The following is a 112,675-nucleotide window of genomic DNA, read 5'->3' on the forward strand; positions in this document are numbered from 1 at the left end:
GGCGTCCGGCCATCGAATGCCGGACGCCACCCGAGTAGCGATCGTTCTACTTCTTGTAGGCCGCGATCACGGCTTCACCGTCCGCGCCGGCCTTCTTCAGCCAGTCGGCGGTCAACTGCTCGCCGACCTTCTCAAGACCCGTCTTCAACGCGGCAGGCGGCGGCAGCACCTTCATCTTGTTGGCCTGAAGCTGTTCAAGATACCACTTGGCTTTTTCTTCCGCGAGCTTCCAGCCGCGCTCCTCGGCGACCGCCGCCGCCTTGAGGATCGCGTCCTGGGTCGGCTTGTCGAGCGCGTCGAACGCCGCCTTGTTCACGAAGGTGACGTTCTTCGGAATCCAGGCCTGGGTATCATAGAAGTGCGTCATGCTCTCCCAAGCCTTGCTGTCGTAGCCGGTCGAGCCCGAGGTCATGAACGCGTTGACCACGCCGGTCGCCAGCGCCTGCGGCAGTTCCGCCGCCTGGATGGTGACCGGCTGCGCGCCGACCAGTTCGGCGATGCGCGAGGTGCCGACATTGTAGGCGCGCCACTTCAGGCCTTTCATGTCCTCCAGCGTGTTGATGTCCTTCTTGGCGTAGATGCCCTGCGGCCCCCACGGCACCGCGAACAGCAGCATCAGGCCCTGCGAGGCGAGCTTCTTTTCGACTGATGGTTTCGACGCCAGCCACAGCTTCTTGGCGGCCGGGTAGCTTGTCGCCATGAACGGGACGACGTCGATGCCGAACATCGGATCTTCGTTCTCATGCAGCGAGATCAGGACTTCGCCGGCCTGCGCCTGCCCGGTGGCGACCGCGCGCTTGATCTCCGGTGCCTTGAACAGCGAGGCGGCCGTATGCACGGTGATCTGCAGCTTGCCGCCGGTCGCGTCGCCGACGTCCTTGGCGAACGCGAGCAGGTTCACCGAATGCGGATTGTCCGCCGGGTAGGCTGCCGGGAGGTTCCACTTGGTCTGCGCCGCTGCGGGTGATGCGAGCGCCGCGACGCAGGCGGCCAGTGCAAACGTTTTAACGAGCCTGAACATGAAAATACCTTTCTCTAGCCGGGAAACGCCATCTGCGGCAACACCATCACGATAGCAGGAAAGACCGTGATGATGGCAACCGCCAGAACGAGCAAAAAGAAGAACGGCAAGGCGGCCTTGGCGACCGTGTTGGAATCCTTGCCGCTCATGGTCTGCAGCACGAACAGATTGAAGCCGACCGGCGGCGAGACCTCCGCCATCTCCACCACCAGCACCAGGAAAATGCCGAACCAGACCAGATCGAAGCCGGCCTGCTTCACCATCGGGATTACGATGGCGGTGGTCAGCACGATCATGGAAATGCCGTCCAGCGCCGTGCCAAGCACGATGTACATCACGGTCAACGCCGCGATCAGCGCATAGGGGCTGAGCTGCAGGCCGTTCACCCAGTTCGCGAGCGCCAGCGGAATGCCGGTATAGGCCATCGATGTGCCCATGTAGGAGGCGCCGGCCAGGATCAACAGGATCATGCAATTGACCCGGGTGGCGCCCATCACGCTCGCCCAGAACGATTCCCAGCTCAGCGAACCCTGCCACCATGCGATCGCGAGCGAGCCCAGCACGCCCCAGGCCGCGCATTCCGTCGCCGTCGCCCAGCCCATCAGCAGCGACAGAAACACGAAAACGATCAGCAGCAGGCAGGGAATGAGGTTGAGCGATTCTGAAATCCGCTGGCGCAGGCTCATCGGCGGTTCGGCCGGCGGCGTGAGTTTTGGATTGGCGAGCGACCAGATCGCAATGTAGCCGGAATACAGTACCATCACGAGCATGCCCGGCAGGAATCCGGCAAGGAAAACCTGAATGATGGAGACGTTGGCCTGCACGGCGTAGACCACCATGGTGATCGACGGCGGAATGAGAATGCCGAGCGTGCCGGCGCCCGCCAGCGAACCGAGGCTCAGGTTCTCGTCATAGCCACGCTTCTTCAATTCCGGCAGGGCGATCTTGGCGACCGTGGCGCAGGTCGCGGCCGACGAGCCCGACACCGAACCGAACACGCCGCAAGCGAGCACGTTGACGTGCATCAGCCGGCCCGGCAGCCAGTTCAGCCAGGGCGCAAATCCGCGAAACATTTCCTCCGACAGCCGCGTGCGGAACAGGATCTCGCCCATCCAGATGAAGAGCGGCAAGGCCGCCAGCGACCACGACGCGCTGTTGCCCCAGACCGTCGTCGCCAGCACGCTGCCCGCCGGAATGGCGCCGCCGGCGAACTGCATGCCGGCCCATCCCGTCGCCATCAGGGCAACGGCGATCCAGACGCCGCCGCCGAGCAGCAGCGCCAGGAATCCGAGCAGGATCGCCGCGATGGAAAGCAGTTCCATGTCAGACCCCGCTCTGCATGGCGCGTTCGACGATTTCCTCGGCGCTCTGCGGCTTCGGCAATTCGTAGCGCGGCGGGTGACCGCGCAGGACATGGATCAACTCATCGACGAACGCGATCAAGAGAATGACGAGTCCGCCGCTATAGCCGAGCTGCGGAATCCACAGCGGCACCGCGATCACGCCCTGCGAAATGTCGAAGAATTTCCATGACTGCCAGGTCATGACAGAGGCGTGCCAGGCGAAAAAGCCGATGAAGCCGACGCCGACGAGGAGGGCGGCGATCTCGACGTAATGGCGGACGCGGTCGTTGAGGCGGTCGATCAGGAGGCCGACGCGGATCATCTCGCCATGCTTGAACGTGTGCGCGAGCCCGAGAAAGGCGGTCGCCGCCATGCACCAGGAGATGAAATCGTCGCCTGCGGGAATATTGATGCCGAGCGGACGGCCGCCCGAGAGCAGCAGCATCAGTACGAAAATTGCAATCAGGAAAAGTCCGGCGAGATAGCCGGAGAAAAGGTAAATTCGATCGAGTAACACGCGGATCATACTGGGCCTTCTACTTGCACGGCTGTCGCTCCCAAGCAATAGCAATGCCAGTTCCGGCGCCCATTGGCTTCTTGAACACGTCTATTGGTCCTATTCGCTGGCGAGGGCGGAGCGGCAAAATCGATCTTCGGAAGGGCGCAGGGTTTCGGAATTGCTCGGGATCGTCAAGGCGGGATCCCGTCACGGTCCAGCCGCTATTGCTGCAGCGACGATACGCTTGCGGCGATATTGTCGGCCAACGTCTGCACGAGGGGAACGTAGCGCTGGACCACGTCGGTGCGGTCGAGCGCCGAGGTGAAGTACGTCATGCCGACGGTGGCGAGCACGCGCCGGTTGACGATGATGGGAACGGCTATCGTGCCGGACGAGCGCGGCTCGACCATCGGGTCGCGTTCGGCAAAGCCCTGCTTGCGGATCGTAGCCAGCAAGCCCAGCGCCCGCTTGCGATCGGCGGCGAGTTTGTCCTCGGGCTCCTGCGACCGCGCCAGCATGTCGAGCAGCATCGACCGCTCGCTTACGGGGCAGAAGGCCAAATAGGCCCGCCCCAGCGCGCGCCCGAGCAGGCTGAGATGCGTGTTGAGGGTGGCGTGAAAGGGCGAGACCGGGCTATCCGGAATGGTGCTGAAGCGGATAATGACAGAATTTCCGTCGAGCACGGCGATGGCGATCGGCCAGTGATATTGCCGCGTGAAGGCGAGGGCCCACGGACGCGCGGCTTCAACCACAAGCGGATCGCCGTGAAAGCCGTTGCTCAGCGATTTGACCCGCGAGGCGACCGCGTAGCCGCCTTGCCGCCGGTCGTTGGCGGCATAGCCCATCGCGCATAGCGACTTCATCAGCCGCACAACCGTCGATTTCGGCAGGCCCGTCGCCCGGTGCAGGCGATCGATCGAGGTGACGCGGTGGCGGTTGAGCTCCTCCAGCAGCAGCAGGGTCCGGGAGGCGGCTTCGACAGTATCGGATCTGAGCGGCATATCCTCTATTCCACCTGGTGGAACATGCCAGAATAGCTATGGCCCACCGGCGGGCGGCCTGCAATGGTTTTCGCCAAGCCACGCCGGAGCCGGTCTTCTATGGACGGCCCCGGGCAGATGGCGGGGAGGAACAGCCGTGTCCGGAGACGCCGTCAGGCCGCATTTTTCGTCGTTCCGCCGACGCTTCTCCGCGCGGCAGACGGTCGTCGGCTCGTTCATCAAGACGCCCACCACGCATGCGACCGAAATCCTCGGTGCGCTCGGCTATGATTTCGTCGTGATCGACGAGGAGCACGCGCCGATCGACCGCGCGATGACCGATGTCATGCTGCTGGCCGCGCGCGCCAGCAACCTCGCCGGCATCGTGCGGGTGTCGTCGGACGATCCAGCAAAGATCCTCTCCTGCCTGGATTGCGGCGCCGCCGGTGTGCTGGTGCCTCATGTCGCGACTGTCGAGAAGGCGCGCGCGGTTGCCGCCGCAGCGCGCTACCGCGGCGGACGGCGCGGCTATTCCGGCTCGGCCCGCGCGGGGGGCTATGGCGGCACGCCGATGTGGTCTCTGGTCGACGAACAGGACGCATCCGTCTGCGCGATCGCCATGATCGAGGATCCGGAAGCTCTCGACCAGATCGACGACATCGCCGCCGTCGACGGCATCGATGGCTTCTTCATCGGCCGTGGTGATCTCACTGTTGCCCTCGGTGCCAAATCGTCGGCGGATGCATCCGTCAAGGACGCGGTGATCAGGATCATCGCGGCGGCGAAGAAAGCTGCCAAGCCGGTCTGCGTGATGGTCGCCAGCGCGGCGGAAGCCAAGGATTTTGTGGTCCTCGGCGCCAGCGCCTTCATCGTCTCTTCCGACCAGGGCCTGATGCGCCGGGCTGCGACCCAAACCCTCACCGAGTTCAAGACCCTCGTTCAGATTACGGATGAACAGCATGTACCACAGCACTGATCCCCGCGCGGCGCTGGCTGCCACGCCGGTTGGCACAAAGCCCGCCGCCACGCAATTCGCCGGCGCGGAGTATGCGAAATTCTATGAGACCGCACCGGCCGAGAATCGCGACGGCGCGCGCACCTGGTACGCCCGCGGGCAGAATTTCATCATCGCCTATAGCGACGCCGACAAGGGGGCGGTGCTGAGCCGGAGCGACCAGCCCGACGAATATGTCGTGCTGCTTCCCGATCCCGGAGCTGGCGCCGAAATCGTCTGGGGCAACGAGCGCAAGACCGTCAGCGGCCATTCCATCAGCTTCGTGCCGGCGGGCGCGAGCTCGGTCACGCTGCTCGGCGCCGCCAAGGTCGTGCGCATGATGACGACGCGATCGGAAGATCTCGCAAGTCTGTGCTCTAATGCGGCATCCTACGCGACACCGCATCCGAACCTGCCGCCGTTCGAGCCGTGGCCGGAGGCGAGCGGGGGGAGACAGATCCGAACCTACAGTCTGGACGTTGCGGCGACGCCCGGCAGGTTTGGTCGCATCTTCCGCTGCTCGACCTTCATGGTGAACTTCCTCGATCCGAAACTGGGGCCCCGCGATCCGAGCAAGATGTCGCCGCACCATCACGACGATTTCGAGCAATGCTCGCTGGCGCTGGCCGGCACCTTCGTTCACCACCTGCGTTGGCCATGGACGACCGACATGGCACAGTGGCGCGCCGACGATCACGAGGCTTGCGGATCGCCATCCATCGCGGTGATCCCGCCGCCGTCGATTCACACTTCGCAGGCGATGGATCCCAAGCTGAATATCCTCGTCGACATCTTCTGTCCGCCGCGGATGGATTTCTCGTCAAAACCCGGCTGGGTGCTGAACGAGGCGGATTATCCGATGCCCGCGCCAGCGCCGGCGGACAAGTCTGCGGCCTGACACGCAACGAGAAGGGTTTTCACCATGGCCGACAAGCAAGCGTCCTATCCGACCACCGTGCCGTTGCCGCCGCTGTCGCGCCCGGAGGAGGTTGCTGAACTGCTGGTCGGGGCGATCGATCTGCATTGCCATAGCGGCCCGGCGGCGATGCCGCGCATCCTCGATCATCACGAGGAGCTGCTCGATGCGGCGGCCGCGAAATTCCGCGCCGTGCTCTACAAGGACCACTTCTATGCCGGCATGGCGCATGCGATCCTGCTGGAGAAGCTGTTCCCCGAAACCAATGTCAAACTGTATTCGGGAATCGCGCTGAACAATGCATCCGGCGGCATCAACCCGCACGCCGTCGACCACGCCATCAAGCTCGGCGCAAAAATCGTCTGGATGCCGACGCTCTCGGCCGCGAACCATATAAAGGCGATGGCGGCGGGAAATTCGACCTTTCCAAAGACCGCGCAGAAAATGCTCGACCCGATCCCGCTTTCGGCGCTCGACGCCAGCGGCGGACTGACGGACGACACCAAGAAGGTCATCGATCTCATTGCCGAGGCGGATATCATTCTGGCGGGTGGCCATTTGCCGGCCAGCGAGCTGCACATCCTGTTCGACGAAGCGGCGCGGCGCGGCGTCAAGAAGATGATGGTCAATCATCCGACCTACATCGTCGGCTGTAACGACAATGATATCCGTCAGCTCGTGGCGGGAGGCGTGAAGATGGAACATTCGATCTGCATGTTCATCGAAGGTAAATCGCTGAAGTACAGCCCGGACGATCTGGCGCACCTGATCGAGGTGGCCGGCATCGACAATACCATCCTGTCGTCCGATCTCGGGTTGCAGCATTCGCAGCGTCCGGTCGACGGCTTTCGCAGCATAACTCAGATCCTGCTCGACCTGCAGATGCCGCGAGCCGCGATCAGAAAACTCATCAGCGACAATGCGGCGCAATTTCTGAATCTCCCGGTGAGGGAGAAGGCGGCGCAGGACGCTGCCTGAGCCGAGACAAGCGTAAAGACCGCGACAAGCGGCGTGCGCAATTTGGGGAGGATGCCGACGATGAGGCGCGACAGCCATTCGAAGGACCGGCGGCGATTGCAGCCTTTGGCAGCGGCGCTGTTGCTGGCCGGACTGGGCCAGCCTGCATTCGCGGACGAGGCCCGCAAGCCGCAGAAGCAGCCGATCATCCTGGAGTCGACGGGCGCCTATGAGGTAGGAGGCAAGATCGTCGCCAAGCCCGGCGATCCCGGCCAGACGCTCTCCTGCGACCATGGCTATGTCGAATACTTCATCCCTGCAAAGCGGCGCAGCGCTGGCCTGATCCTGTGGCACAGTTCCAGCACGAAGGTGTGGGAAAACCGCTGGGACGGCGGCGAGGGCTTTAAGAGCATTTTCCTGCGCCGGGGATATCCCGTCTATCTCTGGGACGGCCCGCGCGTCGGCCGCGCCAATTGGAGCTGCGAGCCGATTACCTACACGCCCGACTATTTCGACCAGCGCAATTTCGCCGCCTGGCGTTTCGGCATCACCTATCCGAACTGGCATTCGGGACTTCAATTCCCGACCGCCGACACAGAAGCCTGGAACCAGGCGACCCGCGCCCGCTACGACGAGTTCGATACGCTCGCCAACGCGCTGCTGCAGGCCGACGCCGGCGGACAGGCCATCGACAAGATCGGCCCCGTTATCGCCGTCACCAATTCAGCGGGCGGCTGGCGCGCGCTGCTCTCGGCGCTAAAGGCGAAGAGCGACAACATGAAGGGGATCGTCGCCTATGAGACGCCGGGCTTCGTTTTCCCTGAGGGCGAGGGGCCCGAGCCGAAGCCGGATGCGCCGTACGGACCCAATTCGGTGCCGCTGGCCGAATTCAAGAAGCTGACCAGGTTTCCGATCCAGATGGTGTTCGGCGACTACACCGACACGCGGCCGATCTGGAAAACCTCCGTCGAAGTGGCAAAAACCTTTTGCGGGATCGTCAACCGCCATGGCGGCGATTGCGAGGTGTTGCTGCTGCCCGACGCGGGCCTGCGCGGCAACACGCACATCGCCTTTGCCGATCTCAACAACGAAGCCGTGGCAGACGAATTGTCCAAATGGCTAGCCCGCAAGGGCCTCGACAAGTTTGCTGCGGAATAAGCGCTGGCCAACACGAGCCCGCACAAATCGGAGGGAACATGCGCCTGCTGTCTTTCGGCCTGCTCGGCCTCGCACTCGCCATCGCGCCATGTCCTGATGTTCGCGCGCAGGAGTGGCCGAGCCGCCCGGTCACCCTGGTCGTGCCGTTCCCGGCGGGCGCCGCCGTCGATACGCTGGCGCGCGCCGTCGCGCACGCGCTGAGCGAAGACTTCGGCAAGCAGTTCATCGTCGAGAATCGCGCAGGCGCGGGCGGCAATCTCGGAGGGACAGCGGTCGCCAAGGCCGCGGCCGACGGCCACACCTGGCTGTTCGGAACGCCGGCGCCGATCGCGCTCAACAAGTTCATGTACAAGGGCCTCGCTTACGACTCCGAGCGCGATTTCATCCCGGTCGTGCTCGTCGCCAAGTCTCCGATGATCATCACCGCGACAACGGATTTTCCGGCAAGGACGCTGCCCGAACTGATCGCCTACGCGAGGAAGAACCCCGGCAAGGTCAATGTCGGTCATCCCGGCAACGGAACGCTGGGTCACATCACCTCGGCGCTGATCCAGCAGTTCGCCGGCGTCGAGATGACACATGTACCCTATCGCGGCTCGGCGCCGTTGATCACGGACCTCCTGGGTGGGCAGGTCAACGTCGCGATGGATTTCATGCCGACCTATCTGCAGCTCGTCGCCGACCGCAAGATCCGCGCGCTCGCGGTGACGACGAGCCAGCGGGTCGCGCAATTGCCTGACGTACCGACGGTACAGGAAGCAGGGTTCAAAGGTTTCGAGGCAACCGCATGGTACGCGGTCGTCGCTCCCGCCGGCACGCCGCCCGATATCGTGGGCAAGGTGAACAAGGCGGTGAACGCCTTCATCAACAGCGACAAGGGCAGGACCATGCTCGAACAAAACTCGCTGCAGGGCGTCGGCGGTTCGCCGGAAGACCTGAAGGCGTTCATCGACGGCGAGCGCGCCAAATGGGGCCCCGTGATCGAGGCCGCCAAGATCACGATGTAAGACGACCACGTCGCGGATGTCATGGATGAGGGACGATGGAAAAGTTGAAGTTCTACATTGACGGCGCCTGGGTGGAGCCCGCGACGCCGTCAACGCTCGGCATCGTCAATCCCGCGACGGAGGAGACATTTGCGCAAATCAGCCTTGGCTCGCGGGCTGACGTGGACCGCGCCGCCAAGGCCGCGCGCCGCGCATTCGCGACCTATTCCGTGACCAGCGTCGAACAGCGGCTGGCCTGGCTACAGAAGATCATCGGGGGTTTTCGGGCGCGCCTGCCGGAACTGGCGCGGATGATGACGCTCGAAATGGGCGCGCCGATCACTTTTGCGACCCAGCGCCAGGCGACCGTGGCGCTGTTTCACTTCGAGGAAGCCGCGCGCGTGCTGACGAACTACAGCTTTGAGGAGCGGATGGGGAACGGGATCGTCCGCCGCGAGCCGATCGGCGTCTGCGGACTGATCACGCCGTGGAACTGGCCGCTGAACCAGGTCGCCTCCAAGACAGCACCGGCACTCGCCACCGGCTGCACCGTCGTTCTGAAACCAAGCGAGATCGCGCCGCTCAGCGCGATGTTGCTGGCGGAGATCATCGATGAAGCCGGCATTCCGGCTGGGGTCTTCAACCTCGTCAATGGCGACGGGCCCACCGTGGGCGAGGCGATCGCCGCGCATCCCGAGATCGACATGGTGTCGTTCACCGGATCGACGGCGGCCGGCATCAAAGTCGCCAAGCTGGCGGCAGACACGGTCAAGCGCGTCGCACAGGAACTCGGCGGCAAATCCGCCAACATCATCCTTGCCGATGCCGACCTGAAGAAGGCGGTGATCGAAGGCGTTCACGCCTGCTACACCAATGGCGGCCAGAACTGCCAGTCTCCGACGCGGATGCTGATCCCCCGCGCCCAGCGGGACGCGGCCTTTGCGGCGGCGCGCGAGGCGGTCGGCAGCATCCGCCTCGGCGATCCCCTCGATCCGGCATCCACCATGGGCCCGCTGGTGAGCCAGGTGCAGTTCGAAAAAGTACAGGATCTGATCCAGTCCGGTGTGGACGAAGGGGCGACGCTGGTGGCCGGCGGCACCGGGCGGCCGTCCGAACTCAACCGCGGCTACTATGTTCGTCCGACCGTGTTCGGCGACGTGACGCCGCAGATGAGGATCGCACGCGAGGAGATTTTTGGTCCCGTGCTGTCCATCATGAGCTATGACAGCGAGGATGAGGCGATCGAAATCGCCAACGATACGCCGTTCGGATTGGCGTGCTTCGTGCAGTCTACCGATCCCGTCCGCGCCCGTGCCGTCGCCAACCGCATTCGTGCGGGCCGCGTCTATCTCAATGGCGCGCCTTTCGACCGCAGCCTGCCGTTTGGCGGCTACAAGCAATCAGGCAATGGCCGCGAGTTCGGGATTTTTGGATTTGAGGAATATCTCGAGGTGAAGGCGATCCTGGGCCAGTGAGGCGAGCGACAAAGACGCTTACGCGGCAGCGCTCAACTGTGTTTGTCGAGTCTTCGCTTCAGCAACGTCAGATGCTGCAGCAGGTCCGACTGCGCCACGGGTGACAATTCGCCGATCAGGGCGATCACCCATTCCTCGTGCCGCCGCGCCATCCGGCCGAACTCCCTGGCGCCTTCCTGCGACAGGCGCAAACGAAAGGTGCGGCGGTCATCGGAATCGACTTCGCGATGGATCAAGCCGTCGGCTTCCAGCTTCTGCACCAGCGCGGTGATGGCGCCGTTCGAGACCATCAGCAGTTCGGAGACCTCGGACATCGTCGCCCCTGCCGGCTTGCGCGCCAGTTGCGCCAAAAGGTCGAAGCGGGCCAGCGTGGTGTTGAACTCCTTGCGCAGCTTTGCGTTCAGCGCCTTCTCGATCCGGGTGGCGCAGGAGAGCAGCCGCAGCCAGATGCGCAGTTCCAGATGCGCGCCGTCGGATTCGTGAGTCGGCTCGACCGGCCGCAATGCCGGCTCGCGCGCGCCTTTCGCGGGTCTGGCCTTTCGCTTGACGGTGGCGTCCATGGCTGTGATCTCGCCCGGCTAAATGGAAATCGATCCGATGCTGGCTCCGCCGCAGACATACAACGTTTGCCCGGTGATGAAGTCGGCATCGGGTGAACTGAAGAAACTGACCGCGCGCGCGACGTCGGCGGATTTGCCGAGCCGGCCGAGCGGGATCGACTGCGCCAGCTTTTTGGCGCGTTCGGATTCCGGCGACATCACGCTCTCGAACATCTCGGTATCCGCAATCGGACCGGGGGCCACGACATTGACGGTGATGCCGAAAGGAGCCAGCTCGAGCGCCCAGGTCCGTGCCATGCCGATGATACCGGCCTTGGTGGCCGAATAGACGGTGCGCGTGACGGCGCCCAGCGCGGCGCGCGAGGACAGCAGCACGATACGGCCGAAGCGCGCCTGCTTCATGCACGGCAGCGCGGCCTGCGCCAGCGCAATCGCCGCGCCGAAATGCAGTTGCGCCAAGGCGCCAACGTCCTCGTCGGCGACTTCTTCCAGCAGCTTGGCGCGGATCGCGCCGGCATTGTGCACGACATGGGTGATCGCGACTTTCGCCGCGATCTCGTCGGCCGCCTGCCGCGTCGCCCTCGCATCGAGCAGGTCGACTTCGTGCGATGTGAATTTGGGGTGGCTCCAGTCGGGCTTGCGCCGCGACAGCGAGATCACGTCATAGCCCTCGGCGAGGAGGTTGCGGGCGATCGCCGCGCCGATGCCGGTATTGCCGCCGCTGACGATCGCCGTGTGGTGGACCACGCTCATCTCACCTCACATAAAGAGCTGGATATTGCCGAAGGCAGCGTCGCAATTGATCAGGTCGACGCGCTTCAGCTTGATCTTGAGCCTGCCGTCCTCGACGCTCAGATGATGCGTGACCCAGGCGGCATAGAGCGCCTGCTCGTCCAGGCGCGTCTCGACATAATGTATCGGCGTCCAGGTGACGTAGCTGTTGGCGGCGGCGTCGCGCGAATCCACCTGCGGCGTCTGCAGCACATGATGGCAGCGGCTTTTCGGTTTCTGGCTGAAGGTGCGCGCGCCCTTGAGACGCTCGACCCGGATCGAGAGCAACAGCTTGTCCTCGTACATCAGTGAGCAGGTCAGCCGTGGATCGGTCTGATTCCATTCCAGCGGCATCCAGTAATAGGCGTCGTCCGCGTACATATCGAGCCATTCGTCGAAACGCTGCTGATCGATCAGTCGCGCTTCGCGGACGACGAAGTCGATCAGTTCCTGATCGGTCGGAACCGCATTCTTCTGGGGAGCCTCGGCGAGCATGTTCATATCACATCCCCATGGTCATGAACTTGGTCCAGGCGCGGAACTGGTGGCGCATCGGCCACTCGCTGGTCCCGTTGACCGCGACATTGGTCTGTCCGGCCTCGTCGGGGCTGTAAAGGCGCTGCAGGTTCACCCACTCATTGCCGTTCGAGTGCAGGCCTTCCTGCGCGCGCTCGTACATTTCGAGGTCGTCATGGCCGACGATCGAGGTCGGCGCATTGATCAGGCGGTTGTACATCAGCGTGCGCTCCAGCAGCATGTCGGGCGCGTCGACGAGCTGGAACGTCCAGGATTCGACCAGCGTCTTGTTCGCCGCGATCGGCTTGAACTGCCGCAACAGCTGGATCGGGCCCTTGATCATGATGTTAGGGAAATAGACGGTGTTGTGCCTGTTTTCGTCCAGGATCGCCTTGGCGCGTTCCTCGCCATAGGCGGCTTTCATCTTGTCGAAATAGCCGGGCACCGCCGAATAATCCGAATGGATCGAGTGGTGCACGCCGGTATGGCCGTGGCCGTTGTCCCAGATCCGGATCCCCATGTTCTCGAAGAACTCGTATGGGCTCATGAAGGGCGCGATGATCTCGACCGCCATCGGCTTCTTGGTGCCGGGTGGCGCCTTCTTCCAGACCTCGACCGCCGTGCCCGCGGAGGATTCGTGAGCCACCATCGGATGGCAGGTGTCGGTCTGGTTCTCGACCAGCATCTTCCAATTGCAATTGTGCATGTAGCGCAGCACGCCGCCGGCGACCTTGAGCTGGCCGGCCGGCGAGCGGTCGACCATGTTGTCGAGACTGGACAGGCTTTCGCCAAAAAACTCCTCGAAATCGAGGCCGTCATCATTGATTTTGGCGAACACGAAGCCGCGATAGTTTCTGACATGCCGCACCGGCGTCATGCCGGGCGCGGCATGACTCTGCTCGAAGCCGGTATTCTCGTAGCCCTTCTTCAAGGGAATCGCGAGCAGCGAGCCGTCGGTCTTGAAGCTCCAGGCATGGTAGGGGCAGCGGAAAAACTTTCCGGTGTTGCCGCAGGTCTCGGAGGTGATGCGCGTGCCCTTGTGCGGGCAGCGGTTGTGCAGCACATGCACCTTGCCGTCGGTATGGCGTACGAGCAGCACCGGCTGCGTGCCGATCGTGGTGCCAAAGTAGTCGCCGGGATTCGGGACCTGGCTGTCGTGGCCGACATAGACCCAGCTGTTCGTGAAGATGTGCTCCATTTCAAGCTGGAACACCTCTTCGCTGACATAGACGTCGCGGTGAACCTCCTGGTCGCGGACCAGCGCGCGAAGCGCAGCGGCGTTGCCGGCATATCGGGTCATGCGTTCCTCCTCACAGGTCGAGCACAAGTCGTTTGGTTTTCGCGCGAGAAATGCAGATCTGCATCACTTTGTTCGACGCCTTCTCGCTTTCGCTCAGGATGTAATCGCGATGATCGGGGATGCCGTCGATCACCGTGGTTTGGCAGATGCCGCAATCGCCGCGCTTGCAGTCATGGATCGGGTCTTCGCCGGCCTCGAGCAGCACGTCGAGGATCGTCTTCCCGGCGGGAATCTCGTAGACGCGTCCGCTGCCCTTGAGTTCGACCTCGAAACTGGCATCGCCGGACTTCTCTTCCGGCGCGGTGAAGATTTCGAAGTGCAGCCGGCCCTGCGGCCAGTTCATTTGTTTTGCAAGTGCAATGGCGGCTTCAATCATCGGCAGCGGTCCGCAGAGGTAGAGCGGTACGTCGCGCGGGAGCCGCGTCATCGAGCCCTCGAGATCGAAAAACCGACCGGCCTCGTCGTCGGCATGGATGGTCGCGTTGGCGCTGGCCAGCCGCTCGATGTCGCTGAGAAAGGCGAGTTCGCTGCGGCTGCGGCCGGCGTAATGGAACGAGAACGGTCGCTTCGCCGCGCACAACTCGCAGGCCATGGCGAGCAGCGGCGTGACGCCGATGCCGCCCGCCACCAGCGCAACTTCGCCGGTGCCTGCGCCAAGGGGAAAATTGTTCGCCGGCGGCGAGATCGTCAGGCGATCGCCGGTCTTGAGACCGTGCATGAAACGGGAGCCGCCGCGACCGTTGCTTTCCTGCAGCACGGCGATGCGATAGGCGGTCGGATGTTCGGCGGCCGCGCGCGGTGACCCCGTCTCGATCAGCGAATAGGAGCGCCGGCCAACATCGGGCAGATGGACGTCGATATGGGCGCCGGCGGCCCAGCCCGGCATCGGCGCGCCGTTGGCGCGCGCCAGCACGAATTCGCGAATGCGCGGCGTGAGCGCCTCGGCCTTCGACACCACGACCTCGAATTGATCCATCCTCAGGCGTCCTCGAACAGTGTCTCGACGGTACGCAACGCGCCGTCGAGCTCGGCACCGTCGGCGTCCTTCAGCGCAATCTTGGTCAGACGCTGCACCCATTCGGCCGCATCGGGCCGGCCGGCCAGACGCTCGGCCGCCTGCATGACCTTGTCGAATTTCGTTTCGCCGCGCGAATGCGTGTCCGAATAGCCGCCGACGAGACGGCGCGCCTCGCACACGGCGGTCGCGAGCGGGATGTCGCTTGCAGCGAATTTTTGGGCACGTTGCGCCCATTGATCGAGATGGCGCATCTCTCGGGCGTGCCGCAGCGTGCCCCGGCGAAAGCGCCGCAGGCCCGCCACGCCATACAGCATCAGGAACGCCAGTGGAGCGGTGGTGCGTAGCCTCCGTCCGCGATCGATCAGACGCGCGAGGCGTTCGCTGCGCTCGACCTTTTCGCCGAGCAACGGCGGCAACAGCCCCGCCATTTCCTCGATCCGCGGATGAAAGAATTCGGTTATCCCGAGGATCTGGTCATCGCCGGCCCGCGCCTCCCGGCGCACCCGGTCAAATCGGCCGGCGCGCGTCTTGAGATCCGCGACGCGGATCACGTCGTCATAAGCCATCGCGATCGCGAGATATTTGGCAAAAGCGTTCATCAGGCCGGTCGCGTCGCGCGGCAGCGGTTCCAGCCGGTCGAGATATTCGCGGCCATAGGCCACGTCCTGATAATCGACGACGCGCTGCAGACCGGCCGCGACGATGCCGTGCACTGCTTCCGGCAGTTGCCGCGCCCGCGCGACAAGTGCGTCGTAATCGGCGTGGCCGATCGGTTCGAGGCGCGGAAAGCGTTTTGCGAGCGGCGGTTTTGCCGTGGGCTTGATCTTGGGGTCCTGCGCGAGCGTGGCGGCGGCCCGTTCGCGGCCGGCGGCGAAGGCGCGCAGGCTGGCATCGACGCCGACGCCGGCCGCGCGGATCGTCGCTTCAAAATCCGCGGTCGCGAAGGGCAGGGCGCCGGAGCCTGCGAGCGCGCCGAACAGCACCGAGGACACCACGCTGCCGGTGGCATCCGCGATCTCGGCCATGTCGAAGGCGATGAAGCGGTTGGCGGCGACGTTCGCCGCCTCGTAGACCTGCGAGGCGTCGGCGGTACCGTCGCCGGGCGCGGTCTTCTCGACCACGGCCAGGGAGCGATGCGAGGAGCCGATCAATAGCGTGCGGTCGGGCGAGACCAGCCCGCGCAGGATGGCGCGGCCGGCTTCCATCAATTCGGCGCCGATCACGATGTCGACCTTGCCGGACGCCGGCATCAGCGACAGCACGGGATGACGTTCCGGCCTGCTGGCGTCGGGCGCGATCATCTCGATGTAGTAGATCGTGGCACCGGTGCGCTGGGCGACGCCGGGCACCGAGGTCGATTGCGCGAACCAGCCGCGCCGCTCGGCCAGCGCCACGATCCAGTCGACCAGCACGCCGCCGCCCTGGCCGCCCATCGCGAGCACTGCAACGGTAATGGGGCGGGCCTGGCTGAGCGCGACGGAGGAGGGGGCGACCGAGACGTTCATGCCGTCTCCTGCTGGAACATGATCCGCCGTCCCGCCCGCCAGCGCTGCAGGGCGCCGATCATGCGCCGCCAGATGCGGTCGAGACGCGCTTCGAACGCGGTGGGGTTGGAAACGATGTCGGCGCGGTAGAAGGAGGGACACAGCACGGCCGCATCGGCGACCTCGCCGCAATGGCCGCAGCCGACGCAGCTGTTGTCGACGGCGGCGACCGGGTTGTCCTTCAAGGGGTCTGTGGTCGGCTTCACCGACAGCGACGGGCAGCCGGACAACCGAATGCAGGCGTGATCGCCGGAACAGGTGTCTTCATCGACGCCAAAACGCTCGCGCACGACGCGTTCGCCGCGCTTGGCGGCGGCCGCCACCAGCGGCTTCACGCGGCGCTGCTTGTTCAGCATGCACTCCGACGAGGCGACGATGATCTTCGGGCCTTTCTCTTTGGTCGTCAGCGCCTCGCGCAGCGTGTCGCGCATGTGCGAGACGTCGTAGGTGCGGTCGATCTGGCGTACCCATTTGGCGCCGACGCCCTTCACCGCCTCGACGATCGGATGCTTGGTCGAGCGCGAACGGTTGTCGGCGCGCGAGGAGGGGATATCCTGGCCGCCGGTCGCGGCGGAGTAATAATTGTCGACCACGACGATGACGCCGTCGTGCTGGTTGAAGACGGCGTTGCCGACGCCGCTGGTCAGCCCGTTGTGCCAGAAGCCGCCATCGCCCATCATCGAGATCGAGCGCTTGCTGGCAGGAACGTTGAAGGCGGAAGCCGACGCGGGGCCGAGCCCGTAGCCCATGGTCGTGGCGCCGATATTGAACGGCGGCAGGATCGAGAACAAATGGCAGCCGATATCGGCGGCGATGTGGTGCGGGCCGAGTTCTTTTTCCACGAGTTTCATCGCGGAGAAGATCGGCCGCTCCGGACAGCCGGTGCAGAAGCCCGGCGGCCGCGGCGGCACCACGTCGGCCAGTGCGCGGATCCTGTCGTCGACCTCGACCCGGTCGATGTTCGGTGCCCGTGCGGAGGCCGGCAGCACATCCGATCGCCAGCGGCGGATGAAGGCGCCGATCGCAGCGTCCATGACCTGCGCGGTGTATTCGCCGGCCATCGGAAAGACGTCCTTGCCGTGCAGCCTGGCGGGAATGTCCGCGTTGCGCAGGATCTTGTGCAGCGACTGCTCGATGAATTCGGGCTGGCCTTCCTCGACCATCAGCACCGCCTTCTTGGTTCGGCAGAACTCGATCACCTCGCGGTCGACGATCGGGTAGGTCACGTTCATCACATAGAGCGGGACGCGTGTTTCGCCCCAGATATCGGCAAGGCCGGCCTCGCGCAGCGCGGTGATGACGCCGTTATACATGCCGCCCTGCATGATGATGCCGATATCGTCGATATCGCCGTCGAACGTCTCGTTCATGCCGCGCGCATGGATGAATTCGACGGCAGCCGGCCAGCGCTGCTCGATCTTCTCTTTCTCGTGCAGGAACGAAGCCGGCGGCAGCACGATGCGGTTGGTGTCGCGCGACGGCGTATCGAGCGCGCGGGACAGCGGAAAGCTGGGCCGTACATTGTCGCGGGTGGCAAAGCGGCCATGCACATGGCAGGCGCGTATCCGTACCTCCAGCATCACGGGCGTATTCGAAGCCTCGGATAGTTCAAAGGAATCATGCACGGCCTTCACGATCGACGCCACGTTGGGCCGCGGATCGACCAGCCAGAGCTGCGACTTCATCGCAAAGGCGTGCGAACGCTCCTGCATGATGGAGGAGCCTTCGCCGTAATCCTCGCCGATGATGATGAGCGCGCCACCGGTGACGCCGCCCGAGGACAGGTTGGCGAGCGCGTCGGATGCGACATTGATGCCGACCGGGGCCTTGAAGGTGACCGCACCGCGGATCGGATACATCACGGAGGCGGCCAGCGTCGCCGCCGCGGTCGCCTCGCTGGCGCTGGATTCGAAATGCACGCCGAGATCGGAAAGGATATCCTGCGCGTCGGACAGCACGTCCATCAGGTGCGAGATTGGCGCGCCCTGGTAGCCGGCGACATAGCTGACGCCGCATTCGAGCAGTGCTTTTGTAATGGCGAGAATGCCTTCGCCGCGAAATTCCTCGCCGGCGCCGAGCTTCAGGTCCTCCACCTCGCGCGCGAAAGAGCGTTCTGCCATGCTCGACACCTCGGCCTTGCGGGGAACTTCGGACGGCCGGATATAATTTTAGACATCAAACAAAAATGAAGTCAATCGGACTTGCGGAATGGGGCGCTTCGAAACGGCGTGCGTGCCTTTATCCGCTATCATGCAGCTTATTTCGTAGGCTTCATGCACAGACCACCGGCGCACGCGCCACGCCGGTTTGCTTGACACGATATTTTAGCCATGAAACATTATTGGGCGCGCCGCGCTTGATGACTCTCGCCATCGCGGATTCGCGCGACCCGTTGTTTGATCCGCCGCCGCGGAGTGAGATATGTTCGAGTTCTTGCAGCCGGCCGGTTGGGCCAGGCCGATCGGTTACGCGAACGGCGTCGCTGCCCGCGGCAAGATGATCTTCGTCGCCGGCCAGATCGGCTGGAACGAACATTGCCAGTTCGAGTCCGACGATCTGGTGGCGCAGACCAGCCAGACCCTGAAAAATGTTGCCGCCGTCTTGCGCGCCGGTGGTGCCGGGCCCGAGCATATCGTGTCGATGACATGGTTCATGCTCGACCGTAAGGAATATTCGGCACGACTGAAAGAAATCGGTACGGTCTATCGTGACGTCATAGGCCGGCACTTCCCGGCGATGACGGCGCTGCAGGTCTCGGGGCTGATCGAGGACCGCGCGAAAGTCGAAATCCAGGCGATCGCGGTGATACCTGACCAGATGGACTGAAGGCGATGCCAACACACGGAGGGCGCCATGGCAACCAAGGCTCGTGAAAATCACCGCGAAGACGTGGCCGGACGGGCCAATGTCGAGGATACGCCCGAGCTGCTTGCCTATTACGACGAACTTGAAAGACTGGAAGCGGGGGCGCTCTGGACGGTCGCGAACAAGATCGAGCCATGGGCGCCGAAATCATCCTCCGTCCCTGTGTTGTGGCGCTACGAGGACCTCCGCGCCCACGTGCTGCGGTCCGTCGAACTGGTGTCGCCGGAAAAGGCCGGCCGCCGCGTCATCTATCTGAACAATCCCGGCCGGCGTGACTACGCCGCCGCGGTCGGCTGGCTCTATTCCGGCTTGCAGGTCATGCATCCGGGCGAGGTTGCATCCGCCCATGCCCACTCGGCTTCCGCGCTTCGCTTCATCATGGAGGGCGAGGGCGCCTACACGATCGTCGACGGCCACAAGATGACGCTCGGCGCCAACGACTTCGTGCTGACGCCGAACGGCACTTGGCACGAGCACGGCGTCTCCGGCGACGGCACGCCGTGCATCTGGCAGGACGGTCTCGACATTCCCCTGGTCAACACGCTGGAAGCCAATTTCTATGTGGTCCACCCCAATTTGCAGCAGAGCGTCGGCTATCCCGTCGACGACATGACCCACACCTGGGGCAATCCCGGCCTGCGGCCGGCGGGCGCCGAGTGGTCCAAGGGATATTCGCCGCTGCTGAAATATGAGTGGGGGCCGACCTACGAAGCGCTGCAGCGCTACGCCAAGGCCACTGATGGATCGCCGTATGACGGCGTTCTGATGAACTATGTGAACCCGGTGACCGGCGGTCCGGTGATGCAGACGATCGGCGCATCGATGCAGATGCTTCGCCCAGGCGAAAGCACGCGCGCGCATCGCCACACCGGCAGCTTCATCTATCAGGTCGCCAAGGGAAGTGGTCACTCGATCATCGACGGCAAGCGCTTCGACTGGAAGGAGCGCGACATCTTTTGCGTGCCGTCCTGGGCCTGGCATGAGCACGTGAATGCGTCGGCCAGCGAGGACGCCTGCCTGTTCACGTTCAACGACCTGCCGGTCATGCAGGCGCTTGGGCTCTACCGCGAGGAAGCGTTTGGCGACAATGGCGGCCGCCAGCCGCTCGTGGCCTAGGAGAAATTCGGTGCGTCTTGTCACCTATCGCAGCACCATTGAGGCTGCTGCCCGTCTCGGCGCGATTGTCGGCGATCTCGTGGTGGACGTCGAGGAGGCCGGTCAGCATACCGGGGTGCCCCTTCCTTCATCGATGCTCGCGTTCATCGATCTGGGGCCGCCCGCCTTGGCGGCCCTCAGGAAAATTTTGAACGAAGGCAAGGATAACTGGCCGGTAGGCGCCGCACTGCCGCTGGCGAATGTCAGGCTGCTGGCGCCGATACCGCGTCCGCGCAAGAACATATTTGGCATCGGTCTCAACTATGTCGAGCACGTCGCGGAATCGTCGCGGGCGCTGGACACGGCAAAGGACGTGCCGAAACAGCCGATCATCTTCTCAAAACCGCCGACCAGCGTGATCGGGCCGGACGAAGCGATCCAGCACAACAAGAAGATCACGCAGCAGCTTGACTGGGAGGTCGAGCTTGCGGTGGTGATGGGACGGACCGCGCGGCGGGTGTCGGAGGCTGAAGCGCTCGGCTTCGTGTTCGGCTACAGCGTGATGATCGATATCAGCGCCCGGGACAATCGCCGTGCCGGCCAGTGGATCTACTCCAAGGGCCAGGACACTTATGCGCCGTTCGGACCGTGCATCGTCACGGCGGATGAAATCACCGATCCGCACGCGCTTGATCTCTGGCTGACGGTGAACGGCGTGGAGAAGCAGCGCTCCAACACCCGCCATATGCTGTTCAAGGTGCCGCTCCTGATCGCGGACATTTCGGCCGCGATGACGCTGGAGCCGGGCGACATCATCGCGACCGGCACGCCCGAGGGCGTCGGCGCCGGACGCTCTCCGCAGGAGTGGCTGTGGCCGGGCGACGTGGTGGAAGCGGAAGTCACCGGCATCGGCCGGCTGCGCCACCCTGTTGTGGCGATCTGAGAGGCCGGCATGATCTTCGACATGGAGACGCTGGAGGCGCAGAACCGCTACAAGATCCTGACGGCCACGGTGACGCCGCGGCCGATCGCCTGGGTCACCACGATCTCCGCGAGCGGCGTGATCAATGCCGCGCCGTTCAGCTTCTTCAACGTGATGGGGCATGAACCGCCGACCGTCGCGATCGGACTGCTGGCAGGCTCGGAGCGCTTCAAGGATACGGCGGCCAACATCCTCGATACCGGGGAATTCGTCGTGAACCTCGTGGGCGAAGCCAACGCCGAGGCTATGAACATCACCTGCATCGATGCGCCGCCGGAGATCGACGAACTCGAGCTCGCAGGACTGACGCCGGCCGCCTCGCAGGCGGTGCGCCCGCCGCGCATTGCGGAATCGCCAGTGTCGTTCGAGTGCCGGGTGCTCGCGTCGCTAGTGACGGGGCCGCGCCAGACCGCGGTCATCGGCCGTATCGTCCGTGCCCATGTCGATGACGCGGTGATTCTGGACCGGGAGCGTTGTCACATCGATACGCCGGCGCTGCACCTGATCGCTCGTATGCACGGCAGCGGCTGGTATGCGCGCTCCACCGACTTGTTCCAGATCGATCGCCCGAGTTGGGCGGCGTGGCAGGAAAAGAACGTCAAGGCATAATCTGCGTAGCGGGATCTGTAGCGGAGAATAGCTTGAAGATTGCAGTATTGGGTGGGGGCAACGGTTCGTTTGCGGCCGCCGGCGATTTCGCCTTGGCCGGCTACGAAGTCCGGCTGTGGCGGCGAAATGCTGATGATGTCGAGGCCCATCGCGCGCAGGGCGGCGTGATAACGGTCATCGATCGGGCGGGCCAACGGGAAACGAGGCCGGCTAAGATCACGTCGGCGATCGCGGAAGCGATCGATGGCGCCGATCTCATCCTGTGTCCGGCACCGGCGTTTGCCCAGCCGGCCATCGCCGAGCTCGCCGCGCCGCATCTGCGCGACGGCCAGGTGGTGTTCTTGCCGCCCGGCACGTTCGGTTCCTACCTCTTTGCCCGCGCGGCAAGGGACGCGGGCAACCGCGCGGAAATTGCGACCGCCGAAACCGGGACGCTGCCGTGGCTCGCGCGCAAGCGGGGACCTTATGCGGTGCGCATCTCGGGCCGGGGCGCGCGTCTGCCGACCGGCGTGTTTCCGTTGCGTCTCGCCCCTCACGCGCTCGACGTGATCGGGCGCGCTTTTCCGAATGCGATCGAACCCTGTGGCGATGCGCTGTCAGGCGCGCTGATGAATGCGGGCCCGATCATCCATCCGCCGCTGATCACCATGAACGCCGGCCCGATCGAGCATTTTGAGAAGTGGGACATCCACAAGGAAGGCACGCAGCCGGCGATTCGCCGCGTCACGGACGCGCTCGATGCCGAGCGCGTCGCCATCCGCGAGGCGCTTGGTTACGGCGGGCCGCATTTTCCGCTGGCCAACCATTATGCGAAGGACGGCGAACCCTGGATGTATGCGCGCGACGCGCACGACCAGCTCACGGATTCCGGCGACTGGTCCGAACGCCTCGTTCTCCTCGAACATCGCTACATGCTGGAAGATCTGCGGCTCGGCCTGTCGTTCTTCGACTCGGTGGCTACGCTCGTGGGCGTGCAAACGCCGCTCGTCAAGGCGTTCCTCGCGATCGGCTCTGCCATTACCGGACAGGATTTTGCGGTGACGGGCCGGACACTCGCTTCGCTCGGCCTTGGCGATCTCGACCGGGCTGCACTGCAAAACCATCTCGCCGAGGGTTTCCGATGAGGCCGGTGATCGGATGCCTCGGCGCCGGCCGGATGGGCCGCGGGATTGCGGTGGTGTTCGCCTTTGCCGGCCACCAGGTGATCATCGTCGATTTCAAGGAGCGGGAAGCTGCCGCGTTCGAGGCGCTGGCGGCCGAAGCCAGCGCGGAAATCCGTTCGACGCTCGAAATTCTCTCGCGCATCGATCTACTGCCGGCAGAACTTGTGCCCACAATCGCCGAGCGGGTCACGATCGCGCCCCGGCAAAAGGCGGCTGCTGTGTTACCGCGCTGCGACGTGATCTTCGAGGGCGTGCCGGAAATCCTCGGCTTGAAGCAGGCGGCGCTGGCGGAAGCTTCGCAGCTGGCGGGCGAAGGTTCGATCATCGCTTCGACCACGTCGACGATACTCGTCGACGATCTCGCCGGATCGGTCGAGCATCCCGGCCGCTTTCTCAATGCCCACTGGCTCAATCCGGCCTATCTCGTGCCGCTGATCGAATTGTCACCCGGGAAGCTCACCGCGCCGGAGACGACCGCGCGGATGAAGACGCTGCTCGAAGGAATCGGCAAGGTGCCGGTGGTCTGCGCGGCGCGGCCGGGCTTCATCGTTCCCAGGATCCAGTCGCTAGCGATGAACGAGGCCGCCCGTATGGTGGAGGAGGGGGTGGCTTCGGCGGAGGATATCGACAAGGCCGTGATCTACGGTTTTGGGTTCCGCTTCGCGGTGCTCGGCCTGCTCGAGTTCATCGACTGGGGCGGCGGCGATATCCTGCATCACGCCAGCCGCTATCTGGTCGAGGCGCTCGGCGACAGCCGTTACGCCGCGCCCGAGATCATCGCGACCAATATGCGCGAAGGACGCATCGGCATGAAGACCGGGCAGGGTTTCATGAACTATGAGGGCGTCGACCAGGCGGCCTATCGCGAAAAGCGCCTGGCCGCTTTTGCTTCGGCGTTGCGGGCCATGGGTCTCGCGCGCGAACCGGTGGCATGATGCGCGCGCCGCGCGCCTCGCTTCAGTGGCCGCCGAGATAGGCCGCGATCAGTTTCGGGTCGTGGATCAGCGTGTCCGCCGGACCGGACTGGATGATCTCGCCGGTTTCCAGCACGTAGCCGTAATCAGCGGTTTCCAGCGCGGCGCGGGCGTTTTGCTCGACCAGCAGGACCGAGACGCCGAGGCTGCGCAGCGAGGCAATGGTGCGGAAAATTTCGCGGACGATCAGCGGGGCGAGGCCGAGACTGGGTTCATCGAGAACGAGGAGCTTCGGCTTCGCCATCAGCGCGCGGCCGAGCGCCAGCATCTGCCGCTCGCCGCCCGACAGGGTGCCGGCGGCCTGCTTGCTGCGTTCCTTCAGCCGCGGAAAACGGTCGAACACGTCGTCGAGGCTTTTGCGCGTTGTCGAGCGGTCGCGCAGGCTGTAGGTGCCGAGCAGGAGATTGTCGGCCACCGACATGTCGGCGAACAGCTCGCGCTTCTCCGGCACGAGGCACAGGCCGCGTTCGACGCGGCCCTCGACGTCGATCCGCCCCAGGTCTGTGCCTTGAAACAGCATCCGCCCGGTGGACTTTAAAAGGCCGATAGCGGCCATCAGCAAGGTGGTCTTGCCGGCGCCGTTAGGGCCGATCACCGTCACGATCTGGCCCTGCTCGACGGACAGCGAGACGTTGCGCACCGCCTCGACCTTGCCGTAGGCGACCGACACGTTTTCGATGGAGAACATCGCCGTCACGCGACACCTCCGAGGTAGGCTTCCTGGACGCGGGTATCGCTGCGGATCGCCGCCGGTTCGCCCTCGCAGAGCTTTGAGCCGAAATCGAGTACGACGATGCGGTCCACCAGCGACATCACGAACTCCATGTCGTGTTCGACCAGCAGGATGGTCAGGTGATCCGCGCGCAGCGAGCGCAGCAATTCGGCAAGCTTGAGCTTCTCCTGGCGGCGCAGGCCGGCGGCCGGCTCGTCGAGGACGAGCAGCGTCGGATCGGCGGCGAGCGCGCGGGCGATCTCGAGCACGCGCTGATTGCCAAGCGGCAAATTGCCGGCGAGCTCGAACGGCTTGTCGCCGAGTCCGACCCGCTCGAGCTGCCGCAGCGCCTCGTAACGGGCGCTGGCTTCTTCCGCCTGGTTCAGGCGCAGGGCGCCGGCGAGCAGGCCGGTCCTGGTGCGCGCGTAGGTGCCGAGCAACACATTGTCGAGCAGCGTCATCCGCGGGCGCAGCTTGACGTGCTGGAACGTGCGGGAGATTCCGGCGCGGGCGATGTGAAATTGCTGGTCGCGGGTGATCGAGTGTCCCGCGAACGCGATCTCGCCGCTGTTGATGCGCAACGCCCCGGTGAGCAGGTTGAACATCGTGGTCTTGCCGGCACCATTCGGCCCGATCAGCCCGAGAATTTCGCCGGACCTGACCTCGAAGCTGACATTGTTGACGGCGACGAGGCCGCCGAACCGCCGCTGCGCGTCGCTAACCTTGAGCAGGAGCGTGCCGGGCGCCGGCTGCGCGCGGCGCGGCAAGGCGGGCGCTGTCGGCGGGCGGGACTGCTTGAGCTCGGGTAGAAAGCCGGAGAGGAACGGCACGATGCCTTGCCGGGCGCGTTGCAGAAACAGGATGAACAGCGCCGAGAACGCCACGATCTCGAGCTGGCCGGAAGCGCCCTTGGCGATCAGCGGCAGATAATCCTGCACGGAATTCTTCAGCAGCGTGACGATGGCGGCGCCCACCACGCCGCCCAAAATGCTGCCGGCACCGCCGACCATCGCCATCATCAGATATTCGATGCCCATGCTGGCTTCGAACGGGCCAGGACTGACGAAACGGCCAAGATGGGCGTAGAGCCAGCCCGACAGCGAGCCGAGGAACGCGGCGATGACGAAGGTCGTCAGCTTGACCTGAAAGGCGCTGATCCCGAGGCTTTCGACCAGCGTATTGCCGCCGCGCATCGCGCGCATCGCGCGGCCGATGCGGGAGTCGAGGAGGTTGTAGCAGAGCAGTAGCATCGCAACGACGATCGCCCAGATCAGGAAATAGATCTGCCAGCTTTCGACCAGCGCCACCGGGCCGATCGAAATTGGCGGGATGCCGGAGAGGCCGTTGTGGTGACCGAGGCCGTCGATATTGCCGAACAGAAATGCGATTGCCAGTCCCCAGGCAACCGTGCTCAGCGACAGGAAGTGGCCCTGCAGGCGCAGCGTGACGAAGCCAAGGATCCCGGCGATGCCGCAGGTCAGGACCACGGCCAGCACCAGCCCGAGCCACGGCGAGTAGCCGTTGACGGCCGTGGTCCATGCCGTCGCGTAGGCCGCAATGCCGACAAAGGCCGCCTGACCGAACGATACGATGCCGCCGACCCCGGTCAGCAGCGCCAGCCCGATCGCCGCCAGCGAGTAGATCCCAATATAGTTCAGCAGCGTGATACTGAACGGATTGAGCACAAAGGGAGCGGCGACGAGGCAGGCGATCGCCGCGGCAATGACGAGACGGATCTGCTGCTGCGTCATTCCTCGACTTCCTCTTCGGAATGCTGCGAGGCGAGCGAGCGCCAGAGCAGGATGGGGATCAGCAGCGAGAACACGATGACGTCCTTCAACGTGCTGCTCTGGAACGAAGCAAAGCTCTCGATGATGCCGACGCCGAACGCACCGAGTGCAGCACCTGGATAGCTGGCCAGCCCGCCGATGATGGCGCCGACAAAGGCCTTCAGCCCGAGCAGGAATCCGGAATCGTAGAAGATGGTGTTCACCGGCGCGATCAGGATGCCGGAGACGCCCGCCATCAGCGATCCCAACAGGTAGGCGATGGTGCCGGCGCGGGCGGGGCGGATCCCCATCAGGCGGGCGCCGGTGCGGTTCAGCGCGGTGGCGCGCAGCGCCTTGCCGATCAGCGTGAAATCGAAAAACAGGAACAGCAGGCCGCTGAACACCAGCGCCGCGGTCAGGATCAGCACCGTCTGTCCGGAAACGTGAACGCCGGCAATTTCCATCGCCATCGAGGTCAGCGGTTCGGTGCGCACGCCTTCAGGGCCGAAGAACAGCAGGCCCAATCCGACCAGCGCAAAATGCAGCGCGACCGAAACCGTCAGCAGCAGGAGAACCGAGGCATCCGCGATCGGACGGAACACGATCCGGTCGAGCAGCGGCGCGATCGGCATGATCAGGAGCAGCGCCAGCACGATCCGCACCGGCATCGGCGGATTGAAGCGCATCGTCAGCCAGACGATTCCGACGACGATCAAGGGCAGCACGAGATAGCCGAGGAGGGCCTTCGGCACGGCGCGAAACTCGCCGGCGCGCGCCAGCGAGACAACTTCCATCGCGCAGGCCATGCAGGCCAGCACGACGACCAGCCCGACCGTTCCGGGGAGCTGCTTTGCGTCGAGCGCCGCCAGCGTGAGCGCCGTGAATGCTGCGATGTCGCCGAACGGAATGAATATCACCCGCGTCACGGTGAAGATCAGCACGGTGCCGATCGCCACCAGGGCGTAGACCGCCCCGGTGGCTATGCCGTCGATGGCGAGGATCGCTGCGATATCTGCCGTCATCCCGTCGGCCGCCCTTCCGTGCTACACGTCGTTTCCGCTCAGGGTTCGTAAGTCCAGGCGCCGTTGACGAGGCGGACGATCACCAACGCGCGCTCGTCCACGCCGTAATAAGCGCCGGGCTTGAAGTTGTAGACCGCATGCACGCCCGAGAGCTCCTTGGTGCTCAGGATTTCGTCGCGCATGGCCTTGCGGAATTCGACTGTGCCGGGCTTTGCGGTCTTCAGCGCACGCTCCGCGGCGGAGGTGAATATCCGCCAACCGTCGAAGGAATAAGCGGAGAAGCCGTCGGTGGTCGGGACATTGTTGGCCTTCTGGAAGGCGGCGCGGAATTCGAGTGCGAGTTTTTTGGCGAAGTGGCTGTCGGGAAGCTGTTCGGCGACGATCACCGGCCCGGCCGAGACCTGGATGCCTTCGGCCGCCTTGCCGCCGACGCGCACGAAATCCGGATTGACCAGAGCGACCGTACCATAGGTCTTGCCCTTGTAGCCGCGTTCAACAAGCGCGAGCAGCGGCAGCGCCCCTTGCGTGCCCGATCCGCCGATCAGCACGGCGTCCGGACGTACCGCGAGAACCTTCAGGATCTGCCCGGTGACCGACGTGTCGACCCGCGCATAACGCTCGTTGGTGAGAATCTTGATGCCGTCATCGGTTTCGGCGGCCTTGGCGCCGTTGTAGACGAGATCGCCCCAGGCATCGGAGAAGCCGATATAGCCGATGTTCTTCATCGCATCGCGCTTCATGCGGTCGGCGACGATCTTGACCAGCAGCGCGGCGGGCTGCGGAACAGAGATGGCCCATTGATCGGACGGGTTTGGCTGCCCGGATAGCGGGGATACCGCGATCATCGGCACCTTCAACTCGGTCGCGACACCCATCATCGCGATCGTGGACGGGGTAGTCGCGGTGCCGATCAGGAGGTCGACCTTTTCTTCCTCGATCAGCTTGCGCGCGTTGCGGGTGGCGGCGGAGGGATCGGAGCCGTCGTCGAGCTGTATCAGGCGGATCTTTTCGCCGTTGACCTCGCTCTTGTATTCCATCGCGGCCTGGATGCCGCGTCCGTACGGAATGCCGATCGAGGAGCCGGGCCCGCTGAGCGAGGTCACGAACCCGACCGTGATATCGGCCTGTGCGGTTGAGGCGGCGACAAGGCCGCCGATAAGGGCAGTCAAACTCAACATCTTGCGCATTGCATTCCCCTTGGTTGAAAACAGCCGCGATTTGAGCGAGATGTCAGCACGGATCGAGGTCGTACCAGCACGACCGATGCTGCAATTGCCGCCGGAAGCCGCCGCGGGTCTGGTCCCCGCGACCGCATGGAGTCTTGAGATGAGCGTTACCAGCACCGGTTCTGGCATCGAGCGCCGCTTTGTTGCGACGCCTCTTGGGCGTATCCATACCGCCATGGCGGGAAGCGGCTTTCCCATTCTTCTGCTGCATCAGACACCGCGCTCGTGGGACGAATACCGCGACGTGCTGCCGCTGCTCGGCCGCGATTTCCGCGCCATCGCGATGGACACACTGGGCTTCGGAGATTCCGACGCTCCCGCCGGCACTCCTTCGATCGAAGTGTGGGCGGAAGGCGCGTTCGCGCTGCTCGATGCGCTGGAAGCGCCGCGCGCCGCGATCGTCGGCCATCACACCGGTGCGGCGATTGCGGTTGAAATGGCCGCAGCGATGCCCGCGCGCATCGACGCGCTGGTGCTCTCGGCTTGTCCGTTCGTCGATGCGGAGCGGCGAGCCAGACACCACGGCATGCGTGTTATTGACGATGTGGAGCCACGGACCGACGGCACGCATCTCACTGAGCTGTGGGCGCGGCGGCAGCCGTTCTATCCTGCCCACGATATCGACCTGCTGCAGCGTTTCATGATTGACGCATTGCGGGCTGGCGAGATGGCCGCAGAAGGCCACCGGGTGGTGAATCGCTATCGGATGGAGGACCGTCTGGGACGCATCAAGTGTCCCACGCTGGTCATTGCTCCGACAGGCGATCCGCACGTTCATCCGGTGGCTCCGAAGGTCGCAGGAGCCATCGGGGGCAGCATCTTGCGCGAACTCTCAGGAGGCATGGTGCCGCTCCCCGACCAGATGCCGGAGGAATTCGCCAGCATGGTTCGCGAGTTTGTTTCCGCTCAGGTGACGAGGGCCGGAAGCGGCTCCTGAAACAGCGCGATCGATCGCGGCAAAGGCGACCCCGCTCGCGCCGCCCGCCGTCCCGAGGTCGATGATCCCAGACACGATTGAAGAGCCTTTATCAACGCAACGATCAAGACGGCCGCGCATCCACACGGCGTCCACTCCCCGTCAATTGTTTAAAGCCTAAAGTATTTCTCAGACGCAGGTCAATACGCGAGATCGGCGCGGCGCAGAAAAGTTCGCGGCGGCGCGAGCGACTGCAAGAGATGAATTCGCTTGTGCAAAAGGGTGAGGCGCTGTCTGCCTGTCGTTTCGGCAACACGGCCTCGGCGTACGCAGCGCGCGCCCGCGTGCCGTTCAATTGACGTCAAAATTGTTTTGTGGTTGAAATATTTCAGTCGACAGGATGGCGTCACGCTTCGACGCGCCTTCGCAACGCTAGCCGTGCGTGTCGTCACTCTCCGTGACTGCGGGGCGCAAGGCCCGGCGCGGTTCGCCTGTGAAACAGGATATTGCTGTGCGCATCTTCTGGCAGAGCTTCGTCGACCAAGCCACCAGCGCGCCCTACATGGCGCAGCTTGCTGAATACCTGAACGAGATCGCGGCGCCCGGCACCAGCGTCCATGTCGAGGGCATCACGCCCGCCGACCGCGACTTCGGCCGCTTGAGCGAATTTCGTTGCGCGATCCAGGCGGTCGACAACGGGCTCGCGGCGCAGGAGAATGGTTTTGACGCCTATGTCATGGGCCACTTCCAGGATCCGGGACTGTATGAACTGCGCTCGGCGCTGACGATTCCGGTGATCGGAACGGGTGAGGCCACGCTGCTGGCGGCGTCGCAGCTCGGGCGGCGGCTCGGCCTCGTCACGCTCGATGCGGCCTTCGAGGTCTGGCATTACGAGCAGGCCGATCGCTACGGGCTTTCCGGCCGCGTGGTGCATGTCACCGGGATGGGTTGCCGGCCGGAGGATTTCAGCGCGGCATTTGCCGGCGACTCCGCAGCGAAGGCCCGCATGCTGACCGACTTCACGGCCTGCGCGCAGCCGCTGCTCGATCGTGGCGCCGATGTCATCATCCCCGCCGGTGTGCTGCCGGGTCTCCTGGTCGCGAGCGAGCACGGCTTCAAGGTCGGTCATGCGCCGGTGGTGAACTGCGCGGCGGTGGCGCTGAAGAGCGCGGAGATGTGGGTGCAGTTGCGGCGCCTGAACGGCACCGAGCCAAGCCGGGGTCCGAGTTTTGCGCTGGCCAATAATCGCGCCCGCCAGGATTTCCGCGCCGCGCTGACGCGCACGCAGGCCGATAAACTAAAGAACTCCTGAAGGACGAGACATGCTGCAGCCGGACAAGATTTTGTATGAGGCCGAGGTAACGGCGACCGGGGGGCGCGACGGCAAGGCCGCGAGCGACGATGGGATGCTGTCGGTGTCGCTGTCGCTGCCGAAATCGCTCGGCGGGCCGGGCGGACCGGGGACCAATCCGGAGCAGCTGTTTGCCGCTGGCTATGCCGCATGCTTTCTCGGCGCGGTAAAGCTGGTAGCGCGTACCCGCAAGATCACGCCGTCGGCGGAGCCGAGCGTCACTGCCAAGGTCGGCATGGGCCCTGTCCCGGTCGGCTACGCGCTCACGGTTGAACTCAAGGTGCTGCTGCCGGGGCTGGAAAAATCCGTCGCCGAGGAAGTCGTTGCCGGCGCCCATGAACGCTGCCCTTATTCCAATGCGACGCGTGGCAATATCGACGTCAAATTGACCGTGCTTTGAACGGCTCACAGGAACCCGCCAGTCCGATGCAGAGCGCCGTCCGAAAACCTTATGATCGGGTCGTGATGGCGGTGCCGGTGACGATTCCCTATGTGCGCTATTCGATCGAGAGCGCGCCGTGGTGGATCGGCCGCGCGTTGAAGGCGCTGGTCGATGGCGCGGGAATCACCCCACGCGATATTGACGGGTTCTGCGTTTCGAGTTTCACGGCGGGGCTCGACAGCGGGGTCGGGCTCACCCAGCATTTCGGCCTGTGCGTGCGGTGGGTCGACACCATTCCGCTCGGCGGCGCGAGCGCAATCGCCGCGTTGCGCCGTGCCGCGCGGGCGGTGCAGGCGGGCGATGCCAGCATCGTGGCCTGCGTTGCCGGCGATACCAACCATGTCGATTCGTTCCGCGCCACGCTGGAGAACTTTTCGCGCTTCAACCAGGATGCCGTCTATCCCTACGGCGCCGGCGGGGCCAATGCGAGCTTTGCGCTGATCGCGCGCAACTACATGCGGACGTTCGGCGCGCGGCGCGAGGATTTCGGCCGGATCGCGGTGGCCCAGCGCAGCAACGCGTTGCGCAATCCCCACGCTCTGATGAAGTCGCCATTGAGCCTCGAGCAATATATGTCGGCGCGGCCGATTGCCGATCCGATCCATTTGTTCGACTGCGTGATGCCGTGCGCGGGCGCGGAGGCATTTCTGGTGATGGGGGAGGACGTCGCCGCATCGCTGAAACTGCCTGCCGTGAAGATTCTCTCGACGATCGAGCGCCACAATGCGTTTGGCGCCGATCCGGTCCAGGTGCGGGGCGGATGGGCTGCTGATATCGACGAGCTTTACGCGATGGCCGGCGTCAGGCCCGATGACATCGACTTCGTGCAGACCTACGACGACTATCCCGTCATTTCGATGATGCAGTTCGAGGATCTCGGGTTCTGCCGCAAGGGCGAGGGGCCGGACTTCGTGCGGCAGCATGATCTCACGATCGACGGCACGTTTCCGCACAACACCTCCGGCGGGCAGCTCTCGGTCGGGCAGGCGGGCGCGGGCGGTGCCTATCTCGGCGTGGTCGAGGCGATGCGGCAGGTGCTCGGGCAGGCCGGTCCGACGCAGGTACGGGACGCGCGGATCGGGTTGGCGTCGGGTTTTGGAATGATCAACTATGATCGCGGTCTCGCTTCGGGCGCGGCGATCCTTGCGGGATCGGGCTGATGGTCGAACCGATCGTAAAACCGCGTCGGAAGAACCCGCTGTCGCGCACGCGGCTGCCGACGTCGCCGCCGCGCGCGCGCAGCCGCGCCGCGCACGGCTTTACGCTGGCCGCCGCCGAAGGCCGCTTCATGCTGCAGCGCTGCGGCGCGTGCGGGACCTTCTGCTATCCGGCGCGGGACGCGTGCCCGGCGTGCCTGTCCGCCGATCTCGTCTTCGCCGACGCGCCGCGGCGCGGCACGCTGCTGTCCGAAACCACGCTGCGCGTTCCGGCGGACGTGCACTTCCGCGAGCGGGCGCCATGGCGTGTCGGACTTGTCGCGATGGAATGCGGCCCCAGGCTGGTGACGCACCTGCATGCCGATTGCGAAGAAGGCAAGCCGGTCCTGATGTCGTTTCAACTGGACAAAAGCGGGCAGGCGGTGGCCTTCGCGCATCCCGAACGGGAGACCCCCAACATGGCAGACGACAGGCAGTGGCGTGAGATGACGGCCGACCCGAAATTCCGGCGTGTTCTGGTGACGAACGGGCGGAGCATCGTCGGTCAGGAAGTCGTCGCCGCGCTCAAGGCGGCCGGCGCGTCGATCGTGTTCGTCGGCGTCGCCGAACCGTGGAAGCCGTTCCCCGGCGAGGATGCGCTGCGGGCGATGGAGGGGGTCGAGATCGTGCCGCTCGATATCGGCGACGAGAAGTCGGTTGCCGATCTGGCGGCCGATATCGGCGGCAAGGTCGATATCCTGGTCAATACCACCGAACATGTCCGCGCCGGCGGGCTGCTCGACCGGCAGGGCACCAGTGTCGTGCGTGACGAGATCGATCAGAGCTACCTCGGCTTCGTGCATCTGGCGCAGGCATTCGGTCCGGCGATGCGGATGCGTGGCGCCGATGGCGTCAACAGTGCGGCGGCCTGGGTCAATCTTCTGTCGGTCTATGCGCTGGCGAACTGGCCGGTGTTCGGCGCCTATTCTGCGTCGCAGGCGGCTTGCCTGTCGCTGTCGCATTGCCTGCGGGCGGAGCTCCGCCCTGGCGGCATCAAGGTGGTGAACGTGTTCACGGGGCCGCTCGAAATCGAGTGGTTCCAGACCGTGCCGCCGCCGAAGGTCGCGCCGCGCACGGTTGCGTCGTCGATCGTCTCGGCGCTCAAACGCGGACTGGAAGACGTGTTCGTCGGCGATGTCGCCGAGGACATTCGCCGGCGCCTGGCGGCCAATCCAAAGGCCGTCGAACGTGAGCTTGGGGCGTAGGCGGGTTTGTTGAGAACGGGAGAAGCGCAATGGATAGCCATGGTCTCATGCAATTTGCCGGCGCGGTCGCATCCGGCGCGGTGCGCGTCGTCGACCTGACATTCACGCTCAGCCCGGACTTTCCTGTCATCGTGCTGCCGCCGGAATTCGGCCAGGCCGCGCCGGTGCGTATCCAGCAGATTTCGCGCTATGACGGGAGCGGTCCCGCCTGGTACTGGAACAATCTGACCTTCGGCGAGCACACCGGCACGCATTTCGACGCGCCGATTCACTGGTTTACCGGCAAGGATCTGCCGAACAATTCGGTCGACACGCTTCCGGTGCGCGACATGATCGCGCCGGCCTGCGTGATCGATTGTTCGGCGCAGGCCGCAAAGGACGCGGACTTCCTGTTGACGATCCCGGTCGTTGAGGCCTGGGAAAAAAGCCACGGGCGGATTCCGGAGCGGCATTGGGTGCTGCTGCGCACCGACTGGTCGAAGAAGGGCTGGCGCGACTACGCCAATCTGAAGGACGACGGCGCGCACACGCCCGGTCCGGATGCCGCCGTGATGCGCTGGCTCGTCGAGGAACGCGGCGTCATCGGCTTCGGCACCGAGACCATCGGCACCGACGCCGGCCAGGCCGGTCATCTCGATCCGCCCTATCCGGCGCATCATTTCCTGCATGGCAGCGGACGTTACGGCCTGCAATGCCTGTGCAATCTCGACCAGCTGCCGCCGACCGGCGCGGTGATCGTGGCTGCGCCGCTCAAGATCCAGAACGGCTCCGGCAGTCCATTACGCGTTCTTGCGCTGGTGCCGGGGCAGGGTTGAGCTCCTTCTCCCACATCGAGTGACATCATCATGAAAAACAAAAAGACCTTGTTGGTCGGCGTCGCGCTCCTGCTTGGCACGGTTGTTTCGGCGCGTGCAGAAATCCTCGTCGGTTTCGTCACCGGCCTGAGCGGGCCAGTGTCCTCGATCGGCGTACCGAACGCCAAGGGACTGGCGGCGGGACAGGCCTATGTCGGCGAGATCGACGGCGAAAAGGTCCGCGTCATCCAGCTCGACGACGGTTCGGACCCGGCGGCGTCGACGCGCAATGCGCGCAAGCTGGTTGAGCAGGAAAAGGTCGACTTGCTGATCGGCACGTCAGGCGCACCACAGACGCTGGCGATGGCCACCGCGGCGATTGAAATGAAGGTGCCGATGGTGGCGGTCTCGCCGATCGCCCCGGTCCCGCCTGGAGAGGGCGGGCCATGGGTGGTGCAGACGCCGCAGCCGACGCCGCTGCTCGTGCAGGGCATCGTCGACCATATGAAGGGGCGCAACGTGAAAACGGTAGCCTTCATCGGCTTTTCCGACGCGTTCGGCGACCTGATGTACAATTCGTTGCTGCAGGCGGCCGAGAAGGCCGAGATCAAGGTGATCGCGAACGAACGCTATGCCCGTTCCGACACTTCGGTCACCGCGCAGGTGCTGCGTGCGATTTCGGCGCGGCCCGATGCGATCATGCTCGGCGGCACCGGGACACCCGGCGCGCTGCCCGTGATCGCGCTTGCCGAGCGCAGCTACAAGGGACCGCTCTATGGCAATCACGGCATGATCAGCGCCGACTTTTTGCGGCTCGCCGGCAAGTCAGCCGAGGGCATCATCTGTCCGACCGGGCCGGTCACGGCGGCCGAGCAGCTTCCCGAAAGCAATCCGATCCGTAAAGTGGCCCTCGCATTCCGTGCGGCTTATGAGAAGGCCAACGGCGAGGCGCCGGCCGATGCATTTTCGCCTTATGCCTTTGATGGCTGGCTGGTGTTCATGGATGCCGCCAAACGCGCCAAGGCGACAGGCGCCGCGCCCGGTACGCCTGCCTTCCGCAACGCGCTGCGCGAAGCACTGTTCACCACCAAAGAGGTCGTCGGCACGCATGGCGTCTATACCTACACGCCGGCGGATCGTCACGGCGTCGACGGCCGCGCGCGGATCATGGTCCAGATCGAGAACGGGAAATACAAGCTGTTGCCGTAAGCATGATTGCGCTCAGGCGTGGCGCAGCTTCGCTTTCAACGCGCGGGTGTCGATCGCACGATGGGCGCTGACGGCTTCCGCCGCCAGCGTTTTGATCTCTCCGCGCGCGAGCTTGCGCGTCGATGACAGCGGCAGTTCGCCGACGAAGGCGACGTAACCTGGCACCTTGTGATAGGCGAGACGTTCGGCGCAGATCTTGACGATCGATGCGGCGAACCCGTCCGCGTCGTCTACCTTTTCAGTCGGCACGATGAACGCAAAAACCTCCTCGCCGCGGATATCGTCAGGAACGGGCGTCACCGCGCAGCCGCCGATACGGCTGTCCATGTACAGCGCGCTTTCGACTTCGAGCACGCCGATATTCTCGCCGCTGCGCCGTACGATGGTCTTCTTGCGGTCGAAGAAATACATCAGTCCGTCATCGTCTGCGAAGACCAGATCCCCGGTATGGAACCAGCCGCCCTGCCACGCTGCTTCGGTGGCTTCCTCGTCTTTCAGATAGCCGCTGAAGAAACCCGCGCGCGCGTCGTCGCCTTTGGCGCGAACCAGCAATTCGCCGGGTTTCCCGGGCGGGACGTCGGCGCCGTGATCGTCGACCAGGCGATACTCCATGCCGTCGTGCGGCCGGCCGACGCAGCGCGCGCCAAAGCCTGCCGGTTCGCGCGCCGTGGTGGTGGCCGCCGCGCCGCCGGTCTCGGTCATCGCCCAGGCCTCGACGATCGGGATGCGGTAGCGTTCCTCGAAGGTGGCGCGGTGACGAACATCGACGCCGGGCGCGAAAGCGAAGCGCACGAGATGCTGCCGTTCGACCTCGGTCACGGGAAGCTGAAGCAGGATCGCCGGGATGACGCCGAGACAATGCACGACGGTCGCGCCGCTATCGACCACGCACTGCCACCAGCGGTTGGCGTGAAAACGATCCAGCGGCACCACGGCGCCGCCGAGCGCCATCATGCCGACCGCGCTGCAGCCGAGCGCGTTCATGTGAAACATCGGCAGCGGCGTCAGGTTGACCTCACGGTCCGGCAGCAGTTCGGCCACGCCGCCCTGCGCCAGATACCAGTCTGCGACCTGCAGGAAATAGCGGTTCGACAGCATGCAGCCCTTCGGCTTGCCGGTGCTGCCCGAGGTGAACAGCAGGGCGCACTCGCTGTTGAACTCGGCATCCTGGGCCACGACGTCCGACTGGCACGGCGGGATGCGGCTGTCGGTATCGATCAGGCGGGTGCGCCCGAGCGTGGCGCCCTTCGTCACCCGTATGCGATCCGGTGCGGAGACCAGCAGGTCGGCCTGCGACAGTTCAAGCTGGAACGACAATTCGTCGGGCCGGACGTCGGGGTTGATCGGGACGATCGAAACCCCAAGCGCATTGAGCGCCAGCCAGTGCAGAAAAAACACCGGGCGATTGTCGAGCAGCAAGGCGACCCGCGCTCCGCGCCCGTAGCCGGCAGAAGCATACTCGGCACGCAGCCGGTCAATTTCGGTCTTGAACGCGCCATACTCGATCCGAAATCCTTCTGGCGCGTAGGCCAATTCCGCGCTGGCGGGCGCCAGCAGGAATGGCCCATCCGGTCGCCTCGCGGCCGCAGCCGCAAAAGCATCGAATGGCGATCGGTACGTATCGAAGCTCATTTCGGACATCGCTCCTGCTCGTCGGCTGCAGCAACCGTATGGCCTTGCAGCGGCATTCATGAATATTTTAAGCCTAAACCATCTTGCGGGCCAAGGGTGATCTGACGGGGTGATCCGACGGGAGCGGCCTGGCGAGGCCCGGGGCGCTGCGGCAGCGAGGTATCGTCGCTGGTCGGGTCCCAGCGACTGCCTTATTCGAGCTGGCCGATATCCGTATCGCTTCCTATCTGTTGGTCGACGGGGATCAATTTCTCCGCCGTTTGACGTGTCCTGAAGGAGCCTCCTGATGCGCCTGTTGACCTGCGCCATCCTGGCGATTGCAACGGTGCTGGTCGCCGGACCTGCGCGCGCCCAGACTTACGACCCGAGCTACCCGGTTTGCCTGCAGACCTACGGCATTGACGGTGGCTACATCGACTGCAGCTTTACGTCGCTGGCACAGTGCGCTGCGTCCGCATCGGGCCGTTCGGCGCAATGCCTGACCAACCCCTATTTTGCGCAAGGCGCGAGGAAACTGCGGCGGCAGCGCGGCGTTTACTAGACGCCGTCCGATCGGCCGCCTGCGAAGGCGGCGCCCCATTTTGCTCATGCGGCGGCTTTTACGTATAATCCGGTAAACCACCATTCCGTGAGGTCATGTGACTGCCCCCAATCCCGCTGCCGGTAAGCCGGTCGATCCCGCCTCGCTCATCAACGTGCCGCAGCTGGTAACGGCCTATTTCGCGTCGAAGCCCGATCCGTCCGATCCCGCCCAGCGCGTCGCCTTCGGGACCTCGGGCCACCGTGGGACGTCGCTGAAGAACTCGTTCAACGAAAACCACATCCTGGCGACGACGCAGGCCATTTGCGACCACCGCCGCGAAACCGGTCTGACCGGCCCGCTGTTCGTCGGCATCGATACCCATGCGCTGGCCGAACCGGCGCTGGCGAGCGCGGTGGAGGTGTTCGCCGCCAACGGCGTCGACATCATGATCGACGAGCGCGGCGGCTACACGCCGACCCCCGTCATTTCGCATGCGATCCTGAGCTATAACAAGGCGCGGACCAGCGGACATGCGGACGGCGTCGTCATCACGCCATCGCACAATCCGCCCGAGGACGGCGGATATAAATACAACCCGACGCATGGCGGCCCGGCCGACACCGACGTGACGGCCAAGGTCGAGAAGGCCGCCAACGCCTATATGCAGGCCGATATGAAGGGCGTCGCGCGGCTTGCTTACGAACGCGCCCGCAAGGCCTCCACGACGCATCTGCACGACTACATCCGTCCCTATGTCGCCGATATCGGAAATGTCGTCGATATGGCGCTGATCAAGTCATCTGGCGTGAAAATCGGGATCGATCCACTGGGCGGCGCTGCCGTTCACTACTGGCAGCCGTTGATCGAGCACTACGGAATCAATGCGACCGTCGTGAACACCGCGGTCGACCCCACGTTCCGTTTCATGACGGCAGATTGGGATGGTAAGATTCGGATGGATTGTTCGTCGCCGTTCGCGATGGCGAGCCTGATTGCGATGCGCGATCGTTTTGACGTCGCCTTTGCCAACGATACCGACGCCGACCGGCACGGCATCGTGACGCGGACCGGCGGCTTGATGAATCCGAATCATTTTCTTGCCGCTGCCATCGCCTATCTGTTCGAGCACCGGCCGCAATGGGGCAGTGAGGCCGCGATTGGAAAGACCATCGTCTCCAGCTCGATCATCGACCGCGTCGCGGCCAAGCTGAACCGCAAGCTGGTCGAAACGCCGGTCGGCTTCAAGTGGTTCGTCGACGGTCTTGGCACCGGCACGTTCGGTTTTGCCGGCGAGGAAAGTGCCGGCGCGTCGTTTCTCAAGCGTGACGGGACGGTCTGGACGACCGACAAGGACGGGGTGGTGATGGGACTGCTTGCCGCCGAAATCCTCGGCCGCACCGGCCGCGACCCGAGTCAGTTGTTCGCGACGCTGACGGACGAACTCGGCGTGCCCCATTACGAGCGTATAGACGTCCCGGCGACGCCGAAGCAGAAGAATGCGCTGAAGGCGCTCGGGCCGGAGCAACTCGATCTGCGCCAGCTCGCCGGCGAACCGGTCACAGCGATCCGGACCAAGGCTCCGGGTAACGATCAATCCTTCGGCGGCGTCAAGGTCGAGACAAACGCGGGATGGTTCGCTGCGCGACCGTCAGGCACTGAAGACGTTTACAAGATCTATGCCGAGAGTTTCCGCGACCAAAATCATCTGAAGGCAATTCAACAGGACGCCCAGCGCGCGATCGCAAAAGCCTTCTGATTCGCAAAGCCGGGCGGCGCGCTTAGACGAAAGTCTGCTGCGGCCATACCAGATTGTGTCAATTCGGTACATTCCGGCCGAACGGTGGTGTAATTGAGCCTGGGACGCCACCGGATTTGCGATCACGCTGAAATCACGAAGCTCCACGCAGTGTTGAGCGGGAGTTAGCTGTCAGAAGCTGCCCGAGATCGGGCGGCTTGTAGGCTATCGGCGAGGTTACCGGGGGAAGAAATGAGTGCGGAATCGGTCGTCTACTATCTAAATCGCGTGCCTGAAAGCGATCCAAATGACCAAACCGAATGGCTTTTGACGGCGTTGGGGCAGTACACCGGCGCCGAACTCCGCGAACTGCTCTATGTCGCGGAAGAGCCGGGATTTTTTGAGTTGATGCGCGGGCTGTTTGCGCTTTCGGACGAGAGCCGTGCCGTTCTGCTGCAATTCCTTGAAACCGGCCGTCCGGCTACGATGAAAGCCGCAGTCGATTCGAATGGCCGATTAACGATCGAACACGCTGAGTCACGCGTAGGAATGCTTCCTGTGATCGTAAATTAGCGCTCTCGTCTTCTTGAGGTTGTGGTAGAGTTCCCACTCGAACAGTGGGAGCCGCCTATGGCGACGATGAAGTCTGGCGCGCTGGATCAGATGGTGGGTGCCCGGATTCGCATGTTGCGGGTCCACAGCGGCATCACCCAGACCGCACTGGCGGCGCGAATCGGCGTTACTTTTCAACAAGTGGCAAAATACGAGCAGGGTGATGGCCGGGTTGGCGCCAGCATGCTAGCGCGGATCGCCTCTCTGCTGGATGTATCGGTCGGCGAGTTTTTCGAATTTTCCCGCCCCGGACTACCCGTCTCCAGATTGTCGGTTTTTCCGCACGCCGAGCCGAGAGCCCGGCAGGTTCCCAAGACTTATCCCCGAATGGCCAATCCGCAGCTGCGCGCGCGCATCGTGGAACTGGCCGAAACTGTCGTCGACCAAGGGGCCGCGACCAAGTCCGCGGATGCGCCTCTCAATACTGTAGATCTCAGCAAGCGTCGCAAATTTCCCTCACGGGGATAGTTGTTGTTGGGCAGCAATCTCATATTGCCACGCCATTCTGTGGGAGGCTTCAGCCGGTTGCGCGAATCGCAAGCCGTTCCGGCAGCCTGCTGCCGGGAATGAACTCTCCGATCCAGTCGCGGCGCGTCGCTTCGATGTGCCAGGACATTGCCTCGGCCGAGTAAGGGGCCGGGTCGGGAATGTCTTTGCGGATCTCCTTGCCGTCGAGCCAGCCGCAACTGTGGGAGTAGCGCGCCTTGCAGACGAGATGGATATCGCCGCGGTCCTGCATCAACACATAGCCATCGGCCGGAAAAAATGTTCCGGCAAGCTCGATCGCGCCCGGCATTTGGCGGACCAGCAGGAACGTGCTGGTGGACTGCGATTCCGACTCGGAAACCAGAACGCCCACCAGGCTATGGATCGGCGAAATCGCCTGCGGCGCAATCAGTGCGGGTGGTTCGGTGATCGGTCCGGCGGTCGCGATCGACAGGTATTCGCCCTCCGGTCCCCAGCGGCAGGCGATCAGCCATTCGCGGCTATGACTGCGAATCAAGGTCGGCTTGGCATAGTCTGAGCGGGCGAAATCCGCTGCCATGGCTATGACGAAGGCTTTCGCGAGCATAAGTTCCTCCAAGGCGAGAGCGTGCTGGCCTCTCGCGTCGACTATGCGCGTCGAGTCGTGAGGTCACCGTGAGCGGCGGCGAAAGTTCGATGCAGGAATTGTTTGCACGTGCGGCGTCGTTGCTTCTCGGCAAAGACGCCGGCGATCACGATGCCCGACGGGTTTTACAGGCGCTGGAATACGGCCCGGAAATGGGCGGCCGGGACGATGGGGAAACCGCCAATCGCGCCCATCTACTCATGGCAGCCTCCCGATTCGCACGCGTGTTCGAACTGACTTCACCCGACGCGCCCGGACTGTTCAGCTTTGGTGCGCAGTTTGATCCGGCGCTCGCCGATCCCATGCATCACGGCAGCCCGATTGTTGGCGTCTCCGGCGTCGGTCTGACGTTGCAGGAAGCATTTCAGGGCTGTATCGGCGAAGGAATCGAATATCTGTCTCAATTGCAGGTCGCGACCGACCTGTTGTTCAAGCCCGGAGCCAACGAATGGGCCTCAAGACTCGGTCCGAAGGCCCTGAAAGTCGTCAGCGTGCTATCGGAACACTGCATGCAAGCGGAGCGAGAGCTCTCCTGGTGTCGTGCCACGAGACCGATCGACGATGGCGAGGTGTGGCTTCCGGCCGACATGTGCCTGCGGCGGCCGCCCGTGCAGCGCGATTTCGCGCCGCCATTTCCGTTGAGCATCGGATCGGCTGCCGGCCCGTCGCGCGATGCGGCGGCGTTGCATGGCCTGCTGGAATTGATCGAGCGCGATGCCACGAGCCTGTGGTGGCGAGGCGGTCAACTCGCCCGATCGATTCCGACGCAGCATCAAGCCAGCGGCGTGGCGAAAGAATTGTTGCGGCAGCTCCGGCATGGCGCATCGGAGGAGCGACGAACATGGCTGCTCGATATCACAACGGATATCGGCGTGCCCTGCGTCGTGGCCGTTTCGTGCCGTGCGGACGGTGCCGGTTTTGCTTTCGGCCTCGCCGCGCGGCCGGCGCTCGAAGCCGCAGTCCGCTCCGCGATTCTGGAAATGTGCCAGCTCGAACTGGCTGATGCCGTCGTCGTGGCCAAGCGGAACGAGCGCGGCGATGACGCGCTCAACGCTCAGGACCGCATCCATCTGCAGCGCTCGGCGATCGACGCGGATCAGTGCAGATTGTTGCAGCCGATTGCGGAGCACGCGTTCCATCTTCCTGTTCGCGCAACTGAAACGCGCGACATGTTTGGATTGATCGTGCAGCGTTTGCACGAACTGCAAATCGAGACATTCTGTATAGATCTGACGCGCCGACGCTTCGCCATTCCAGTGATTCGCGTGATCGCGCCGGGCCTGCAGCTCGAGCCATCCAAAATCGTCACGCCAAGGCTGCAGGATATGATTGCGCGAACAGGCGGCGGCGCAACCTATACCAGGGGCATCGCTTTGATATAGACTGGCCCGAATTAACCAACCGGTTCCGGAAACCGTTGCATGCCGGTCAGTGTGAACGCCATAACAAAAGACGACGCGACGCAAGTGCCCGAAAGCGCACCGCGTCTGTCGGTGTCGCTGGTCGGGCGGCTCGGCGTGCGATTCAACGGCCGGCCGATCGAGCTGCGGACCCGCAAGGCCGGTGCGGTTCTCAGCTACCTTGCGCTCTCGGAAACAAAGCAGGAGAGCCGCGAGCGCCTGGTCGGCCTGCTCTGGAGCCGATCAGACGAGGAAAAGGCGCGCGCCTCGCTGCGGCAGGTGGTTCGCGAGTTGCGCTCGATGCTCGAAGAGGCCGGCTATGACGGCTTCGTCGCGGAGCGGCTGATGATCGGTCTCGACGTCGGGCGAATCCAGGTCGACATCGAAAGCGTGATCCAGCTTGCCGAAGGCGGTCGCGTTCACCCGCTGTTGCTCGATACGCCGGAACTCGACAGCCGGCTGCTTGAAGGAATGGATGATCTCGACCCGTCGTTCCGGGTCTGGGTGCTCGCCAAGCGGCAGACCATCCATGAACGGCTGATGCGAAATCTCGACGAAGGCCTGACCTCCCCGCACGTTCCCGCCGACTCCAAGAAGCGCATCGCGGCGGCGATCGTAAATCTCGACCCGACGCACGAATATGCCTGCCGGTACCTGATGCGGGCACATGCGGAAGAAGGCGATACTGCCGGCGCGCTGCGCATCTACAAGGCATTGTGGGATCTGCTGGACCGCGACTATGCGATGGAGCCGTCGGCCGCGACCGAAGAGCTTGTCGCCAACATCAAGCTAGGCATTCTGGAGCGCGCGCCGGTCGATCGGGCTGCCGCGGCGGCGGCAAACGACGAATTTGCCGTCCGGACGATCAGGGGGACGGCTCTTGAGCCGCTCGCACCGATTTCACAATCGGTCAACCTCTCGGCCAGGACCCGGCTGGTGCTGCGGCCGTTCGCGATGCATGGCGTCGATGACAATCACAGCCATCTGGTGCAGGGCTTTTCGCAGCATCTCGCCGCCTGTCTCGTCCGCTTCCGGGAGTGGAGCGTGGTCGATCGTCCGCCCGCGGCTGTCATGCTGCCCGCCTCGGGCACTGCGCCGCAATACTGTATCGAAACCACGGCCTACCAGGCCGGCGCCGAAATAAACATCGTGATGGTGCTCCGGGACGATACGACGGGCATCTACGTCTGGAGCGAAAGTTTCCGGCTCGGCCTCGGCAACTGGTTCGAAACGCAGCAGCGCATCATTCGCCGCATCGCGTCGTCGCTGAACGTGCAGCTGTCGACCGAGCGGTTGATGCGGTTGGCGGGCGAGCCCGACGTATCGCTCGACCTGCACGATCGCTGGCTCCGCGGCCAGAACCTCATGTCGAGATTCGATCCGGAAAGCTGGCGGCGGGCGGTCGCCATCTTTCGCGATGCGATACGCGACAATCCGGGTTTCTCGCCCTGTTACAGCAGCCTCGTACAGATGAACAACATCGAGCACTTCGTGTATCCGGGTCTGTTTCGCGATTTCGAAAAGGCGCGCGCGACGCTCGAGCTGGCGAAGATTGCTGTTCAGCTCGACCCCGTCGATTCCCGGGCGCATCTTTGCTGCGGCTGGTCGTATATGATGGCGCTGCGCGAGGCCGAAGCCGGCCCGCACATGCAACTGGCCTGCGAGCTAAACGACAACGATCCCTGGACCTTGCTATCGAGCGCCCATTACGATGCCTTCTGTGGATCGATCGAGCAGGCGCGGCTGCGTGCCGAGCAATCGCTGACGCTCTCGCCGGCGCCTTCCTATCTCGAGTGGGCCTACCACTGCACTATCCGTTTTCTCCACGGAGACTATGCCGGAGCGCTCGAGGCCTGTGATCGCGCCAATCATGTCGTTCGGATATTGCCCGCGTGGCGTGCCGCGGCGTTGTTCTATCTCGGAGAGGCGGAGCAGGCGCGCGAAGAGGCGCAGCGCCTCGTCAACGGACTGCGCTCGTTTTGGGTTGGCCCTTCCGCACCGACCGACGAGGCCGTGGTGCGATGGATTATGCAAGCCCATCCGATCAGAGTGAAAGATCGATGGGAAGCCCTCCGCGACGGATTACATGGCGCAGGGCTCCCAGTCGAAGGTATCGTTCAGCGGTTAGGTGCGGTTGACATCGCTTAGGCGCAGAAGCTGATCGTGTAGTCGCCGATGCGCTCGGCGTGCACCTTGAATTTTTCGGCTTCCGGAATCACCGGATCCATCCCGTTGAACAGGCGCTTGTAGAACGGCGGAAGCGGGTAGGTCGCGCCGGGCTTGCTGAGCTTTTCTTCGGAATCCGCGATCGCGAAGGCGGGCGGCAGGCGTACGACGACGGTGTCCATGTGCTGCTCAACGAACTGAACCTTGGTGTAGCGGTCCGGCACCGTCATGAACACTTGCGCCTTGGCGAGTTGCTCCTTGAATTCGTCGATGGTGGTCGGGATTGGGTACTCGTTGTCGTCTTCGAGATAGTTCTTGCCGGTCGACCAAGTCTTGACGAGGTTGCCCCAGCGCTCATGATTGGTCACTTGCATTCTTTCGAGGGCCATCGCTTTTACTCCTCCGGGTTGCGTGAAACGGAGAATTCCGCTTCACAAAAATGCGGGCACGGCTTGTTGCAGACCGGCAACCTCGGTGGTGAATTCCACCAGTTGAGCCATGCTCGATATTTCTGGAATGTCCTGAAGTACGTTCGTCAGGTAGAATTCGCGGGAGATGAGGTCCAGTTGATCGGCGAGCGAGCCGCCGCCGGCCGATTGGGGGTCGCCCGCCAGCGCGCCGAATATCGTTTCCGATACGATGATCGAGCCGAGCAGACCGAGTTGCAGGCCTTCCGTCTGCTGCATCGCCTCGAACAGGATGAAAAACGGCAGCGGCGGATCGCTTGAAAGAGTTTCGATGTCCTGGTCCGTGAGTGCGCCGTAGACCTGCCCCGAGGCGAGCCATTCGCGGAGCTGATCGACACGGTAGGCGCGGTCGGTCAACAGGCGCGAAGCGGCAATGAGCTGCGGTCTACGGTTGCTGATCTCAGCGATCAGAGCGTCGACCGACCACATGCCGGCTAAACCGGAGCCGAGCAAGTCGCGGTACAGCAGACCGACCCGTTCGGTTTCGTCGAACGCCGGAAATATCTGGTCGTTCCCCAGTCCGTCGCTGAGATGCGGTCCGATGCGGCGGCTGAGATTCGGCGTAGATCCGTTGATCTCGAAGAAGCGCGACCATTGTACCATCCACGTTTCATCGAGCGGCATGTTTGCCGGATCGTTCACCGAACTCTTTTCCAGCGTGTTGTTGAGGTCGTGCAGCGACAGGTCATTGATCTGGTATTCCGGGCGCACCATGGCGTGGCCGAAGCGGAATGCGCCGTGTGAGAATTCGAGCGGAATTTCCCAGATTTCGGTCGAAAATCGTTCCGCGGAGTGCGGACGGTCCATGAAGTCGGGATTTCGTTCGCGATAGATGCCGTAGATCGCGGGATGGATCACTCGCCGCATCAGGTCGTCGCGCAGGACGTTGCGATAGATCGCCACCAGTGCCTCGCGGGCGCAAAGGAAGCGCCGGTAGGCGGCGTTGAACTGACCGTTTGGTCCGGCGTTGCCTTCATGGCGGCGAATGATATCGATGAGCCCGTTGTGCAACAGCGCAAGCAGCGCAGTGAGCTGCGACATCACGGCATGATCGTCATTGCGCGGATCGGCGACCAGCGCCTCGGTAAGCGCGGCGCGGACGCCTGCAATGCTGCGATCGATCCCGGTCAGATTTTCAGCCGGAGTCCGCGCGATGTCGCGGAATGGGCAACCGCTCGCCGGCTCGCTCTCTTTCCAGCGCATTCGCCCCAGCCTCAGCTTGGTGCGGCGGTCGTCGCTGGATGCGTCGAGTGCGTAGATGTGCGGCGAGCCGACCGGGCCGCTGCCGTACAAGGTCTCCAGCCGAAGCGGCGTGCGGCGCGCATTCGTGGTGCCGCCGCGGATACCGCCCGCGACCGAAAGCGGAACCGCCGAATGGACGAGATCGTGCGCAACGAATTGCAGCAGATAGGTATAACCTGAGGGGATGCCGGGATTTTCCCAGTATTCTGCCGATCCGGCCGAGTGAGGCTGCCACTTGATGGCGGCATCCATGCGCCGCGACAGGCGGTGCATCAGTCCGCGGAGTTCGGCATGATGTGACGGCGAAGCGAGCGGATCGATACCGAAGGCTCGGAAGCGCTGCGACGGAGCAGGCGTCCCGAGGAAGTGACGAAAGCCGGGCATTGTTGCCGTGCGCGCAGCGCCGCGCGTATCGACCCCGGAACTTCGGAACGTGGATGCGCTGGCAACGTTCTGCAGAGCCATCAAAGCCACTCTCGCTCGCGTGGACGGGCGGCGAGACTGCGAAGTAAGTCGTGAAATTATCGTGAGTGAATTAATTAGAACCTGTGAACATCTGTGGACATCTTTTGATCAATCAGCGGCCGCCGACGCTGCGCCACGCGGTGCATTTCGGCTGTTTCAGATTGGGTAACGCAGCAGTATGGTTGCGCATGTCGTTGCATCGTCGGCCATAAGGAGCAGTCCGGACAGCACCCTTGGCGCGCTTCGTCGGGAAGATGCTCGCGGTGATGATTGTTGTTCCAGGTGCTGCGCCCGCCGACCCTTCATTCAATCAAGCGGAGACAGGACGTCGGCAACTGGATTGCTTTGCGGCGCTGATCAACAAGTTCGACCGTCGGTACTTTTTCGTCGCCTACCCTGCCGAAGGCGGCGTGAAGCGGATATGACCGGCTTGATGATCGCAATCTCCAGCGACCGCCATGCAAGAGCGCCGCCGCTGGTCACGCATGAATTGGGCACTGCAAGTGAGCGCTGGGAGCGTTGCGTTGTCCAGGTGTTCCGGTTAGCCATATCGGGAAAATGTTTCCGCGCGAGGGACAATACCGGTCATGGCTGACTTCCACGGCGTCTTTCCCTATCTGGTCTCGCCGATCGATGCCTCAGGCCAGATCCGCACCGAGGTGCTGGGCCGGCTCTGCGACGACCTCATCAAGGCGGGCGTGCATGGCTTGACGCCGCTCGGCTCGACCGGCGAATTCGCCTACCTCGACCACGCCCAGCGCGCAGCCGTCGTGCAGGCCACCATCGAGGCCGCGAAGGGCCGGGTGCCGGTGATCGCCGGCGTCGCCTCGACCTCGACGGCGGACGCGGTGGTGCAGGCAAAGGCGCATCAAAAGATCGGCGCCGACGGCATTCTCGCGATCATGGAAGCCTATTTCCCGGTCGCTGATGCGCAGGTCGAATCCTATTTCCGCGCCATTGCCGATGCCGTCGACATACCTGTCGTGATGTATACCAACCCGCAATTCCAGCGGTCTGATCTCACGCTTGACGTGATCGCGCGGCTCGCGACGCATCCGCGCATCGGCTACATCAAGGATGCCTCGACCAACACCGGCCGGCTGCTGTCGATCATGAATCGCTGCGGCGACAGCATAAAGGTCTTCTCGGCGTCCGCGCATATTCCGGCGGCGGTGATGCTGATCGGCGGGCTCGGCTGGATGGCCGGCCCCGCCTGCATCATTCCGCGCCAGAGTGTTGAACTCTACAACCTCTGCAAAGCGGCGCGTTGGGATGAGGCGATGGCGCTGCAACGCAGGCTGTGGCGCGTCAACGAAGCCTTCGCCCGCTTCAATCTTGCCGCCTGCATCAAGGCCGGGCTCGACATTCAGGGCTATGCGGTCGGCGACCCCGTGCCGCCGCAGGCCGCGCTGACGGCGGAGCAGCGTAAGGTCGTCGAGGCCGCATTGCGCGATTTGGCATAGAAGTGTCCGCCTCGCATTTCGATCTGCGACGTCGGCTTGCGCGACAAATCGTACTTCCTAAATCATCCGCTATGGGGTGCGCCAAGGTGTCCCTGAATGACCAGAAACTTTCGATCGGCCCGGACGTTTGGTGACGCGAAATTCCCGGGGGAACAGACCGTCTTTGCCTCGTCGGGCGAGGCGAATCAGCAGATGAGAGATCGATGAGCCGTCGCTTTGCGCTTTTTCTCGCTGTCATCGCTGCCGTATTGGTGGCGTTGACACTGTCCAACATGCGCTACAGCCCGTGGACCAATACATCGGCACGCTCCGTCGACCAGCGCGGGCCTCTGTCCGATGCCGAGCGCGCCAATATCGAGCTGTTCGAGCGGGTATCTCCGTCGGTGGTGCAGGTGGCCGCACGCTCGGCCGCCAGCAATCCGCTTGCCGACGAGGAAAGCGGCGGCGCCGGAGCCGCCTCCGGCACCGGCTTCATCTGGGACAATGACGGTCATGTCGTCACCAACCATCACGTCGTGCAAAATGGCACCGAAGTTGCGATCCGGTTTGCTTCCGGAGAGGTAGCGCAGGCCGGGATCGTCGGCGTTGCGCCCAACTACGATCTGGCGGTGCTGCGGATCAAGAGTGCCCGAAAGCTGCCGCCGCCGGTGGCGCTGGGCAGTTCGAACGAACTCAAGGTCGGGCAGTCGGCGTTTGCGATCGGCAATCCGTTCGGGCTCGATCAGTCGCTGACCAGCGGCATCATCAGCGCGCTCAAGCGTCGGTTGCCGACCAGCAGCGGCCGTGAAATCTCCAACGTCATCCAGACCGACACTGCGATCAATCCCGGCAATTCGGGCGGGCCGCTGCTGGATTCGGCCGGCCGGCTGATCGGCGTCAACACGGCGATCATCTCGCCTTCCGGCTCCAGCGCCGGCATTGGATTCGCGATCCCCGCCGATATCGTCAACCGCGTCGTTCCCGAACTCATCAAGAACGGGCGCGTCCCGACGCCCGGCATCGGTATCGTCGCCGCCAGCGAGGCCGTTTCGACCAGGCTCGGCGTCGAAGGGGTGATCATTGTGCGCACTGCGCCGGGAAGTCCGGCCGAACGGGCCGGCATCCGCGGTGTCGACTTCAATTCCGGCGCGCTCGGCGACGTCATCGTCCAGGCCGACGGCAAGCCGGTTCACCGGCTTTCCGACCTGACCGACCAGATCGAGCAGGTCGGCGCCGGCAAGAGCATCCGGATTAGTCTTAAGCGAGGTGCGCAGACCCGCGATATCACCATCGATATCGTCGACATCGGCCGCAGCTGAAAGGCCCTCATATGATGGCAGGATCATACCCGGGCGGCGCAGGCTGGACCGGCGCGCTGGCGCATTTATTGCAGCGACTTGAATGAGTTGTGTCCCCTGAAAAATCCGCTAAAACCCGGCCAAATCCTGCCAAGAAGCTCGAAGGACAAACTGATGAACATTCTTCCCGGCAATATGCGTTTTGGTGCGGGCCAGCCGGTCAAGCGTTTGGAAGACCAGCGGCTGCTCACCGGGAAGGGGCAGTTCATCGACGACAAGCCGGAGGAAGGCGCGCTGTGGCTCTATGTGCTGCGCTCGCCCCACGCCCACGCCAAGATCGTTTCGATCGACAGCGCGGCGGCCACCGCGATGCCGGGTGTCGAAGCGGTCTACACCGGCGCCGACCTGGTCAGGGACAATATCGGCACCATTCCGACGCTCGCGATCTTCAAGCGCCCGGACGGTTCGCCGATGACGGTGCCGCCGCGGCGCCTGCTCGCTCACGAAGTCGTGCGTTATGCCGGCGAAGCCGTTGCGGCCGTCGTCGCGACCTCGCGGGTGCTGGCGCAGACCGCGGCGGAAGCGGTCGTTGTCGACTACGAGGTGCTGCCCTCGGTGGTCGACCCGCTGGAAGCGATCAAGCCCGGCGCGCCTGCCGTGTGGCCGGAAGCGCCTGACAACATCGTGGCGGCGATGAGCTATGGCGATGCGGCCAAGGTCGAGGAGGCCTTTGCCAACGCCGCGCACACCGTCTCGCTCGATCTCGTCAGCCAGCGGCTGGTGCCGTCGGCCATGGAGCCGCGTTCGACCATTGCGGAGATCGACAAGAAGACCGGACGCCTGATCCTGCACGTGCAGTCGCAGACCCCGGCCTCGACCCGCGACGTGCTGGCAGAAGCCGTGCTGAAGCGACCAAAGGAAAGCGTGCGCGTGCTGGTCGGCGACATCGGCGGCGGCTTTGGGCAGAAGACCAATCTCTATCCGGAAGACGGCATCGTCGCTTACGCGGCCACCAAATTGTCGCGCAAGATTCGCTGGCGCGGTGACCGCACCGATGAGTTCGTCGGCGGCACCCATGGCCGCGATCTCACGTCCACCGGCGAGTTCGCGCTGGACGCCAAGGGCCGCGTGCTGGCCTATCGGGTCCGTTCGGTCGGCGGTACCGGCGCCTACTCTTCCGGCGCGGCCAACATCATTCCGCTGGTGCTTGGTCCCTTCGTGCAGACCGGCGTTTACGATCTACCGCTGGTACATTTCGAAGTGAAGTCGGTCATGACCAATACCGCGCCGGTCGGCGCCTATCGCGGCGCGGGGCGGCCCGAGGCCGTGTTCATCGTCGAGCGGCTGATGGACGCCGCGGCGCGGCAGATCGGCATCGACCCGCGCACCATCCGCAAGGTGAACTATATCAAGCCCGCGCAACTGCCCTACACCAATGCCGTCGGTCAGGTGTACGATTCCGGCGCCTTCGCGCACATGCTGTCGCGCGCCTCGGAGCTTGCGGACTGGGACGGCTTTGCCGCGCGCAAGAAAGCGGCGAAGAAGAAGGGTCTGCTCTACGGCCGTGGCCTCACCAGCTATATCGAGTGGACCGGCGGTCGCGCGCACACCGAAAAGGTTTCGCTGCACGCCACGGCCGAAGGCCGCATCATCCTGCATTCCGGCACCATGGCGATGGGGCAGGGGCTGCAGACCACCTACACGCAAATGGTATCCGATACGCTCGGCATCCCCATGGACAAGATCGACGTCATCCAGGGCGATACGGATCTCGCCACCGGTTTCGGCAGCGTCGGTTCGCGCTCGCTGTTTGTCGGCGGCACGGCGGTTGCGGTCTCGACCAACGACATGATCACCAAGGCGCGCGAAAAGGCCTCCAACGTGCTGGAGACCTCAGTCGAGGATATTGAATATCGCGACGGCTGGCTGACGGTGGTCGGCACCGACAAGCGCATCAGCCTGTTCGAGATCGCGAAGAAGGAAGACGGCGCGCGGCTGAGTGTCGATTCCGAAGGCGAGGTCGACGGGCCGAGCTGGCCGAACGGCACGCATATCTGCGAGGTCGAGATCGATCCGGAGACGGGCGTCAGCAAGGTGGTGCGCTACACCACGGTCGACGACGTCGGCATCGCCGTGAACCCGATGCTGGTGACCGGCCAGGTCCATGGCGGCGTAGCGCAAGGCATTGGGCAGGCGCTTTATGAGGGGGTTGCCTACAGCGAGGAAGGCCAGTTGCTGACCGCGAGCTACCAGGACTACTGCGTGCCGCGCGCTGACGACATCCCGCCGATTGCGGTGACGCTCGATGATTCCGCGCCCTGCCGCACCAATCCGCTCGGCGCCAAGGGATGCGGCGAGTCCGGCGCGATCGGCGGGCCGCCCTGCATCACCAATGGTGTGATGGATGCGTTGAGCGAACTCGGCATCAAACAGCTCAACACGCCGCTGACGCCGGCCAAGGTGTGGCAGGCGATCAGGGACGCGAGGGCGGCGGGGTAGGGCTTCACCCGCCCCTTGAGGGGGCGGGTCGACGCGCGGAGCGCGGCGGGGTGGGGTGATCTCTCCGCGGGCACCGCGCGAGCGGAGAGGCTGTCACCCCACCCCGTCTCGCATTTCGCTTCGCTCAATACGAGCCGACCCGCCCCCTCGAGGGGCGGGTGAAGCGAGAGACACTACAGCCCCAACACCATCTTTGCGATGATCTCGCGCTGGATCTCCGACGAGCCGCCAAAGATCGTATATGCCCGGCCGTTGAGATATTCCGGCACCACGGGGAGTATCTCCTCCGGAATCCCCGGCGTCTCGTTGAGCCGGTAGAGCGGTCGCATCGGCTCGACATAGAGGCCGTCATTGCCGATCACGTCGACGCCGAGGCGCGTCACCGCCTGGCGGATTTCGCTGTTGCGCAGCTTCAGGATCGACGACACCGCGCCGGGATTCTGTCCGGTCTGCAGCGCCGACAGCACGCGCAGCTCGGTCATCTCGAGCGTGTCGATATCGACCTCGATCTCGGACATCCTGATCGCAATGTCGGGATCGTCGATGGCGCGGCCGGTCACCTCCGACTCGGCGAGATCGGAAATCGTCTTCAACGCGTCGCGCAGCTTGGCGGAAGCGATGCCAGCGCCGCGTTCGAACTCGAGCAGGTATTTTCCGTAAGTCCAGCCCTTGCCCTCTTCGCCGACGCGGTTGGCGACGGGCACGCGGACGTCATCGAAGAACACCTGATTGACCTCATGATCTCCGCCGATGGTGAGGATCGGCCGCGTCGTGATGCCCGGGCTCTTCATGTCGATGAGGATGAAGGAGATGCCGTCCTGCTGGCGTTCGGTCTCGTTGGTGCGCACCAGCGCGAACATCATGTTGGCGTGGTGAGCATGCGTGGTCCAGATCTTGGTGCCGTTGATGATGTAGTCGTCGCCGTCGCGCACCGCGCGGGTTTTCAGCGACGACAAATCTGAGCCCGATCCCGGTTCGGAATAGCCCTGGCACCAGTAATCCTCGCCGGAGAGTATCCGCGGCAGGTAATAGTTCTTCTGTTCCGGCGTACCGAAACCGATGATGACCGGGCCGACCATCTTGACGCCCATGACATTGACATTGGGCACGCCGGCGCGCGCGCTCTCGGACTCGAAGATCCAGCGTTTCGCCGGCGTCCAGTCAGGGCCGCCATGGTCCACAGGCCAGCCCGGTGCGCCCCAGCCCTTTCTGTTCAGCGCACGCTGCCAGGCCATGCCGATATCAGGGTCGGAAAATACCGAGGGCGTCAGCGCGGTCGCGCGTTTCATTTCCGGCGTCAGATTTGCCGCGATGAAATCCCGCACTTCCTGTTCGAAGGCGCGCTCGTCGGCGCTGTAGGTGAGATCCATGGATGGCGCTCCTGTTCAGGCCTGGACGGCACGGCCGCCGAGGGCCGCGTGGCGGCGATAATGATGGGCGCTGCCGCCGAACAGCGTGTCGAAGGCAAGCAGCCGTTTGAAATAGGAGCCGATATCGAGCTCCTCGGTGACGCCCATGGCGCCGTGCAACTGGACCGACTGCTCGGCGACGAAGCGCGCGCATTTGCCGATCTTAGCTTTCGCACCTGAGGCCGCGCGGCTGCGCGCCACCGGCTCGGCATCGGCCATCAGCGCGGCGCGCAACGCCATCGAGCGCGCCTCGTCGCATTGCATCGCCATGTCGGCGAGTCGATGTTTGATCACCTGGTTGGCGGACAGCGGCCGGCCGAACTGTTTTCGGATTTTTGTGTATTCCAGCGTCTGGTCCAGCAGCGTCTGCATGATGCCGACGGCTTCCGCCCCTAGCGCGGCCATGGCGCGGTCGATCGTGGCTTCGATCGCGGGCAGGGCGTCGTTGCCGTCACCGAGCAGCGCGTCGGCCGGCAGTTGCACGCCGCTGAGTTCGAGGTTGCAGGCGCGGCCGCCGCCCAGCCGCGGAAAATCGCGCAATGCCGTGCCGCGCGTGCCTTGCGGCACCAGGAACAGACAGAGCTTGCCAGGCTTGCCGGCGCCATCGTCGACGCGCGCCGAGACGATGATCTGGTTGGCGGCATTGCCGTCCAGCACGGCAGTCTTGCGTCCGTCGAGTTGCCAGCCGTCAGCTGTCTTGGTTGCCGTGGTCCTGACGTCTGCAAGGTCGAAACGCGCCTGACGCTCCGAATGCGCAAATGCCAAGACCAGTGACCCGTCGGCAATGGCCGGCAACAGCGCCTCCTTCTGCGCGTCCGTGCCGCATTCAGATATCAGCGATGCGCCGATCACCACCGTCGAAAGATAGGGTTCGGAGACTAACCCCCGCCCGAACGCTTCCATCAGGATGCCGATCTCGACGGCCCCGCCGCCGAGACCGCCATGGGTCTCGGCGATCGGCAGCGCCAGCCAGCCGAGTTCGGCGAACTGCTTCCAGAGGCCGGCGCTGAACCCGAGCGGTTCGCTGGCGATCTTTTTGCGGTGGTCGGCGGTGTAGGTCTCGCTGACAAAACGGTCGGCGCTTTCGCGCAGCAAGCGCTGCTCGTCACTCGGGGTAAGGTCCATTGGCGTCGCTTTGCTTGTTCTACTTTGCTTGTGCCGGCTTTTTGACGGAAGGGTGCAGGCCTGCGGGGTCGACCACCATGCCGAACTCCTGGAGGTTATGCGCGTGGCAGAGCTGATGCAGCGCGAACGCCTGCTCGATCGCAGCCGGTTGCCCCATGACGTCGACCGAGCGGTTGACGGCTTCCTTGGTCAGCTTCAGCGCAAACGAAGGTTTTGCCGCGATCCTTTCGGCGAGCTTCATGACGAACGAGGACAACTCGGGGCGCGGCACCACGTGATTGACCATGCCGAGCCGGTGCGCTTCGTCCGCGTTCCATACGTCGGCCGTGAACAGCAATTCCTTGGCCTTGCGTGGGCCGAGCTCCCAGGGGTGCACGAACCATTCGACGCCGCAGACGCCCATGGTCACGACGGGATCGCAGAACTCCGCATCGTGGCTGGCGACGATAAGGTCGCAGGCCCAGGCCAGCATCAGGCCGCCGGCAATGCACTTGCCGTGCACCTCGGCGATCGTGGGCTTCGCCAGATTGCGCCAGCGCCGCGTGATCTGCAGGTAGATCTCCTGCTCGCGCGCGAAGCGGCCGTGGGCGTTCGGTTCGGCAAAACCGCCCCAATTTCCGACCGGCGGAAAATCTGTGCCGGCGGCATTCTTGCCCCCGGGGCGCAGATCATGCCCGGATGAGAAATGCGGGCCGTTGCCGGCGAGGATGATGACCTTGACCGCGTCGTCCTGAACAGCCTGGTCGAAGGCGGCGTTGAGGTCGTAGGTCATCTGCAGGTTCTGTGCGTTGCGCGCCTCGGGCCGGTTCATCACGATCCGCGCGATACGCGGCTCCGGCCGCTCCACGACGATGGTCTCGAACGTGGTCATGAACCCTCCCTTTTTATTGTCCGGCCATGTTGTTATTTCGGCGTCCGATAGGCAAGAGCCATCGTCTGAGAAACGCCCGTCGGCCCGGTTACGGTTGCATACCTGACGAAACCAATCTGCTAGACTTGCGTTTGATTTGCTTTGGGGGAGAATGAAATGCGCAGACTATGGACCGTGTTGGCGATCTTGTCGTGCCTGGGCCTGACCAATTGCGGCTACAACGCGATCCAGACCAATGACGAGCAGGTCAAGGCGAACTGGTCGGAAGTGGTCAACCAGTATCAGCGCCGTGCTGATCTGGTGCCGAACCTCGTCAATTCGGTGAAGGGGTTTGCGCAGCAGGAAAAGGACGTACTGCTGGGCGTCACCAATGCCCGCGCCAAGGTCGGCAGCGTCCAGGCCACGCCGGAAGTGCTGAACGACCCGGCTTCATTCCAGAAATTCCAGGCCGCCCAGGGCGAATTGTCGAGCGCGCTGTCGCGGCTGTTGGTGGTGACCGAAAATTATCCGCAGCTCAAGTCTGACGCGCTGTTTCGCGACCTGATGTCACAGCTGGAAGGCACCGAGAACCGCATCACCGTGGCGCGCAACCGCTACATCAAGGCCGTGCAGGACTATAACGTCGGCATCCGCACCTTCCCGAACAACCTGACCGCGATGATGTTCGGCTACAAGGAGAAGCCGAACTTCACGGTCGAGAACGAGAAGTCGATCTCGACGGCGCCGAAGGTGGATTTCAATCCGACACCAGCACCCGCCAAGTAGCGGGTGAGCGACGATCTGAAATGAAAGCTGCAAGAGCCTCCCTTCTTGCACTGCTGATGTGCTGGGCCTGTTCGGCGCTGGCGATCGTCGCCGTGCCGACGTTGACGGGGCGCGTTGTCGACCAGACCGGGACGCTGTCGGCCGCCGACATCGCCTCGCTGACGCAGACGCTGCAGGATCTGGAAACGCGAAAGGGCAGCCAGATCGCGGTGCTGATCGTGCCGACGACCGATGGCGAGGCGATCGAGCAATTCTCGCTGCGGGTCGCGGAAGCCTGGAAAATCGGCCGCAAGAAGGTCGACGACGGCGCGCTGCTCGTCATCGCCAAGAACGACCGCCGCCTGCGCATCGAGGTCGGCTACGGCCTTGAAGGCGCGCTGACCGACGCCACCACCAAGCGCATCATCGACGAGGACATCACGCCGAAATTCAAGGCCGGCGATTTCGGCGGCGGCGTCGCCGTCGGCGTCGACAGGATGGTGCGGATCGTCAATGGCGAGAAGCTGCCGGAGCCCGAGCCGCCGCACTGGCAGGATTCGCAAGGCTTCAATCCGGAAGACCTGTTCAACCCGTTCCTCCTCATTCCCGCGATATTCCTGGGCGGGCTGCTGCGCGCCCTGCTCGGACGGCTGCTGGGCTCGGTGGCCGCCGGTGCGCTCACGGCCATGATTGCCTGGTTCCTGGTCGGGTCGGTCGTAGCGGCGGTGATCGTCGGCGCGATCGCGTCGTTTGTGGTGCTGATCAGTGACGCTTTCACATCAGGAGGGCCGGGGCGCCGGGGCAGCGCCGGCGGATGGTCCGGAGGCTCCGGCGGCTCGTGGTCCAGCGGCGGCAGTTCGGGCAGCAGCGGCGGCTTCAGTGGCGGCGGCGGCAGCTTTGGCGGCGGCGGCTCATCGGGGAGCTGGTAGCATGGGCATCAAGCGCATCGGCAGGCATCTCATCGAGCACCGCTGGCGGCTGCGCCGCCTGTTTCCGCCGGCGACGCTGGCGCGGATCGAGCAGGCGATCAAGGCGGGCGAGGCCACGCATTCCGGGCAGGTGCGTTTCGTGGTCGAGGGCGCCCTCGACGGCGGGCCGCTGTTTCGCAATCAGCCGGCGCGGGAGCGGGCGCTGGATGTCTTTTCGCAACTGCGGGTCTGGGATACCGCCCACAACAACGGCGTCCTGATCTACCTGCTCCTGGCAGACCACGATTTCGAAATCGTGGCCGACCGCGGCATCGACGCCAACGTCGGCCGGCACGGCTGGGAAAAAATCTGCCAGCAGATGGAGGAAAGTTTCAGGGCGGGCGACTTCGAAAGCGGCGTGATCAAAGGGGTGGAGGCCGTATCGCGCGAACTCGCGAAGCATTTTCCGAAGGCCGGTGGCGGGACAAATGAACTGCCGGATGAACCGGTGGTGATGTAAGGCTCAGCTTTCCGGCGTCATTGCGAGCGAAGCGAAGCAATCCATGCCGCTGCAAAATGGGTAGTTGGATTGCTTCGTCGCTCGCGTTCCTCGCCATGACGGCTGAGAGGGATCTAAGCCTTGACCGAGGGCCGCTGTGCGACGCGCGCCATCCAGGCCACGATGTTGGTGTTGGCCGCATCCAGCGGCTGGCCAACCGTGGAGGCGAAATCGAGCCAGCCGTAGAGCAGGATGTCGGCCAGCGTAAAACGGTTGCCGCAGATATATTGCCGGCCGTCGGCCATCTGGCCATTGAGCCATTGCAGGCGGTTGGCGGCGATCATCTTCAGGCCGGGCGAGGCCTCGGGCGCGACAGGGATCCGCTTTTCGAAGAATTTCAGGCCCTCGCCGAAGCGAAAACCGTTACCCATGTGCTCGCAGATGTTGAGATCGACGCGGCGCGTCCACATCCGGCATTCGGCGCGCTCTTCCGGCGTAGCCCCGATCAGCGGCGGATTGGGATGCTTCTCTTCCAGATACTCGCAGATCGCAGTGATCTCCGAGAGATAATGGCCGTTGTCCAACTCGAGCGCCGGCATCTGGCCGTGCGGATTTCGCTTCAGATGCTCCGCTTCGCGGTTTTCGCCCTTGCGCAGATCGACCGCCTGCTTCGGGATCTCGATGCCCTTCTCCGCCATGAACATGCGGACAATGCGCGGATTCGGTCCGACCGAGTCGTATAACTTCATGGCGTTTCTCTCCCTGTTTCTTGTTCTAAGGAAATTTGTTGGAAGCTGTTGAACAAGGCAGCGCCGGATTTGTCAAATGGGCGCGCGACCCGGGATCAGTCGTCGAGCTTGTTGAGGTCGCGCACCGACTGCATGATCGGCTCGAAATTCGAGCGCGCGTCCAGCGCGTCGAACAATTGCGCGGTGTCGGACAGCAGTGCGTGCGAGCGCTGGATTGCGATCCGCACGTCTTCCTGCGGCGTATCGGACAGCCGCCCGTGGCCTGACAGCAGGAGTTTGGAGTTCAAGCCCTTCAGCCGCTCCAGCGACTGGATGTAGTCGGCGATGCTGCCGGAGCCGAACACGCCGCCCATCACGCCGCCTGGCATCAGCGTATCGGCAGCGAACAGCAGGCCCTTGTCCTGCTCGAACAGCGTGATGCAGGCCGAGGTGTGGCCCGGCGTGTACATCACGTTGAGACGGAAATTGCCGAGATCGATCAGATTGCCTTCCTCCAGCCAGAGGTCGATGTTGATCGGTTCGTTCGGCTCGTTGAACATCTTGCGCAGCATCGAGAAGTCGTCGCGCAGCATGATCTTGTTCGCGGCCAGCCGATGCGCCGCGATGAAACTGCTGCCGTGGAAGTGATAAGCCGCGCCGATATGGTCGAGGTGCTCGTGGCTCAGCACCACCATGTCGATATCTTCGGGCTTGACGCCGACGTGGCCGAGGCAGGTCAGCAGGTGCGGGTAGTTCGAGGACAGTCCGACATCGATCAGGATGGTGCGCGAGCTGCCGCGTACCAGATAGGCGTTCGCCGCGCGGTTCTTGAAGCGGACCTGATAAACGTCTTCGGCCGCCTCGATCAGCGTAGCCACGTCGCTGTCGAGCAGTGTCTTGAACGGGCTCGGCGGGCGCTCGCTCATGAAGGACTCGCGGCCCTGAAGGCGACCGTGTTGGAGGCCCGCAGGCGCTTGCTCAGCGCATCCATGATCATCAGCGCAAAGGCCGGCTGCTGGCTGACCAGATAGACGAAGCGGGCGTGGTTGATCCGCATCACGCGGGTGTGTGGGGCGGCCGCAATGGCGGTGGCCGAACGGGACGAGCCGTCAATGACCGCCATCTCGCCGAAGAACTCGCCCTTTCCGAGCGTGACGATCACGGATTTGAGAGAACCGTTCATCTTGGCGATCTCGACCTTGCCGTCGAGCACCACGAACAGTTCCCGTCCGGTCGAGCCTTCCTCAAAAATGACGTCATCTACATCAAATTCGTTGATGCATTTTTCGATGGTCATGGCGGCCCCTGCCTTTCCGGCTGGTCGGTTGGTCCATGTTAATCGGGAAACCGACCGGCGCAAACGGGGCCGGCGGGATGCCGCAAGGCAGCATCCGGCCACAGAGGGCGGCGGACCGCGTTCTGGGGTCCGAAACCGCACCGGACGAGTTCCTAAAATTTCGGTAACGGCCGCCGCCGGTAAGGATTTGGCAAGCTTTAAAAGTTACCAAATGGTCAACCAATTCTGGAGAATCCAACGTGAGCGATCAGCAGACCCAGCCCGCCAGCGGTGAAGCCGGAACCCCTGCGGCGTCGGCCGCCCCCGAAATAGCCGCGTCGAATGAGCCGGTTGTTGCCGCCGCCGGGGCTGAGGTCGCCAAGCTCGCGACAGAGCAGGAAGAGACCTCGCCCAAGGCGGACGCGCCCAAAGTGGACGCCGTCGGCATGGAGGCGTCCAACGCCGAGGCGAAGGCCGAAGCCCCCAAAATCGATACTGTGAAGCCGGAAGCGCCGCGCTTCCCCGGCAATGTGACGATCATCTCGCCCGGCGAGCGTGTCGGCACCGATGTGAAGGGAACGGCCGGCAAGCGCCGGTTCGGGGCGATGGCTGCCATGGTGGCGCTGGCGACGGTAGCGGGGGCGCTGGGGGGCGCGCTGGCGACCGCCGGCCTCGGCGGCAAGCTGACCGCCGCAGACTCCGCGCAGGCCCCAGTAAAGGATACGGCGCTCGAAACCTCGGTGGCGCGACTCGGTGCCGAGATCGCGACGCTGAAAGACAGCCTGGAGCACAATTCCAGGGCGACCACAGGCCAGATCAACAAGGCCAGTGACCGCCTCGACAAAGTCGAGAAGGCGCAGGCCGAGCCCGCGGCGAAACTCGCGAAGCTCAGCGAGGCCGTCGAAAAGCTCCGCACGGCTCAGGCTTCGACGACGACGGCGGCGGCTGTCGCCTCGATCTCCACGAAGGAGAAGGATGTAACGGGCTCGACAACACCGCAACAGGCCGCTGCAGCCACCGCCGCGCCGGCGCCCGTGCCGGCCGCGCCGCCCAAGACCGAGGTGGCCCGGCTGCCGACCGTGGACGGCTGGATCCTGCGCGACGTCGCCCGTGGCGGCGCCCTGATCGAGAGCCGTCGCGGCATGTACGAGGTCTATGCCGGCGACCCCGTCCCGGGTCTCGGCCGTGTCGACGCCATCAGAAAGCAGGACGGCCGCTGGGTGGTCGTAACCAGCAAGGGCCTGATTGTCGCGCGCTGAAGGGTGCACGCAAACCGGAAGGCGCTTCACAGCGATGTGAGGCGCCTTTTTTCTTGAATAGGCCTCATTGCGCAGTGCTATTGGGGCATGAGCTTCGCGCCGCGATTTCTCGCCATCCTGCTCGCTGTGTTGTGCAGTGCCTGGCCGGCCCGGGCGGCGCAGGATGCCGCGCCGGAGCGCGGCACGGCGATCACCGATCCCACGACATTGCGCGACCTCGACGGCGGAAGATTTCGCCTCGATCGCATGCTGCTGCCGACGCGGGCGGCGGACACCCCGCTCACCAACGACGCGTTGTTTGCCCTGCCGTCGATGACGCCGGTCCGGCAGGCGATCGATGTCGAGTTCGATCGCTATGTCGTGCGGCATACGGCAACGCTGCCAAAGGAAACGATCGGCGTGGGCGCGGGCTTTGATTTCCAGTTGTTCGACCGAACGCTGCTCCATTCGCCCGAGACGCGGTTCGTGCTGGCCGGCATCGTCAACCGCATGGACCGCACTTTTGTCGCGGAAGCGAGTTGCGGCGAGATACGTTTGATCTACCGCCTGACGCGGATCAACAGGGCGGCCGGCGAGGACGCGGTGCCGCCGCGGCTGCCGATGACGCTGAACCTCGTCGTGAAAGCGAGAGGCGAAGACGCCGTGATCACCTGCGGCGAGATTGCCAGGCGCTGGCTGGTCATGTCCGGCGACGGAGCATTGTCGGACAAGGATAGTCCGCTCGACCTGATCCGCCGCGAAGATATCGACCGCATCGAGACCAACCTGCAGATCGCGCATGCGCCGAAATCTGCGATCCGCGATTTCCGCACGGACTATCTGCTGAAGGTGTTTCGCTACAATGCGCAGGCGGGTGTCTTCGCGGAAGCGCCGATGGAAAACCAGATCGACCGTGCGCGTCTGCAGGCGGACGATGGCCTCAAACGTGAGTTCAGAGCGTGGCTGCTCGATCCTGTCAACCTTGCCGCGTTCGATCGCGGCACCGCGCTGATCCCGGAAAAATTCCTGGCCAGCGGCGCGATCGCGCCGACGCCGGTAGGGTTCGATGCGTCGGGGCTGGAGCCGGTATTCGGGCTGGTGCGGGGCGAGGGCGCCGTGTTCGGCGAGCCCGACATCGTGGCCGCGCTCAGGCGGGCCGCGGAAGCGGGCGTCAAGCTGCAGAACATCCGCTCGCCGGCGGGCTTCGAACGCAGGCTCAACGACGTAACCTGCGCCGGTTGCCACCAGACGCGCGGCATCGGCGGCTTTCACTTCCCGGGCGTCGACTGGATGGCGGAAAAGCCGTCGAATACGGCGGTCGTGCCGGCATCGCCGCACTTCTTCGGCGACCAGGTTCGCCGCCGCGACATTCTCGCAAGCCTGCGCGACGTCAGGCCACCGGACTATTCACGCGGCTTTTCCAGCCGTCCGCAGTTGCGCGGCAGCAGCGAACTCGCCGGCAGCAATTATAACGACGGCTGGGGCGCGCATTGCTACGCACGTGGCAAGCCGGCCGCCGGCAATGACGCGAGCTTCCGCGACTGGACGTGCGCGGAGGGCTTGAGCTGTCAGGCCGCCGGCAAGACCTCGCGCATCGGCATGTGCTTCGTCAAAAGCCGCTGAAAGGTTCCCGCGAACTGTGCTACGTTGAAGGGACAGCGAGCGGAGATTGGCGATGAGCTCTCCTGACGAGAACCGGCAACGTAATCGCAAGATCGCGGAGAACGAAGCCAATCGGCAGGCCGTTGGCGACGTCAGGGTCAGCGTCTGGGCAATCGCGGTGTCGATCGTTGTTGGGTTGATCGTGCTGGGTTTCGCCTGGGCGTGGCTCAACCGTTGAACGACGTCCGTGCGATCATTTGGCGTAATGCGTCAGCCGCTTGCCCGGCAGCAGATCATAGGCCGATTTCCAGCCCGGCAATTGCGCCATGCGGCCGAGCCAGGCGTTGATCGCGGGATGGCTCGCTGCCCAGTCGTATCCGGTCTCGTCGGCGGGATAATGCAGATAGGCCATCATGGAAATGTCGGCCACGGTCGGCCGCGCGCCGATGGCAAATGCATTCGCTTGGCAGTGCGCTTCGAGGATGGACAGGAAATCGTCAAGCCGCCGGCGGAAATACTTTTGCACATGCTCGTTCGGCGACGGCGTGAAAGTCCGGTTGTAGCGGTAGGTCGCCATGTAGCCGGTGAGCTTGTGGTTGTCCCAGAACAGCCAGCGTAGCAGTTCGAACTGCTCCTGTTCGGTCTCGCCGCCGAAACGGCCGAACTGTTTGGCCAGCTTGAGCAGAATCGGTGCCGTCTGGGTCAGCCGCTCGCCGTCCACCTCCAGGACCGGGATTTCGCCCATCGGGTTGACGTCGCGTCGCCATTCCGGCGTGCGGGTCACGCCGCCGCCGAAATCGGTCCACACCGGCTCGAACGTCTGACCGCACAGGGTCAGCATCAGCGCGAGCTTGTAGCTGTTGCCCGACTCCGGGAAGTAATGCAGGCGATAAGTCGGCATCGGGCGGCTCCCTGCGCGTCGGCGGCTTGCCAACGCGAATGGCATTACGTATAGTCCGTAAAACAAAACATTTGTTCTTTTTCTATGCTCTATCGATAGTCGTGTCAACATGGCCCTGGAAATTGAACGCAAGGCGAGCGAGCGCGAGCGCCCGTTGATGGAGGCGACGCTTCGCATTATCGGCCGCAAGGGAATCGACGGCGTTACGCATCGCGCCGTCGCGACTGAGGCCGGGATGTCGGTCGGCGCCGTCACGCATCATTTCGCAGCGCGCGACGCCCTTGTGGACGGCGCGCTTCGTTTTGCCCTGATGCGCGAAGTAGGCCGGCTCCGCGCGCTAGCGCTCAGTCTGCAAAGCAAGGCGTTCGACACGGAAGCCTGGATGGATTCGCTGGTCGCCTGGTACTCACAGGAACTCAAGACCCAGCCCGAAATTCACATCGCTTGCTACGAGGCGTTTCTGGCGTCGGCGCGAAATGAACGTCATCGGCCGATAGTCGCCGAATGGTTCGACACGTGGCGGCAAAGTGCAGAGCTTGCCTTGCGGGCCGCCGGCTCGCCCGATCCTCATGGCCATGCCGATCTGTTCGTCTCTACCCTGATTGGAATTCTGCTGCGGCAACTCGCCGTGCCCCGCCGCAATTTTCGGCAGGAAACGAAGACGGAATTGCTGGGGCTAATCAACACTCTGCTTGCGAAGAGATAACCTCCCTCAAGCTGGAGAGGTGTTTTTCCGACAGGCGACGGGAGCGTGACGCGGATTTCACGCCACCGCGCCGGAGGCGCGCAGCTTGCCGATCGCGGCGTCGTCGTAGCCGGCGTTGCGCAGAATCTCGTCGCTGTGCTCGCCGATGCCGGGCGGCTTGCGCGGCTGAACTTTCTTGCTGCCGTCCACCCAGATCGGGCTCGAGATCGTCAGCATGGTGTCGTTCTCGAACGGTACGAGTATCTCGTTGTCGAGCATCTGCTTGTCGGTCGGAATATCGTCGAGGATGCCGACCACGCCGAACACCAGGCCGTTGCCGTCAAGGATCTTGCGCCACTCGGCAAGGTCCCTGGTCGCGAAGACCTCATCGAAAATCTTGATCAGTTCGAGCGAGCGCGCGTGACGCTCCTTCTTCGCTTCAAATCTCGGATCGGTGACGAGGTCCTCGCGGCCGAGGCAGCGTGCCAGCGTCGGCCACTGCCGGTCCTCGTTGAGCAGCGACAGGATCAGCCAGCGCCCGTCCTTGCACTGGTAGTGATTGGTGACGGCGTTCAGCGCGCGTTCGCGCGGGCGGCGTTCGCCGAATTTGGCGCCGACCAGTTTGGCTTGCGCCAGCACCGAAGCGGCCCATACGCCGTTGGCCATCAGGTTCGAACTGACATGCGAGCCCTTGCCGGTGCGCTCGCGCTTGTAGAGCGCGGTGACGATTGCGCTGTAGAACGCCATGGCGCAGGGGTGGTCGCCCATGCCGGCGATCGATCGCGCCGGCGTGGTGTGTTCGTCCGCCCGCACCAAATCCATCAGCCCGGAGCGCGCCCAATAGGCGTTCGAGTCGAAGCCGGGCTTGTTGGCTTCCTCGCCCTTTTCGCCATAGCCGGTGAAGGAGGCGTAGATCAGGCGCTCGTTCTGTGGCGCCAAATGTGCGTGGGTGATGCCGAGCCGCTCGCGCACCTGCGGCGGATAATTGGTGATGAAGACGTCGGCCTGCGCGGCCAGCCGATGCAGCACCGCCTGGCCTTCGGGCTTCGACAGATCGAGCGCGAGGCTCTTCTTGTTGCGGGCTTCCAGCATCCACGCGAAATTATGCTCGCTATGCGGGTAGCCCGGCAGGTTCGGCAGGTTGCGATAGGGATCGCCGGTGCCGGGCGGCTCGATCTTGATGACGTCGGCGCCGAAATCCGACAGCACCGTGGCAGCGGCAGGCGCGGCGATGAAACTCGCGCAGTCCAGAACCTTGAGGCCGTCGAAAATACCCTTGTCCATCGTGGCGTCGCTCCGTGCCGTTTGTTGCTCTTGCTGAGATCCCGCCTGTGGGCGACCCCCGTTCGGGCGCCATTTGGCCCATCTTGGCGTGGCGATGCAACTACTCCCCGCCGGACAGCAGCGCTGCATTTCCGCCGGCTGCGGCCGTATTGACGGTCACCGTCTGCTCGGTGGCGAAACGCGTCAGGTAATGTGGTCCTCCGGCCTTCGGGCCGGTGCCAGATAGTCCATGACCGCCGAACGGCTGCACGCCGACCACCGCGCCGATCATGTTGCGGTTGACATAGATGTTGCCCACCTGGAGTCGTTGGATCGCGTCCTCCACCGTGTCGTCGATCCGGGAATGGATGCCGAGCGTTAGCCCGTAGCCGGAGCGCTCGATCGCTTGCAGCACCTCGCCGAACCGGTCGGCGCGGTACCGCACCACGTGCAGTACCGGCCCGAATATTTCATCGGTAAGTTGGCCGGCATCGGACAATTCGAAGATATGCGGCGCGACGAAATTGCCTTGGGGAGCGCTGCCCGCAAAGTGCACCCGGGCTTCCCGCTTCATGCGTTCGATATGCGCATCCAGCCGTTGTTTGGCCTCGGCATCGATCACCGGGCCGATATGCGTGGCAGGATCGCCGGGATCCCCGATGACGAGTTCCCGCGCCGCGCCCGCAATCATCTCGATCATGCGGTCGGCGACGTCGTCCTGCAGGAACAGCAATCGCAGTGCTGAACAGCGCTGGCCGGCGGAACGGAACGCCGAAGTCACGACATCGTCGGCGACTTGCTCGGGCAGTGCGGTGGCATCGACGATCATGGCATTGATGCCGCCGGTCTCGGCGATCAGCGGCACGATCGGTCCGTCCTTGGCGGCGAGCGCGCGGTTGATGGTGCGCGCGACGTCGGTCGAGCCGGTGAACACGACGCCCGCAATATCGGGATGTGCCACCAGCACGGCGCCGATCCGGCCGTCACCCGCGACCAGATGCAGCGCCGGCGCCGGCACACCGGCTTCATGCAGCAGCCTGACGGCTTCAGCCGCAATGCGCGGCGTCTGCTCGGCCGGCTTCGCAACGACCGCGTTGCCCGCCATCAAGGCCGCCGTGACCTGGCCGAGGAAGATCGCCAGCGGAAAATTCCACGGCGAGATCGCGACGAAGACGCCGCGGCCCCGCAGGCGGAGCACATTGCTCTCGCCCGTCGGTCCCGGCATCGGCTTGCCTTCACCGAACAGTTCGCGTCCCTGCGCGGCATAGTAACGGCAGAAATCGACGGCCTCGCGGACTTCCGAAATCGCGTCGTCCAGTGTCTTGCCGCCCTCGCGCTGCAGGAGCGTAACGAAACGCGCCGTGCGCTGCTCCAGAAGAGCGGCCGCCTTCTCCAGTGCCGCTGCGCGGGTCTCGGCCGGTGTTCTGGCCCATTGGCTGAAGCCCGGGCGCGCCGCCGCTATCGCGGTGTTGGCCTCGCGCTCAGTCGCATCGATGAGGCTGCCCGCGACAGGTGCTGGTTCGGAGGCGATGTTTGAAACGAGTTGCGCCAGTGCCGCGCGTTCGCCGAATTCGATCCCGCGAGAGTTTTTCCGGTTGGCGCCATAGAGATCGCGGGGCAACGGGATGTTGGGATGCGCAGCGTTGTCGGCGCTGCCGATGATATCGGCCGGTCGCCGCAGCAATTGCGACACCGGGACCGTTTCGTCGGCAGCAAGCGCGACAAAGGATGAGTTGGCGCCGTTTTCCAGCAATCGCCGCACCAGATAGGCCAGCAGATCGCGGTGGCTGCCGACCGGCGCGTAGGTGCGATGGGCGATATCGGGACGGTCTTCGCCGAGCTTCGCGTAGAGCGCCTCGCCCATGCCGTGCAGGCGCTGGAATTCGAATCCGCCTTGGTCCGTTTGGAGTTCGAGGATGCTCGCGACCGTCAGCGCATTGTGGGTGGCGAACTGCGGAAAAATCCGCGGCCGCAGCGCCAGCAACTGGCTTGCGCAGGCGACGTAATTCAGATCGGTCATCGCCTTGCGGGTGAACACGGGATAGCCGTCGAGCCCGCGTTCCTGCGCGCGCTTGATCTCGGTGTCCCAATAGGCGCCCTTGACCAGACGCACCATCATCCTGCGGTCGAGGCTGCGTGCGAGACGATCGACATAATCGATCACGTCGCTGGCGCGCTTCTGGTAGGCCTGGATCGCCAGGCCAAAGCCATCCCAGCCTGCCAGCGATGCATCGCCGAGCGCTGCCGCGATCACGTCGAGCGACAATTCGAGCCGGTCGGCTTCCTCGGCATCGACGGTGAAATTGAGGTCATGGGATTTGGCTTGCCGGGCGAGATCGATCAGGTGCGGCACCAGTTCGCGCATCACCCGCGCGCGGCTCACCGCCTCGAAGCGCGGATGCAAGGCCGAGAGCTTGACCGAGATGCCCGGGCGGTCGGGCAGGGGCCGGTCACCGGCGGTGCGCCCGATCGCCTCGATCGCACTTGAATAGGCTTTGAAATAGCGTGCGGCATCATCGGCTGTGCGGGCGCCTTCGCCGAGCATGTCGAACGAGTAGCGTTGATGGCGCGAGGAATCCGGCTGTGCCCGCGTCAGCGCCGCCTCGATGGTCTCCCCGAGCACGAAATGATTGCCCATCAGTCGCATCGCCTGCCGCGTCGCCGCCCGCACGGCCGGCGCGCCGAGCCGCTTGGCAAGCCGGCCGATGGTCCCCTGCGGCGTCTCGCCGGGCTGGATCACGCGGGCGGACATCCCGAGCGCCCACGCCGAGGCGTTGACGAGGAAGGCGCTGGATCGCGTCTCGTGATGGATGAAGTCGCCTTGGGCGAGCTTGTCCTCGATGAACTGGTCGGCGGTGCGGGCGTCCGGCACCCGCAGCAGCGCTTCCGCCAGCACCATCAGCGCCAGGCCTTCCTTGGTCGACAGCGCAAACTCGCGCAGCATGTCCTCGACGCCGCCCAGCGGATCGTCATTGGCCCTGATCGCCTCGATCAGCCGCGTTGCCGTGCGATCGATGCGCGCATCCTGCGATGCATCCAGCCCCACGGCTCCCACCAGGCGGGACGCCATGGTCCGATCGTCGGGCGCGTAGGGCGCGCTGAAGGCGGGAAGGGGGGCGGCGGGAATCAGCATGGGGTTGTCTCGGCTTCTGCCAGTCTAGCGAGGCCGACATGGCCGGAACAGGCGGTAAATTTCCTGCCGGTGCTCAGGGAGACCGGAGTCAACGATATCGGCGGTCGGTGCCGGGGCACCCACTGGCGCACGGAGAACACAGCGGACGGAATTCTGGCCGTGCGATCCACAGATCGCGGGCTTGCCGGTTGGCAGCGTGGGAGCGCCGCGCTAATCGTCGAACTCGCCGTCGTTCGGGAACAATAGGAACCATGCGAGAAGCCGCTCCGCCGAAAAGGGCAAGCCGAACGCGAACCGGCTTCGCAGCCGTGTTTGGTGTCGTCCTCGCCGTGCTGTTCGGCACCCCCGCGGCGAACGCCGCCGAGATGAGCGCGGCGATCGCCTACCTTTACAGTTCGGTCTCGATCTACCCACCGTCGGCGACCTCCATGACGGTCTGCTATGGCTTTGTCTGCCGGCGCCGTGAGATGCTCGATTTTACCGCCGCCGACCGCAGCGCGCTGACGCAGATCATGACGGCAGGCCGGGCTTCGGCCGCCGCTGAACGCGCCGCGGTGCAGAAAGCGGTCGTGTGGTTCGACCGGCGTATGGGGCCGATCCTGGGTACCAACAAGCGGGTGGCGAAGGCGGACTTCCGCTACTTCGACGACAAGCACAATTACGATTGCTGGGATACCACGCGGAACACGACGAGCCTGCTGATGGTACTGCGAGAATGGGGCCTGTTGAAGCACCACACGATCGGCGATCCGAGATATCGCGGCAATACGCTGGTGCTGCAGACACCGCACAACACCGCGGTGCTGGTCGATCGCACGACCAAGGTCGAGTGGGTCGTCGATCTCTGGCCGCGTGGCTATCTGCAGCCACCCGACGTCATGACGGTTCAGAAATGGGTTACGGAAGATTGAGCGGCCGGTTCTCGCGCGCGATTTAACCATCGTGCGTGCAGAAGCGATGCTCGCTCCGCCGAACGCTCACAGTTGTTGGGATTTTTTTAGCCTACTCCCGGATTTTAAGTCCGAGAGGGCGTTGCCGATCGCGCGTTTGCGCTAGACCTTGAGGTTCTCGGCCGAAGTCTTGCCCCGGTTGGCGATCTCTTCGTACTCGACGGACTGCCCTTCATTGAGTGTCGAAAGCCCGGCTTTCTCAACTGCCGAAATATGAACGAACACGTCCTTGCCGCCATTCGAGGGCTGGATGAAACCGTAGCCCTTGGTTGGATTGAACCACTTCACCGTACCTTTAGCCATTCACGTCGTCTCCGCGGAATCAAAAAAGTAACCGAGCCGTCGGTCCCCGCACTAACCGGCCTGCCCGCGCAATCAGGATACGCGGGTTGGGGCGGACTGGGTAGCGCAAACGGGATGCCGGATTCGGCAAAAAAGTGCCCGTTCGCACCCGATTTCCGCCGTTTTGCTGGTTTTGCGCCGATTTGAAGCGGCCCGGCGGAGGGGATTCGAAAATTGTTCGCTCCGCCGACCGCAGCCGGAAAGCGTCATCATAAACCTATAAATGGCGTCGGCGGCCGGGCCTGCCGACCGGAATATCGCACGCGGAAAACCCCGGTCGCGCGGGGCGACCGGGGCTTCCGGACGAAGGTGGACAACCGGATCAATAGCAGACGTTGACCGTCCGCCAGCGGAAGCCGAACGGGGTCAGCACGCGGCGAGGCTGCCAGCAGCCATAGCCGCCGAGGTAGCCGACGCCGAAGCCATGGCCCCAGTGCGGATGGTGATGGTGGTGATGATGGTGATGCGGCCAGAACCCGCCCGCCGAAGCGGAGGTGGGCGCCAGCGCCATGAGGCTCAGCGAAAGGGCGGCTGCGGCCGCGAGAGTCAGTTTGCGAAACATGGTCGTTCTCCAAAAATGCGCATTCGACGTTGATGTCCAGGCGCGGGTTTCAGTTTCAGTCTTACCCATCGCCGATCTGTCGCCTGCGTCACAGAGCAGGTTCGCGACTACTTCCTGAACGAATATTCAGATGTGAAAAACGTCACACAGGTTTGACACCGCCGTTGCCGCGATAGTTTCAGGCGGCGAAGCTGCGCGCTTCGTCGAGCGGCGGCAGCAACGTTCGGGCATCCGCAACCGCGCGCACGATCATCGGCTCGTTGCGCCCGCGAATCTCGACGTCATGCTGCGGCAACGTATCGGGAGGAATGCCCGCGGTGAAGCAGACCTCGTCGGAGATCACGACCTCGCACAAAAGGCTCTTGGTCATGTCCTGCAGCCGCGCCGCGACATTGACGGCATCGCCGAGCGCGGTGAACACCATGTGATCGCGATAGCCGATATCGCCGACGATCACTTCGCCGCCATTGATGCCGATGCCGAAACGGATCGGCTCGTGCAGATCGTGCTCGAGAAACTTGTTCAGCTCGTCGACATTGGCGGCGATCATCGCCGCCGCGCGCAATGCCTGGCGGCAGGCTTCATGCCGCGTGGTCGACAGCCCAAACAGCGCCAGCATGCCGTCGCCGACGAACTGGTTCGGCATGCCGCCGCTCGCGAGCACCGCCTGGGATACTGCGCCGAGGAAGCGGTTGACGATGAAGACGGTGTCGAACGGCAGACGTTTTTCCGCCATCCGGGTCGAACCGCGCATGTCGACGAACATGTTGACGAGATAGCGTTCCTGGCCGATGCGCGTCGGGTTTGAATCATGCCCGTCGGCCGACATCGTGTGCGGCAGGAAGAGCTGAAAGAACGAGATATCGCAGGTCGGCCGCAACTGGCAGGCAAGGCGGATCGAAGGATCCGGCGTGCCGACCCGGCCCAGCACGAACGCCTCGCGCTGCGAGGGCTCCGGCAGCTCATTGTGGTCGCCGATGATGCGAATGCGGCAGGTCGAGCAGCGGGCGCGGCCGCCGCAGACGCTGGCGTGGGGAACGTTGTTTCGCAGGCTCGCCTCGAGCACGCTGAGGCCTTTTGGAACGCGCACGGTGCGGCCGTTGCCGTAGGAAAGGTTGACCATGCCGCGGCGGCGTTCGTTGACGGCGCGGGCGGCACGGGCCAGCAGCGCGATGCCGATCAGGCCGAAATAGCCGTACAGGGAATAATCCGTGATGCGCTCGAGCGTCCGCGCTTCGGCACGCGTGCCGATCTGGCTTTGCGATTGGGTCTCCGCGCGCCACTCGACGCTGTCGGCTTCCATCACCATGCGACCGCTCTGATAGAAGCCGAGCATCGAGAGTGCCGGGATCAGAACCGCCAGAGCGAGCAGGAACGGCGCGGCGCGCTTGTAGAAGGCCCGCATCCGCAGCCAGAAATACAGCCCGATGCAGCCATGGACCCAGGCAATCGCCATGACTGCGAGCATCATCCAGACCCGGTATGGCGTCCAGATCCAGTACAGGAACAGCACCTGCGGATAGAGCCGTTCATGCCCGAACAGCGTCTGGCCGAGCCGGATGCCGATGACATGGCCGATGACCAGCATCGGCACGCTGAGGCCGAGCGCGAGCTGCAGCGGCTCGATCGCCTTCCAGCGGAACTGTCGGCGTTCGTACAGCGCCCAGATGCCGAGCGCGGTGTGCACCGCGCAGGCGGTGTAGAACAGGACCGTGACCGGGAGGAATTGCCAGAACGCGAGGTGCCAATAGACGCCGTCGGAAAGCGCCTCCAGCGAGATGTTGCCCAGCGCATGGTTGAGGAAATGGCTGACCAGATAGGCGAACAATACCACGCCGCTGGCGAGGCGAACCTGCCGGAGGCTGATGCCGCGCACGAAGGTCGCGATGCGTTCTCTGGATAGGGTTGCCATGCGGTCCATACGGTCAATATCGGCGATGCCGGCATTTTATTCCAGCAGTGAATACCATACCCGGTCGTCCCTGCGAACGCAGGGACGACGATAGAGTTTTTCCATCGGTATACGTTGACACCTCGGAGGTAGTCGAAGAGAAAGCGCCGTGACGACAGCCCCGCCCGATATCAGCCAGCCTAAACCGGACCGCTCCGCCGCGCCTTGGCTTTGGGTTGCGCTGCTGATCGCCGCGCTGACGGCGATGCGGCTGGTCTATGCTGGCGTACTCGATTTGCGTACCGACGAGGCCTACTATTGGACCTGGTCGAAGGAGAGTGCGCTGGCCTTCCTCGACCATCCGCCGGGCATCGCCTGGCTGATCCGGCTCGGCACCGCCATCTTCGGCGACACCCGGATCGGCGTGCGCTTCGGCGGCATCGTCGCGATGCTGGTCACGCAGCTTCTGCTCGCCGACATCGTCCGGCGCGTGACGCACGATGCGCGCGCCGTCGTCTTCGCGGTACTGCTGCCGGAAGCGGCGCTGTACTACGGGCTGTTGATGGCGAAGGTGGCGCCCGACACGGCGATGATCCCTTGCGCGGTCGCGATGCTGTGGTCGCTGGTGCGGCTGCATAAGAGCGGCAATCCGCGCTGGTGGCTCGCCGCCGGTCTTTTTGCCGGCCTCGCGATGTTGTCCAAGTTCACCGCCATCATGCTGATGCCGGCTGTGCTCGCGTTCGTGCTGGTGCCGGATTGGCGGCGGCGCTGGCTGCTCAGTCCCTGGCCATGGTTGGCGGCGCTGCTGGCGGTTATCGTGTTCCTGCCGGTGCTGATCTGGAATGCCGAGCACGACTGGGCATCGTTTCGATTTCAGTTTGTGCGCGCCGTCGCGACCCATCCGTTTTCCTTCCGCACCGTGGGCGAATTCATCGGGCTGCAGTTCGGCCTCGTCGGCTTCGTGCTGCTGCCGGTGGTGCTTTCGGGCGTGACGCTGACCGCCTGGCGCGGCTATCGCACCCGCGAGCCGGTTGCGATCCTGCTGTCGACCGCGGTGCTGGCGCCGTTGCTCTATTTCTTCTGGAAGTCGCTGACGCTGCGGGTCGGCGACACCTGGCCGATGTTTTTGTGGCCCGCCGGCTTTGCGGTGACCGCGATCAATCTCGCCTTGCTGCCGCGCGAGGGTTTTTCGGATTGGATGGTCAGATCGACATTTCGGTGGGCGAGGGTGGCCGTCGTTTCCGGCATCGCATTCGTGGTCGGCGTGTTCCTCTACTACGTCGCCGCGCCCTGGAATTTGATCGGCAGGACCGATCCGGTCGGCGGCGAGGCCGGCTACGAACAGGTGGCGTCGCGCGCCCGCGAGCAGTTGCAGGCAACCGGCGCGACCTGGATCGCGACGACGGACTACCGCACCTACGCAATGCTGCGCTGGCATTTCAAAGGGCAGGTGCCAGTGATCCAGATCAACGAGCGCGGCCGGTTTCAGGGCTTTGGCGATCCCGGCATGAGCGCGATCAAGGACCATCCTGGCCTCTACGTCGCGCGCGAGCCGGACCATCGCCTCCCGCTATGGAATCTCACGTCGGCAATCCGTCAACCACTGGCACGGGTCGAGCGCGTCTGGCGCGGCGTGGTGATGGATACGTATGCGCTAGAAAAACTGACGGGCTGGACGCCGGAGCTCTCGCCGCCGCCGGACTCGCCGCTGTTTCGCTGGCGCGTGCTGGCGGGTGAATTTTTCACCCGTCATGCCCGCGCAGGCCGGGGATCCAGTCTGCCGCGGCTCCCGGGTTGAATCGCGCGCGTCTCTGGAAATGCCGGATCACCCTGTCAAGCCAGGCGATGACGGCGCGACCGACTGTCATCGGTCGGCAAGATTCGTCTTCCGCCAACAAGGCAGACCTAATTTTTCACGCGCTTGGAACGAGGCTTGCCTTCTGAGGTTATCGGCATGGAGACGGAATTTCGCGAGCGGGACAATCGCCGGTCACGATCAAGCGGTGTAATGTCCGCTTGCCCTCAGCCATAGCAGGTAGCGACGTGATGATGCGCCGGAGAAACCTTTCGCGAAGCAGCCTTGATGTGCGAGACCATGTGAAGGTCAGGGTCGTGAGAAAGCGCCGGAAGCTCACGGATGCGCATCTCGTCGACTCCATCCGCAAAACCGGCAATTCGATCTCAGCCAACAGCAAGGAAGCTGGCGCAAGGCCGTGCCTCTCGTTGCCGAAGCATATGCCGCCGCCTGCTGTCGCTGCGACCGAACCGGATGTCACAGCATCGATGCAGGCCGAAGCGGTCTGATCGGGCGGCGTCGCGGCATATTTATCCGAATGTCAGAAAAACTACCACTTCGCGCTCTGCAGTTGCCAGGGCTGGGCCCAGTTCTGGTGTGCCGGAAATGTCTGAAGCGGATCCCCGATGGCGAGAAGCTCAGGCGGCGCCTCAAGGCCAGCCTCAAACATCACAGCGGCGGCCAGAGGAAAGGGCGTGCACGTCTCGTGCTCGCCAACTGCTTTGGAATATGCCCCAAGAATGCCATCGTTACCGCGAGCGCGGCAACGTTTGCGCGTGGTGAAGTGTTGCTGATCCGGGATCGTTCGGAAGACGCGATCGCTCAGGCGACCGCAGTGCTTCTCGACGCGAGTCCCTAGGTAGGCAAAGCGGAGTGGACCCACCATTCAATGCGTGTTCCACGAAGCAAGGTGGGCACGTCGCTTCACCCTAAACGAAATCACGCCTCATCATCGCGCTTGCGCAGCAAATCCTTGGCGAGGTCGCCGAGCGCGGGCCGCGGCAGAGCGGTAAACGGCAGCGGCCGCGTCACGTCGATCGCGGCCAGCCCCAGCCGCGCGGTGAGCAGGCCGTTGAGCACGCCTTCGCCGAGCCGCTGCGAGAGCTTTGCCGCGATGCCATGGCCGAGCACCTGCTGCACCAGGCTGTCGCCGACCGCCATGCCGCCGGTGATGGCGAGGTGGCCGATGACGTGGCGCAGCAGGCTGATCATGCCGAGCGTACCGCGGCCGCCGCCATAGAGCCGCGCCAGTTGCCGGATCAGCCGCATCGCGGCGACGAACACGAACAGCACGTCGATCAGGGCGCGGGGGCTCACCGCGGTAACGACCGAAACGCGTTGCGCGGCCGTGGAAACCAGCCGGCGGGCTTCCTCATCCAGCGGCGCCATCAATTCGCGCTCGGCGAGCTTGATCATGTCGGCGCCGTCGATAATATCGTCGGCGTGGCTCACCAGCGCGGCGCGGGCGCGCGCCAGTTGCGGGTTTTCATGCGCAAGCTTCAGCAGATCGTTGACAACGGCGCGGCTTTCGGCGCGGTCGTCGCTGCGCAGCACTTCTATCGCGCGCTGATGCAGCTTCTCGATCGCGGCCAGCCGCGCCATCCCGAAGGCTTCGCGCCCGATCACGACCGCCAGCGCCAGCGCTGCGGCTCCCGCGAAGGCCAGCGCGACATACCCGAGCGTTTGGCTGCGCGCAAACAGGTCCTCGATCAGGTTGACGACGCCGAGCCCCGAGCCGAGCAGCACCAGCCCGCCGACCGCGGACCAGAACAGCGTGCCCCAGCGAAATCCGCGGCGCGCCAGCACGCGCGGCGCCACGACGGGTACCGGCAACAGCGCAGGATCCGCTTCGGGCGTGATCTGCACGGTGCCGCGGGCCGGGCGTCCAGTTTCGTCCGGGCCGATCACGACCACACCGGGATCGTCGAGCTTGAACGTGGCCGGCCGCCGGTGCGGCGTTTTCTCGCTCATTGCAGTCGGTCTCCGATCAGGAACTGGAGGGCCCGGTCGAGACGGATGTGGGGCAGTGCGGGCTCACCGTCGGCCGCGCGCTCCAGCAGCGGCGGCCGGAAGCGCAGGAAGCGGAAATCGGCCTGATCGGAGGCGGTGCTGGACAGGCCGCGAAAGCCGCCGTTGAAGAGTTCCTCGGGGTCCGCGGGCAGGTCGCCTGGAAACGTCGCGACTTCGGTTTCGCCGTCGAAAGCCTCGCCATTGGCGGTCTCGCCGGGCGCGGGCGTGCCGATGATGGATGGCAGTTTTTCGCGGCCGCGCGCCACCTGCGCCTCGCGTGTCGCGCGCACCGCCGACAGCGCGACCACGTCGATGGCAGCGCCCGCATATTCGGCGCGGTCGGCCGCCTTGGCGACCGCGCGCCGCAGCACGGCTTCCAGCCGGTCATGGCTCAGGTGGTGCAGATGATCGGCCTTGGTCGCGGCGAACAGAATGCGATCGATCCGCGGACGAAACAGACTGCTCAGGATCGTGCTGCGGCCGATGCGGAAACAATCGAGAATTCCGGTCAGCGCCGCTTCGAGATCGTGCAGCGCTTCCGGTCCGGCATTGAACGCGGCGAGCGCATCGACCAGCACGATCTGGCGATCGAGCCGCGCAAAATGATCACGGAAAAATGGGCGCACCACGACGTCCTTGTAGGCCTCGTAGCGCCGCCGCATCATCGCCCACAGCGAGCCGTCGGGCGCGCTGCCGTCGATCGCGACGTCGAGCGGCGCAAAGGTCAGCGCCGGCGTATCGGCCAGATTGCCCGGCATCAGGAAACGGCCGGGCGGCAGCAGGCTCATCGCAAAGCGTTCGTCGCGGCAGGCGCGCAGATAATCCGTGAACAGTTTGGCGGCGGCAAGGGCGGCCTGTTCGTTCTCGGGGCTTTCGGGCTGAAGCGTCTTGAGATGCGCATGCCACGGCGCGGCGAGTTTTGCGCGCGGGCCCTCGCGCGACAGCGCGAGGCTCTCCGCCGACCATTGCTCAAAGCTCTTGTTGAGCAGCGGAAGATCCAGCAGCCATTCGCCGGGGTAGTCGACGATGTCGATGGTGAGCGTGCGGTCGGCCCCGTTCTGGCGCTGGTAGTCGATGACGATGCGAAGCTCGCTGATGTCGGTGGTCGAACTCGGCCAGTGCCGCTCCTCGATCAGGGTACGGACGTGGCTCTCATAGGCGAAGCGCGGCACCGCGTCGTCCGGCTGGGGCGCCAGCCGCGCGCGGGCGATCCGGCCCGTGGCGTATGGCTCGAAGATCGGAAACCTGCCGCCGCGGGTCAGGCCGTGGATCAGCGCCGTGATGAACACGGTCTTGCCGGCGCGCGACAGGCCGGTGACGCCGAGCCGCACGGTGGGATTGAAAAAGCTGTCGCCGTAGTCGAGCAGCGCCCGCGCCGACAGGCGCGCTTCCTCGACAAGGTCTGAAAAACTGGGGGCCATGCGGGCGTAGAGAGCCTCGAACGATGCGTGGGTGGGTGATGCCAGCAAGGTGGCTATTGGCGGGCCGAAATCAAGCTCTCGTGATCGGCGGACGGGGCGGCCCAAGGGGATATCCAGGGGATATACGGTCGCCGGCAGCACGAAAATGCCACGGCGATGGCGTTGAACGGAGGCGGCCGTAGAAACCCTTCCGTTCCGACCGTCCGTTCAAAAGCTCAGGTGGACCTGCATGACCATCTTCCGACTAAAGCAACTTGCCTCGACATCCTTCCATGCGGCGGCCGGCGTCATGCAGTGGAACTACGACCGCGCCGAGCTGATCGCCGACGGCGTCGTGCATATCGTCGGCATCTGTTTCGGCCTGGTGGCCGCCACCGCGCTGATCGTGTTGACCGCCGTCTATGCCACCGCGGCCGATATCGCCGCGGTGTCGATCTATGTCGCGGGCCTGCTGGCGATGCTGGTGCTGTCGGCGACCTATAATCTCTGGCCGGTCTCGCGCGCCAAATGGGTGCTGCGCCGCTTCGATCATTCGGCGATCTATCTCCTGATCGCGGCGACCTACACGCCGTTCATCATGCAACTGAAGGACAGCTATTTCGCCATCGCGGTTCTGATCGGGGTGTGGTGCCTGGCGATCGTCGGCATCGCGCTGAAGATCGCGCGGCCCGGCCGGTATGACCGGCTGGCGACCGGACTTTACCTCGCCATGGGCTGGAGCGGGATGATGCTCTATGACGCCGTGGTGGAGCGGCTGCCGGCACTGACGCTGGGCCTCACGCTTGCCGGTGGCCTATTGTACACGTCTGGCGTGATCTTCCATGCCTGGCAGCGGCTGCGCTTCCAGAACGCGATCTGGCACGGCTTCGTCTTGCTCGGCGCCGCCTGCCATTATACGGCTATACTCGACCTGATCGTTTTGACGTAAGAAAATTCTAAGGGAGAGCGGCCATGCAGGTGACCGGCAAAGTCGTGGTTGTCACCGGTGGCGGCAACGGCATCGGCAAGGCGATGTGCGAGGCCTTTCATCGCGCAGGTGCCGCCAAGGTGGTCGTCGTCGATCTCGATCATGCCGCCGCCGAAAAGGTCGCCGCCTCGATCGGCGGGGCCGCCTTTAAATGCGACGTCGGCAAGGAAACCGACATCCTTCACGTCATCGAGGAGACCGAGCGCCAGTTCGGCCCGATCGCGCTGTTCTGCTCCAATGCCGGCATCGGCGGCGGCTTCGATCCGCTGTCGGTGAATGCCGGCGGCAGCTCCGACGAGCCGTGGCAGCGAAGCTGGGCGATCCATGTCATGGCGCATGTCTATGCGGCGCGGCATTTGATCCCGCGCATGAAGGCGCGCGGCGGCGGTTATTTCCTCAACACGATTTCGGCGGCGGGTCTGCTGTCGCAGGTCGGCAGCCCGGCCTATTCGACCACCAAGCATGCCGCGGTCGGCTTTGCCGAGAACCTCGCAATCTCGCACAAGGCCGACAACATCAAGGTTTCCATCCTTTGTCCGCAGGGCGTCGACACCAACATGCTGCGGTCGATCCCGAAGGGCCCGCAATCCGGCGATGGCGACCTGTCGCCGGAGCAGGTGGCGCAGGACGTGCTGCAGGGGCTGGAAGCGGAAACGTTTGTCATTCTGCCGCACCCGCAGGTGCTCGGCTACATGCGCAAGAAAACCGAGAATTACGACCGCTGGATATCAGGCATGGCGAAGATCCAGGCGAAGATGCGGGAAGCTTACGGGAAATGAGCTGGGCGCGAATGTCTCTTCGCGTCATTGCGAGGAGCGAAGCGACGAAGCAATCCATGCTTTCGCTTGCGGCACGATGGATTGCTTCGCGGAGCCTGTCATCGGGCGCGCGTTCGCGCGGCCCGGTGGCTCGCAATGACGGGGATAGAGTCGTGCCTCACCCCTTCTGCGCGTAGAGCAGCGGCACCGCCGAATCCACCATCACCTCGATCAGGCTGGTGCCGTCATGCGACAGCCCGTCCTTGAGTGCGCCCGCGAGTTCGGATGACTTCGTCACCCGCACGGCGTGGCAGCCCATGCCTTCGGCGAGTTTGACGAAATCGATGCCGGGCAGTTCGAGCCCCGGCACGTTGCGCACCTGCATCACCTGGCTGAACGACCGCATCGCGCCATAGCCGGCATTGTTGATGACGATCACCGTGAGCGGCAGGTTGCGTCGGGCCGCGGTCCACAGTGCCTGGATCGAATACATCGCCGACCCGTCGCCGATCAGGCAGACGATGCGGGTCGCCGGCCGTCCCAGCGCCATGCCGACCGCGGCGGGCAGGCTGTAGCCGAGGCCGCCGCTCGACATGGTGTAAAAACTGTCCTGGCCGCGCATCGGCATGAATTTTTGCATCGCCGGGCGATGCGAGGGGGCTTCTTCCACCAGCACGGCATTGGCCGGCATCGCCTCGGACAAGGAGTGCAGCAGAAATTCCACCGGCAGCGGATCGGCGGCGGCGGGCGCCGGCGGCAGCGTGCGGCGCGAAGGTATGGCGCGCTTTGATTCCGGCAGCAGGTCGAGCAGCATCGAGAGCGCCGGCTTCATGGTGGCGACGATGCTGGCGCCCGACGGCGTCACCGCGGCGGCGTCCGGATCGTCGGTGATCTGGAAGATCGTGGTGGCGCCGTCGAAGATCGCGGCATGTCCCTCGACATGGAAGGTGAACACCGGTGCGCCGATCACGACGACGAGGTCATGATCGCGCAGCGCGTCCGATAGCTGTCCCGGCGAGGCGTGCAGAAAACCCGCGAATTGCGGATGCCGTTCCGGGAATGAGCAGCGCGCCGAGAACGGGCTGACCCAGACGGCCGCCTTGGCCTTCTCCGCGACCTGCACCATTAGGTCAACGGCGCCGGCGCGGTCGACGCCGGGTCCGACGACGAGGGCAGGGCGCTTGCTCGCCGCGAGCGCGGCCACCATCGCCTTCATCGCCTCCGGCTCGGGGCCGAGTTCGCGGCTGACGTGGCGGGCCTCGATCGGCTGCGCCGGGCGTGTCCAGTCGTCGATCGGTATCGAGACGAAGGTCGGCCCGCAGGGCGGCTGCATCGCGACGTAATAGGCGCGCGCGATCGCCGCTGGCACGTCTTCGGCGCGCGCCGGCTCGACGCTGTATTTGACATAGGGCCGCGGAAACTCCGAGGCGCGGTCGGCGTAGAGAAAGGCCTGCAGCGGCAGGATCGAGCGCGCCTGCTGGCCGGCCGTGATCACCAGCGGCGTCTGGTTGCGGTGCGCGGTATAGATATTGCCGAGCGCATTGCCGACACCGGCGCCGGAATGCAGGTTGACGAAGCCAGCGTTACGGGTGGCCTGCGCATAGCCGTCGGCCATGCCGACGACGCTGGCCTCCTGCAGGCCGAGCACGTAGTCGATGTCGTCGGGCCAGTCGCTGAGGAACGGCAGTTCGGTCGAGCCTGGATTGCCGAACACGCGCTTGATGCCGAACGCACGCAGCAGGCCGAAGGTGGCTTCCTTGACGGTGAGCGTGGCGCTCACGGTTTTGGCTGACTTGCGCGATGACATCGGGCGGCTCCCCTTTGAATTTTCTTGGCTCCGCCATGACTTCCAAGCGAGATGGCTTCAGCGAAGGCGATCCACCTCTCGATGGATTGCCTCGTGAAGTCAAGCCGATGGCGCGCCGTGACGGCCAGGGTTCAGGCCATCTTCTCCCACAGCCGGGGCACCAGCGGTCCCGCGCGCTTCTCGATCGCCGCCGCCGCATCGAGCGCGAGGTCCTCACGATAGCGCCCTGCAATCAGCTGCACGCCGATCGGGTGGCCGTCATGGAGTGCCACAGGCACGACGGCGCCTGGCAGGCCGAGCACATTGATGGCGGAAATGAAACGCAGATCGTTCCAGAACAGTTCGCGCGTACGTTCCGCGCTGATGGCGTCCTCGCGTGGGCCGGGCGTCGGCTTGACCGTCGTCGGCGCGAGCACCACGGGGTACTCCTCGAAGAACAACTGCCACGCCCGGATATGGGAGTTGCGCGCGGCGGTGGCACGCATCCAGCCCAAGAGGTCGAGTGTGTTCGCCTTGGCCTTGATGCCGCTCCAGGCGGCATGGAAATCCGGCGACGTCACTTTCAGCATCGCGGCTTCCTGCAGCATCGCGGTCTCGTTGGCGATGATGTCGCACCAAGTCTGCCAGACGCCGTTGATGTCGGGCACCTCGACGTCGCTGACGCGGTAGCCCGAACGCTCGAGATGGTCGGCGGCCTGGCGCAGCGCATCGCGTACCGAGGGATCGACATCCATATCGTCGGGCAGCTTTGCCAGCGCCACCTTGATCGGGCCTTTCGGCTTGGGCCCGACCAGCGGCGCGGGCACCCACCAGGGATCGCGCGGATCGCGCTGGCTCATGACTTCGAGCGCGGCCCGGACGTCGCCGACGCTGCGCGCCAGCGGCCCTTGCGCCGACATCAGATGCGCCAGCATCGGCCGCTCGGCCGCGGCGCTCTCGTTAAAAGCGGGGACACGGCCCTGCGTCGGCTTGATGGTGACGACGCCGTTGCAATGCGCCGGCCAGCGCAGCGAGCCGCCGATGTCGTTGCCATGCGCGATCGTGCCGATTCCGGCGGCCACCGCACTACCTGCGCCGCCCGACGAGCCGCCGCAGGTGATCTCGGCATCCCACGGGTTCAGCGTCAACCCGTGCAGCGGGTTATCGGTGAAGCCGCGGAATGAAAACTCGGGCGTGTTGGTCAGGCCGAGCACGATCGCACCGGCCTTCTTGAGGTTGCGGACAACAGGCGCATCGGAGGGGGCGATAATGTTCATCTGCGCGGGCACCCCGTTGGGGTTGGGCCGCCCTTCATAGTCGACGTTTTCCTTGATCGTGATGGGCACGCCGTGCAGCGGGCCGAACTCGGTCTTTCTTGTCAGGGCCTTGTCCGCGGCTTTTGCCGCCTTCAGCGCTTCCTCCGACAGATCGACGACGACCGCATTGAGTTTCGGATTGACGTCGCGCATGCGCGCGATGTGCGCTTCGACAACTTCGACCGAGGAAATCGCCCCGGAGCGGATGGCGGATGCGGTCTGCAGCGCCGTCCATTGCCAGACCGGTCCCTTGGGCGGGCGGGCTTTGGCGGACTTTTGAGAGGCCGCTTTCTTCTGTGCTTTTGCGGTCGTGCGGACGGCGGATTTTTTCGCCGGTATCTTCGCTGCCTTCGCGCCGCTCTTCCGCTTGTTGACGGTTTTCTTTGCCATTTCTCGCCCCATTGCTGTGCCGGCAACGTTTAAAGACGTCGGGGCCACGAGTCGAGACGGGCGGGGACTTTTGTGGGATCAAGTCGAATGCAGCGCGCCCGATCTTTGGTCAACGTCCTCAATCACGCCTGAATTTTCGGATTGCTTCGCTGGCTTCATCGAGGTGCATTTGCTCACGGCTTGGCCGTTGGAGGGACGAGCGTGGCCAGGAAAAAGGCAGCCCAACCGGAGACAATCACGTCTGCCGCACGTCCTACCAAGAAGGCGACGGCAACCGGCGGGACTACGGATCGGATTCAGTTCCGTCTGCCGCAGGGGATGCGGGACAGACTCGTTGGGGCGGCCGCGGCAAACGGGCACTCGCTCAACGAAGAGATCATTCAGCGGCTCACGCAGTCGCTTGAGCGCGACGAGATGCAGAAGCTGTCCGACCGTCTCAAGGCGCAGGGCGACCGCCTTGCGAAATTTGAGGGTGAAATAGCCGCCATCGTCGGGCAGCTCAGGCTGCGCAACGAGTAGCGGCGGGGCGGCCGTGGTAGCGGCGCCATTATGCGGCGTTGCGTCCCGTCGCGGCTCTGACGTCGAGCAATCCTGCCTCGATCAGCGCGTCCCTGATCCGGGCGATTTCCCCGTCCGATATCTTCACCAGCGGCGGACGCACCACCGCGCGGGGCAGCTTGCCAAGCAGCACCAGCGCTTCCTTCATGCGGTTGTGCATGTCGACAAAAGGATCGGCGTAGAACACGCGGGCCGTGGGATAGATCCGGTCGTTCAGCCGGCGCGCTTCCGCCAGATCGTTGGCCTTGACGGCGCGGAACAGCCTGGCCTGGAGATCGGCGATGACGCTGCCGCTGCCGGAGAGCAGCCCGTTGCAACCGAGCACCAGCGAGCTCAACAGCCATGCGCTGTTGGTCGACAGCACGTTGATCGGACGCGCGCGACCCTGCAACGCCCGGATGTGGGCTTCGTGCTGCGGCACTTGTGGCGTCCAGTCCTTGATGGCACGGATGGTCGGAATTTCGTCGAACAGCCGCTCCAGCGTCGCCGCCGGGTAACCCTGGCCGGTGGCCAGCGGATACTGGAATACGATCATAGGCAGATCGGTGGCATCGGCGATGGCCTTGAAATGGGCCAGCGCCATCTCGGCCGTCTGGCCGAGGGTGAAGGGCGCCGGCGGAAACACCAGTATCGCGGAAGCGCCGCCGGCCTCGGCGCGGCGGGCAATCCGCGCCGCCTCCAGGCTGCCGTCCGCCCAGATACCGTGAATGATCGGCAGCTTGCCGCCGACTTCCTCGCCGGCGATCTCCATGACGCGGCGCTGTTCGTCCGCCGTGCACGAGGCGACTTCGGTGGAGTGGGCGTTGACCGTGATGGCCGACAATCCCAGCACCGCGGCGATATCGCGCAAATGGACGCGGAAGCTTTGTTCGTCGATCGACAGATCGTCATGGAACGGCAACAGCACCGCCGGGATGACGCCGTGAGGTACGAAATCGGGATGGCGGCTCATGTCTCGTCTCCTCCGGTTCAAACGACGGGTACGCGCTTTGCGGCCACGGCGGCCGGCGAAATCACCTCGATGTCGAGCGGCACCTGCCAGCGTTCGGTGAAATTCACCTGCGGCGGCGTATTGCCCTGGCGGGCGCCCTTGAGCACAAAGCCCTCATAGGCGTTGTTCATCACTTCATTGCACTTCTGCACATAGACCGGGAAGCCGCCGATATAGGGCATGAACACGCGCGGCCGTCCCGGAATGTTGGTCCCGACATACCAGGAACTGCAGGTCGAGCGCAGCGACACCGTCGAGACGTCGTTGACGTGCGCCACCCAGGCGTCCTCATCGGCCTGCAACGGCTCGATACTGCGGGCGCCGGTCTCGCGCATATGGCCGAGGCAATCGGCCAGCCAGTCGACATGCTGCTCGATCGCCTGGATCATGCTCGCCAGCACCGAGGGGCTGCCGGGACCGGTGATCATGAACAGATTCGGAAAGCCCACCGAGGCGAGGCCGAGATAGGCGCGCGGGCCGGCGCGCCATTTTTCGGCGAGCGTGCGGCCACCACGGCCGGTGATGTTGATCTTGTCAAACGCGCCGGTCATCGCGGCAAAGCCGGTCGCGGAAACGACGGCGTCAAACTTGTATTCGGTGCCGTCGACCACGATGCCCTCTTTGGTGAAGCGCTCGATCGGCGTCTTCGATACGTCGACCAGCTTCACATGCGGCAGATTGTAGGTGGCAAAGTAATCGGTATCGACACAGAGCCGCTTGCAGCCGAACACGTTCTGCGGACACAGCAGTTCGGCGGTCGTGGGATCCTTCACGATGCCGCGGATCTTCTGCCGGGCGAATTCGGCAATGGTGTCGTTGGCCGCCTTCTCGAACAGCAGATCGCCATAGGCGCCGAGGAACGGAAGTCCGCCGCGCTCCCACGCCGCTTCATATTGTTCCTTCCGCTGCTCCGGACTGGCCTGCAGCGCCGGCTGCATATTGAACGGGAAATAGAAGCCGGTCGGCCGCGCGCGTGCCTTGGCGCGCAATTCCGGATAATGCGCCTTGGCTTCCTTCAGATAATCCTCCGACAGCGCTTCGTTCCGCGCCGGCACCGACCAGGTCGCGGTGCGCTGGAACACCGTAAGCTGCGCGGCCTGCTGCGCGATGATCGGGATCGACTGGATCGCGGACGAACCGGTGCCGATCACCCCGACACGCAGGCCGGTGAAGTCGACGCCCTCGTGCGGCCATTCACCGGTGTGATAGATCGGCCCCCTGAAATCATCCATGCCGGGGAAGGCCGGGCAGTTCGGCGCCGACAGGCAGCCGACCGCCATGATGCAGAACTTTGCCGTGACGCGGTCGCCGCGGTCCGTCTCGATCAGCCAGCTATCGGTGTCCTCGTCGAAGGTCGCCGCCATGACGCGGGTATCGAACACGATCTGGCTGCGCAGGTCGAAGCGATCGGCGACGTGGTTGGCGTAAGCGAGGATTTCCGGCTGCGGCGAATATTTCTCCGACCAGTTCCATTCCTGGTCCAGCTCTTCGGAGAACGAGAAGGAATATTGCAGGCTCTCGACGTCGCAGCGGGCGCCGGGATAGCGATTCCAGTACCAGGTCCCGCCGACGCCGCCGCCAGCCTCGTACACCCGCGCCGTGAAGCCGAGCCCCCGCAACCGGTGCAGCATGTAAAGGCCGGCAAAGCCTGCGCCGACCACGACCGCGTCAAAAGCCCCCGTTTCAGGAGCGCGCGCTGCTGCACTCGCCTGAGCCATACCTGTTCCCTCTGCTTTTCTTGTCGCGTTTCCGCTGACAAGAGTAGGGCGGGTGTATGGAGGTCGGCAAGCGCGACGGTCGCCGCGTCACGAATGGCACCTATGCTGCGCGGGCGCTTGGACTCGCCTGCGCGATCAAGGGGAGCGCGGCAGGTGCGGCCTTACCAGCTCGCCGTGCCCTTCATGGTCGGCTGGCCCTCGGCATTCGCGATCCACAGATCCATGCCGGCGGCGGTCTCGTTGGCGTTGATCGAGAACTCGCCGCCTTCGAACAGCGGCTGCACGCCGCGATAGCTGAACTTCTTCGGCGCAATGCCGCCGCGCAGTTTGGCGGCGAATTCGACGATCAGCGCGGCCTGCAGGGGACCGTGGAAGATCAGGCCCGGATAGCCCTCGACCTTGGTGACGTAGTCGCGGTCGTAGTGGATGCGGTGGCCGTTGAAAGTCAGCGCCGAGTAGCGAAACAGCAGCACGGGATCGCTGACATGGGTTTCGCGATGTTTGGCCATCGGGGCCGGCGGAGGGGCCTTTGGCGGTGCAGCAGGCGTTGTGCCGCCCATGTCGCGGTAGACGATGTCCTGGCGTTCGCGGATCGCGACGCCCCGTGGCGTCGTCACGGTATGCTCGACCGAGACGAAGCACAGCGAGCCGGTCGAACCGGTTTTCAGGGTCACGTCCGAGATCCGCGAGGTCCGCGTCGATTCGTCGCCGACGCGCAGCGGTTCGATGAATTCGATCTCGCCGCCCGCCCACATCCGGCGCGGCAACGGCACCGGCGGCAGGAAGCCGCCGCGGGTCGGGTGGCCGTCGGGGCCGAGCATCGACATCGGAAACACCGGTTGCGCCAGGCACCAGTGCGTGGTCCACGGCGCGGCATCACCCGCCTTGGGCTCGCCGATGTCCTGGAACAGCGTCGCGCGCAGGCCCTTCACGAGCTGCGCGGTAACGACGTCGGTCGCTTCCGCGCCGCGGCCGATCCATTGGCGCAGATGGTCGAGGTCGAGTTTTTCGGCTGATGCGGTCATGGCCTCAGGCCTTTTTGCGGGCTGCGGGAAATTCGGCATGCTCGCCGATCGCGGGCACGGGGCCATAGTGCCTGTCTTCGCCGACGAAGATCGCCGCCGGCGCGGCATAGCTCACCTTGCCCTTTGGCGTGTCGACCTCGATACGCCTGAGGTGTGGATGCGCGGCGAGGTCGGCCATGGTGTTCACTTCGGCAAATGCGATGTCGGCCTCGTCGAGTCGCTTCAGCAAGTCGATGCGGTCCATCGACGCGAAGCTGTCTGCCACCGTCTTGTCAGTCAGCGCACGGTTCTTGACCCGCTCGACCATGTTCGCAAAACGCGGATCGTTCGGCAGGTCGGGCTGACCGAGCACCTCGGCGCAGAGTTTTTTCCACTCGCGCTCGCTCTGGATCGAGATCAGGATGCCCTTGCCGTCTTTTGAATTGAACACGCCGTAAGGCGCGATCGAGGGATGGGCCAGCGCCATCCGCTTCGGCGGGTTGCCGGCCTCCGAATTGATCAGCGGCACCGCCATCCAGTCGGCCATCACGTCGAACATGGAGATGCGAATGTCGGCGCCCTTGCCGGTGCGACCGCGCGCGATCAGCGCCTCGAGGATGGACGCATGCGCGGTGGCGCCGGTCGCGATATCGACGACGGAGATGCCGACGCGGGACGGGCCTTCCGGGCCGCCGGTGATCGAGGCCAGGCCGCTCTCGGCCTGGATCAGCAGGTCATAGGCCTTGCGCTCGGCATAGGGGCCGGTGTCGCCATAGCCGGAGATCGTGCAGCAGATCAGCGCCGGATAATCCTTGCGCAGCCGCGCCAGCGAGAAGCCGAGCTTGTCCATCGAGCCGGGCTTGAGGTTCTGCAGCAGCACGTCGGCGCTCGCGATCAGCTGTTCGAGTTCGGAGCGGCCTTCCTTGGTAGCGAGGTCGACCACCTGCGAGTTCTTGCCGCGGTTGAGCCAGACGAAATAGCTGCTCTGGCCTTTTGCCGCAGCGTCGTAGCCGCGGGCAAAATCGCCTTCGGGGCGTTCGATCTTGATGACATGCGCACCGGCATCCGCCAGCCGCGAACTGCAGAACGGCGCGGCAACGGCCTGTTCGACGGAGACGACGATCAATCCCTCTAGCGGCAGCATGTTTTGTTCTCAGTAGGAGCGGGGCAGGCCGAGCACATGCTCGGCGACGTAGGACAGGATCAGATTGGTCGAGATCGGCGCCACCTGATAGAGCCGCGTTTCGCGGAACTTGCGCTCGACGTCGTATTCTTCCGCAAAGCCGAAGCCGCCATGGGTCTGCACGCAGGCATTGGCTGCTTCCCAGGAGGCATCGGCCGCCAGCATCTTGGCCATGTTCGCCTCGGCGCCGCAATCCAGTCCGGCCTCGTATTTGCGGGTGGCTTCCTTGACCATCAGTTCGGCCGCCCGCATCTGGGCATAGGCCTTGGCGATCGGGAACTGGATGCCTTGGTTCATGCCGATCGGGCGGCCGAACACCGCGCGTTCCTTGGCGTAGTTAGTCGCCTTGGCGATGAACCATTTGGCGTCGCCGATGCATTCGGCCGCGATCAGGATACGCTCGGCATTCATGCCGGAGAGGATGTAGCGAAAGCCCTTGCCCTCCTCGCCGATCAGGTTCTCGGCAGGCACCTTCATGTCCGTGAAGAACACTTCTGTCGTGGCGTGGTTCATCATGGTGCGGATCGGACGGATCTCGAGGCCGTTGCCCTTGGCCTCGCGCATGTCGACGATGAACACGGAAAGCCCATCGGTGCGCTTCTTGGCCTGATCCTTCGGCGTGGTGCGCGCCAGCAGGATCATCAGGTCGGAATGTTCGGCGCGGCTGGTCCAGATCTTCTGGCCGTTGACGACGTAGTGGTCGCCGTCGCGCTTGGCGACGGTCTTCAGCGAGGAGGTGTCGGTGCCGCTGGTCGGCTCGGTGACGCCGAATGCCTGCAGCCGCAATTTGCCGCTGGCGATCCCGGGCAGATACTGCGTCTTCTGGGCGTCGTTGCCGTGCCGGAGCACGGTGCCCATCGTGTACATCTGGGCGTGGCAGCCGCCGCCGTTGCAGCCGGCGCGCTGGATCTCTTCCAGGATCGCGGCCGCGGCCGACAGCTTCAGCCCGGAGCCGCCATATTCCTCGGGGATCAGGACCGAGAGGTAGCCGGCCTCCGTCAGCGCATCGACGAACTCCTTCGGATACGCCATCTGGCGATCGAGCTTGCGCCAGTATTCGCCCGGGAACTGGGCGCAGAGCTTGGCGACGGCGTCGCGGATGTCGTGGAATTCGTCTTGCTGTTCTGATGCGGTCATTTGATTTTCTGGCGATGGATGGTGGGGGATGTCAATTGCTGAAGGCGCGGGCCGTTGTGAAATGGCGGCGGGGCGCCTATGCTGAATTGTTATAGCGTATGAACCTGCCTTCGAAGATTGGCAAGCGATGGATATCAGGCAGCTCCGAACCTTCAGTTGCGTCGCCGAGCTGGGCAGCCTCAGCAAGGCCTCCGACACCCTGCGGGTGGCGCAGCCGGCGCTGAGCCGCCAGATCAAGCTGCTCGAGCACGAATTGCGCGCCGATCTGTTTACCCGCAACGGCCGCGGCATGGTGCTGACCGATGCCGGCCGGTTGCTGCTGGCACGCACCGCCGGCATCGTGCGGCAGCTCGACCAGGTGCGCGACGAAATCCAGTCCGCCGGCGGCCCGCCCTCGGGCCGCGTGGTGCTCGGGCTGGTGCCGACCGTCAGCTGCGTGATTTCGGCACGGCTCGCCCGGCGCACCGTCGACAGATATCCGGGCATCTCGCTCTGCATCGTCGAGAGTTACAGCGGCCACTTGATGGAATGGCTGCACCGCGGCGAGATGGATCTGGCGTTGATCTATGGCCCATCGAGCGACCTGCATCTGACCGTGCAGAGCCTCGGCCGCGATCCGATCGTCGCGGTGGGGCCGCGCGGCAGCGGACTGGCGCAGAGGAAGCAGGTCGAAATCGGCTGGCTGCTGAAGCAGACGCTGGTGCTGCCCAGTCATTCGCACGGCCTCCGCGCGCTGATCGAGCAGGCGGCGGCGAAGAAGAAACTGAAACTCGACGTCAGGCTGGAAGCCGATTCCTTCCGGGTACTGACCAGCCTGGTCGAGGAAGGTTTGGGATACACGCTGCTGCCGCCGTCCTCGGTGCGGCACGAAGTCGCCAGCGGCCGGCTGGAAACGGCTGCGCTATCAAAACCGGCGCCGATGCGCGAACTGACCCTTGCATCTCCCATCGATCATCCCGGCTCGACTGCGATCACGCTGGTGAGCGAGCTGCTTCGCAGCGAACTTTCCGCCTGCCGCGAAGAGGGCCTCTGGGACATCAAGCTCGGCTGAGCCGATACCGGGCCGTTGCAGTTGGCTTAGAGCAAAACTTGGCTGCTCTGCATTCTCATCTGGGCACAACAGTCATGCCGCAATTGTATAGGGCAATGATCCATGGCCTAGATCGCCACGCCGACGCCTTGAGCCTGCAGGACATCCTGGACCGCGGATTGCCCCGGCGATCTTCGCTATGAAGGCCGGGTCCGCCGGACGTTGCATACCTTGTGCGGAGCGATCCTGAGATCGGACAGCGACGTCGTTCCCGGTCCTGGATCGGCAGGTTCCAGCACGATCCGGCAACGGAAACCAAGCGCCCGCGCGATGCGCAGATAGTTGGTGAGGGTGACGCCGGAAGTGCCGTTCAGATAGCGGGAGATCTGGCTGGGATCGGCTCCCAGCATGAAACCGATCGCCTCCAGGCTCATCGGATTTTCCTGCCGTCGTTCCAGGATTTCGTTGATGATCAGTTTTTCATCGTTGGCGACCTCGAGCGCAAGGCGCTGGCTGGTCTCGTGGTCGGTACCAGGAAAGTCTCGCGTACGCGTTCTCATCATAGGCTCTCGATATGCTCTCGATGCCCCTCCGACTTCATAACGAATTCGGGCCGGTGTTGGATCACTGCGCGAAGGTGAATTCGAGCGACCCCTTTCCAAACTTACCGGGCAACGCGAGTTCCCGGATTTTGGTATGGCCTCACCAGGGGTGAGCCGTGCATTGGCTGTACCACCCGATACGTTGATCGCCTCCGGGAGCGAAGGCGGATCGAGGCCGGCGCCGCTTATCCAGGAATACGCACCGGCAACTGCTCGATGCCGCGGACAAAACTCGAATAGACCCGCTTCGGCTCGCCGACCACCTCGATGCGGTCGAAGCGCTTCAGCATTTCCTGCCACACGATCTTGAGCTGCAACTCGGCGAGCCGCATGCCGACGCAGCGGTGGATGCCGAAGCCGAACGAAAGGTGCGTGCGCGGGCGGGCGCGGTCGATGATGAACTCGTCCGGCCGCTCGATGCCTTCCTCGTCGCGGTTGCCCGAGACGTACCACATCACGACGCGGTCGCCCTTCTTGATCTTCTTGCCGCCGATCTCGGTGTCGACCAGCGCGGTGCGGCGCATATGGGCGAGCGGCGTCTGCCAGCGGATCACTTCCGGCACCATGGTGTCGATCAGCTCGGGGTTTTCGCGCAGCTTCTGGTACTGATCGGGATGCTCGTTCAACGCCAGCACCGAGCCGCTCATGGTGTTGCGGGTGGTGTCGTTGCCGCCGACGATCAGCAGGATGATGTTGCCCATCAGATTATCAGGGTCCATGTGCCGCGTGGCATCGCTATGCGCCATCATCGACAGCAGGTCGTTGCGCGGCGGCGCGTTGACGCGCTCGTTCCACAGTTTTGAGAAATAGGCGTAGCACTCGTCCATTTCCTGGCGCCGCTGTTCCGGCGAGTCCACGACGCCGCTCTTGGGCAGCGCGGTCGAGACATCCGACCAGCGCGTCAGCTTGCGGCGTTCTTCCCAGGGAAAATCGAACAGCGTCGCGAGCATCTGCGTGGTCAGTTCGATCGAGACCCGCTCGACGAAGTTGAAGGTCTCGTTGCGCGGCAGATTGTCCAGCACCTTCTGCGAGCGCGCGCGGATGAGCTTTGCCAGCTCGTCCAGATGCGTCGGCGTGAACATCGGCGACACCGTCTTGCGCTGCGCCGAATGCCTGGGCTGGTCCATCGCGATGAAGCTCGGATAGTCGTAGCCGGGCGGCACGTCTCGGATTGAGATGCCACCGAGCGTCGAGTCGGACGAGAAGATGCCGTGGTTGGTGTCGACATGCATGATGTCATTGTACCTGGTCACCGACCAATAGGGTTCGATCGGCGCGTTGGTGCAGTAATGCACCGGCTCTTCCTTGCGCAGCCGCTCGAACCATGGCCACAGCGTATCGTTCTGGAATAGTCTCGGCGCGCCCGGGTGAAAATCCTTGAGCGGCGTCGAATAGGCCTCTTCACGCGCGGCGCGCAGCAGCTCTTTTTTGTCGGCTCTGATGGATGCCTGGACGTTCATGGTCGATCATCCCACGTGGGTTTCAAGTCAAAGGCTAGGCGGCGATGCGGACCGGCAGGGTCTCGTAACCCTTCACGAAGCTGGAATATACCCGCTTCGGTTCGCCGACCACCTCAATATTATCGTACCGCTTGAGGATTTCTTCCCAGATGATTTTGAGTTGCAGCTCCGCGAGCCGGATGCCGACGCAGCGGTGAATGCCGAAGCCAAAGGAGACATGGGTCCGCGGCCGCTTGCGATCAATGATGAATTCATAGGGACTGTCGATCACGTCTTCGTCGCGATTGCCGGAGACGTACCACATCACGACCTTGTCACCCTTCTTGATCTGCCGGCCGCGGAACGCGATGTCTTCGAGCGCGGTGCGGCGCATATGGGCAAGCGGCGTCTGCCAGCGGATCACCTCAGGCACAAAGCTGTCGATCAGGTCGGGGTTGTCGCGCAGCTTGCGATATTGATCCGGGTTCTTGTTCAGCGCGTACACGCTGCCCGACAGCGTATTGCGCGTGGTGTCGTTGCCGCCGACGATCAGCAGGATCAGATTGCCGAGGAAATTCTTCGGGTCCATGTCGCGCGTGGCAGGGCTGTGCGCCATCATCGACAGCAAATCGCTCTTCGGCGGCTGGCTGATGCGCTCCTTCCACAGCTTTCCGAAGTAGGCCGCGCATTCCATCAACTCGGCCTGACGTTCTTCTTCCGTCGCGACCAGCCCTTCGGGGCCGGGAAGGGTGGTGGCGACGTCGGACCAGCGCGTCAGCTTGCGGCGGTCTTCCCAGGGGAAGTCGAACAGCACGGCGAGCATCTGCGTGGTGAGCTCGATCGAAACCTGGTCGACCCAGTCGAAGACCTCGTTTCTCGGCAGGTTGTCGAGGCACTCGGCGGAACGCTTGCGAATGTTGATCGCGAGCTGGTCGAGATGCGTCGGCGTGAACATCGGCGCCACCGTCTTGCGCTGCGCGGAATGGCGCGGCTGGTCCATCGCGATGAAGCTCTCGCTGCGCAGGTTCGGTGCGATGTCGCGGATGGTAATGCCGCCGAGAGAGGAGGCCGACGAAAACACCGCGTGATTGGTCTCGACGTCCATGATGTCGTTGTATTTGGTCACCGACCAGTACGGGCCGAACATCGAGTCCTTGCAGTAGTGCACCGGGTCTTCCCGGCGCAGGCGGTCGAAATACGGCCAGAACGAGTCGGTCGTGAACAGTTCGGGATGGCTGACGTCGAAATCGCCGATCGCAATCGACTCGGCCCGTTCGCGCGCGGCGCGCAGATGGGAATCTCCGGCGAGATCGATGGTTCCGTGCATGCGCACCTCCCTTGGATGTTCTCCCGCCGAAGCAATCTGGCGGTTCGATGTTTTACCCTATTACATCCCGAGCCGTGCGCCGGCGCAAGGGGAGTTGGGTGCCTTGGTCAAATCGATACCGCTGTCCGATCAGCGGCCATCGGGCGCTTTTCGCCCCGTGACAAGCGTATCCACGGAGATTAAGGCTGTTTGAAACAACGTCTCATTCGCCGGGAGGTGGCCATGATCCCCAACGCCCACAGGATGTTCAACTTCGATCTCGGCGACACCGCGGACGCGATCCGCGAGACGGTGCATGCGTTTTCGCAGAACGAAATCGCACCACGCGCCGCCGAAATCGACCGCAGCAATCTGTTCCCGCGTGATCTCTGGCCCAAGATGGGCGCGCTCGGCCTGCACGGCATCACGGTCGAGGAAGAGTATGGCGGGACGGGCCTGGGCTATCTCGAGCATTGCATTGCGGTGGAGGAGATGTCGCGGGCCTCGGCCGCGGTCGGGCTGTCCTATGGCGCCCACTCCAACCTCTGCGTCAACCAGATCCGGCGTAACGGCAATGAGGCACAGAAGCGCAAATACCTGCCGAAGCTGATCTCGGGCGAGCATGTAGGTTCGCTGGCGATGTCGGAGCCCGGCGCCGGAAGCGACGTGGTGTCGATGAAGACCCGCGCCGACAGGAAGGGCGATCGCTTCGTCCTCAACGGCAACAAGATGTGGATCACCAATGGTCCCGTCGCCGACACGCTGGTGGTCTACGCCAAGACCGACCTCAACGCCGGTCCGCGCGGCATGACCGCCTTCATCATCGAAAAGGGCATGAAGGGCTTTTCTACGGCGCAAAAGCTCGACAAGCTCGGCATGCGCGGCTCCGATACCTGCGAACTCATCTTCGAGGATTGTGAGGTGCCGGAGGAGAACGTGCTCAGCGAAGTCGGCCGCGGCGTCAACGTCCTGATGAGTGGCCTCGACTATGAGCGCGCGGTGCTGGCGGCAGGCCCGATCGGCATCATGCAGGCCTGCATGGACGTGGTGCTGCCTTACGTGCACGAGCGAAAACAGTTCGGCGAGCCGATCGGCACCTTTCAATTGGTGCAGGGCAAGATCGCCGACATGTATACCACCATGAATGCGTCGCGGGCTTATGTGTATGCCGTCGCAAAGGCCTGCGACCGAGGCGAGACCACGCGCGAGGATGCGGCCGGCGCGATTCTCTATGCCGCCGAGAAGGCCACCCAATGCGCGCTCGATGCTATCCAGCTACTCGGCGGCAACGGCTACATCAACGACTATCCGACCGGGCGGCTGCTGCGCGATGCCAAGCTTTATGAAATCGGCGCCGGCACCAGCGAAATCCGCCGCATGCTGATCGGCCGCGAGTTGTTCGAAAAAACGGCGTAACCTCTGCGGCGGGAAGCGGGCGAATACTAAGCAAGGGTTGCAGCGCGTTTCTATGCGTCCTGTGGAACCTAGGTCACACAACGGCCGATATATTCGTGGTTTGATCCGCCACCGTTTCTGTCGGAGTTGATCGATGAATGAGATGAGCTGGCCCCCGCAGGTGCCGCCCGGGCCGCCGCCCATGCCAGTGCCGCCGCCGATGCCCGTGGCATTTTCCGGCAGCCGGGGTGAATTCTTCGATCTGGCCAAGCGCGGCGCGGCCCTCGAGCTTGTCACGCTCGGCTTCTACCGGTTCTGGCTGCTGACCGATATTCGTCGCCATCTCTGGTCCAACACCCTGGTTGATGGCGATGCTGCCGAATATACCGGCCGCGGCAAGGAGTTGCTGATCGGCTTTCTGGTGGCGCTTGCGATCCTGGTGCCAATCTATCTCGGCTATTTCCTGATTGGTCTGGAAGCCGAGCGCTATCAGGCGTTCGCCAGCATTCCGCTGGTTGCCTTCTTCTACCTGTTCGGGCAGTTCGCGATTTATCGCGCGCGGCGCTACCGCCTGACGCGAACGGTATGGCGCGGCGTGCGCTTCTGGATGACGGGGTCGGGCTGGAAATATGCCCTGCAGGCATCGCTGTGGGGCGTGCTGATGATCCTCACCCTCGGGCTGATCCTGCCTTGGCGCGCGGCGGCGCTTGAACGCTACAAGATGCGCCACTCCCATTTCGGCGACCTGCAGGGCCGCTTCGAGGGGCGCGGCTGGGAATTCTTCAAACGCGGCTGGTGGCTGTGGCTGCTGACGCCGATTGCGATCTACATCAGCCCGATCGCGCCGTTCGTGTACGCCGGTTACAAGGCGATCGAGTGGCGCTGGTGGCTGTCCGGCATTCGGTTCGGCGAGGTCCGTCTGGAATCCTCATTGCCGAAGAGCGCGCTGATCGGGCTGTACTGGAAAGTCGTTGGCTGGATGGCCCTGCTTGGGTCGGTCTTCGGCATCTATCTGGCGCTATGCGCGGTGCTGGTCGCCAGCATGAGCGGCGAGGGACTCACGGAGTTTTTCAAGACGCCGGAATTGATGCGCAGCATTCCGCTGCTGGTGGCGGCTGGTCTCGGCTATCTGGTGATGGCGCTGGCGATGAACGTGGTGATGCGGGTCTATTTGACGCGCGATCTCTGGGTCATCGTGCTGGGCTCGGTCAATATCGTCGGTATCGAGGCCGCCGCCAACGTCGCCGCGCGCGGTGATCTCGCCAATGCGCTCGGCGAGGGTTTTGCCGACGGCCTCGATGTCGGCGGGTTCTAGGATGTGATGACCATGGATGGCGATGTGCCGGAAATCTCGAAAACGCCGTCGGCCAATGCGGCGACCTATTTCGACGGCGTATCGAGCCGGCGCCGCGCGGTCATGCTCCGCTTCTCCGACCGGCTCGAAATCACCGACCACGAACAGACGCTGGCCGTTTGGGACTATGCGGATGTCCGCCGCGCCGACAGCCCGTCGGGCATGCTGCGCCTCGGTTGTCCGACTGCGTCCGCGTTGGCCAGGCTGGAGGTGCGCGATGCCGCGCTTGCCGGCGAACTGGCCTCGCGCTGCACCAGGCTGGATCAAAACACGCCCGGTCGGCGCGGCGTCGCCGTCATTGTCGGCTGGTCGCTGGCTGCCGCGACTTCGATCGTTCTGGTGGTGCTGTTCGGCCTCCCCCTGATTGCCGACCGCCTCGTGCCGCTGGTGCCTGACGCGTTCGAGCGGCGGCTCGGCGAGGTCGCCGACAGCCAGATCAGGAAGATCTTCGATGCCAAGGCTTGCGACAACCCCGCCGGGCAGAAGGCCTTCGTCAAGCTCGTCACCGCCATCCGCGAATCCGCCGGCCTCGACACCTCGGTGCAATCAGGCGTGTTGTCGAGCCCGATTCCCAATGCCTTCGCGCTGCCGGGCGGCAGGGTCTATCTGTTCAATGGCTTGCTGGCGAAGGCCGACAACGCGGACGAGATCGCGGGCGTGCTGGCCCATGAACTGGGCCATCTCAAGCATCGCGACAGCATGCGCGGACTGATCCGCGACGGCAGCACCTCGTTCCTGATCGGACTGCTGTTCGGCGACATCACCGGCTCCAGCGCGCTGATCTTCGGCTCCCGCACGCTGGTCACGTCGTCCCATTCGCGCGAGGCCGAGACCAAAGCCGACGGCTTTGCGATCGACGTCATGCACCGGCTGGGCCGTCCGGCAAAGCCGACCGGTGAATTGTTGCTGAGGGTCACCGGCAAGGAGGGCAAAGGGCTGTCCATCATCTCCAGCCATCCCCTTAGCGAGGACCGGCTGGCGCGGATGAGCCGGGAAGACCGGTCAGCCAGCGGGCCGCCGCTGCTGACGCCGGCAGAATGGCGGTCGCTGAAATCGATCTGCGATAACAAGATCTGATCCTGCTTTATTCACCGCCTGGCGCTTTTGCGCGATCGTACCGCCTCGACCGGTGCGGTCGTCGCGCTGTCCGGGGTCCGTCCCCATACCGCCTGCATGGCCGAGAACGCCTGGGAGATGACGGGCTCGTGCCGACGCGACGTCAGACAGGCGAAACTAAGATCGCAGGTCAGCGCCACCTTGTCGGCAACCACGAAATTCCGTTTGCGCGTGATGCGATCGATCACGTGGTCACGGGCCAGGCTGAGGCAGTTGCCGGCTTCGACGGATTCGATCATGGCGTCTTCATGTTCCGCGAAGGCGACGCGTTTAGGCAATGATCCGGTCGGCCGGAACACGTCGTCGATCAGCCGGCGATGTGCCGAATCGTGCGGGGTCGTGATCCAGGGCAAATCGATCAGGTCGGTCCAATCCTTGCCCGACACCTTGTCGCTCCATTCGAGGGGGGCGATCACACGGTAGTCGTAGCGAGTCAGCGTTGCGAGCCGGTACTTGCCATCCTCGATGGTGCGTTCGGGCAGCACGTCCAGCGTCAGGTATTCGGGCGGCGTGGCGTCGATATAGTATCCCACGTCGAGCTCGCCTCGGCCGATCTGGGCCAGCACGTCGTTGCTCATGCCGTAGCGGAGGAACACCTCGGTCTTCTTCGAGGACGTGGCGATGCTGCGCACGAACGAGCCCAAACGGGTCGACTCCGGATCCAGGATCGTCCCGACGCGCAGAGTCATCCGCAGCGATTCGCGCAAGGAATCCGCCGCTGTCTTGAAATCTGCCGAGGCCGATATGGTTCGGTGCGCCAGCGGCAGCAGTGCGGCGCCCGCTTCCGTCAGGGTAAAGCCGCCCGGCGTGCGGTTGAAGAGCTGCAGGCCGGTGCTTTCTTCCAGCCCCTTCAACTGCAAGCTGACGGCCGGCTGGGTCAGGTGCAGCAACATGGCCGCGCGCGAAACCGTGCCCTCGCGGGCCACGGTGATGAAGCAGCGCAAGGCCTGGATACGTGGCAGGTCGTTCATTTGGAAAACTTATAGGAGGCGCCCATACAGTCCATTAGATAGGATTTGCTCTTGGAAGTCACAATCTTTCGCAGATTAAACTTTGCGTTGTCATCGGAAAAGTGATGAATGCGTGGGCTCGACCCAACCGCGAGCGATGCTCGCCGGACATAGCTGAGGGAGCTGGCCGGGTCCCCGCAGGTGAACATCGCACTGGCGGTCAGCCCGCAGGCGGCATAGCAAGCACTGCCGCGGCCCGCTACTTACGGCAGGTTGTTGACCTTGCGCACCCATGCGCGCACGTCTGTCAGCACCTCCGGCAGCAGCGCCTTGACCTCCTGCACGGTCATGCCGGGCCTGATCCGGGGATCATACAGCAGGTTCAGCAGATACTGGTCGTAGACGTCGAAATAGCCCATCGAGACGTTGTCGTTGAACATGGTCCAGGGCACGCTCTCGGTATCGTTGATCGGTCCCAGCGATTGCAGCAGTTCCTCATAGGCGCAGTCGAAGAAGACGAAGTCGCCATTGTCGATCGTGAGGATCACGTCGGAATGCTCGATCTCGAACTTCTCGTTCTTGCGAAAGCCCGACAGGCATTGCGGGTCGAGTGAAGAGCGAATTTCTTTCGCCCGTTCGCTGCCGTAGAATGTCGCGATAGTGCGCTGGAGGTCGCGGTCGCGCACCAGCTTGACCTGCACATTGGCGGCGTCGATATCGTCGACCATGGCAATGTCGAGGTGCTGAACGCGCGAAGCGATGTCGGCCACGATCTTCGCGAGCTGCGCCTTGCGGTCGGCGCGGGTCCCGTCGGCGAACACCCGGACCGGTACGTCATATTTTCTGATGCGGTCGACGCGTCCGGCGAGATGATATTCGGCGCCGAACGCAGTCTTCAAGAAGCCTTCGACGATCTCGTTGTCGGTGAAGTTCTTTTTCTCGCTGCGCTGCCGCTGCGCAACCGAGGCGATCTCGGTGGATGCCGCGCACGGCACCCATGTTCCGCCGAGCACAGCTGCGCCCAAGGACGCCGCGAGCGTCCATCGGCAGAGGAATAGGCGGGGCGTACGCATTCAAACGACGCTGCAGCAATCGGCGCGCGCGCGCAAGGAAAGAAAGCCGTGATCGACCCCCGCATCGATCACGCGCTTGCGTGCGTCCCAGCGGTTCCAGGAGAAGGCGGTTAGTTCTGCACGACCACCTTGGTGCCGACCGGCACGCGGCTGTAGAGATCGGTCACGTCCTCGTTGGTCATGCGGAAGCAGCCGGAGGAAACGGCCTGCCCGATGGTCTCGGGTTCGTTCGAACCGTGGATGCGGTAGAGTGTCGATCCCAGATACATCGCCCGGGCGCCCAGGGGGTTGTCGATGCCGCCGGGCATGTGGCGCGGCAGGTCCGGTCGGCGGCGCAGCATCTGCGCCGGCGGCGTCCAGCTCGGCCATTCCTTCTTCGCGGAAATGCGGTGGGTTCCACCCCAGCGGAAGCCGTCACGGCCGACGCCGATGCCATAGCGCAGCGCCTGACCATTGCCGAGCACGAGATAGAGCCGGCGCTCGGCGGTGTTGATGTAGATCGTGCCGGGCGCATAGCCGGCGTTGAACATCACCGTCTGACGCGGGATCGGGCTCGATCCGCTCGGCGAGCCGGGCCGGAAGAAGCCGGGGCCGCCGCCCATGATGTCGCGCGAATCGTCGAAGAAGAAGTTTGGAAAACCTTGCGCCCGCGCCTGGCCGGCTCCCGCCAGCACCACCATCGCTGCAAAAAGAAAAGCAAAAGCCCGGGTCATTTTCGTCCTCGTCAAAAAATCTGAATATCTCGGTCGAGAGAGGCCACAATTGCGCCGGTCGTGCAACCAACGAGCTTGTGACCCGGCCATTTTCGAACGCCTTGGTTGAAAAAGGCAACAGGCCTTAGGCGATGGCTGCATTGTTCCGCTAAACCTTTGACGAAACGCCGGAACAAATGTTTGATCGCCGCCAGCTGATATAGCAACGATCGAAAGGGAACGAGACCATGAACGGCGCGGAAAGCCTGGTGCGGACTTTGGTCGCAGGCGGCGTGGATGTCTGCTTCACCAATCCCGGCACCTCCGAGATGCATTTCGTCGCCGCACTCGATCGGGTAGAGGGAATGCGCTGCGTGCTTGGTCTGTTCGAGGGCGTCGTCACCGGCGCCGCCGACGGCTATTACCGCATGAAGGGCACGCCGGCGTCGACCCTGCTGCATCTCGGGCCCGGGCTCGCCAACGGCCTTGCCAATTTGCACAATGCCAAGAAGGCCAATTCCGGCATCGTCAACATCGTCGGCCAGCACGCGACCTATCACATCGCCTACAACGCCCCGCTGACATCAGACATCGAAGGCCTGGCCCGGCCGATGTCCGCCTGGGTGCGGACTTCGCCGGATGCAAAATCGGTCGCCGCCGACGGTGCGGCCGCAATCGCGGCGGCGAAGGGCGCGCAGATCGCCACCCTGATCCTGCCCGCCGACACGGCCTGGAACGAGGCCGACGGCATCGCGCAGGTGCCGGATGAGAACCAGCGCGCCAGCTATTCTGCGAAGGCGGTCGACCAGGCTGCGAAGCTGCTACGCAATGGCGGCGCCTCGACGCTGCTGCTGATGACCGGCGGCGCGCTCACCGAGCACGGGCTTGATCTGGCCGGCCGGATCGCCGGCAAGACCGGCTGCAAGGTGATGACGCCGACCTCCAACCCGCGCGTGGCGCGGGGGCGGGGCCGTTTCTCGATCGACCGCATTCCTTACGTGATCGAGCAGGCGATGCCGATCCTGAGGGAGTTCAAGAACATCGTGCTGGTCGAGGCCGGCGAGCCCGTGGCTTTCTTCGCCTATCCGAACAAACCCAGCCTGCTCAAGCCGCAAGGCTGCGAGGTGCATCGCATGACCTCGGGCGCCGAAAATTCCGTCGCCGCCCTGGAGGCGCTGGCGGGCGCGCTGCAGGCGCAGCCGTCCGACCGCCAGCCGCAGAAGCTGGTCGAACTCGTAAAGCCGACCGGCGCGCTGACGCATGCCTCGATCGCGCAGGCGATCGCGATGGCGATCCCGGAAAACGCCATCGTGGTCGATGAATCCATCACCACCGGCCGCGGCTTCTTTCCGCCGACGGCGGCGGCCAACCCGCACGACTGGCTGCAGAACATGGGCGGCTCGATCGGTTTCTCGACCCCGGTCGCGACCGGCGCCGCCGTGGCGTGTCCCGATCGCAAGGTCATCTGCATGGTCGGCGACGGCAGCGCGATGTACACGCTGCAATCGCTGTGGACTCAGGCGCGCGAGGGCCTCAACGTCGTCACGATTGTATTTGCCAACAAAATCTACCAGATATTGCGTGGCGAGTTCGACGGCGTCGGCGCCGGCGAGCCCGGCCAGCGGGCGCTCGACATGCTCAAACTTGACCGTCCGGACCTCGACTTCGTGGCGCTCGCGAAGGGCATGGGCGTGCCGGCCCGCGCGGTCGCCAACGTCGACGATTTCGTCAAGGCGCTGGCGGAAGCCGTCGCCGAGCCGGGACCGCGGCTGATCGAAGTGCAAATGTAAGGCGACCTCGATCGCTCGCCTTCGTGGGAGGCGTCATGCAGACCGTTCTGAACAAGGTCATCGCCGCGCTTCACGCGTTCTATGCAAACGAGGCCTTCCTGCTGGAAAACGAAGCCGGTGAGCGTGCGCTGACGCACCGGCTGGCGGTGCATGTCGAACGGCAATTCCCGGGCTGGGAGACCGACTGTGAATACGACCGGCTGGGCGACCGCACGCTGCGGCTGCCGCGCGGATCGATCGTCTCCACCGACGATCATCTCGCCAAATCGATCTATCCCGACATCGTCGTGCATCAGCGCGCCATACCCAACAACCTGCTCGCTGTCGAGATTCGGAAATCGGCCAATCATCAGCCGATCGACCATGACCAGCACAAGCTGCGGGCGCTGACCGACCCGCATCTGTGGTTCGCCTACTGGATCGGCGTATTGCTGACGCTGGACAAGAAGCAGGTCACGACGTCGGAAATCTACACCAGCGGCGCTTTCGATCAGCCGCTGTCCGGCTGGTTCGCCGGACGGATCAAGGAATCCGGCTTGCGCGCGAGCTAACGCTCACGCGCGCTCCGCGGCGTTTTCCGGAATGTGGATCTCGCCCATCCCGTGCATGTTGGGCAGCTTGGCGCTGGCGCTGCGCAGGTTTGCAAGCGCGATCCTGAGCACGGCCAGATCGACCGGCTTGGAGAAACTCTGCGTTACCTCGATGCCCAGTTCTTTCATCCTGGCCCGGCAGATGTGGCGCGACTTCGCGTCCGTTCCGCTGACGACCATGACAGGCACCCGTTGTCCGGCGTTTGCCATCTGCCACATGATGTCAAATCCGTCGCCGTCCTCCAGCGTCAGGTCGAGCGTCAGGCAGTCAAACCGGCCGGTCTTGAGCTGTTCGATGGCCGCGCGACAGGAGTCGACCGCGACCACCCGATAGCCGGTATTTTCCGCCGCGCGCACGATGAGCGTGCGCTGGACCGGATCGTCTTCAATGACCAGAAGCCGCGGTACTTCGAGAACCCCGTCGGGCTTCGTCCTGTCGTCACGGCGTGCGCTTTGTCTCGAATTGCTCATGGTTCACCTTTTGGTTTTAGTTAAGGAAAAGCGTCGCGGCCTCAACCGTACGCAAGCGAGGTTGTCCGGCTGGGCGGACGGAATGCCGGAAACCGGCCGGCGGCGCGGGGATCCCATCGTTTCATCAAGTGTGAGAACTGCCTTATTCCAAGCGCGGGAGCGAACAGATAGCCTTGGCCGATATCACAACCGGCGGCGCGCAATGCGCTCAGCGTCGGCTGGTTGTCGATTCCCTCGGCGACCACTTTCATGCCGAAGGCTTTCGCCAATGCGATGGAAGCTTCCACGATTTTCATCATGTCCCTGTCGTTGGCGCAGTTTCCGACAAAGGACCGGTCGATCTTCAATTCGCTGAACGGCAGTTTGGCGAGTGCCGAAAGCGAGGAAAATCCGGTTCCGAAATCGTCGATCGCGGCTCCCATGCCCTTGAGCCTTAGCCGGGATACGACGTCCATCGCCCGATCGACGTCGGACATGGCAATGCTTTCCGTTACCTCGATGATCAGTGCTTCGGGGGCCACCTCGTAGGTGCGCAACACGCCGTCGATCCGTTCGGGAAGGGTGAGATCGCTCAGATCGGACGCGGAGACGTTGACGGCAACGGTGAAGCCGGGACGTTGCTGAATGAGTCCGCGGCTGGTGGCGACGGCGGCTTCGCAGACTGCGTGTGTCAACTCGGACATCAGGCCGAATTCCTCGACCAGCGGAACGAAGATGGCGGGCGAAACCATGCCGAATTCCGGCGTCAGCCAGCGCGCCAGCGCCTCGGCTCCGCAGATTTCGTTGGTGCGCAGGTCGATCTTGGGCTGCAGTTCGACGAGGAATTCCTTCTGCCTGAGCGCGGCGACGATTCGATCGCGACTGATCGTCGGCGCTTGCGCTTGGCTGCCGGCCGCGGCGCTCAAGAGCGCAGGCCGCTTCAGCGCCGCGCGCAGCTTGTCGATGTTCAGGGGCTTGGCCAGGCTGGTGGTCAGCGAGAGATTCAGCGCGGCGGCGACGCGCTTGATCGTGTTCCGGACGCGCTCCTCGCACCCGCTGACGATCACGATCGGCATGGCATTGAGCTTCAGGGCGGCGATCAGGCGCAGCAACTCCACGCCGTCACGCTCGCCGAGCGACAGGTCCAGCGTCATCATGTCGAATTTTTCGTCTCGCAGCATCTGCGATGCGATCTCGAAGGTCGACGCGATCATGGTGTCGTAGCCGAGCTTGGCGCCGATCGATCCGATGATGGTCCGCTGCACCAGGTCGTCTTCTACGACCAGCAGCCTGCCTCTCAGCTCGTCGGTGCGGTGTTCTATCGCGGTCATGCCGCCGCTCCTGACGTGCCTTGGAGCAGGTTGCGATCGGCGAATACCCGTGTCGCCTCGAATGCGAGCCGGAGTTCGCCGATCGATGCTTGCAGCGCGGCTTGCGGCATGTCTTCGGCGCCGGCCTCGAGCTGCCGCGCCGTTTGCGACAGCACCCTGAAGCCGAACGTGGCGGCCGAGCTCTTCATCGAATGAGCCTCGCGTTTGATGACGGCGCGGGTCTGGTCCTGGGCCTCGATCCTGACGAGTTTTTTGGCGGTGTCGGCCAGGAAGACGTTCAACAACGCGACCAAGTCGTCGGCGCCGAGTTCGCTTCCGAGCTCGCGAAAGACGGCTTCGTCGAAGGAGAAACTCTGGGTCATGCGATCAATCTTTCCTGGGTGGATGCGGTGTTCACGCGGGCCAGCGCCTCGGTCAGACGGTCCCTGGTGACGGGTTTGGTGACGAAGTCGTTCATGCCGGCCGCCAGGCAGGCCAGTTCGTCCTGGCTGGTCGCGTTGGCGGTCAGGGCGATGATTTGGATGTCGCGTGAAGGCGGGGGCAGCCGGCGAATCGTCCGTGTGGCGACCAGGCCGTCCATTTCGGGCATCATCATATCCATCAGGATGAGGTCGTAGTTCTGGTTCTGGACCGCCGCCACCGCCTCTACGCCGTTCTCGACCAGGTCGGGGGTGTAGCCGAGCTTCTGGAGCAGTTTGCGGATGACGAACTGATTGGTGACGTTGTCCTCGGCCACCAGGATTTTCAGCGGGCGGAAGTCCGCGGCGGCGGCAGGTTCGGACGACGCTCCGGATTTAGCCGGTGACGTGGCGGCCTGCGGCTGCCGCTCCGCTTCCTGTTCCAGATGTGGTTTGACCAGCACCGAAAATCGAAACTGGCTACCTTTTCCGATCGTGCTTTGAGCCGAAATCTCGCCGCCCATGCAGGCGACAAGGCGTTTGCTGATCGCCAGTCCAAGGCCGGTGCCGCCGAACCGACGCGAGATCGAGCTGTCGACCTGCGAGAATTCGCGAAACAGGCGGCTGATCGCGTCGGGAGGGATCCCGACGCCGGTGTCGGTGACCTTGAAAATCAACCGCGTCAGTCCGCCGTCCGCCGGTTCGGCCTCGACCTCGACCTCTACGGCGCCGGATTGGGTAAACTTGATGGCGTTGCCGACCAGATTGAACAGCACCTGGCGGAGGCGGGCCGGATCGCCGAGAACCGTCCGCGGCACCTCATCGGCAATCGACGCCGTCAGCTGCAATCCCTTCGCCTTGGCGCGCGACATCATGAGTTCGATGGTGGCCGTGACCGACAGGCGGGGGTGGAATTCGACGTGTTCGATCTCCATCCGGTCGGCGTCGAGCTTGGAAAGATCGAGCACGTCGTTCAGGAGCTGCAACAGATAGTCGGCCGACTCCCGCAGCGTCGTCGCGATCTTCTTCTGCTCGGCGGGCAGGTCGCTCGCCGCCAGCAGGTCCGCGAGCCCGATGACGCCGTTCATCGGCGTCCGGATTTCATGGCTCATCATCGCGAGGAATTCGGAGCGGGCGCGGGTGCCGGCCTCCGCCGCGTCGCGGGACTTGGCCAATCCGGCCTCGTAGCGAACGATCAGGATCGAGATGGTGAGGATGACCAGGCTCAGCAGTACTGCGGCGATCAGGTTCCGGTCGCGATCGCGACGCTGGGCGGCAAAGACCTCCTCGGACGCCTGTCCGACGGCGACCGCCAGCGGATAGCCGTTGACCTTACGGAAATTGGAGATGCGCTCGATACCGTCGATCCGACTTGCTGCCGTGAACGACCCGCTATCTTCGCGTGCAAGGCCGGCCATCAGTGCGCTGCCGGCGACGGACATGCCGACCGCGCTGGGCCCGGAGGAGGCGCGCGCGCGGACGATGCCGTCGAGGCCGACAAGCGTAACGATGCCCTTTCTGCCGATGTCGACCGAATTGTAGAACCGCGAAAGATATTCGGGGTCGAGCGAAACGACCACCACGCCGCCGAACGAGCCGTCCTGTGCAAAAATGCGTCGCGTAAGCTGGATCGACCACTTGTTCGATACGCGGCCGAAGATCGGTTTGCTGATGAACAGATGGTCGATGGTGCCCTCCGCGTGCACCTTGAAGTGTTCGCGGTCGCGCAGATCGAGTCCCTTCATGCCCGGGTCGAGATTGCTCGCGAGCATGATGCCGTTCTTGTCGATGATTACGACCTGGAACGAGAAATCCGAAAGAAACTGGCTGTTCTTCGACCATAACGACATGTCGAAGCCGTTGGGATCCTTGGCGTAGGAGTCGCGCACGTAGAGCAGCGTCTGATCGGCGGCCTTGATCGACCGGATGATCTGTTCCTCGAACGCCCGGGTCAGATTTGAATTGTTCTGACGCGCGGCCTGTTCGGTCCGTGTTCGCTCCTCTGAAATGCCGTAGAGTGTACCGGCCCAGACCATCGCGATAGCGAAAACGCCGATCAGCGCGCTGCCGTAGCGGCCGATCAGCTGCGATACGCGATCGAAGCCTGATGTGAGTCGGTCGTGCTGGTTCATTGTCTGCCGTTGAACATCTGACGCATGTCTTCGCTTCCCCAGAGTTAGCGCTTACATGTGGAGGACGGGTGTAACTTGATTGGAAAATTTATCGGCGGTTTTGACGAACGATTAGCCAATGGCTTCCATCGCCCGTATAACCACGGGAAAAGTGCGTAGGGATACGGAGACCTTTCATGAAGAGCGATAGCCGTCTGTTCATCATCTTCGCCGCTTTGCTGCTGACCGCCGAATTGCCGCTGCGAACGGCAGACGCGCAAACGGCGTCTGCTCCCGGCCTGGAAGCCATTCTGGCCGATCCCAAAATCGGCAAGATACTCGATGACATCAGGGCCGACGATGTGCGGACGCTGGCCGAACAGAAGCGCATCACCGAAATTCCCGCGCCGCCGTTCAAGGAGAAGCTTCGCGCCGAATACTACCGGCAGCGGATGCAGGAGCTCGGCTTCAAGGATGCCGCGATCGATGCCGAGGGCAACGTGATCGCGCTGCGCAAGGGCACTGGCGGCGGCCGGCCCCGGCTCGTGGTGTCGGCGCATCTCGACACGGTGTTTCCCGAAGGCACCGACGTCACCGTGAAGGAGAAGGACGGCGCGATCATAGCGCCCGGCATCGGAGACGATTCTCGCGGGCTCGCCGCGATGCTGTCGCTGATCAAGGCGATGAACGAGAACCAGGTCGCGACCGTCGGCGACATCATGTTCGTCGGCACGGTAGGCGAGGAAGAACTCGGCAATCTGCGCGGGGTGAAGGCGCTGTTCCGCGATCACGCCGATATCGACGGCTTCATCTCGATCGACGGGCTCGGCATCACCCGCGTCGTCAACCAGGCCACCGGCAGCCATCGCTACGAGTTCACCTTCAAGGGGCCCGGCGGACACTCGTTCGCGGAATTCGGATTGCCGAGCGCGATCCATGCGATGGGCCGGGCGATCGCAAAAATCTCCGAGCTGCAGCCGCCTTCCGATCCCAGGACCACGTTTACCGTCGGCACCGTGAGCGGCGGCACGTCGGTCAACGCCATCGCGGCGGAAGCGAAGATGGCGGTCGACATGCGCTCGAACTCGGAGGAAGCGCTGCTCAAGCTCGAGGCGCGGCTGCTCGACCTCGTCAAGGAAGCCGTCGCCGATGAGAACGCGCGCTGGAAGTCCGACAAGATGACGGTGGAGGTGAAACTGATCGGCGACCGGCCGGCGGGCATCGTGCCGATGGATTCGCCGATCGTGCAGGCCGCGGAGCGCGCGGTCTCGGCCGTCACCCGGGGCCCGAAGCCGACCTTTGCCGGCTCCTCGACCGATTCAAACATCGCGATGTCGCTCGGCATTCCGGCCGTCACCATCGGCGGCGGCGGCGAAGGCGGCAACTGGCATTCGCGCAACGAATGGTACAAGCCGGTCAACGCCTGGTACGGCCCGCAGAACGCATTGCTGACCGTGCTGATCCTGGCCGGCCTCGACGGCGTCACCCAACCGGCGCTTTTGGTGCGAAAAGCCGCCAGATAGCGCCTGGTTTGTCCCCGGCACCCTCGCGCGCGCCCCCGATTGGACAAATTATCGGCCCATTACGGCCAAAGCGGTAGCCGAACATCGTTCCCAGATAGTTCCACGTGCGTAGGGGATGTGGCATGGCGTATCGAATCGTGGCGGAGCGCAGAAACGAGACCGTCAGGATGGACCGCAGCAGCATGCTGGTGGCGGTGGCCAAGGCGCGCGTTTGGGCCAGCGAGGGATGGAAAGTGACCATCATCGTCGGCGACGAAAATGAAGTTGCGCCGGCCGATGCTCGTCGGCTTTCCTTTGCGTGATGCGTGCGGCGGCCCGTGCTGATGGGGCCGCTTGCATTGATCGGAACCGGGAACCCGGTCCGGCATTATCCCTGCGGGCAGGCTTTTGGAGCAATGCCATGCAGTGGCGGTCAGCAAGCACCGGCCCCGACGCGATGCGCGGCGCCGGCGACGACGAAATATCCTATGCAACCGGATGGACCATCAGCGGCCTCGCGACGCTAGGCACCATCGTGGCGATCTGGCTGTTCGGGATCTGATCCCGCACCATGCAAAAAGACCGCCCGAAGGCGGTCTCCGCAGGTTGATCGTGGCTACGATTGATCAGGCTGCGCGCAGCGCGGCCGGTTGCTGACGGCGGCGATGGGCCGCGAAACCGACGCAGCCAAAACCCACGATCAGCATGATCCAGGTGGAGGTCTCGGGAACGGCGGTCGCGAGGAAGGCGTCGGCGATCACGGCGTGCGCCGCGGCCGTCGGATGAATACCGTCCCAATAGGCGTAGGTGCTGCAGTTTGCGGCAATGATGGCCCCGCAGGCGTCGGTTACGTTGGTGAAGCCAAAGGCGCCCGGATTGCCGGCGATCGCCGTGCCCAGGCCAAAGATGTCGAATGTCTTGACGCCCGGCTCGCCCGCCAGTTCTGCGGCGAGGGCCGCGTTCATGCTTGAAGCGATAAGCGTGCCGAGGCCGGAAGCGCCGGCCGCCGCGACGGCGGGCGCCAGCCCGAGATTGGGCGTGTTCCAGACAACGATGTGCTGCGCGCCGCCGGCCTGAAGCGCATCGACGATGGCGCCGACATTGGCGGCATAGTCGAGCGCCGTTTGCGCCACGGTCGGCCCCAGGCAAACTCCCGCGCACCCGGCGATCGTGTTGAGCGCCGCCCGGGCATCATTGCCGCCGCCGGCGATCACGTAGAGCGCATTGGCGGAGACGCTGTTGACGGCCAGATACTGGTTGGCCTGGGTCAGCAGGCTGAACGGAAAGCCACTGCCGGCCGGTCCCGTGGTCGCGCCGCCATAGGCATAGTTGGTCCCGCCGGCCAGCGAAGGCGTGAGCGGCACGCCAAGCTGGGCGGCGGCGTTCGTCGCCCACACCGGCCCGTTGCTGTAGACGCCGGAGCCGTAAGTCTGGCTCGGCACATAGGTGTTGCCCGTGATGACCTGTCCGGGATTGCTGCCGATCACGATGGTGTTGTTGCCGCTGTCCGAAAGGCTGTCGCCAAAGACAACGAACTGATCGTAGACGGCTGCGGAGGCGGGGAGGGGGGCGAGAGAAAAAGCTGTGACGGCAACGAGCGGCAATAGCCTGCCGAAGAACGCATACTTCATGACGCTACCTACTCTTTTACGAAATATTTCAGCATAGCATCGTGTCGCGAGAGGTGTGTCAACACCTCAATCCTATATTGCAGTGCATTCATTCGCGTGCAGCAGATCGCAACAACGCCGGCAGTCGGGTTGCGATATCGACGCTGCAAGCCGCCGGCGGCTGATCCGCGCCGGATCGGTGAACGCGATCAGGCGGACCAGCGGTCTTCTTCCTGCCGATGCTCATCGGCATTCAGTCGCTTTGCCACTTCGTCAGCCGTCTTTTCATCCTTGGCCAATGCGACCGGCCGGCCGCTCGTCGTCAGGATCTTGTTCTTGTCGGAGCGAACCGGGAAATCGTCGGGCTTCAGCGGCGCATCATTCTTTGTCATTGGCTTTCTCCTCGCAAAGCTGATCAATGCCTTGCGTGCCATCGAGTTCCGATACGATCATTGGCCGCCGGAACTCCGGTGAGATCGACACGTTCCTAGCTTCATCCTCTCGGGCAAACGGCTCCATCGATGGCACATCTGCGCGACCGCGACCGCCCCGGATTCCGCTACCATCTAAAAGTCCATTCTTTTCGAACGCTCACCGTGATCCTGGCATGGACGCTGGTGGTCGCCGCCTTCTATCAGAAGCCGGAGTTGCTGACGGGCGCGCAACGTCTCATGCAGCGCGGCATCGAAGCTCTCGGCGATGCCGTACCTCCGCCTTGGGGGCCACGGATGGAATTCGTCTTCCGGGAAATCGGTGGATTGATCTGGCTTCAGATCACGCTCGTTGTCCTGGCGCTGCGCTTGGCGCTGTCGACGATTGCAGCAACCTGGCGGCTTGTCTCGCGTCGGGATCGTGGGCTTGAGCAGTAGCGGGCGAACCCATGCTTCCGAAATTGCTCCAGCGACGCAAGCTCTCTTTACGACACGGCGCGTTTTCTTCCGCTTGGCATCAGTCGCCCGTGCCGGAAGGCGGATTCCCAAAGCTCCGATGATCCGCATGATGGTCGCGAACTCCGGATTGCCGCCCGCTCCCAGCGTCTTGTAAAGACCCTCCCCAGTCACCCCGGCGGCTTTGAGACCTCGCTGATACCTCGGCTCTGGCAACAACATTGAGGGCATCACGGACCTCGGCAGGGTCGCCGTCGGCGAGAACGATACTCAGACACTTCGCGCGAGCCTCCGGGGTACGGAGGTGTTCGGCAGCATCGAATTTTTTAAGTTTGTTGACTTTCATCCTAGTCTTCCAATTTCTCCGCGATCTCCACTGCTTTCCTGATGTCCCGGCTCTGGTTGCGCTTGTCACCATGGTGGATGATCCGCCTCGCAAAGAAACGGCTAACCAAGTTGCAACGGCTGCAGAGGGGAGGGCATGGAAAGGTCGATCAACCAATGATAGTATGCGATTTCTGAGGCCAACCAGGGAAAATGCCGTGCCTGCAATGACCAAGCTTCGCTCTTGGTTTCTGCCCGTTGTTTTGTGGATTGTTCTCGTCGGCGTTCTTGTCGGCTGGTTTTCGCTCACGCCACGCGGCGGTGCGCCGTACTGGTTGGTGAGTCTGATTGTTTCCTGGTTGCCCTTTCTGGCGCTGGTGGGCGTTTGGATATGGTTTTCGCGCAGGAATGGGCGCACGTCATCCGGGGCGAGTTGGGTCGACCTCTTCGAGCAGCAGGTCGTGGAAGCCCAACGCACGAACGCATTGCTGGAGAGGATCGCGGCAGCGCTTGAAAAGCCGTCTGCCGGTTAGCTCGAACTGGCGCATCGCGGGGAGAAGAGAATGCGCTCTGGGGTTTCCGCGCCTGTCTGGCTGATTGCCTTGGTGTTGGCTGCCGTCAGCCGGCCAGCGGCAGCCGACGATCGGCAGGAGTGTTTGAACGGATCCAAGGAAACCGCTGCCGCGGCCATCGTCGCCTGTACACGCGCGATTGAAAGCGGAGTCTACGAAGACGGCGACCTGTCCAACCTGTATCATACCCGCGGCTACTCCTGGTCATGGACAAGCCGTGCCGATCGCGTTGACCTCGCCTTCAAGGACTACACTGACGCGATCCGGCTTGAACCGAAAGCTGTCAGCTCCCTGCTCAACCGCTCGCATATCTACAACCAACGGCGTGACTACGACCGGGCGATAGCGGATGTGAACCGGGCGTTCGAAGGCGGCCTGTCGGACTATGGAAAGCGGATCGGATACGGCGAGCGCGGCTACGCCTATCAAGCCAAAGGTGACAACGACCGTGCCATTGCGGATTATTCCGACAGCATCCAGCTCAATGCAAACAACGATGTCGCCCTCACGGCCCGCGGCAGCGCCTACCATGCCCAAGGGGATCTCGACCGCGCCATCGCCGACTACGACCGGGCGATCGCACTCGACCCGAAATATGCGCTCGCCTATTACAACCGCTGCCTCGTATACCGGGAAAAGGGTGACCTTGATCGCGCCATCGCCGACTGCGGTCAGGCGATCACGCTCTATCCGCGATACAGGGACGCCTATTACAACCGCGGCTCCGCTTATCAAGCGAAGGGTGACGTCGACCGCGCCATCGCCGACTACGATCAGATCATCGCGCTTGATCCAAAAGATAGCGAGGCCCATAGCAGTCGCGCCATGGCAT

105 protein-coding genes and 1 pseudogene (1 of these 106 running past the window's edge) are annotated in these 112,675 nt (G+C 64.0%); 53 read left to right on the top strand and 53 right to left on the bottom strand.

Features of this window, described 5'->3' with window-relative positions; translation table 11 throughout:
* Window positions 1–46 precede the first annotated feature (46 nt).
* From QUH67_RS06660 to QUH67_RS06675, 4 genes are all read right to left on the bottom strand, one after another.
* Window positions 47–1,021: a TRAP transporter substrate-binding protein gene (locus QUH67_RS06660; protein ID WP_300945878.1), complete on the bottom strand. Its 975-nt coding sequence runs from the start codon at window positions 1,019–1,021 to the stop codon at window positions 47–49.
* 14 nt (window positions 1,022–1,035) lie between these two features.
* A complete protein-coding gene (locus QUH67_RS06665) occupies window positions 1,036–2,343 on the bottom strand; it encodes a TRAP transporter large permease (RefSeq protein WP_300945879.1) in 1,308 nt (435 codons plus the stop codon).
* Between the two features lies 1 nt (window position 2,344).
* A complete protein-coding gene (locus tag QUH67_RS06670) occupies window positions 2,345–2,890 on the bottom strand; it encodes a TRAP transporter small permease (protein WP_300945880.1) in 546 nt (181 codons plus the stop codon).
* 194 nt (window positions 2,891–3,084) lie between these two features.
* A complete protein-coding gene (locus tag QUH67_RS06675) occupies window positions 3,085–3,864 on the bottom strand; it encodes a DNA-binding transcriptional regulator (RefSeq protein ID WP_300945881.1) in 780 nt (259 codons plus the stop codon).
* Window positions 3,865–4,000: 136 nt separating this feature from the next.
* Between QUH67_RS06675 and QUH67_RS06680 the strand changes: the two genes are divergently transcribed.
* The 6 genes from QUH67_RS06680 to QUH67_RS06705 are packed head-to-tail and all read left to right on the top strand — an operon-like array spanning window position 4,001 to window position 10,329.
* Complete coding sequence (locus QUH67_RS06680; RefSeq protein WP_300945882.1) at window positions 4,001–4,819, top strand: HpcH/HpaI aldolase family protein; 819 nt, start codon at window positions 4,001–4,003, stop codon at window positions 4,817–4,819.
* Window positions 4,803–5,735 carry a cupin domain-containing protein gene (locus QUH67_RS06685; RefSeq protein WP_300945884.1) on the top strand — a complete coding sequence of 311 codons (933 nt, stop codon included), beginning with the start codon at window positions 4,803–4,805 and terminating at the stop codon, window positions 5,733–5,735. Before QUH67_RS06680 ends, QUH67_RS06685 begins: the two co-directional genes overlap by 17 nt.
* Before the next feature lie 24 nt (window positions 5,736–5,759).
* On the top strand, window positions 5,760–6,731 hold the full coding sequence (locus tag QUH67_RS06690; protein WP_300945885.1) for a DUF6282 family protein: 972 nt from the start codon (window positions 5,760–5,762) through the stop codon (window positions 6,729–6,731).
* Window positions 6,732–6,791: 60 nt separating this feature from the next.
* Window positions 6,792–7,868 (top strand): alpha/beta hydrolase, encoded by a 1,077-nt coding sequence (locus QUH67_RS06695; RefSeq protein WP_300945886.1) that lies wholly within the window; start codon window positions 6,792–6,794, stop codon window positions 7,866–7,868.
* A 38-nt stretch (window positions 7,869–7,906) separates the two neighbouring features.
* Window positions 7,907–8,875, top strand: coding sequence for a Bug family tripartite tricarboxylate transporter substrate binding protein (locus tag QUH67_RS06700; protein WP_300945887.1), 969 nt, complete (start codon window positions 7,907–7,909; stop codon window positions 8,873–8,875).
* Window positions 8,876–8,910: 35 nt separating this feature from the next.
* Complete coding sequence (locus tag QUH67_RS06705) at window positions 8,911–10,329, top strand: aldehyde dehydrogenase family protein (RefSeq protein ID WP_300945888.1); 1,419 nt, start codon at window positions 8,911–8,913, stop codon at window positions 10,327–10,329.
* A 32-nt stretch (window positions 10,330–10,361) separates the two neighbouring features.
* On the opposite strand, the gene QUH67_RS06710 is transcribed toward QUH67_RS06705, so the two are convergent.
* Genes QUH67_RS06710 through QUH67_RS06740 form a run of 7 tightly spaced genes read right to left on the bottom strand, consistent with a single transcriptional unit; the run spans window position 10,362 to window position 18,158 of the window.
* Window positions 10,362–10,889, bottom strand: coding sequence for a MarR family winged helix-turn-helix transcriptional regulator (locus tag QUH67_RS06710; RefSeq protein ID WP_300945890.1), 528 nt, complete (start codon window positions 10,887–10,889; stop codon window positions 10,362–10,364).
* A gap of 18 nt (window positions 10,890–10,907) precedes the next feature.
* Window positions 10,908–11,642: an SDR family NAD(P)-dependent oxidoreductase gene (locus QUH67_RS06715; RefSeq protein WP_300945891.1), complete on the bottom strand. Its 735-nt coding sequence runs from the start codon at window positions 11,640–11,642 to the stop codon at window positions 10,908–10,910.
* A 6-nt stretch (window positions 11,643–11,648) separates the two neighbouring features.
* Entirely contained in the window at window positions 11,649–12,161 is a 513-nt protein-coding gene (locus QUH67_RS06720) for an aromatic-ring-hydroxylating dioxygenase subunit beta (protein WP_300945892.1), read from the bottom strand.
* A gap of 1 nt (window position 12,162) precedes the next feature.
* Window positions 12,163–13,476: an aromatic ring-hydroxylating dioxygenase subunit alpha gene (locus QUH67_RS06725; RefSeq protein WP_300945893.1), complete on the bottom strand. Its 1,314-nt coding sequence runs from the start codon at window positions 13,474–13,476 to the stop codon at window positions 12,163–12,165.
* 10 nt (window positions 13,477–13,486) lie between these two features.
* Window positions 13,487–14,452 carry a PDR/VanB family oxidoreductase gene (locus tag QUH67_RS06730; RefSeq protein WP_300945895.1) on the bottom strand — a complete coding sequence of 322 codons (966 nt, stop codon included), beginning with the start codon at window positions 14,450–14,452 and terminating at the stop codon, window positions 13,487–13,489.
* Window positions 14,453–14,454: 2 nt separating this feature from the next.
* A complete protein-coding gene (locus QUH67_RS06735; protein ID WP_300945896.1) occupies window positions 14,455–15,999 on the bottom strand; it encodes an indolepyruvate oxidoreductase subunit beta family protein in 1,545 nt (514 codons plus the stop codon).
* Window positions 15,996–18,158 (bottom strand): indolepyruvate ferredoxin oxidoreductase subunit alpha, encoded by a 2,163-nt coding sequence (locus QUH67_RS06740; protein ID WP_300945897.1) that lies wholly within the window; start codon window positions 18,156–18,158, stop codon window positions 15,996–15,998. Before QUH67_RS06740 ends, QUH67_RS06735 begins: the two co-directional genes overlap by 4 nt.
* A gap of 301 nt (window positions 18,159–18,459) precedes the next feature.
* On the opposite strand from QUH67_RS06740, the gene QUH67_RS06745 reads away from it, so the two are divergent.
* From QUH67_RS06745 to QUH67_RS06770, 6 genes are read left to right on the top strand one after another with little or no spacing between them, the layout of a single operon-like run.
* A complete protein-coding gene (locus QUH67_RS06745) occupies window positions 18,460–18,864 on the top strand; it encodes a RidA family protein (RefSeq protein ID WP_300945899.1) in 405 nt (134 codons plus the stop codon).
* A gap of 27 nt (window positions 18,865–18,891) precedes the next feature.
* Window positions 18,892–20,019, top strand: coding sequence for a cupin domain-containing protein (locus QUH67_RS06750; protein ID WP_300945900.1), 1,128 nt, complete (start codon window positions 18,892–18,894; stop codon window positions 20,017–20,019).
* Between the two features lie 10 nt (window positions 20,020–20,029).
* Window positions 20,030–20,941, top strand: coding sequence for a fumarylacetoacetate hydrolase family protein (locus tag QUH67_RS06755; RefSeq protein WP_300945901.1), 912 nt, complete (start codon window positions 20,030–20,032; stop codon window positions 20,939–20,941).
* 9 nt (window positions 20,942–20,950) lie between these two features.
* On the top strand, window positions 20,951–21,589 hold the full coding sequence (locus QUH67_RS06760) for a flavin reductase family protein (RefSeq protein ID WP_300945902.1): 639 nt from the start codon (window positions 20,951–20,953) through the stop codon (window positions 21,587–21,589).
* Window positions 21,590–21,621: 32 nt separating this feature from the next.
* Complete coding sequence (locus QUH67_RS06765; protein WP_300945903.1) at window positions 21,622–22,713, top strand: NAD/NADP-dependent octopine/nopaline dehydrogenase family protein; 1,092 nt, start codon at window positions 21,622–21,624, stop codon at window positions 22,711–22,713.
* Window positions 22,710–23,687 carry a 3-hydroxybutyryl-CoA dehydrogenase gene (locus QUH67_RS06770; RefSeq protein ID WP_300945904.1) on the top strand — a complete coding sequence of 326 codons (978 nt, stop codon included), beginning with the start codon at window positions 22,710–22,712 and terminating at the stop codon, window positions 23,685–23,687. The genes QUH67_RS06765 and QUH67_RS06770 overlap by 4 nt, the downstream gene beginning before the upstream one ends.
* 22 nt (window positions 23,688–23,709) lie before the next feature.
* Here QUH67_RS06770 and QUH67_RS06775 read toward each other — a convergent pair whose 3' ends face one another.
* The 4 genes from QUH67_RS06775 to QUH67_RS06790 are packed head-to-tail and all read right to left on the bottom strand — an operon-like array spanning window position 23,710 to window position 28,416.
* Entirely contained in the window at window positions 23,710–24,423 is a 714-nt protein-coding gene (locus QUH67_RS06775; protein ID WP_300945905.1) for an ABC transporter ATP-binding protein, read from the bottom strand.
* A complete protein-coding gene (locus tag QUH67_RS06780; protein WP_300945906.1) occupies window positions 24,420–26,189 on the bottom strand; it encodes a branched-chain amino acid ABC transporter ATP-binding protein/permease in 1,770 nt (589 codons plus the stop codon). The genes QUH67_RS06775 and QUH67_RS06780 overlap by 4 nt, the downstream gene beginning before the upstream one ends.
* Window positions 26,186–27,229: a branched-chain amino acid ABC transporter permease gene (locus QUH67_RS06785; protein WP_300945907.1), complete on the bottom strand. Its 1,044-nt coding sequence runs from the start codon at window positions 27,227–27,229 to the stop codon at window positions 26,186–26,188. The genes QUH67_RS06780 and QUH67_RS06785 overlap by 4 nt, the downstream gene beginning before the upstream one ends.
* A gap of 38 nt (window positions 27,230–27,267) precedes the next feature.
* The gene (locus tag QUH67_RS06790; protein ID WP_300945908.1) at window positions 27,268–28,416 is read right to left on the bottom strand and encodes an ABC transporter substrate-binding protein; all 1,149 of its coding nucleotides are present in this window, start codon (window positions 28,414–28,416) and stop codon (window positions 27,268–27,270) included.
* On the opposite strand from QUH67_RS06790, the gene QUH67_RS06795 reads away from it, so the two are divergent.
* The 7 genes from QUH67_RS06795 to QUH67_RS06825 all read left to right on the top strand — a co-directional run bounded on the left by QUH67_RS06795 (window position 28,409) and on the right by QUH67_RS06825 (window position 35,568).
* Window positions 28,409–29,392 (top strand): alpha/beta fold hydrolase, encoded by a 984-nt coding sequence (locus QUH67_RS06795; RefSeq protein WP_300945910.1) that lies wholly within the window; start codon window positions 28,409–28,411, stop codon window positions 29,390–29,392. The genes QUH67_RS06790 and QUH67_RS06795 overlap by 8 nt on opposite strands.
* Window positions 29,393–29,882: 490 nt before the next feature.
* Window positions 29,883–30,683 carry an aspartate/glutamate racemase family protein gene (locus QUH67_RS06800; RefSeq protein ID WP_300945911.1) on the top strand — a complete coding sequence of 267 codons (801 nt, stop codon included), beginning with the start codon at window positions 29,883–29,885 and terminating at the stop codon, window positions 30,681–30,683.
* A 10-nt stretch (window positions 30,684–30,693) separates the two neighbouring features.
* Window positions 30,694–31,122: an organic hydroperoxide resistance protein gene (locus tag QUH67_RS06805; RefSeq protein WP_320416124.1), complete on the top strand. Its 429-nt coding sequence runs from the start codon at window positions 30,694–30,696 to the stop codon at window positions 31,120–31,122.
* A 26-nt stretch (window positions 31,123–31,148) separates the two neighbouring features.
* Entirely contained in the window at window positions 31,149–32,324 is a 1,176-nt protein-coding gene (locus tag QUH67_RS06810; protein ID WP_300945912.1) for a thiolase family protein, read from the top strand.
* Complete coding sequence (locus QUH67_RS06815) at window positions 32,324–33,565, top strand: SDR family NAD(P)-dependent oxidoreductase (RefSeq protein WP_300945913.1); 1,242 nt, start codon at window positions 32,324–32,326, stop codon at window positions 33,563–33,565. Before QUH67_RS06810 ends, QUH67_RS06815 begins: the two co-directional genes overlap by 1 nt.
* 29 nt (window positions 33,566–33,594) lie before the next feature.
* Window positions 33,595–34,380 carry a cyclase family protein gene (locus tag QUH67_RS06820; RefSeq protein WP_300945915.1) on the top strand — a complete coding sequence of 262 codons (786 nt, stop codon included), beginning with the start codon at window positions 33,595–33,597 and terminating at the stop codon, window positions 34,378–34,380.
* A gap of 30 nt (window positions 34,381–34,410) precedes the next feature.
* Window positions 34,411–35,568 (top strand): ABC transporter substrate-binding protein, encoded by a 1,158-nt coding sequence (locus QUH67_RS06825; RefSeq protein ID WP_300945916.1) that lies wholly within the window; start codon window positions 34,411–34,413, stop codon window positions 35,566–35,568.
* Window positions 35,569–35,580: 12 nt separating this feature from the next.
* Here the strand turns inward: QUH67_RS06825 and QUH67_RS06830 are convergent, their stop codons facing one another.
* Window positions 35,581–37,200: an AMP-binding protein gene (locus QUH67_RS06830; protein ID WP_300945917.1), complete on the bottom strand. Its 1,620-nt coding sequence runs from the start codon at window positions 37,198–37,200 to the stop codon at window positions 35,581–35,583.
* A gap of 286 nt (window positions 37,201–37,486) precedes the next feature.
* Here QUH67_RS06830 and QUH67_RS06835 point away from each other — a divergent pair, with 286 nt between their 5' ends.
* From QUH67_RS06835 to QUH67_RS06850, 4 genes are all read left to right on the top strand, one after another.
* The gene (locus QUH67_RS06835) at window positions 37,487–37,741 is read left to right on the top strand and encodes a DUF3551 domain-containing protein (RefSeq protein ID WP_300945918.1); all 255 of its coding nucleotides are present in this window, start codon (window positions 37,487–37,489) and stop codon (window positions 37,739–37,741) included.
* A 97-nt stretch (window positions 37,742–37,838) separates the two neighbouring features.
* Complete coding sequence (pgm, locus tag QUH67_RS06840; RefSeq protein WP_300945919.1) at window positions 37,839–39,479, top strand: phosphoglucomutase (alpha-D-glucose-1,6-bisphosphate-dependent); 1,641 nt, start codon at window positions 37,839–37,841, stop codon at window positions 39,477–39,479.
* Between the two features lie 231 nt (window positions 39,480–39,710).
* The gene (locus QUH67_RS06845; RefSeq protein ID WP_300945920.1) at window positions 39,711–40,031 is read left to right on the top strand and encodes a hypothetical protein; all 321 of its coding nucleotides are present in this window, start codon (window positions 39,711–39,713) and stop codon (window positions 40,029–40,031) included.
* A 57-nt stretch (window positions 40,032–40,088) separates the two neighbouring features.
* Window positions 40,089–40,538, top strand: a complete 450-nt coding sequence (locus QUH67_RS06850; protein WP_300945922.1) for a helix-turn-helix domain-containing protein — start codon at window positions 40,089–40,091, stop codon at window positions 40,536–40,538.
* A gap of 49 nt (window positions 40,539–40,587) precedes the next feature.
* On the opposite strand, the gene QUH67_RS06855 is transcribed toward QUH67_RS06850, so the two are convergent.
* Window positions 40,588–41,142 carry a hypothetical protein gene (locus QUH67_RS06855; RefSeq protein ID WP_300945923.1) on the bottom strand — a complete coding sequence of 185 codons (555 nt, stop codon included), beginning with the start codon at window positions 41,140–41,142 and terminating at the stop codon, window positions 40,588–40,590.
* 89 nt (window positions 41,143–41,231) lie between these two features.
* Between QUH67_RS06855 and QUH67_RS06860 the strand changes: the two genes are divergently transcribed.
* Together QUH67_RS06860 and QUH67_RS06865 are read left to right on the top strand one after the other, a co-directional pair.
* Complete coding sequence (locus QUH67_RS06860; protein ID WP_300945924.1) at window positions 41,232–42,563, top strand: YcaO-like family protein; 1,332 nt, start codon at window positions 41,232–41,234, stop codon at window positions 42,561–42,563.
* Between the two features lie 39 nt (window positions 42,564–42,602).
* Entirely contained in the window at window positions 42,603–44,729 is a 2,127-nt protein-coding gene (locus QUH67_RS06865) for a BTAD domain-containing putative transcriptional regulator (protein WP_300945925.1), read from the top strand.
* Here QUH67_RS06865 and QUH67_RS06870 read toward each other — a convergent pair.
* Both QUH67_RS06870 and QUH67_RS06875 read right to left on the bottom strand, forming a co-directional pair.
* Window positions 44,726–45,136, bottom strand: coding sequence for a hypothetical protein (locus QUH67_RS06870; RefSeq protein ID WP_300945926.1), 411 nt, complete (start codon window positions 45,134–45,136; stop codon window positions 44,726–44,728). The two genes, QUH67_RS06865 and QUH67_RS06870, sit on opposite strands and share 4 nt — an antisense overlap.
* Window positions 45,137–45,178: 42 nt before the next feature.
* Window positions 45,179–46,921 (bottom strand): peroxidase family protein, encoded by a 1,743-nt coding sequence (locus QUH67_RS06875; RefSeq protein WP_300945927.1) that lies wholly within the window; start codon window positions 46,919–46,921, stop codon window positions 45,179–45,181.
* Between the two features lie 233 nt (window positions 46,922–47,154).
* Here QUH67_RS06875 and QUH67_RS06880 point away from each other — a divergent pair, with 233 nt between their 5' ends.
* From QUH67_RS06880 to QUH67_RS06895, 4 genes are all read left to right on the top strand, one after another.
* Window positions 47,155–47,346 carry a hypothetical protein gene (locus QUH67_RS06880; RefSeq protein WP_300945928.1) on the top strand — a complete coding sequence of 64 codons (192 nt, stop codon included), beginning with the start codon at window positions 47,155–47,157 and terminating at the stop codon, window positions 47,344–47,346.
* Window positions 47,347–47,508: 162 nt separating this feature from the next.
* Window positions 47,509–48,384, top strand: a complete 876-nt coding sequence (locus tag QUH67_RS06885; RefSeq protein WP_300945930.1) for a dihydrodipicolinate synthase family protein — start codon at window positions 47,509–47,511, stop codon at window positions 48,382–48,384.
* A 203-nt stretch (window positions 48,385–48,587) separates the two neighbouring features.
* The gene (locus tag QUH67_RS06890; protein WP_300945931.1) at window positions 48,588–49,682 is read left to right on the top strand and encodes a S1C family serine protease; all 1,095 of its coding nucleotides are present in this window, start codon (window positions 48,588–48,590) and stop codon (window positions 49,680–49,682) included.
* A 153-nt stretch (window positions 49,683–49,835) separates the two neighbouring features.
* On the top strand, window positions 49,836–52,160 hold the full coding sequence (locus QUH67_RS06895; RefSeq protein ID WP_300945932.1) for a xanthine dehydrogenase family protein molybdopterin-binding subunit: 2,325 nt from the start codon (window positions 49,836–49,838) through the stop codon (window positions 52,158–52,160).
* 173 nt (window positions 52,161–52,333) lie between these two features.
* Here the strand turns inward: QUH67_RS06895 and QUH67_RS06900 are convergent, their stop codons facing one another.
* From QUH67_RS06900 to QUH67_RS06910, 3 genes are read right to left on the bottom strand one after another with little or no spacing between them, the layout of a single operon-like run.
* The gene (locus QUH67_RS06900) at window positions 52,334–53,530 is read right to left on the bottom strand and encodes an acyl-CoA dehydrogenase family protein (protein ID WP_300945933.1); all 1,197 of its coding nucleotides are present in this window, start codon (window positions 53,528–53,530) and stop codon (window positions 52,334–52,336) included.
* 15 nt (window positions 53,531–53,545) lie between these two features.
* Window positions 53,546–54,694 carry an acyl-CoA dehydrogenase family protein gene (locus QUH67_RS06905; RefSeq protein ID WP_300945934.1) on the bottom strand — a complete coding sequence of 383 codons (1,149 nt, stop codon included), beginning with the start codon at window positions 54,692–54,694 and terminating at the stop codon, window positions 53,546–53,548.
* Between the two features lie 19 nt (window positions 54,695–54,713).
* Entirely contained in the window at window positions 54,714–55,565 is an 852-nt protein-coding gene (locus QUH67_RS06910; RefSeq protein WP_300945935.1) for an enoyl-CoA hydratase, read from the bottom strand.
* Between the two features lie 156 nt (window positions 55,566–55,721).
* On the opposite strand from QUH67_RS06910, the gene QUH67_RS06915 reads away from it, so the two are divergent.
* Genes QUH67_RS06915 through QUH67_RS06925 form a run of 3 tightly spaced genes read left to right on the top strand, consistent with a single transcriptional unit; the run spans window position 55,722 to window position 57,737 of the window.
* Window positions 55,722–56,330: a LemA family protein gene (locus QUH67_RS06915; protein WP_300945936.1), complete on the top strand. Its 609-nt coding sequence runs from the start codon at window positions 55,722–55,724 to the stop codon at window positions 56,328–56,330.
* A gap of 20 nt (window positions 56,331–56,350) precedes the next feature.
* Complete coding sequence (locus QUH67_RS06920) at window positions 56,351–57,238, top strand: TPM domain-containing protein (RefSeq protein ID WP_300945937.1); 888 nt, start codon at window positions 56,351–56,353, stop codon at window positions 57,236–57,238.
* Window position 57,239: 1 nt separating this feature from the next.
* The gene (locus tag QUH67_RS06925; protein WP_300945938.1) at window positions 57,240–57,737 is read left to right on the top strand and encodes a TPM domain-containing protein; all 498 of its coding nucleotides are present in this window, start codon (window positions 57,240–57,242) and stop codon (window positions 57,735–57,737) included.
* 113 nt (window positions 57,738–57,850) lie between these two features.
* On the opposite strand, the gene QUH67_RS06930 is transcribed toward QUH67_RS06925, so the two are convergent.
* The 3 genes from QUH67_RS06930 to QUH67_RS06940 form a co-directional block, all read right to left on the bottom strand.
* On the bottom strand, window positions 57,851–58,465 hold the full coding sequence (locus QUH67_RS06930; RefSeq protein ID WP_300945939.1) for a glutathione S-transferase family protein: 615 nt from the start codon (window positions 58,463–58,465) through the stop codon (window positions 57,851–57,853).
* 95 nt (window positions 58,466–58,560) lie between these two features.
* On the bottom strand, window positions 58,561–59,370 hold the full coding sequence (locus tag QUH67_RS06935) for an MBL fold metallo-hydrolase (protein ID WP_300945940.1): 810 nt from the start codon (window positions 59,368–59,370) through the stop codon (window positions 58,561–58,563).
* Complete coding sequence (locus QUH67_RS06940) at window positions 59,367–59,741, bottom strand: Crp/Fnr family transcriptional regulator (protein WP_300945941.1); 375 nt, start codon at window positions 59,739–59,741, stop codon at window positions 59,367–59,369. The genes QUH67_RS06935 and QUH67_RS06940 overlap by 4 nt, the downstream gene beginning before the upstream one ends.
* A 239-nt stretch (window positions 59,742–59,980) precedes the next feature.
* Here QUH67_RS06940 and QUH67_RS06945 point away from each other — a divergent pair, with 239 nt between their 5' ends.
* From QUH67_RS06945 to QUH67_RS06955, 3 genes are all read left to right on the top strand, one after another.
* Complete coding sequence (locus tag QUH67_RS06945; RefSeq protein WP_300945942.1) at window positions 59,981–60,979, top strand: hypothetical protein; 999 nt, start codon at window positions 59,981–59,983, stop codon at window positions 60,977–60,979.
* A gap of 87 nt (window positions 60,980–61,066) precedes the next feature.
* A complete protein-coding gene (locus QUH67_RS06950) occupies window positions 61,067–62,581 on the top strand; it encodes a hypothetical protein (protein ID WP_300945943.1) in 1,515 nt (504 codons plus the stop codon).
* 52 nt (window positions 62,582–62,633) lie between these two features.
* Window positions 62,634–62,798: a hypothetical protein gene (locus QUH67_RS06955; RefSeq protein WP_300945944.1), complete on the top strand. Its 165-nt coding sequence runs from the start codon at window positions 62,634–62,636 to the stop codon at window positions 62,796–62,798.
* Between the two features lie 15 nt (window positions 62,799–62,813).
* Here QUH67_RS06955 and QUH67_RS06960 read toward each other — a convergent pair whose 3' ends face one another.
* On the bottom strand, window positions 62,814–63,461 hold the full coding sequence (locus QUH67_RS06960; protein ID WP_300945945.1) for a glutathione S-transferase family protein: 648 nt from the start codon (window positions 63,459–63,461) through the stop codon (window positions 62,814–62,816).
* A 157-nt stretch (window positions 63,462–63,618) separates the two neighbouring features.
* On the opposite strand from QUH67_RS06960, the gene QUH67_RS06965 reads away from it, so the two are divergent.
* Window positions 63,619–64,167 carry a TetR/AcrR family transcriptional regulator gene (locus QUH67_RS06965; RefSeq protein WP_300947961.1) on the top strand — a complete coding sequence of 183 codons (549 nt, stop codon included), beginning with the start codon at window positions 63,619–63,621 and terminating at the stop codon, window positions 64,165–64,167.
* A gap of 57 nt (window positions 64,168–64,224) precedes the next feature.
* Here the strand turns inward: QUH67_RS06965 and QUH67_RS06970 are convergent, their stop codons facing one another.
* Both QUH67_RS06970 and putA read right to left on the bottom strand, forming a co-directional pair.
* The gene (locus QUH67_RS06970) at window positions 64,225–65,430 is read right to left on the bottom strand and encodes a CaiB/BaiF CoA transferase family protein (protein ID WP_300945946.1); all 1,206 of its coding nucleotides are present in this window, start codon (window positions 65,428–65,430) and stop codon (window positions 64,225–64,227) included.
* 100 nt (window positions 65,431–65,530) lie between these two features.
* On the bottom strand, window positions 65,531–68,536 hold the full coding sequence (gene putA / locus QUH67_RS06975; protein WP_300947962.1) for a bifunctional proline dehydrogenase/L-glutamate gamma-semialdehyde dehydrogenase PutA: 3,006 nt from the start codon (window positions 68,534–68,536) through the stop codon (window positions 65,531–65,533).
* 371 nt (window positions 68,537–68,907) lie between these two features.
* Between putA and QUH67_RS06980 the strand changes: the two genes are divergently transcribed.
* On the top strand, window positions 68,908–69,453 hold the full coding sequence (locus tag QUH67_RS06980; RefSeq protein WP_300947963.1) for a hypothetical protein: 546 nt from the start codon (window positions 68,908–68,910) through the stop codon (window positions 69,451–69,453).
* Between the two features lie 141 nt (window positions 69,454–69,594).
* Here QUH67_RS06980 and QUH67_RS06985 read toward each other — a convergent pair whose 3' ends face one another.
* The 3 genes from QUH67_RS06985 to QUH67_RS06995 all read right to left on the bottom strand — a co-directional run bounded on the left by QUH67_RS06985 (window position 69,595) and on the right by QUH67_RS06995 (window position 72,308).
* Complete coding sequence (locus tag QUH67_RS06985) at window positions 69,595–69,795, bottom strand: cold-shock protein (protein WP_212419956.1); 201 nt, start codon at window positions 69,793–69,795, stop codon at window positions 69,595–69,597.
* Between the two features lie 361 nt (window positions 69,796–70,156).
* Window positions 70,157–70,396, bottom strand: a complete 240-nt coding sequence (locus QUH67_RS06990; protein WP_300945947.1) for a hypothetical protein — start codon at window positions 70,394–70,396, stop codon at window positions 70,157–70,159.
* Window positions 70,397–70,574: 178 nt separating this feature from the next.
* A complete protein-coding gene (locus QUH67_RS06995) occupies window positions 70,575–72,308 on the bottom strand; it encodes an adenylate/guanylate cyclase domain-containing protein (RefSeq protein ID WP_300945948.1) in 1,734 nt (577 codons plus the stop codon).
* A gap of 244 nt (window positions 72,309–72,552) precedes the next feature.
* Here QUH67_RS06995 and QUH67_RS07000 point away from each other — a divergent pair, with 244 nt between their 5' ends.
* Entirely contained in the window at window positions 72,553–74,085 is a 1,533-nt protein-coding gene (locus tag QUH67_RS07000) for a glycosyltransferase family 39 protein (RefSeq protein ID WP_300947964.1), read from the top strand.
* A gap of 936 nt (window positions 74,086–75,021) precedes the next feature.
* On the opposite strand, the gene QUH67_RS07005 is transcribed toward QUH67_RS07000, so the two are convergent.
* Complete coding sequence (locus QUH67_RS07005) at window positions 75,022–76,053, bottom strand: YcjF family protein (RefSeq protein ID WP_300945949.1); 1,032 nt, start codon at window positions 76,051–76,053, stop codon at window positions 75,022–75,024.
* A complete protein-coding gene (locus QUH67_RS07010; protein ID WP_300947965.1) occupies window positions 76,050–77,513 on the bottom strand; it encodes a YcjX family GTP-binding protein in 1,464 nt (487 codons plus the stop codon). The genes QUH67_RS07005 and QUH67_RS07010 overlap by 4 nt, the downstream gene beginning before the upstream one ends.
* A gap of 229 nt (window positions 77,514–77,742) precedes the next feature.
* On the opposite strand from QUH67_RS07010, the gene trhA reads away from it, so the two are divergent.
* Both trhA and QUH67_RS07020 read left to right on the top strand, forming a co-directional pair.
* On the top strand, window positions 77,743–78,441 hold the full coding sequence (trhA, locus tag QUH67_RS07015; protein WP_300945950.1) for a PAQR family membrane homeostasis protein TrhA: 699 nt from the start codon (window positions 77,743–77,745) through the stop codon (window positions 78,439–78,441).
* Between the two features lie 23 nt (window positions 78,442–78,464).
* The gene (locus QUH67_RS07020) at window positions 78,465–79,259 is read left to right on the top strand and encodes an SDR family oxidoreductase (RefSeq protein WP_300945951.1); all 795 of its coding nucleotides are present in this window, start codon (window positions 78,465–78,467) and stop codon (window positions 79,257–79,259) included.
* Between the two features lie 157 nt (window positions 79,260–79,416).
* On the opposite strand, the gene mdlC is transcribed toward QUH67_RS07020, so the two are convergent.
* Together mdlC and QUH67_RS07030 are read right to left on the bottom strand one after the other, a co-directional pair.
* Window positions 79,417–81,045, bottom strand: a complete 1,629-nt coding sequence (gene mdlC / locus QUH67_RS07025) for a benzoylformate decarboxylase (RefSeq protein WP_300945952.1) — start codon at window positions 81,043–81,045, stop codon at window positions 79,417–79,419.
* Between the two features lie 131 nt (window positions 81,046–81,176).
* Window positions 81,177–82,730 carry an amidase family protein gene (locus QUH67_RS07030; protein ID WP_300945953.1) on the bottom strand — a complete coding sequence of 518 codons (1,554 nt, stop codon included), beginning with the start codon at window positions 82,728–82,730 and terminating at the stop codon, window positions 81,177–81,179.
* Window positions 82,731–82,931: 201 nt separating this feature from the next.
* On the opposite strand from QUH67_RS07030, the gene QUH67_RS07035 reads away from it, so the two are divergent.
* Window positions 82,932–83,249 carry an Arc family DNA-binding protein gene (locus QUH67_RS07035; protein ID WP_300945954.1) on the top strand — a complete coding sequence of 106 codons (318 nt, stop codon included), beginning with the start codon at window positions 82,932–82,934 and terminating at the stop codon, window positions 83,247–83,249.
* 28 nt (window positions 83,250–83,277) lie between these two features.
* Here QUH67_RS07035 and QUH67_RS07040 read toward each other — a convergent pair whose 3' ends face one another.
* The 5 genes from QUH67_RS07040 to QUH67_RS07060 all read right to left on the bottom strand — a co-directional run bounded on the left by QUH67_RS07040 (window position 83,278) and on the right by QUH67_RS07060 (window position 89,321).
* On the bottom strand, window positions 83,278–84,240 hold the full coding sequence (locus QUH67_RS07040; protein ID WP_300945955.1) for a dihydrodipicolinate synthase family protein: 963 nt from the start codon (window positions 84,238–84,240) through the stop codon (window positions 83,278–83,280).
* 17 nt (window positions 84,241–84,257) lie between these two features.
* The gene (locus QUH67_RS07045; protein WP_300945956.1) at window positions 84,258–85,997 is read right to left on the bottom strand and encodes a flavin-containing monooxygenase; all 1,740 of its coding nucleotides are present in this window, start codon (window positions 85,995–85,997) and stop codon (window positions 84,258–84,260) included.
* Between the two features lie 161 nt (window positions 85,998–86,158).
* Window positions 86,159–87,022 carry an FAS1-like dehydratase domain-containing protein gene (locus QUH67_RS07050; RefSeq protein WP_300945957.1) on the bottom strand — a complete coding sequence of 288 codons (864 nt, stop codon included), beginning with the start codon at window positions 87,020–87,022 and terminating at the stop codon, window positions 86,159–86,161.
* Between the two features lie 4 nt (window positions 87,023–87,026).
* Complete coding sequence (locus tag QUH67_RS07055) at window positions 87,027–88,145, bottom strand: CaiB/BaiF CoA transferase family protein (protein ID WP_300945958.1); 1,119 nt, start codon at window positions 88,143–88,145, stop codon at window positions 87,027–87,029.
* A gap of 9 nt (window positions 88,146–88,154) precedes the next feature.
* On the bottom strand, window positions 88,155–89,321 hold the full coding sequence (locus QUH67_RS07060) for an acyl-CoA dehydrogenase family protein (protein ID WP_300945959.1): 1,167 nt from the start codon (window positions 89,319–89,321) through the stop codon (window positions 88,155–88,157).
* A gap of 127 nt (window positions 89,322–89,448) precedes the next feature.
* On the opposite strand from QUH67_RS07060, the gene QUH67_RS07065 reads away from it, so the two are divergent.
* A complete protein-coding gene (locus tag QUH67_RS07065) occupies window positions 89,449–90,372 on the top strand; it encodes a LysR family transcriptional regulator (protein ID WP_300945960.1) in 924 nt (307 codons plus the stop codon).
* Window positions 90,373–90,548: 176 nt separating this feature from the next.
* Here QUH67_RS07065 and QUH67_RS07070 read toward each other — a convergent pair whose 3' ends face one another.
* The 3 genes from QUH67_RS07070 to QUH67_RS07080 all read right to left on the bottom strand — a co-directional run bounded on the left by QUH67_RS07070 (window position 90,549) and on the right by QUH67_RS07080 (window position 93,719).
* On the bottom strand, window positions 90,549–90,914 hold the full coding sequence (locus tag QUH67_RS07070; RefSeq protein WP_300945961.1) for a helix-turn-helix domain-containing protein: 366 nt from the start codon (window positions 90,912–90,914) through the stop codon (window positions 90,549–90,551).
* A gap of 224 nt (window positions 90,915–91,138) precedes the next feature.
* The gene (locus QUH67_RS07075) at window positions 91,139–92,413 is read right to left on the bottom strand and encodes a cytochrome P450 (RefSeq protein ID WP_300945962.1); all 1,275 of its coding nucleotides are present in this window, start codon (window positions 92,411–92,413) and stop codon (window positions 91,139–91,141) included.
* Window positions 92,414–92,447: 34 nt separating this feature from the next.
* The gene (locus QUH67_RS07080) at window positions 92,448–93,719 is read right to left on the bottom strand and encodes a cytochrome P450 (protein WP_300945963.1); all 1,272 of its coding nucleotides are present in this window, start codon (window positions 93,717–93,719) and stop codon (window positions 92,448–92,450) included.
* Between the two features lie 222 nt (window positions 93,720–93,941).
* On the opposite strand from QUH67_RS07080, the gene QUH67_RS07085 reads away from it, so the two are divergent.
* From QUH67_RS07085 to QUH67_RS07095, 3 genes are all read left to right on the top strand, one after another.
* The gene (locus QUH67_RS07085; RefSeq protein ID WP_300945964.1) at window positions 93,942–95,114 is read left to right on the top strand and encodes an isovaleryl-CoA dehydrogenase; all 1,173 of its coding nucleotides are present in this window, start codon (window positions 93,942–93,944) and stop codon (window positions 95,112–95,114) included.
* Between the two features lie 133 nt (window positions 95,115–95,247).
* Window positions 95,248–96,408 carry a DUF898 family protein gene (locus QUH67_RS07090; RefSeq protein WP_300945965.1) on the top strand — a complete coding sequence of 387 codons (1,161 nt, stop codon included), beginning with the start codon at window positions 95,248–95,250 and terminating at the stop codon, window positions 96,406–96,408.
* 12 nt (window positions 96,409–96,420) lie between these two features.
* Window positions 96,421–97,524 (top strand): M48 family metallopeptidase, encoded by a 1,104-nt coding sequence (locus tag QUH67_RS07095; RefSeq protein ID WP_300945966.1) that lies wholly within the window; start codon window positions 96,421–96,423, stop codon window positions 97,522–97,524.
* A gap of 11 nt (window positions 97,525–97,535) precedes the next feature.
* Here the strand turns inward: QUH67_RS07095 and QUH67_RS07100 are convergent, their stop codons facing one another.
* The 3 genes from QUH67_RS07100 to QUH67_RS07110 form a co-directional block, all read right to left on the bottom strand.
* Entirely contained in the window at window positions 97,536–98,534 is a 999-nt protein-coding gene (locus QUH67_RS07100; protein WP_300945967.1) for a LysR family transcriptional regulator, read from the bottom strand.
* A gap of 242 nt (window positions 98,535–98,776) precedes the next feature.
* A complete protein-coding gene (locus QUH67_RS07105; protein ID WP_300945968.1) occupies window positions 98,777–99,586 on the bottom strand; it encodes a DUF2927 domain-containing protein in 810 nt (269 codons plus the stop codon).
* 110 nt (window positions 99,587–99,696) lie between these two features.
* Window positions 99,697–100,299 (bottom strand): L,D-transpeptidase, encoded by a 603-nt coding sequence (locus QUH67_RS07110; RefSeq protein ID WP_300945969.1) that lies wholly within the window; start codon window positions 100,297–100,299, stop codon window positions 99,697–99,699.
* A gap of 227 nt (window positions 100,300–100,526) precedes the next feature.
* Here QUH67_RS07110 and QUH67_RS07115 point away from each other — a divergent pair, with 227 nt between their 5' ends.
* Window positions 100,527–102,068, top strand: a complete 1,542-nt coding sequence (locus tag QUH67_RS07115) for an acetolactate synthase large subunit (protein ID WP_300945970.1) — start codon at window positions 100,527–100,529, stop codon at window positions 102,066–102,068.
* A 35-nt stretch (window positions 102,069–102,103) separates the two neighbouring features.
* Window positions 102,104–102,619 (top strand): hypothetical protein, encoded by a 516-nt coding sequence (locus QUH67_RS07120; RefSeq protein WP_300945971.1) that lies wholly within the window; start codon window positions 102,104–102,106, stop codon window positions 102,617–102,619.
* A gap of 3 nt (window positions 102,620–102,622) precedes the next feature.
* On the opposite strand, the gene QUH67_RS07125 is transcribed toward QUH67_RS07120, so the two are convergent.
* From QUH67_RS07125 to QUH67_RS07140, 4 genes are read right to left on the bottom strand one after another with little or no spacing between them, the layout of a single operon-like run.
* Window positions 102,623–103,129 carry a response regulator transcription factor gene (locus QUH67_RS07125; RefSeq protein ID WP_300945972.1) on the bottom strand — a complete coding sequence of 169 codons (507 nt, stop codon included), beginning with the start codon at window positions 103,127–103,129 and terminating at the stop codon, window positions 102,623–102,625.
* Window positions 103,130–103,170: 41 nt separating this feature from the next.
* Window positions 103,171–104,439 carry an EAL domain-containing response regulator gene (locus QUH67_RS07130; protein WP_300945973.1) on the bottom strand — a complete coding sequence of 423 codons (1,269 nt, stop codon included), beginning with the start codon at window positions 104,437–104,439 and terminating at the stop codon, window positions 103,171–103,173.
* Window positions 104,436–104,801 carry an Hpt domain-containing protein gene (locus QUH67_RS07135; RefSeq protein ID WP_300945974.1) on the bottom strand — a complete coding sequence of 122 codons (366 nt, stop codon included), beginning with the start codon at window positions 104,799–104,801 and terminating at the stop codon, window positions 104,436–104,438. Before QUH67_RS07135 ends, QUH67_RS07130 begins: the two co-directional genes overlap by 4 nt.
* On the bottom strand, window positions 104,798–106,969 hold the full coding sequence (locus tag QUH67_RS07140; RefSeq protein WP_300945975.1) for a hybrid sensor histidine kinase/response regulator: 2,172 nt from the start codon (window positions 106,967–106,969) through the stop codon (window positions 104,798–104,800). The genes QUH67_RS07135 and QUH67_RS07140 overlap by 4 nt, the downstream gene beginning before the upstream one ends.
* Window positions 106,970–107,145: 176 nt before the next feature.
* Between QUH67_RS07140 and QUH67_RS07145 the strand changes: the two genes are divergently transcribed.
* The 3 genes from QUH67_RS07145 (at window position 107,146) to QUH67_RS07155 (ending at window position 109,012) form a co-directional block, all read left to right on the top strand.
* Entirely contained in the window at window positions 107,146–108,471 is a 1,326-nt protein-coding gene (locus QUH67_RS07145; protein WP_300945976.1) for a M20/M25/M40 family metallo-hydrolase, read from the top strand.
* A gap of 122 nt (window positions 108,472–108,593) precedes the next feature.
* On the top strand, window positions 108,594–108,773 hold the full coding sequence (locus tag QUH67_RS07150) for a hypothetical protein (RefSeq protein WP_300945977.1): 180 nt from the start codon (window positions 108,594–108,596) through the stop codon (window positions 108,771–108,773).
* Between the two features lie 98 nt (window positions 108,774–108,871).
* Window positions 108,872–109,012: a hypothetical protein gene (locus tag QUH67_RS07155; RefSeq protein WP_300945978.1), complete on the top strand. Its 141-nt coding sequence runs from the start codon at window positions 108,872–108,874 to the stop codon at window positions 109,010–109,012.
* A 64-nt stretch (window positions 109,013–109,076) separates the two neighbouring features.
* Here the strand turns inward: QUH67_RS07155 and QUH67_RS07160 are convergent, their stop codons facing one another.
* Window positions 109,077–110,081: an SGNH/GDSL hydrolase family protein gene (locus QUH67_RS07160; RefSeq protein WP_300945979.1), complete on the bottom strand. Its 1,005-nt coding sequence runs from the start codon at window positions 110,079–110,081 to the stop codon at window positions 109,077–109,079.
* Window positions 110,082–110,269: 188 nt separating this feature from the next.
* A complete protein-coding gene (locus QUH67_RS07165) occupies window positions 110,270–110,452 on the bottom strand; it encodes a hypothetical protein (RefSeq protein ID WP_300945980.1) in 183 nt (60 codons plus the stop codon).
* Window positions 110,453–110,581: 129 nt separating this feature from the next.
* On the opposite strand from QUH67_RS07165, the gene QUH67_RS07170 reads away from it, so the two are divergent.
* On the top strand, window positions 110,582–110,929 hold the full coding sequence (locus QUH67_RS07170; RefSeq protein ID WP_300945981.1) for a hypothetical protein: 348 nt from the start codon (window positions 110,582–110,584) through the stop codon (window positions 110,927–110,929).
* A gap of 144 nt (window positions 110,930–111,073) precedes the next feature.
* Here the strand turns inward: QUH67_RS07170 and QUH67_RS34920 are convergent.
* Window positions 111,074–111,178, bottom strand: a pseudogene (locus QUH67_RS34920) (hypothetical protein); the annotation flags it as partial.
* A gap of 311 nt (window positions 111,179–111,489) precedes the next feature.
* Here QUH67_RS34920 and QUH67_RS07175 point away from each other — a divergent pair.
* The gene (locus QUH67_RS07175) at window positions 111,490–111,804 is read left to right on the top strand and encodes a hypothetical protein (RefSeq protein ID WP_300945982.1); all 315 of its coding nucleotides are present in this window, start codon (window positions 111,490–111,492) and stop codon (window positions 111,802–111,804) included.
* Window positions 111,805–111,834: 30 nt separating this feature from the next.
* On the top strand, window positions 111,835–112,675 hold the 5' portion of the coding sequence (locus tag QUH67_RS07180; RefSeq protein ID WP_300945983.1) for a tetratricopeptide repeat protein. 260 nt of this gene lie beyond the right edge of the window; only the first 841 of its 1,101 coding nucleotides appear in the window; its start codon is at window positions 111,835–111,837; its stop codon lies off the right edge, out of view.

This window comes from Bradyrhizobium roseum (genome assembly GCF_030413175.1).
In the GTDB taxonomy this organism is placed as follows: Bacteria; Pseudomonadota; Alphaproteobacteria; order Rhizobiales; family Xanthobacteraceae; genus Bradyrhizobium; species Bradyrhizobium roseum.

Coding starts and splice junctions, on each gene's coding strand:
- QUH67_RS06660 (WP_300945878.1), bottom strand. CDS start 1,021: ATGTTCAGGCTCGTTAAAACGTTTGCACTGGCCGCCTGCGTCGCGGCG.
- QUH67_RS06665 (WP_300945879.1), bottom strand. CDS start 2,343: ATGGAACTGCTTTCCATCGCGGCGATCCTGCTCGGATTCCTGGCGCTG.
- QUH67_RS06670 (WP_300945880.1), bottom strand. CDS start 2,890: ATGATCCGCGTGTTACTCGATCGAATTTACCTTTTCTCCGGCTATCTC.
- QUH67_RS06675 (WP_300945881.1), bottom strand. CDS start 3,864: ATGCCGCTCAGATCCGATACTGTCGAAGCCGCCTCCCGGACCCTGCTG.
- QUH67_RS06685 (WP_300945884.1), top strand. CDS start 4,803: ATGTACCACAGCACTGATCCCCGCGCGGCGCTGGCTGCCACGCCGGTT.
- QUH67_RS06690 (WP_300945885.1), top strand. CDS start 5,760: ATGGCCGACAAGCAAGCGTCCTATCCGACCACCGTGCCGTTGCCGCCG.
- QUH67_RS06695 (WP_300945886.1), top strand. CDS start 6,792: ATGAGGCGCGACAGCCATTCGAAGGACCGGCGGCGATTGCAGCCTTTG.
- QUH67_RS06700 (WP_300945887.1), top strand. CDS start 7,907: ATGCGCCTGCTGTCTTTCGGCCTGCTCGGCCTCGCACTCGCCATCGCG.
- QUH67_RS06705 (WP_300945888.1), top strand. CDS start 8,911: ATGGAAAAGTTGAAGTTCTACATTGACGGCGCCTGGGTGGAGCCCGCG.
- QUH67_RS06710 (WP_300945890.1), bottom strand. CDS start 10,889: ATGGACGCCACCGTCAAGCGAAAGGCCAGACCCGCGAAAGGCGCGCGC.
- QUH67_RS06715 (WP_300945891.1), bottom strand. CDS start 11,642: ATGAGCGTGGTCCACCACACGGCGATCGTCAGCGGCGGCAATACCGGC.
- QUH67_RS06720 (WP_300945892.1), bottom strand. CDS start 12,161: ATGAACATGCTCGCCGAGGCTCCCCAGAAGAATGCGGTTCCGACCGAT.
- QUH67_RS06725 (WP_300945893.1), bottom strand. CDS start 13,476: ATGACCCGATATGCCGGCAACGCCGCTGCGCTTCGCGCGCTGGTCCGC.
- QUH67_RS06730 (WP_300945895.1), bottom strand. CDS start 14,452: ATGGATCAATTCGAGGTCGTGGTGTCGAAGGCCGAGGCGCTCACGCCG.
- QUH67_RS06735 (WP_300945896.1), bottom strand. CDS start 15,999: ATGAACGTCTCGGTCGCCCCCTCCTCCGTCGCGCTCAGCCAGGCCCGC.
- QUH67_RS06740 (WP_300945897.1), bottom strand. CDS start 18,158: ATGGCAGAACGCTCTTTCGCGCGCGAGGTGGAGGACCTGAAGCTCGGC.
- QUH67_RS06745 (WP_300945899.1), top strand. CDS start 18,460: ATGTTCGAGTTCTTGCAGCCGGCCGGTTGGGCCAGGCCGATCGGTTAC.
- QUH67_RS06750 (WP_300945900.1), top strand. CDS start 18,892: ATGGCAACCAAGGCTCGTGAAAATCACCGCGAAGACGTGGCCGGACGG.
- QUH67_RS06760 (WP_300945902.1), top strand. CDS start 20,951: ATGATCTTCGACATGGAGACGCTGGAGGCGCAGAACCGCTACAAGATC.
- QUH67_RS06770 (WP_300945904.1), top strand. CDS start 22,710: ATGAGGCCGGTGATCGGATGCCTCGGCGCCGGCCGGATGGGCCGCGGG.
- QUH67_RS06780 (WP_300945906.1), bottom strand. CDS start 26,189: ATGACGCAGCAGCAGATCCGTCTCGTCATTGCCGCGGCGATCGCCTGC.
- QUH67_RS06785 (WP_300945907.1), bottom strand. CDS start 27,229: ATGACGGCAGATATCGCAGCGATCCTCGCCATCGACGGCATAGCCACC.
- QUH67_RS06790 (WP_300945908.1), bottom strand. CDS start 28,416: ATGCGCAAGATGTTGAGTTTGACTGCCCTTATCGGCGGCCTTGTCGCC.
- QUH67_RS06805 (WP_320416124.1), top strand. CDS start 30,694: ATGCTGCAGCCGGACAAGATTTTGTATGAGGCCGAGGTAACGGCGACC.
- QUH67_RS06810 (WP_300945912.1), top strand. CDS start 31,149: ATGCAGAGCGCCGTCCGAAAACCTTATGATCGGGTCGTGATGGCGGTG.
- QUH67_RS06815 (WP_300945913.1), top strand. CDS start 32,324: ATGGTCGAACCGATCGTAAAACCGCGTCGGAAGAACCCGCTGTCGCGC.
- QUH67_RS06820 (WP_300945915.1), top strand. CDS start 33,595: ATGGATAGCCATGGTCTCATGCAATTTGCCGGCGCGGTCGCATCCGGC.
- QUH67_RS06825 (WP_300945916.1), top strand. CDS start 34,411: ATGAAAAACAAAAAGACCTTGTTGGTCGGCGTCGCGCTCCTGCTTGGC.
- QUH67_RS06830 (WP_300945917.1), bottom strand. CDS start 37,200: ATGAGCTTCGATACGTACCGATCGCCATTCGATGCTTTTGCGGCTGCG.
- QUH67_RS06835 (WP_300945918.1), top strand. CDS start 37,487: ATGCGCCTGTTGACCTGCGCCATCCTGGCGATTGCAACGGTGCTGGTC.
- QUH67_RS06845 (WP_300945920.1), top strand. CDS start 39,711: ATGAGTGCGGAATCGGTCGTCTACTATCTAAATCGCGTGCCTGAAAGC.
- QUH67_RS06850 (WP_300945922.1), top strand. CDS start 40,089: ATGGCGACGATGAAGTCTGGCGCGCTGGATCAGATGGTGGGTGCCCGG.
- QUH67_RS06855 (WP_300945923.1), bottom strand. CDS start 41,142: ATGCTCGCGAAAGCCTTCGTCATAGCCATGGCAGCGGATTTCGCCCGC.
- QUH67_RS06860 (WP_300945924.1), top strand. CDS start 41,232: ATGCAGGAATTGTTTGCACGTGCGGCGTCGTTGCTTCTCGGCAAAGAC.
- QUH67_RS06865 (WP_300945925.1), top strand. CDS start 42,603: ATGCCGGTCAGTGTGAACGCCATAACAAAAGACGACGCGACGCAAGTG.
- QUH67_RS06870 (WP_300945926.1), bottom strand. CDS start 45,136: ATGGCCCTCGAAAGAATGCAAGTGACCAATCATGAGCGCTGGGGCAAC.
- QUH67_RS06875 (WP_300945927.1), bottom strand. CDS start 46,921: ATGGCTCTGCAGAACGTTGCCAGCGCATCCACGTTCCGAAGTTCCGGG.
- QUH67_RS06885 (WP_300945930.1), top strand. CDS start 47,509: ATGGCTGACTTCCACGGCGTCTTTCCCTATCTGGTCTCGCCGATCGAT.
- QUH67_RS06890 (WP_300945931.1), top strand. CDS start 48,588: ATGAGCCGTCGCTTTGCGCTTTTTCTCGCTGTCATCGCTGCCGTATTG.
- QUH67_RS06895 (WP_300945932.1), top strand. CDS start 49,836: ATGAACATTCTTCCCGGCAATATGCGTTTTGGTGCGGGCCAGCCGGTC.
- QUH67_RS06900 (WP_300945933.1), bottom strand. CDS start 53,530: ATGGATCTCACCTACAGCGCCGACGAGCGCGCCTTCGAACAGGAAGTG.
- QUH67_RS06905 (WP_300945934.1), bottom strand. CDS start 54,694: ATGGACCTTACCCCGAGTGACGAGCAGCGCTTGCTGCGCGAAAGCGCC.
- QUH67_RS06910 (WP_300945935.1), bottom strand. CDS start 55,565: ATGACCACGTTCGAGACCATCGTCGTGGAGCGGCCGGAGCCGCGTATC.
- QUH67_RS06915 (WP_300945936.1), top strand. CDS start 55,722: ATGCGCAGACTATGGACCGTGTTGGCGATCTTGTCGTGCCTGGGCCTG.
- QUH67_RS06920 (WP_300945937.1), top strand. CDS start 56,351: ATGAAAGCTGCAAGAGCCTCCCTTCTTGCACTGCTGATGTGCTGGGCC.
- QUH67_RS06925 (WP_300945938.1), top strand. CDS start 57,240: ATGGGCATCAAGCGCATCGGCAGGCATCTCATCGAGCACCGCTGGCGG.
- QUH67_RS06930 (WP_300945939.1), bottom strand. CDS start 58,465: ATGAAGTTATACGACTCGGTCGGACCGAATCCGCGCATTGTCCGCATG.
- QUH67_RS06935 (WP_300945940.1), bottom strand. CDS start 59,370: ATGAGCGAGCGCCCGCCGAGCCCGTTCAAGACACTGCTCGACAGCGAC.
- QUH67_RS06940 (WP_300945941.1), bottom strand. CDS start 59,741: ATGACCATCGAAAAATGCATCAACGAATTTGATGTAGATGACGTCATT.
- QUH67_RS06950 (WP_300945943.1), top strand. CDS start 61,067: ATGAGCTTCGCGCCGCGATTTCTCGCCATCCTGCTCGCTGTGTTGTGC.
- QUH67_RS06955 (WP_300945944.1), top strand. CDS start 62,634: ATGAGCTCTCCTGACGAGAACCGGCAACGTAATCGCAAGATCGCGGAG.
- QUH67_RS06960 (WP_300945945.1), bottom strand. CDS start 63,461: ATGCCGACTTATCGCCTGCATTACTTCCCGGAGTCGGGCAACAGCTAC.
- QUH67_RS06965 (WP_300947961.1), top strand. CDS start 63,619: ATGGAGGCGACGCTTCGCATTATCGGCCGCAAGGGAATCGACGGCGTT.
- QUH67_RS06970 (WP_300945946.1), bottom strand. CDS start 65,430: ATGGACAAGGGTATTTTCGACGGCCTCAAGGTTCTGGACTGCGCGAGT.
- QUH67_RS06980 (WP_300947963.1), top strand. CDS start 68,908: ATGAGCGCGGCGATCGCCTACCTTTACAGTTCGGTCTCGATCTACCCA.
- QUH67_RS06985 (WP_212419956.1), bottom strand. CDS start 69,795: ATGGCTAAAGGTACGGTGAAGTGGTTCAATCCAACCAAGGGCTACGGT.
- QUH67_RS06990 (WP_300945947.1), bottom strand. CDS start 70,396: ATGTTTCGCAAACTGACTCTCGCGGCCGCAGCCGCCCTTTCGCTGAGC.
- QUH67_RS06995 (WP_300945948.1), bottom strand. CDS start 72,308: ATGGCAACCCTATCCAGAGAACGCATCGCGACCTTCGTGCGCGGCATC.
- QUH67_RS07000 (WP_300947964.1), top strand. CDS start 72,553: ATGCGGCTGGTCTATGCTGGCGTACTCGATTTGCGTACCGACGAGGCC.
- QUH67_RS07005 (WP_300945949.1), bottom strand. CDS start 76,053: ATGAGCGAGAAAACGCCGCACCGGCGGCCGGCCACGTTCAAGCTCGAC.
- QUH67_RS07010 (WP_300947965.1), bottom strand. CDS start 77,513: ATGGCCCCCAGTTTTTCAGACCTTGTCGAGGAAGCGCGCCTGTCGGCG.
- trhA (WP_300945950.1), top strand. CDS start 77,743: ATGACCATCTTCCGACTAAAGCAACTTGCCTCGACATCCTTCCATGCG.
- QUH67_RS07020 (WP_300945951.1), top strand. CDS start 78,465: ATGCAGGTGACCGGCAAAGTCGTGGTTGTCACCGGTGGCGGCAACGGC.
- mdlC (WP_300945952.1), bottom strand. CDS start 81,045: ATGTCATCGCGCAAGTCAGCCAAAACCGTGAGCGCCACGCTCACCGTC.
- QUH67_RS07030 (WP_300945953.1), bottom strand. CDS start 82,730: ATGGCAAAGAAAACCGTCAACAAGCGGAAGAGCGGCGCGAAGGCAGCG.
- QUH67_RS07040 (WP_300945955.1), bottom strand. CDS start 84,240: ATGAGCCGCCATCCCGATTTCGTACCTCACGGCGTCATCCCGGCGGTG.
- QUH67_RS07045 (WP_300945956.1), bottom strand. CDS start 85,997: ATGGCTCAGGCGAGTGCAGCAGCGCGCGCTCCTGAAACGGGGGCTTTT.
- QUH67_RS07050 (WP_300945957.1), bottom strand. CDS start 87,022: ATGACCGCATCAGCCGAAAAACTCGACCTCGACCATCTGCGCCAATGG.
- QUH67_RS07055 (WP_300945958.1), bottom strand. CDS start 88,145: ATGCTGCCGCTAGAGGGATTGATCGTCGTCTCCGTCGAACAGGCCGTT.
- QUH67_RS07060 (WP_300945959.1), bottom strand. CDS start 89,321: ATGACCGCATCAGAACAGCAAGACGAATTCCACGACATCCGCGACGCC.
- QUH67_RS07065 (WP_300945960.1), top strand. CDS start 89,449: ATGGATATCAGGCAGCTCCGAACCTTCAGTTGCGTCGCCGAGCTGGGC.
- QUH67_RS07070 (WP_300945961.1), bottom strand. CDS start 90,914: ATGATGAGAACGCGTACGCGAGACTTTCCTGGTACCGACCACGAGACC.
- QUH67_RS07075 (WP_300945962.1), bottom strand. CDS start 92,413: ATGAACGTCCAGGCATCCATCAGAGCCGACAAAAAAGAGCTGCTGCGC.
- QUH67_RS07080 (WP_300945963.1), bottom strand. CDS start 93,719: ATGCACGGAACCATCGATCTCGCCGGAGATTCCCATCTGCGCGCCGCG.
- QUH67_RS07085 (WP_300945964.1), top strand. CDS start 93,942: ATGATCCCCAACGCCCACAGGATGTTCAACTTCGATCTCGGCGACACC.
- QUH67_RS07090 (WP_300945965.1), top strand. CDS start 95,248: ATGAATGAGATGAGCTGGCCCCCGCAGGTGCCGCCCGGGCCGCCGCCC.
- QUH67_RS07095 (WP_300945966.1), top strand. CDS start 96,421: ATGGATGGCGATGTGCCGGAAATCTCGAAAACGCCGTCGGCCAATGCG.
- QUH67_RS07100 (WP_300945967.1), bottom strand. CDS start 98,534: ATGAACGACCTGCCACGTATCCAGGCCTTGCGCTGCTTCATCACCGTG.
- QUH67_RS07105 (WP_300945968.1), bottom strand. CDS start 99,586: ATGCGTACGCCCCGCCTATTCCTCTGCCGATGGACGCTCGCGGCGTCC.
- QUH67_RS07110 (WP_300945969.1), bottom strand. CDS start 100,299: ATGACCCGGGCTTTTGCTTTTCTTTTTGCAGCGATGGTGGTGCTGGCG.
- QUH67_RS07115 (WP_300945970.1), top strand. CDS start 100,527: ATGAACGGCGCGGAAAGCCTGGTGCGGACTTTGGTCGCAGGCGGCGTG.
- QUH67_RS07120 (WP_300945971.1), top strand. CDS start 102,104: ATGCAGACCGTTCTGAACAAGGTCATCGCCGCGCTTCACGCGTTCTAT.
- QUH67_RS07125 (WP_300945972.1), bottom strand. CDS start 103,129: ATGAGCAATTCGAGACAAAGCGCACGCCGTGACGACAGGACGAAGCCC.
- QUH67_RS07130 (WP_300945973.1), bottom strand. CDS start 104,439: ATGACCGCGATAGAACACCGCACCGACGAGCTGAGAGGCAGGCTGCTG.
- QUH67_RS07135 (WP_300945974.1), bottom strand. CDS start 104,801: ATGACCCAGAGTTTCTCCTTCGACGAAGCCGTCTTTCGCGAGCTCGGA.
- QUH67_RS07140 (WP_300945975.1), bottom strand. CDS start 106,969: ATGAACCAGCACGACCGACTCACATCAGGCTTCGATCGCGTATCGCAG.
- QUH67_RS07145 (WP_300945976.1), top strand. CDS start 107,146: ATGAAGAGCGATAGCCGTCTGTTCATCATCTTCGCCGCTTTGCTGCTG.
- QUH67_RS07150 (WP_300945977.1), top strand. CDS start 108,594: ATGGCGTATCGAATCGTGGCGGAGCGCAGAAACGAGACCGTCAGGATG.
- QUH67_RS07155 (WP_300945978.1), top strand. CDS start 108,872: ATGCAGTGGCGGTCAGCAAGCACCGGCCCCGACGCGATGCGCGGCGCC.
- QUH67_RS07160 (WP_300945979.1), bottom strand. CDS start 110,081: ATGAAGTATGCGTTCTTCGGCAGGCTATTGCCGCTCGTTGCCGTCACA.
- QUH67_RS07165 (WP_300945980.1), bottom strand. CDS start 110,452: ATGACAAAGAATGATGCGCCGCTGAAGCCCGACGATTTCCCGGTTCGC.
- QUH67_RS07170 (WP_300945981.1), top strand. CDS start 110,582: ATGGCACATCTGCGCGACCGCGACCGCCCCGGATTCCGCTACCATCTA.